A 115,343-nucleotide genomic window follows, 5' to 3' on the forward strand; every position below is an offset into this window, starting at 1 on the left:
ATCTGAATAATCTGCCGTTATTGGCTCAGTTTTTTATCCCGTACTGGGATGACGAGCATGCCGGCGAATATCATAAATTTCTTGCCGATATTGTGCATCGCTATAGCTGGTGTCGCGAGGTGATCAGTGCCTATATCTGGTGCGATAACGACCAGTTCCGCTATCAGATGTTTGGCCATGAATGGGGAAGCGACACCCACTATCAGCCATTGGGAGAATACCTGCGTGCCAATCCACAGGAATATCTGTGGTTTAAACAGGCGCTGCAGGAGCGTCTGCTCGACACGCCCAAAATGATGGTGTCGATTCATAATAATGAAGAGGCACATAACCCGGTGCTGGATTTTTATCTGACGCTGTTGCCGATGGATGGTGACCGTTTTGATGATGAAGATTGCGCAGAATTTGCCCAGCAGCATTTTATTCATGCCAGCCTTGAAGACGAAGCACTGGATCTGCAGAACAGAATTCAGGCACAGAGCAGCACGCCGTTATTCTGTTATTCCGCCAGTGATCTGCGCTCACAGGAATCCATGGAGCGGGAAGAAACCAGGGGTGATGGCCTGCGCATGGTTAAACCACTGATTCTCGCTCTGCCTCAGGGCGAAGCACTGTGGCAGTACGTATATGATGGCAGCCAGCAGGATGCGCTGCAGCAATTGCCCGTCACCGAACTTGCACCACTGGCCAAAAAAGCAGCGCCGGAATTTTACCGTGATTTACAGGATGAGCTGATTTTTGGCGACAGCAACAAAGACATCTGCGATGACCTGTTTTCCGTTCTGTACAGCGTACGCCGCGAATTACAAAGCGATGACGAAGACGCCGAAGACTTTGCCGATGTATTAACCTCCGACAGTGAAGAACAGCGCGCCCGGCAATACCTGCGCCTGCTGGATATTTTTTACCGCGTACTGGGGCAGGATGAATTCCCCGATAGTATGCGCGAGCTTCTAGTCGACGACGATGAGCTGTTAACCACTGCCGAATATTTCCGCCGTTTCAGCCGCATTCCGGCCGAAGATCAGGAAAAAGCGCTGCAACAAAAAGTATTGCACAGCCTGCTGAGCGAATTCTGCGATATGGATGAGCGGCTGGGCAAAGCGCTGCTGCAGCGCGCACAACAACTTATTGGTTCAGAGCGTACTCTGGCCAACCCCGCCAGTTGGGCAGACGATGCAGCACAAAGCGAGCTGGAGATCGGCCACTTTACGCTGATGGCCTTTATTCTGCACAACGACTGGCAGCAGAATTTTGCCGATGAGCAGACTCCGGTTCTGGCCGAATACCTGCAGCAGGATAGTTTATGGTTAAAAGCCGCAAACCTGCCACTGAAGCGCTTTGATATTGAAGGCGGCCATTACTGCCCGGAAGGCCGTGGCATGAGTACGGAGCAGGTACAGCTTTTCCGCGATTATTTCTGCGCGCAGCAACCGCTATTAAATCAGCAACAGATGATCGGGCTGATCAACCGCTATGCCCACCGTGACGATTGTACCCGCCGCAGTTCATTGTCGTTTAATCAGTTCAGCGAACTCCAGAATGGCTATTACTTTCTCAACGACCACGACGATGATTACCAGCGCATACTGCTGATCTGCTTCTGGTTGCAGCATCTGCCTCTGCCCTGCAGCGTGCCAGCCAAACGCATCTGGAAACTGATGGTCGCGCTGGCACCGATACGGGTCACACGGCTGGTGATGCAGGCATTTTCCGATGACAGTTACGATGTGGAATTTGCAGATGTATTACAGGAAATCAATCATTACGAAGCACTGGAAAAAGCCGGGATAAACCGGGGCTATTTAATGGCCTTCCAGCTCAGCCAGTGTCAGCCGGCTTACCATACAGAGAAATACATCAGCTGGCTCGATCAGTATGCCGCCATTGATGATGCCGACACCTCGATGTTCGGCAGCCGCAGCCGCAAGCTGGCACAGGAGCTGCAACACGGACTGCGTTATATCAACGAGGCCGATAAAATTCAGTTTTATCGTCTGCTGGAACTGCGTCATCCGCGCTTCAGTTACAGCAATAATGACGAGCTGCAACACGACTTCCGCTACACACTGAAGCGTAACCTGCGCCTCAGCCTGAAACACTGGCACAGTATTCTGGCCAGCGAGAGTGGTTCCTCCCAACTGGATTGCGACAGCAAAGTGCTGAGCAAAAAACCGCTGCGTATCGCAGCGGACTACCACACGCGGGAAGATTTTGTTCCCGGTGATATGACCTGGCTCGGCGTCTGGCTGGTTGAAGATATGGGTGACGACTACGAAATATTCGCCGGCCCTGAACTGCAGAACGCGGAACTGAAAAATTGCCGGGGCAATGTATTATTATTTAAAGGCGGTATTGACCGTGCTCAGATTTTAGCCCGTGCCAATGAACTGCTGGACAGCGAAGCCTGCCTGCAGCAGCTGCATCAGCAGGTTCTGAATTATCTGGACGGTAATGCCGGTTATGAACAAACCGCCACTCTGGCAGAACATTATCTGCTGGGTGAAGGTCTGGAACTGCAAGCTCCTGAGTACACTATGACCGGGGTCGACAGCTTTATCTGGTTGCTGGATGAAGAACAGCGCGACCGTCTGGCGCGACTGTTTTTTAATAACAATTACCGTGGCTTTAAACTGGTACGTGACACCATCGTTCAGGGCTATCTGAGCGATCAGGTTAAGCAGGGCAAGATGAGCTTCAGTGACATGCTGGAGGCCGATGAAGACGACAACGAAGAACAGGCCGCGGCCTTTTTATTGCTGTGGTTGCTGCGTCTGGATATCCGCCCTGAGCATATCCTGCTGTACTGCGTTAAAAACCGTCAGTTCGAAGCCTGCCGGCATTATGTCATTGCGCTGGCCAATGACGGTCTGCTGAAGTCCTGTGCCGCCTTCCTGCATACTGAGAATCGTGCCACTCTGGTGGAAATGCTCGCAGAGCAGAATAATGGCCGTTCTTTCCTCAGTATTTTTGCCAAAGATAAAGCCCGTAAAATACGCGATATCGTTGCGCGTTTTATCGGCTGAAGCAGGTCAGACAAAACAGCGTGCTGCTGTTATCACCCCGGATAACAGCAGCATTCTGTCTGATTCAGCGTTTATTCTTCGGAATACTCCACGGATACAGCCACTGCTGTGCCCATTGCACACTTTTGAATAACACCAGACTGACCACCGCAAGGAATATTAATCCGGCAAATGCCTGCGGAATTTTAAAGAAAGAGGTTGAGAACTGAATAAAGTAACCAAGGCCTTTTTCCGCAGCGACAAACTCCGCCACCACAGCACCGATAATGGCCAGCGTAATGGATACTTTCAGGCCGCTGAAAATATGCGGAATGGCATAAGGAATGCGGATCTGCCAGGTTTCACGATAACGCGGAGCCCGTAATGATTTACTCAGCTCAATCAGTTCTTCCGGTGTTTCCAGCATGCCGGTTGCCGCCGAAACCACCAGCGGGAAAAAGGTAATCAGACAGGTAATCAATACCCGCGACATATCGCCGGTGCCCATCAGTACAATAATCAGTGGTGCAACCGCCACCACCGGAGTCGACTGAATCACCACCAGCGCCGGATAAATAGTGCGCGATAAGACTTCCGAACGAACCATCGCAATGGCCAGCGGAATACTGATACAGATCGACAGTGCAAACCCCATCAGGGCCACCCGCAGTGTTGCCCACAGATGCTCCAGCCAGCGACTGAATTCCACGTCGAAGAAAGCATTCACAATCGATACCGGCGACGGCAGAATATAGACAGGCACCTTACCGAAACGGCAGATCAGTTCCCATAACAGTACAAAGGTAATAAAGAACAGCGCCGCCGCATAACTCAGCAGCCACTGGCGGACAGGAAAAGACGTTGATTTAAGCATGGGCTTCCGGCTCATAAATGTGTTTTCTGATACGCGCGGTCAATTCAGCAAATTGCGGAGTGTTAATGGTGTTGGCGCTGCGCGGCCGCGGAATATCAATATCAATTAAATCCAGTACGGTTCCCGGACGCTGACTCATCACTAATACACGATCAGCCAGCAGCACCGCCTCGGAAATTGAGTGGGTAATAAAGAGAACGGTCTTGGGGTTTTCTGTCCAGATATTCAGCAGATCAAAACCGATCTGTTCACGGGTCATGGCATCCAGCGCCGAGAACGGCTCGTCCATTAATAAAATATCCGGGTTTAATAACAGCGCGCGCACAATACCGACACGCTGCTGCATACCACCGGATAATTCATCCGGCATGCGTGCCGAAAACTGTGATAAACCGGCCATCGCCAGTAATTCTTCGGCGCGGTTTTTATCGGCGGCCGTTACCAGCCCGTATTTATGTTTCAGCGGGAACAGCACATTGTCGCGCACCGTCAGCCAGGGTAATAACGTCGGCTTCTGAAAAACGATGCCGACATCATCACGCGGCTCAGTAACCTGACGATCAAACACGCTGACCTTCCCTGCGCTGGGAATCAGCAGCCCCGCCACCATACGTAACAGCGTGGATTTACCACAGCCGGACGGCCCCACCACCGCTACAAATTCATGGCGGTGAATTTCCAGATCAATCTGTTGTACCGCCATATTGCCGGCAGCCGGATCATAACAATGACCAACCTGTTCCATGCGCACAAAAGCACGCTCTGACGCCTTACTCATATCAGTTCTGCTCCGGCATAAAATCACGGTTAACGGCGATTTCCGGATTCATAGCATCGGCGGCAATATCGTTAGCCTGCGAAACCCACTTCCAGGTTAACGCCATACGCTCTGGTGTTAAGGCACCAAAACCGTCGTTGCTGGTTACTTCGTTATATACCAGGCCGTTAATACTGCGGATTTGTGCACTGGCAACCGCAGCATCCACCTCAGGTACCATGGCGTGAATATCGGCACCGGCTTTATCCGGGTGGGCATAGGTGAATTGCACGGCTTTGGCGTAGGCTTTAACAAAGCGTTTGGCAACGTCCGGACGCTCGCTGAGGAATTTATCGGCGGCCACTAAGGATGAGCTGTATAAATCCAGACCGCCCTCTGTCCAGGGAATAACACGCAGGGTTTTTCCGGCTTCTGCCGCTTGTTTCTCGAATAAGGCAACATTGGTGACCCAGGCGATAATGCCTTCGATATTGCCGGTCATCAACATCGGGCTTAATGCTCCCGGGTCCGATTTCACCAGCGTCACACTGTCTTCGGCCATGCCATTTTCTTTTAAAACCAGCGGTAAAAAGGCATTGGAGGAGGTAAACGGAGAGGTCGCAATTCTTTTACCGGCAACGTCTTTAAGGGTTTTAATCGAGCTGCCTTCAAGGGTGAAAAAAGCATGGGGCGCCTGAGAAAAATACGACAGTACCGCCGATACCGGTACGCCATCGCGCGCTTTGGCTGCCATTAAGGCGCCGATATCTGCAATACCAACGTCCGACTGGCCCGTCGCCATTTTGGTAACGGCATCCGTTGAGCCGCGACCACTGGCAATTTTTACTTCAAGATCTTCCGCGGCAAAAAATCCCTGCTGAATACCAACATAAACCGGTGCTTTATCACCACCGGGCAACCAGTCGAGCTGGAAGGTTACCTTATCCGCCGCCAGTGTCATGGCCGAACAGCCTAACGCAGCCGCCAGTGCGGTAACCTGCAATAAAGGTTTGGTCAGTTTCTTGAACATGGATTTTCTCCTGATTTTTAAGTCGTTTGTCCGCTCCAGAAAATTCTGATCAATCGGACAGGTTTTATTCGCTATCAGCAATAACCGTACCCGAGTTCAGATTTATTTTTCGTAAGCCTGCGCCTTACGCAGAAAACGCCCTGTCGCTGAAAGGAGAGCCTAGGGCCTGTCGAGAAATAAGCTTTCGCCATAGCACCGAGAAAACACTTTATGCTTGCTTGTGGTGCATAAAGGTTGAGTCGTGACTCAATATGGGTGCAAATTTCTGCGCAGTATTCGCAGCTCGTTTGAGTTGTTGATACTTTTTATGGCGGGGAGAATAAAAGAAGGTATTGTCCGCTTTGTCAGCGCACTGCTTTACCGGAAAAAATAAAGGCCTCCTGTGAGGCCTTTATTAATGACGTACTACAGGCTGAGAAATCAGTCCTGCAGCCGCAGATTACGTGTCGCACCATCCAGATGATCGGCGTCGGCTTCGGAGCCGAGTTTAATCATCAGACGCAGATCGTTTGGCGAGTCGGCGTGAGCAATGGCGTCTTCATAGGTGATTTCACCCTGCTCGTAGAGTGCATACAGCGCCTGGTCGTAAGTCTGCATACCCGCTTCGTTGGACTTGGCCATTAATGGCTTCAGTTCGTGCACCTCACCTTTACGGATCAGGTCCGACGCCAGTGGTGTATTCAGCAGAACCTCCACCACCGCGCGGCGTGAACGGCCATCCGGTGTGGCAATTAACTGCTGGGCCACAATAGCGCGCAGGTTAAGGGATAAATCCATCCACACCTGGTTATGACGGTCCGGCGGGAAAAAGTGAATCACACGTTCCAGCGCCTGGTTAGCATTGTTAGCGTGCAGGGTCGCCAGACACAGGTGACCGGTTTCGGCGAAGGTAATGGCGTGCTCCATGGTTTCGGCAGAACGCACCTCACCAATCATGATCACATCCGGCGCCTGACGCAGACAGTTTTTCAGGGCGGTATCAAAACTCTCGGTATCTAAGCCCACTTCACGCTGGGTAATAATGCAGCCATCGTGCTGGTGAATAAATTCGATCGGGTCTTCGATGCTGAGAATATGGCCCTTACTGTTTTTATTACGGTGACCAATCATCGACGCCAGCGAGGTCGACTTACCGGCACCGGTGGCACCGACAAACAGAATCAGGCCGCGCTTGGCCATGGATATTTCTTTAATAATATCCGGCAGGCCGAGCTGATCGACACTCGGAATACGGGTTTCGATACGGCGCAGCACCATACCGGAAACGTTACGCTGATAAAAAGCACTGGCACGGAAACGTCCGATACCACTGGCATTAATGGCGAAGTTGAGTTCTTTTTTCTCCTCAAATTCGTCCTGCTGTTTGCTGTTCATCAGCCCCAGTACCACTTCGCGCGTTTGCTCGGCACTGAGCGGGTTTTTGCTTAACGGCATAATTTTACCGTTTACCTTCATGGAAGGCGGAACCCCGGCTGTAATAAACAGATCCGAGGCGCCTTTTTCCACCATCAGGCGTAAAAACTTATCCATCGCCATGTTCAGTTACCTCAGAAATTATCCGGGATTTTGGCTTTTTCACGCGCCACATCCCGGCTGATCAGACCTTTGTTCAACAGGTTCTGCAGGCACTGATCCATGGTCTGCATACCGTAAGCCGAACCGGTCTGAATGGCCGAATACATCTGGGCAATTTTATCTTCACGGATCAGGTTACGGATGGCCGGTGTACCCACCATGATTTCGTGGGCCGCAACCCGGCCGCCGCCATTCTTCTTCAGCAGAGTCTGGGAAATAACCCCCTGCAAAGATTCCGACAGCATGGAGCGCACCATGGATTTTTCTTCCGCCGGGAATACGTCGACGATACGGTCGATGGTTTTTGCCGCCGAGCTGGTGTGCAGGGTGCCGAATACAATATGACCGGTTTCTGCCGCGGTCAGCGCCAGACGGATGGTTTCAAGGTCACGCATCTCACCCACCAGAATCACATCCGGGTCTTCACGCAGCGCCGAACGCAGTGCTTCGTTAAAGCCTAAGGTGTCACGGTGAACTTCACGCTGGTTAACCAGCGATTTTTTCGATTCGTGTACGAATTCGATCGGGTCTTCCACGGTGAGGATGTGGTCGTATTTGCTTTCGTTGATATAGTCGATCATCGCCGCCAGCGTGGTCGATTTACCGGAACCGGTCGGGCCGGTAACCAATACGATACCGCGTGGAATCTTCGCCAGATCTTTGAACACCTGACCCATGCCCAGCTGGTCCATGGTCAGAACTTTCGACGGAATGGTACGGAATACCGCACCGGCACCGCGGTTGTGGTTAAAGGCGTTTACACGGAAACGCGCCACACCCGGTACTTCGAACGAGAAGTCAGTCTCAAGGAATTCTTCGAAATCCTTACGCTGCTTATCGTTCATGATGTCATACACCAGGCTATGAACTTCTTTATGCCCCAGTGCTGGCAGGTTGATACGGCGCACATCGCCATCAACCCGGATCATTGGCGGCAAGCCGGCCGATAAATGCAGATCCGACGCGCCTTGCTTGGCACTGAAGGCAAGCAGTTCAGTAATATCCATAGCCACTCCTCGTTATTTTTTACTGGCTGGCCCGGCGAAGGGTGCGCCAGCCGACAAGCTTCTATATTATCAGGATTCACCAACCCGGAATGGGTTGCAGGTCAAAAAGATAAACCAAGCCCCTGAAATGTCTACTCTTGAACTGAATTACCAGAATGTGCTGCAACGCCTGCAACAGGCCTGTACACAAAACAACCGCCCTGCTCAGAGTGTACGCCTGCTTGCGGTCAGTAAGACCAAACCCGCAACTATGGTCGAGGCTGTCTACGCCCTCGGCCAGCGCAGCTTTGGTGAAAACTACCTGCAGGACGGCATGGACAAAATCACTGCCCTCAGCCATCTGACCGATATTGAATGGCATTTTATCGGCCCGCTGCAGTCCAACAAGACGCGTCCCGTCGCCGAACACTTCCAGTGGGTAGAAACCGTTGACCGTGACAAAATTGCCCGCCGCCTGAGCGAACAACGCCCCGCTGGCCTGCCAGCGCTGAATGTACTGGTGCAGGTGAATATTTCTGCCGAAGAGCAAAAAGCCGGAGTGCTGCCCGCTGAAGCGCACGCCCTCTGCACTCTGGTCAGCGAACTGCCCAATCTGTGCCTGCGCGGCCTGATGTGTATTCCGGAAGCGACCGGTAATGAAGAGCGCCTGCGCACCCAGCTTGAAGCCATGCAGGCGCTGTATCAGCAGCTGGCGGCAGAATTTCCGGCAATGGATACGCTCTCAATGGGTATGTCCGGCGACCTGGAGCTGGCGATAGCCTGCGGCAGTACCGAGATCCGCATCGGTACCGATATTTTTGGTGCCCGCGACTATCCTGCCAACAACTGATACCGGAATGCCGGAAGAAACGGCAAACTGCTCATAATCGACCAGAATTAATGCAGCACCCGCTCACACCGGGCGCTGCGACTTTATACAAAAGAAGGAACCAGCATGACTCAAATCGCATTTATCGGTGGCGGTAACATGGCCTCCAGCATTATTGGCGGCCTGATCAAACAGGGCGAAACCAAAGCCAGCCTGATTCATGTTTCCGACCCCGGCGCCGAACAACGCAGCAAGCTGGAAAAAGAATTCGGTGTAACCACCCACGCCGATAACCTTGATGCCATCGCCAAAGCCGATGTCGTCATCATGGCGGTCAAACCACAGATGATGAAAGAGGTTCTCGACCCCCTGCAGGCCACCCTGAGCAAGCGTCAGCCACTGCTGATTTCCATTGCCGCCGGTATCAATATGGACAGCCTGGCACGCTGGAGCAGCTGCCGCGCCATCGTACGCTGCATGCCCAACACGCCGTCTCTGCTGGGACTGGGCGCAACCGGCCTGCTCGGCAGCAAAGACGTCAGCCTCGACCAGCGCAACCAGGCCGATTCCCTGCTGCGCGCCGTTGGCCTGACCGTGTGGGTAAAAACCGAAGCCGAAATCGATGCCGTAACCGCTGTTTCCGGCAGTGGCCCGGCGTATTATTTCCTGCTGATGGAAGCCATGATCGAAGCCGGTAAAAAGCTTGGTCTGAGCGAACAGACGGCAACCAAACTGACCCTGCAAACCGCACTGGGCGCGGGTCAGATGGCAATGCAATCCGATGTTGGCCCGGCCGAACTGCGCCGCCGTGTAACCTCTCCGGGTGGCACCACCGAGCGCGCTATTGCCACTTTTGAAGCCGCCCATATGCGCGATATTGTCGATGCTGCCTTAAAAGCCGCCAGCGACCGTGCCGCCGAGCTGAGTGAACAGCTGGGTAAAGCCTGAATAGCCGTACCGGGGTGTGCTGAGGTTTCCTGACAAATAAGACCATTGTCAGGACTGGAAAAGGCGCTGAGGCGCCTATATGTTAAAGGCTGACGGCCATAAGCGGCCGCCAGCCATTAAATATTCACGGAGTTACCATGTCACCGTTCTCTCAGGTCGGACTGTTACTGATCAATACCATCGGCAGCATGGCGCTGTTTATTATTATTCTGCGCTTTCTGCTGCAGCTGGTGCGCGCCGATTTTTACAACCCGATTTCGCAGTTTCTGGTCAAAGCCACCAATCCGGTATTAATTCCGTTACGCCGTATTATTCCGGGCTTTGGCGGACTGGACGTTGCATCACTGGTACTCGCCTATGTTGTTCAGGCGCTGTTGTTTGCCGCTATCTTTATGTTTGCCGGATATGGCCTGCCCTGGGCCAACATTCTCCTGTGGGCGCCGGTCGGACTGTTTGCGCTGCTGCTGAATATCTACTTCTGGGGTCTGGTAATTACCGTGATTGCCTCCTGGATTGCGCCAGGCTCTTACAACCCGGCACTGATTCTTATTAACCAGATTCTCGAACCTGTCGTACGCCCTATCCGCAAAATGATGCCGGATATGGGTGGCCTCGACCTGTCGCCGATTCTGGTTTTTCTGGCAATTAAAATTGTCGAAATAATGCTGCTTGGCCCGCTGGTGCAGATGCTGCAGATTCCGCGCGGACTGATCATCGGCCTGTGAGCACACCCGAACACTCTGTCGCACATTACCAATGGACAGACGGGGATTTACTCCTCGTCTGCCACCTGCAGCCCAAAGCGTCTAAAAGCGAATTCTCTGGCTTACACGGTGATGCCCTGAAAGTCCGTATTCAGGCGCCACCGGTTGAAGGCAAAGCCAACAGCGAACTGGTTAAATTTCTCGCCAAACAGTTTGGCGTCAGCAAAAGTGCTGTCAGCATTATCAGTGGCGAGCTGAATCGCCATAAACGCGTGCGCATCACACAACCGCAAAGGCTGCCGGCAGAAGCCCTGATCACACAGTCTTAATCCCGCACCCTTCTTCTCCCGCCCCTTATTCCAACCCTGCGCCCAACAAAAACCCCACTCTTTGTGTTATAGTGCCGCCCTCTTATCTCCTGCCGGGAGCCCCTGAATGCCGCACCGCGCTCATTTATTTTCCCTGCGCATCGCCAATGCCCTGCGCGAATCCCTGAAAGAATCACCCTACACCGCACAACGTTTTGGCAAAGATATTATTGCCGGCATCACCGTTGGTATTATCGCCATTCCGCTGTCGATGGCACTGGCAATCGCCAGCGGAGTCGCACCGCAATACGGTTTATACACCGCCATGATTGCCGGTTTTATTATTGCCCTGACCGGCGGCTCACGCTTCAGCATTTCCGGCCCGACCGCGGCCTTTGTGGTCATTCTTTATCCCATTGCGGAAAAGTTCGGCCTCGGAGGTTTGCTGATTGCCACCCTGTTATCCGGCCTGATTCTGATTGCCATGGCCTTTGCCCGCCTCGGGCGTTTTATCGAATATATTCCCGAGTCGGTAACCCTCGGCTTTACCTCCGGTATTGCCATCGTGATTGCGACTCTGCAATTAAAGGATTTTTTCGGGCTGACTATTCAATACCCGGAAACCTATGTCGAAAAAGTACACACCCTGGCACAGGCGTTACCCGGCTTTGATAGTGCCAGCCTGACCGTCGGTATCACCACCTTTGCGACTCTGCTGCTGTGGAAAAAAATCAGCAGCCTGCCGCCCCATATTCCGGCACTGCTGGTTGGTGTATTAACCGCCTGGCTGCTGGGCTTACAGGGCCACGAAGTCGACACCATCGGCAGCCGTTTCAGTTATTTATTACCGGATGGTTCGGTTGGCAACGGTATTCCACCAATATTGCCGGAATTTTTCTGGCCCTGGGAACAGCCCGGCGCCGACGGCCAGCCGATTGGTTTGTCCTGGTCGCTGCTGCAGTTATTACTGCCTGCAGCATTTTCCATTGCCATGCTCGGCGCGATTGAATCCCTGCTCTGCGCCGTGGTGCTCGATGGCATGACCAACACCCGCCACAGCGCCAACAGCGAGTTACTGGGTCAGGGCATCGGCAATATTGTGGTGCCATTTTTTGGTGGTATTACCGCCACCGCCGCCATTGCCCGCTCGGCCGCCAATTTCCGCGCCGGAGCACAAACGCCAATCGCGGCAATGGTTCATGCCCTGGTGGTAATGGCCGGTCTGCTGGTACTGGCTCCGGTACTGGCGCATTTACCCATGGCCTCGATGGCGGCGCTGTTATTACTGGTGGCGTGGAATATCAGTGAGGCCGATAAAGTGCTGCACTTTTTCCGCACCGCGCCCAGGGGCGACATTATGGTGCTGGCGACCTGTCTTAGCCTGACGGTACTGTTCGACATGGTGATCGCCATCGGCGTTGGTATCGTGCTCGCCTCACTGTTATTTATGCGCGATATTTCTGAGATGACCAAAGTCAGCGATATCAGCGACAACAGCAAATTAATCAGCGAACCTCTGCCGGCTGGCTGGGCAGTTTATAAAATAAACGGGCCGCTGTTTTTTGCCGCCGCTGACCGGATTTTTTCTGAACTGGCGATTCACAGCCGCGATAAAAAAGCCGTGATTCTGTATATGGATGCCGTACCGGTTATTGATGCCGGCGGCCTGGCCGCCTTGCTGAAATTTTTAGCCGCCAGCGCCAAATACAATACCGAAGTGCGTATTGCCGACCTGCAGTTTCAGCCGCTGAAAACCCTCGCCCGCGCGGGGCTTAAGCCACAGGATAATATATTGTCTTTTTATCCGAGACTGCAGGATTCATTACCATAAAGAACAAGAGCCAACGATTTAAGCACTGCTGATCCGCCGGTTAATCCACGATTAACCGGCTAATGGCTTGTTCCCCGGACGTAGCGGGTTTTATTGTAAACATTGTATTTTCCCGATGGTTTTTTCATTGGCAGGCGCTTGACCTCTTCCAGTGTTTTGGAATCGTAAATAATCAGCTCACCATCATCATCCCATATGCTCAGCAGGGCATAACGACCATCACGGGTAAACTCGACATGGCCGGATGTTTTTCCCGGAGAGGGGCGCAGGGTTTTAACAATTTCCAGTGACTTTTTATCAATAATATTAATCAGGTCTTTATGCGGACCAAAGAACACATCTGACCAGGCATAAGGACTGCCATCATGACTGCGGGTAAAGAAACCCGGCCCCTGAGTATCAAGCTGGCGAATGGTTTTCCAGTTGCTCATATCAATAATGGTTAAGCGGCTGTCTTTCAGGTTTGGCGTCATAAGGACTTCAGTATCCTGGTATTTCCAGGTAATTCCTGACCCCAGATGCGGCATGCCTTCTATGCTGAGGTCTGCCACCGTATTACCGGAATCCAGATTCACGACCTGAGCACTGTTACCCTTTCTTGAAGAGCCGATAAGGTACTGATAATTCTGGTCAAAGAAAAAGTCATCCAGGTATTCACTGGTCGGAATGCGGCGTATTTGGGCATCGGTATCTGACGGGGTAATTTCCCAGACTTCGGCAATATCTTTCAGTGCTGCAACAAAGCTGTGGCGCGGTGGTGCGGTGTATACCGCACTGACACGTGAGGTTGTATCACCACTGCTGGCCGGAATAATCTTAATAAGGCTCAGATCTTTACTGCTCAGCAAAACCAGATTACCCGGCAGGTAGTTAGCGGCGATCAGGTATTGGCCATCTGCCGAGATGGCAAGATTGCGGGTATTGATACCAACCCGGATTTCGGCGAGATAGGTCATGTTGTAAATATCGTATTTACTGATCCAGCCATCACGGGAAGCAAAGTAAACGTAACGCCCATCCGGTGAAAATTTAGGGCCGCCATGCAGGGCGAAACGGGTTTTAAAACGGGTTATGGCTTCAAATTTATCGCCATCCAGCAGAGTGGCAGAATGATCACCCAGCTCCACCACAATAAACAGATTCTGCGGGTCTGCACTGAACAGTGGTTTGTCGTTATCAGGAACCGGATAACTTACCCGCGACTGTGTAATATCTTTTTCTTCCCAGCGCGGAGGTTCGGCCGGCGGGCTGTAAATCAGCTCAATCAGCCGCTGCAGTTTTTCTTCCGGAATCTGTCTGGCAAAGGCCGGCATCTGAGTCAGGACGCGACCGTGCAGCATAACATTCAGTGCCTCTGCTTTACGCAAACGTGCCAGGCTTTCCGGCAGCAGTGCCGGTCCCATGACTCCGGTACGCTGCGCACCATGACAACCGGCACAGTGATCCTGATATATCTGCAGGGCCTCAGAGTCTGCTGCCGTGCTGGTCTGCGCCACACAGCTCAGAATGCTCAGGTTGCCGATAAGCAATGGCAGCAGCCAACGGGAAAGAGGGTTCAACATGCGACTGACTCCTGTACAACCGGCTGGAATTCGTCATAGGCGAGTGCCGTAACGCTGCCAATAATCAGCAGTGATGGCGGACGGATATCTTCGCTGGCAACAAGCCGTGGCAGATCGTCCAGAGTGGAGCGCAGAACCCGCTGTTGTGGTGTCGTGCCACGCTCGATAACCGCAACCGGCGTCTCTGCTGCCAGACCAGCAGCCGTCAGATTCTCAGTAATAACAACCGCACTGTTGACCCCCATATAAAACACCAGGGTTTGTCCGGGCTGGGCCAGCGCCTGCCAGTTCAGGTCAAGTTCGCCATCCTTTTTCAGGTGCCCGGTAACCAGCGTGCAGCTTTGCGCATGATCACGATGGGTCAGCGGGATACCGGCGTATGTGGCACAGCCGGAAGCGGCGGTAATGCCGGGGATGACCCGATAAGGCAGTCCGGCATGACGCAGGTCTTCAATCTCTTCCCCGCCACGGCCAAAAATATAAGGGTCCCCTCCCTTAAGGCGGACAATACGTTTTCCGGTACGGGCCAGACGAACCAGCAACTGGTTGATTTCTTCCTGTGGAAGAACATGGTCTCCGGCGGCTTTGCCCACATAGATGGTCTGACACTGCGGCGGCAGAAGTGCCATGATGCCGGCACCGACCAGGCGGTCATAAATAACCGTATCGGCCTGGGCCAGCAGGCGCAGCGCCCTTAGCGTCAGCAACCCGGGATCGCCGGGACCGGCACCGATCAGCGCGACTTCGCCCGGTTGCAGTGGTGAATCATCAGGCACTGAGGACAACATCTGATTAAGGATTGGCGGGTGCATAATTAGTCTCCAGTTATCCTTCGGCCTGCAGCAGCGGGATCTGCCCGGGCTGATGCGGATTAATTTCGTCATCACTCAGGTAGCAGGCCGGATCTTCAGCCCAGGGATTTCCTGTCATCTGAAAGGCACGTACACGGGTATTTCCGCCACACAGATTCAGGTATTGGCAGGTGGCGCAGCGCCCTTCCAGCGGACGGGGGGTCTGACGCATTCCCTGCATCAGCGGATCTGTGGTATTGCGCCAGATATCACTGAAGGGGCGTTCGCGGACATTGCCGAGGTTATGTTTCCACCAGAAGGTGTCCGGATGAACCTGGCCAAGGTTATCGATGTTGGCGATATTCACACCGGATGAATTCCCTCCCCACTGCACCAGCTTCTGCTGTAGCAGATCGGCACGTTCAGGGTAGTGTTGCCGTGCCCACATAAGCAGCCAGACACCATCGGCATCATTATTACCCGTGACGTACTCACGGTTTCTACCGGCTTTAAGTTCGCTCTGGCAGCGTTCAAATAAATCCGTCATTACCCTGCGGGTAGTGTTCAGGAAGGCATCCTGTTTACGGTTACGCCCTCCCCGTCCGGCATAATTCAGGTGGGATAAATAAAATTTGTCGATATCCAGCTGATCCATAAGATCCAGCATGGCGGGCAGCTGTGGTGCATTTTCTTCCGTCAGGGTAAAGCGCCCGCCCACCCGGATACCGTGTTCACGGCACAGTGCCATTGCATCCAGAGAGGCACGGTAAGCTCCCTTCATCTGCCGGAAGCGGTCATGGGTTTCTTCATCGCCGTCCAGACTGATGCCAACGTAATCAAACCCCGCCGCCGCCAGCTGCTGAATATTGTTACGGTTGATCAGTGTGCCATTGGTGGATAATCCAACATAAAAACCCAGCTCACGCGCCTTCTGCGCAATATCATAAATATCCGGCCGCATCAGCGGTTCACCGCCGGAAAGTATCAGGGCCGGTACCCGAAACTGGCGCAGATCCTCCAGTGTGCGGAATACTTCTTCTGTGCTCAGCTCGCCGTGGAAGTGGGTGTCAGCCGAGGTTGAATAGCAGTGTTTACAGGTCAGATTGCAGCGCCGGATCAGATTCCAGATCACCACCGGGCCCGGCGGCTTGCGTGCCGGAGGCAGCGGCTGATCCGACAGTAGCCACTCCATCTGCTGAGTCAGTCTGAACATAAAAACCTCCGGTTATTGCGATGTGCCGGCCAGACGAAGACCGGTTTTTTTCAGAATTTGACTGCTGTACAGCACATCATGGCGATGACAGCTGTCCCCCAGCAGAGCGCGGATGCGGCTCACCAGTTCTTCAACCTGTTCGCGGCTGGTGCCGTGTACCATGGCAAACAGGTTATAGGGCCACTGTTCACCTTTGGCCGGACGCTGATAGCAGTGGCTGACATAGCCACTGGCGGCCAGTCTGGCTCCGGCTGCGGACAGCTGCTGCGGATCAATTTCCCAGACACTCATGCCGTTAAAGCGGTAGCCGATAGCGTAATGATTCGGCACCAGCGCAATACGCCGGATCACACCGCTATCCTGCATTTGCTGCAGGCTATCCAGCACCTCCTGTTCACTGACACCTAACTGCCGGGCCAGCTGCAGATAGGGTTTTTCATGCAGCGGCAGCCCCTGCTGGGTCAGCTGCATCAGGCGTTGCATCAGAGGACTGAGCGCAGACTCAGACCGGCAGATAGAGCTGCACATAAAACTCCTGCTCCTTGGGAAAATTCAGCATTTCGCAACCGCTGGCTTTTTCCAGCTCGTCCAGTACGCAGGCAACCTGCTGCGGCTGTTCGCAGGCCAGCACAAACCACATATTCAGCCAGTGCTCACGCCGGTAGTTATGGGCAACTTCATGGCGGGCATTAACAAGCGCAGCAACCTCGTCAAATCGGTGTTCATCGACGTGCGTGGCAACCAGCGTAAAAGCGCCACCGGCACGCTCAATCTGAAACATCGGGCCAAAACGGGTGGCCAGGCCGCAGTCGAGAAACTGCGTTATGCGCTCCAGAATCACCGCCGGTGTTGTCTGAAGTTCTTCCGCCAGCTGCTGAAAAGGCTCTGAACAAACAGGTAATCCCTGTTGCAAACGGTTGATCAGCGCCCGGTTCAGCTCATCGCTGAGCAACGCCTGATATGTTTCAGTTACCATTGGCCGCACCTTTTGCATCAGGCTCAAAATAGTCGCCACCACACTGCTTAAACTGCTGCCGGCTGAACAATATTTGAAAAGGGAAAACCGACAGGCCAAGGCTCTGGCGCAGCTGCGCAATCTGCTGCAACACCTGATCGCGACAGCGGCCATGAATCATGCAGAACAGGTTGTAATGCCAGCCGGGACGCCGCGGACGCCGGTAGCAAAGTGACACCCGGCCACTGGCAGCAATGGTTTCACCAACCAGATCGACCTGCTCTGTTGGAATATCAAATACCAGCATGGCATTGGCGTTGTAGCCCAGCTGATGGTGATCGACGATGGCCCCCATACGTCTGATCAGCCCCTCCTGTTGCCAATGCTGAATCCGTTGCAGAACCTGTTCTTCACTCAGCCCTGTTTGTTGCGCCAATACCCGGTACGGGCGGGAGTCGAGAGGCAATCCCTGCTGCAGCAGGAATTTCAGTTGTTGCTCAGCGTTTTGCACAGACATCATCCGCGCCTCCATTCCAGTTCAGCGGAAATCCGAGGTTGATGTGGTAAGCCTGCTCCATTGGCAGCACCAGTACCGGCCACGGATGACGCTCACATATGGCTTCCAGGCGTTGCTGCAAAGCCTGATCATGGCTGGCCGTCAGCACAAACCACAGATTGTATTGATGCTCCCGCTCATAGTTATGATTAATGCCAGCAAAGGTATTCAGGCTGAGCGCTTCCTGTTCCAGCTTGTCAGCCGGAATCGCCATCGCCACCAGCGTACTGGCTCCGGCACGGTGATGATCGAATACCGGGCCAAGACGTCTGATCAGCCCCCGCTGAATTAAATCGTCTATTGCGGCAATAACATCGGCTTCGTTGCTGCCCAGTTCGCTGGCCATATCCTGATATGGTGTCAGTGATGACGGCAGATGTTGCTGGTAACCATCAATAATGGCCCGCTGTAAATCCGTCAGAGCCGGAACCGTCATACTCATCTCCTCTTAAAGACCAATGACATGAGCACGGCGGGTCAGAAAAATACCACTCGGACTATGAACCGGCAGTGTCGCTTTTTTCTCATAGGTGGCAGTGTCATAAAGCTGTACCTGATGATCGTCCCGGACCGATACCCAGACCTGCTCACCACGGGGAGAAAATTCCATATGCAACACTGCAGTACCGGGATTAATGGTGCGCAATAAACTGAAGTTTTCCGCATCAAGAACCTGGACCTGATTATTATCGGGGAAAGCAAAAGAGACCCATATTTCACGGTCATCCGGACGGGCCATAACAAATACAGGTTGTCCGGCAACCGGAATATGTGCCACCTGTTGCCAGGTATCACTGTCAATTACCAGTACCTGATGGTGACCGACTCCCGGTACAAATAAATAATTACCAGACTGAGCCCAGCCCTCAAGATGCGGCATTTTGTATACCGGCAGGCGCTGGTCCTTGTTGCCATAATCCGGCAGAACCCGTACCGGAGCCTGCTGCGGATGCCAGAGATCAAGACGTGCCATTCCGGGCTCGCCAAACAAACCCGCCACATAAAAACGGCCATTATCGGTAATTAATGCGTCGTATGGTTTTTGCCCGATATTTTTATGACGGCGAATATCCCACTCACCATCAACAGCAAAGTGCGAGAAATCCGCGATCCAGATTTCATTGCCATCAAACAGGCTGAAAACAAAGCGGTTACCCGGCGCATCAACCAAACCAACGGTTTTTGACGATTTTTCTGCGCCACTTTCGTCGGTGTAAACCGCCGGAATATCAGCAACAAGTTTCAGTGTTTCTGCATCAAAAACACGTACCCCTCCGGGACTGTAATTGGAGACGGCAATCAGTTTCCCATCCTGAGAAATGGCACCACCAATACTGTTGCCACTCTGCAGAATACGCTTATCGATTTTTTTCAGAATAAGATCGACTTTAGTCAGGCCACCATCACGCCCGAAGACATAGGCGAAACGTTCATCGCGGGAAAAAACAACCGATGCGTGTGATAAATCACCCAGACCATTAATCGTCGCTACAAGGTTCTGCCCGGTACTGTTAAAAACAGCCAGACTTCCGCTTTCCCGTTCAATAATAACGCCGAGATCACCGCTGGCATAAACCGTTGCCGGTTTTTCAGACATTTGACTGCAGGCAGCATTCAGAAGCACCGTTAAGATTAAAATACAGTATTTCATTGTCCGGTCTCCGGAAGAGGGCTGAGAATAATGTTTACCAGATAATTAATTTCATCATCCTGCAGCAAAGGTTCCCAGGGCGGCATAGCCGTACCGCTTATTCCTTTGCTGATAATATGTTGCAGATAATCCGGATCACGGCTGCGCAGATCCTGCGGCAGCAGACTGGGACCAAGCCCGCCTTTAAGCGTCATGCCATGACATGAACCGCAATCATGTTTAAGAAGATGAACCAGCCCTGCCTGCTGTTCTTTTGTAAGATCAGCCCGGGCCGGCATAAACAGCAGACAGAGCAGTGCCAGCAGCAGTATCCGGTTAACGTACATCCTGTTCACCTTGCACCCCGATCCAAACAACTGTTCCGGATACTAGCAGCCTGCTTCTTTCCAAACCTGACTCAACTCAACAACTTAAAGCCATGCATCTGCGCACAGGTGGTATTTATATACCCATTAATTTCCACAAAATCCGGAAAATCACTACCCTAAGCGTATTGCAGAAGAATCCTGAATTACGCTAATGCGATAAGCATTAATAACAATGGAGGCTTACGGTAAGCAGAAATAATGGGGCACTACACGACTTTAAAAAATAAACGCCATTCAGTGGCGACAAGCTAATCAATACTTCTGCATTGCAGATAAGTCATACAACAAACAATAAAAAGCCCGCGTCTAACGCGGGCTTTTTATGTCTGACAACTCGGTAATTACTTACCTTTTAACTGCAGCGTCTCTACCGCCTGCGTTCTAATATCCGCCGCTTTAAACAGCATCGGACGCCACTGCAGGTTGCTGTAGTTCAGCGTCTGGTCGGTGAAGAATTCCGACTCAGGATCATGTGACTGACCGTAGCTCAGGAACATTTCTGCCTCAGGGCCGTTATCACCGTATTGCAGCGCCATCACGAAGCTGGAGCCGTAGTTAATGCGGTAACGCTCGGTCGCACCTGTGCCGTCTTCATCCAGTGATACCAGCGGCGAATCGGCGCGTTTGCTGCCCACCAGATTGGTTGCCAGCTCGGAAGTCGAGCGTGATGGCACCGCACTGGAAGCCATATTAAATACGCCTTCATACGAGTTGGCGCCGGTAATCGCAATCGGATCTTTGCCTGCGGCTTTAATCACGTACTGCACCGAACCCAGCGTCGCATCCAGCGCAATACCGGCATCGGTCAGACGCTTGGCCGCCGCGGCCAGTGCCTGCAGTACCGGGTCGTTATCAACATCACCGGCGTCAATCGCCACCAGACCAGACGGCGTGGTTGCTGCCTGCTGGGCACTGAAAGGTACGGCGAACAGGCTGTCAGACAAATCACGGTGACCGGAAACACGGAAAGCCGCGAGGAATTCACGCATCACCTGCGCACCGGTGCTGTTCAGGTTGTACTTACCATCCCAGTTGGCCAGCGCGGTACAGGCGGCGGTTAAATCAAACGCCGAGCCGTTTACCTGAATGCTGTTGTGGTTGGTACAGCGGGTTACCAGTTCGTTGCGGAAGTCACCGCCAAACAGCGAGCCGTTATGGGTCAGTACGGTTTCCAGCTCACTCAGGGTAAAGCGGTTATCAGCACCGGCCAGACCGGTTCCCGACATATCGCTGATCAGCTGGGCGTTGTAGCGGGTACGCGGGCTGCGCACAATCTGCTCCGGGCCGTACATCAGGCTGTAGCCGGTCAGAGGTTCAGCCACGTTGGTCAGCCAGTGGCTGCTGTTGGCGTTGTATACATAGTCGCTGCGCGTAACCTGTGGCGCCTTGCTGAACGGCACCAGACCCGGCGCTCCGGCATCACCCGTGTCGACCCACTCGTACAGTGAGTTATTACCCGGTAACAGCACGCTGCCGGCGCCGTCCTGCCAGATCGGTGCTAACTGCGGGCTCTGGGATGCCATACCCCAGTAAGCTTCAGCCTGTGGGCTGAGCTGCGGTACCTGAGTGCCGTCGATATAAGAAGCCGTGCCGTCGTCGGCAATCATCAGGGTATTTACCCACGGAATGCCCTGATGATCGGCAAAGGCCTGGAAGAATTCTTCGCGGTTTTTCGCTTTATCCATTGCGATCCACTGTTCCAGCATGCGGGTGTTACCGGCGTTGGCATCGCGGAAGGTGACGGCCGAACTGGTTGTCCAGCCCAGTGCCGGAGACAGTGACGCCAGATTCACCATCGGCCCAAAATGGCTGAAGTACAGGGTGTGCGGCACATCCACCAGCGAGCCGTCGCCCTGCTTCACTTTTACCGTGACGGTTTTGCTGCTGAGCTCGCGGTATTCACCATCAAACTTGTAGCGCAGCGGATCGGCCGGATCGAGCTCCAGCTGATACAGGGTAAAGCGCTTCGACTGCGACACGGTGTGCGTCCAGCCCAGATTCTGGTTGTAGCCGATCACCACCGCTGGCAGACCCACCATGCCTACGCCGTTAACATCCAGCTCACCGGGAATGGTCAGGTGTTGCTGGTAAAAGCGCAGCTCGCCGTCCCATGGGAAGTGAGGGTTTCCTAACAGCGCAGAGCTCGCGCCATCAACACGATCACTGCCCAGCGCCCAGCCATTACTGCCAATACCTTCAGAGGTAAAAACATGACCGGCATCCAGTTGTGCACTGTCGACCGCAGCAACCGTAGCGACCGGCGGCTGTGCCGCAGCCATCGCCGCGAGGAAGTTACGAGCACTCGACAGCCCCGCCAGATCCAACTGATAAGCGAGCAGATCCTGCGCCGTAATGCTGGTTACCCAGTCAGCACCGCGACACGGCGACGGATATTCCTGCGGACCGGCACGCTCACTCAGCGAGCGGTTAAAGCCGGCAGCATAGCCCTGCAGCAGCCCTCTGGTCGTTGCTGATAAACCACTGTACAGCTGGGCGGCTTCAGCCGGATAATCCATGGCTTTGTAGCCCAGATCCGACAGCAGATTGGCATTGCCGCTACCGGCGCCAAAGTATTCGGACTTCTGTGATTTAAGCTTCAGCAGTTGTTCGGACAGGGTGCAGAGGTTTTCTCTGGCCTGCGCATAACCGATACCGTAACCCAGACTGGGATAGTCTTTGGCCTCAATATGCGGCACACCATGGGCGGTATAGGTGATCTGTGCTTCGTAGGAATGGCTTGCATTGCTCTTATCGTCATTGCAGCCTGTTAATAAGGCGCAGCTTAATGCGCTCAGCGCGTACAGGCCGGGCTTCTTCAGGACACTGCCTAAATGCATCGGGGTTTCCTCACTTGTTATGATTATGTGACAGGAAATAGTATTAGACGCCGGAACGACAACAGGATCGTCCGTATCGATAGATCCGACACCAAAGAAAAATAACTTTAAAAACAAACACTTACACGTACGGTTCGATCTATCCGAACTTTAGTTGGTCTCTCTGAGAGGTATTGATGAACTACGAAGCAGGCGCAGCAGCGCTGATCGGACTGTGCCTCAGCAGTGTACTGCTGCTGGCCACCCTGAGCTGGATGGTAAATCATGCCCACACCCGCCTGACCATCGCCTGGCTTTTGGGGCTGGCAACACTGGTGATGCTGCAATCGCTGGAGTTTCTCTATCACGCCACCGATATGTTTCTGCGCTGGCCGTTCTTTCTGAAACTGATCGATCCACTGGTTGTGCTGCTGCCACTCACATTGTATGGCTATCAGCGCGCGCTGCAGGGCGACAATATTTTTCACCCGCGCAGACAAATGCTGCTGCACTTATCTCCGGCCTTCATCGTCGCATTAATGGACGTTCCTTACTGGAACCTGCCCGCGGCCGAACGCATCGACTGGATGCTGAAAGTACGGATCGACGAAAGCCTGTGGCAACCACTGGCCCCTTACGGCAACGACTACCTCGCCATTATCGCCGGACTCAGCCTGCTGTACTGGTGGCGGCAGCGCACTCTGGGCTACCAGGGACGCAAAGCCAGACTCGGCAGCTGGATTAATAAACTGCAGACCGTACAACTGATTATTGCCCTCTCGTTGCTGGGCCGTATTCTGCTCAGCCAGGGCTTTGGCTGGAATCTGTCGGTGGCCTTTGCCCTCGCGCCGACCAGCGCCTACCTGCTGTATCTGATGCTCAGCCACGCCCAGCTGCCGCAAAGCCTGCCACCACGTCAGCCATTGGCAACGTCATCCAAACCAGACAACACAGACCCGGGCAGCGCAGACCCGGACAGCAGCAACGTCACACCAGCCGATACCAGCGCAGCTACCGCCAACAATGCCCAGCAGGAACTCTTCGCCGAGCTGCAGCAGGCACTGGCCAATGGCGCATTCCGCGATAACGAACTGTCGCTCGGCAAACTGGCCGCCATGTGTGGCATGACCACCCATCAGGCATCGGCGGCCATTAACCAGTGTTCGGGCAGTAATTTTTACGACTGGCTCAACCGCTACCGGATTGATGCCGCACAACAGGCACTGCGCAACAGCGATACGCCGGTGTCACGCATTTGTTTTGATGTAGGGTTTAATTCGAAGTCGACCTTTAACACCGCATTCCGCCGCCTGAGCGGTGTTACTCCCAGTGAGTTCCGCAAAAGGCACCAATCATGACCCTGATATTTCATGATCTGGCCCTGATCCTGCTGCTATGTGTATTGCTGGCCAGTGCAGAGACGCTGCAGGGAATTGTCAGAGCTGCGGTGCTGGTGCCGCGGCTGGGTAAAAAAACCGCCCTTAAAATCAGCGCCATTACTGGTTCACTGTTAGCGCTTCTGTTGTGCTCCTGGATGATTCCCAAAACCAGCCTGAACTCTGCCGCAGGCCTGTTGCTGGCGGGTGTCATACTGGCGGCATTTATGGCGCTGTTTGATGTACTGATTGGACGACGGGTAATGAAACTGAGCTGGGAAAAAATCGGCCGGGACTTTAACCCGGCCAATGGCAATTACCTGAGTATCGCGCTGTTGCTGCTGATCACCTACCCATGGGTGGTAATGCAGATACTAGGGCCTGTTGACACTCAGTGAAACAGGCCCTAGCTCTGTAATAATATCGGCGGGGCAGAAAAATGATCGTTCGCTGCAGCGGGCCCAGACGCATACATTCAGGCGCATAAAGTCGGACGCAATATCGGATACAGAATCAGGCTCTGCCATGTAGGAGCGGATCTTATCCGCGACCAGAATTCGCTCATTTTTACTTACTCTAAACTGAATGCCGTACAGCATCGTCCCGTCAACAAATCTGTAAAGCTCGTTTTCCAGCGAGGGATAGCGAAGTTCTGCTTCGTACCAACCTTCGCCTTCTTATTTTGAAAAAGTATCGGGATTAATTTACGGGATCAGCATATCTTAATAATTAAAGCGTGCGGATATCGATCCATTCCGCCTGAGTCAGGGGATTAAAAATATGTTCCGAAAACCAAAACCTACATTCAATCTTATCCCCGTACTTCCCAAAAACTACCGCAGCATTTGCTTGCGCGCGATCGAAGTTTCTCAAGACCCGAAAGTTCTGATGAATAAGCATCTGATTACTGATTTTTCAGATCAGGGGAAGCTTACTCAAAAAGAAATCCGGGAATGTATTGACTTCGAAATCCGTGATGGAAATGTTGGCATTATGGGCTTTCATGATCACCCGGATGAAATGTGGATAAATGAAAATTACCGGGAGTTCGCAGACTACTGTGAACAACAGGGCTGGCTACGTATTGAAGGGCCAGCTTCCTGACTAAAACCTACCCCCTCCCCATAAACCCGCGCTTTAATGTCTCCGACGGGTTTTCACCAAACAGTTGTTTGTAGTCATGGGCAAACTGGCCGGCGTGCCAGAAGCCCCAGTGGCTGGCAATGCGCTGCACGGTTACGTCGTCCTGTTCAACATCAAGAATGGCATCGGGCTGTGACAGTGCACGACGTACAGAATTTAAGCGTGATACGCGTAAATAACGTAACGGGCTAATGCCCAGAATATTTTCAAAACTGTATTGCAGGGTGCGGCGGCTTACATGGGTTAATTCGCACAGTTCGGTCATGGTGACCGGTGCATTGGGGTTGGCGGCGAGGAAATCTTTTACCCGGTCAACCACCGCTTTACGCCGTGCATAGGCCGGCAGCGTACTACTGTTGTTGTCTGGTTGTTGCAGTACTTCGAGTACGGCCATTAACAGCATGTCCTGCTGTAATGGCCCGGCCAGACCGCTGTGTTTCGGTGCCAGTAAACGCTGTAATACATAGCGCAGGGCGTTGAGTTTTTGTTCCTGCCAGCCGCGCCGTGGTGATTGCCATAAGCGCGCATCAAGGTTAATGCCCTGTGCCTCAGCACACTGTGTCAGCGCCTGCTGGCTGACCACGATGCCGTAAATATCAAAGCTTTGCGGTGTTACTAATTCAAAGCCGGTGTTTCCCGGCCGGCACATTAATTCGTTGCTGGCTACTTCCTGGCCGTTAATACGGCAGTCCTGTTCGCCGGCAGCGAATCCCAGCCAGACGGAATCCGGCCAGACGTTGCACTGCTGGCGCAGCGCCTGGCTGGTGTGTTCACGGAATACCTGCAAATGCTCCAGCGCCAGTTCGTCGATGCGGCCATAAAAAGCACCGTCGCTGAGCTGGTCGTACTCCTGTTGCCAGTCTCGCAGGTTGTGGGCGTGCTCGTCCGCATCGGTTGCTTCGGTTATGCACCAATCAGGGGCGGTTGCATGCTGCATCGCTACATTACTGTGCGCACTATCAGATGCGACTGGGAAGAATGGTGACGCTTTCACAATAGTCCTGTGTTACCAGCTCGTGATCTATAAGCTTTTACCATCATTAATCCGCTGATTTAAATAACAAAAACCATATTTGCCAAAATTCGATAGGCCGCCGGAACGCTATTCGCTGAGTTGTTCATAAAGGATAAGGCTGCCAGCAGTATCTGCGTCAGCAATATCTGTTCCGGCCGGGCCCATCTTATTGCCCGCCGCAACACGTCATTGTTTCAGGAAACCGCTATGCATAAAGCGTATCGCTACTCTCTGGGTAGCAAGACTTACGAATTCCGTAATCTGGCCGACCTGATGGCCAGAGCAACCCCTGCCCGCTCCGGCGACCGTCTGGCCGGGGTGATTGCCCGTTCCGCTGAAGAACGTGCCGTGGCACAGATGGCGCTGGCCGAGGTGCCACTGAAAAATTTTCTTAACGAGGTATTAATTCCTTACGAACAGGATGAAGTAACCCGTTTAATTATCGACGAACACGATGCGCTGGCATTTGCACCCATCAGTCATTTTACCGTGGGTGATTTCCGTAACTGGCTGCTTTCAGATCTGGCCAGCAGCGACATGCTGGCCAGTATCCGCAACGGTATTACGCCGGAAATGGCTGCGGCGGTGAGTAAAATCATGCGCAATCAGGATTTAATTCTGGTCGCGCAAAAATGCCGTGTTATTACCGCTTTCCGCAGCACCATTGGTTTACCCAAGCGTCTGGCGACACGTCTGCAGCCGAATCATCCGACCGACGATATGAATGGTATTGCCGCCAGTATTCTCGATGGTCTGCTGTATGGCAGCGGCGATGCGGTGATTGGTATTAACCCGGCCACCGACAACGTTGCCCAAGCCACCCGGCTGATGAAATTAATGGATGAAGTCATCAGCAAATACGAAATTCCAACCCAGTCCTGTGTGCTGACCCATGTCACCAATACGCTGGAATGCATCGAACAGGGCGCACCGGTCGATCTGGTATTTCAGTCGATTGGCGGCACCGAGGCCACCAACTCCAGCTTTGGTTTTAATTTAGCCACACTGGCCGAAGCCGAGCAGGCCGCACTGTCATTACAGCGCGGCACCGTGGGCAATAACGTGATGTATTTTGAAACCGGTCAGGGCAGCGCATTATCAGCCAATGCTCACCACGGGCTGGATCAGCAAACCTGCGAGACCCGCGCCTATGCCGTAGCGCGCAAATTTAATCCGCTGCTGGTGAATACCGTGGTGGGTTTTATTGGCCCGGAATATTTATTCGACGGTAAAGAAATTATCCGCGCCGGTCTGGAAGATCATTTCTGCGCCAAATTACTCGGCCTGCCAATGGGCTGTGACGTTTGCTACACCAACCACGCCGAAGCCGATCAGAACGATATGGATAACCTGCTGACCTTACTGGGCGCTGCCGGTTGTTCGTTTGTGATGGGCATTCCCGGCTCCGACGACATTATGCTCAATTATCAGACCACCTCATTCCACGACGCGTTATCTGCACGCCGTGTTCTTGGCCTCGGGCCATCGCCGGAATTCGAAGCCTGGCTGGAAAAAATGCAGATTATGAGCAACGCCGCCGGTGCCTGCTTAAACGATGCATTACCACCGGCGTTTGCGGCGTCATTAAAAACATTACCGGCCGGTAATTCAGCATCGGAGGTGTCCAATGGTTGATCAGCCAGATATCCACAACGACGACTGGAACGGTGTTATAGATAACCCATGGCGTCGCCTGCGCCAGTTTACCGCAGCGCGTATTGGCCTCGGGCGCAGCGGTGTCAGCCTGCCCACCAAAGAAATGCTGGAATTTCAGTTAGCTCACGCTCAGGCGCGCGACGCCGTGCATACGCCGCTGGATTTTCCGGCGCTGACACAACAGCTGGAAACCCTGGCCGAACAGTATCCGCTGTTAAGCGACGAGCCGCCATTAAAGCTGCACAGCGAAGCCGTTGACCGTATGACCTATTTGCAGCGCCCCGATTTAGGCCGCCGTCTGGATGAAGCATCACGGGTATTACTGCAGCAGGAGCAGCAAACGCCGGAACAGCCCTTCGATCTGGCGCTGGTCATTGCCGACGGTTTATCCGCCACTGCTATTGCCCATAACGCCGTGCCTTTTATTCAGGCCTTATGTGAAGAGTTACAGGCCGATAAACAGCCGTGGAAGCTTGCCCCCATTACCCTGGTAGAACAGGGTCGGGTCGCAGTCGGTGATGATGCCGGCGAATTATTAAATGCTAAAACCGTACTGGTATTAATTGGCGAACGGCCGGGGTTAAGTTCTCCCGATAGTCTGGGGTTATATCTCACCTGGGCACCGGTGCGCGGCCTGACCGATGCCCGCCGTAATTGTATTTCCAACGTTCGGCCAGAAGGCCTGAACTTCAGCGAAGCGGCCCATAAGGCCGGTTATTTACTGCGCGAATCACGCCGGCTGCAGCTATCCGGCGTACAACTTAAAGACCGCAGCGGCTCGCTGACCGGCCCCGCAGACAGCCTGTCAGAAAGTACCGCACAAGCGGCGACCATTGATCATCAGCCCGATTTTCCGGATGAGCATACAACAATAAAACCCGCCTCTTCCCCCGCGGCAGAGACGAAAAATTTTCTGCTCGGCTGATTGTATTTTTTCTGTTTGAGAAAACACCATTTATTCAACGTATGAGGTAATACCATGTCCACATCCCATCAGGACTACCTTGCCAAACGGCAACTGAAAAAAGGCACCGCCGGCTGGATTCTTCTCGCCGGTCTCGGGGTTTCTTATGTAATTTCCGGTGATTTTGCCGGCTGGAACTTTGGTATCGCTCAGGCAGGCTGGGGGGGTTTTGCCATCGCCGCGCTGTTAATGGCGGTGATGTATTTTACCCTGGTGCTGTCACTGGCTGAAATGTCGGCGGCTATTCCGGCCGCCGGTGGCGGTTACAGTTTTGCCCGTCAGGCAATGGGCCCGGCAGGCGGTTATTTAACCGGCCTTGCGGTATTAATTGAATATGCACTGGCGCCGGCGGCGATTGTGATCTTTATCGGTTCGGCGGTTGAAGCTTTACTCGGCTTTAATGGCCCCTGGGTGTATGCCGCCTTTTATTTAGTCTTTATCGGTATTCATCTGGCCGGTGTGGGCGAAGCATTAAAAGTGATGATGGTGATTTCCGGTCTGGCTGTACTGGCCATTATTGCCACCGCGATTGCTTTAATCGGTAATTTTGACAGCGCCAACCTGTTTGATATTGCCGCCAGCGAAGGCGCTTCGGCCATGCTGCCACTGGGCTGGTACGGTGTATGGGCCGCACTGCCTTTTGCTATGTGGTTATTCCTGGCGGTAGAAGGTGTGCCACTGGCCGCCGAAGAATCCAAAGACCCGGCCAAAGATGTACCTAAAGGTATTATCGGCGCCATGGTTTTCCTGCTGTTTACCGCCCTGCTGGTTGTGCTGTTAATTCCGGGCGCGGCTGGTGCACAGGCAATGGGCGCAAGTGCCGTACCTCTGGTGGATGCCCTGAATGCAACCGGTAACAGCCAACTGGCTACCGTCGTTAACGTACTGGGTCTGGTCGGTTTAATTGCATCCTTCTTCTCCATTATTTACGGCTACAGCCGTCTGGTATTTGCCCTGTCGCGTGCCGGCTATTTACCACAAAGCCTGTCGGTAACCACAGAACGTAAAGTACCGGCGCGTGCCCTGATCGTTCCTGGCGTACTGGGTTTTGCTGCCTCGCTGAGCGGTGAAGGCGACCTGATGCTGGCCATGGCTGTGGTTGGCGCAACCGTGTCTTACGCCCTGATGGCACTGAGCCATATTATGCTGCGCGTTAAACAGCCTGAGCTGGTGCGTCCGTATAAAACACCGGGTGGTGTATTTACCTCCGGTATTGCCCTGCTGCTGTCGCTGATTGCATTAACCGGTGTGTATGCCTTCGACCCGCGCGCCTTCTTCTACACGCTGATCCTCTTTGTGATTGGTGCAGCCTATTATTTTGGTTACAGCAAAAACCATCTGGTGGCCAAAACTGCCGAAGAAGAATTCGCCATGCTGGAACAGGCCGAAGCGGATTTATACCCGGAAGAAAACGCAGAAAACTCTGCAACCGCCCAGACGGTGTAATAACAACCATCTGAAAATAAAAAAACGCAGCCATTGGCTGCGTTTTTTTATATCTGCAAAAAGCAGGATTAAAGCTGGAAAGAAATTCCGATACCCAGCCCTGAGCCATCAAAGGTGGCATCAGCAGGCTGATAGTAATATTCAATGTTCTGGTATTTGGCACTGATGGCAAAACGCGGATTCAGGTGGTACTGGTATTCGATCAGACTGCCGGTCGGTGAATCAAAGGTATACTCTGTGCCGTCCATATCCAGTTTCGGATTCATATGATACGTCAGGCCAGCTCCCAGACTGTGCTTGCCCAGCTGGTAGTGCAGCATCAGATCCAGCGGATAGGTCGAAAACTCAATGGTAACCGGATCGTTGTCGTCATCCAGACCATTGGCAGAATCACTCAGCCAGTTCAGGCGGGCTTCAGCACGAAACTGGTTCAGGGTGTAATACACACCGGCACCAAGGTTAATACCGGCACCGGCATTAATATCGCTAGACGTGCCACGTTCGTATTCCATCTCCGCCAACTTATCACCACCCGCCATCAGGTCAGCACTGAAGCTGAACCCTAAGCCTTGCTTTGTTGCGGTAGTGCTTTCCGCGTCAACCGCAGAATCTGTATCGGCATACGCCAGTGTTGTGGCCGAGGCCAGTAATAAAGTCAGCAGGCTTTTTTTCATTCCCTTGTACTCTGTCCATCATTGTTGGATTTAAGCAGCATAGGGTACGAATATTTCAGAAAATAGAAAGTCTTTATCCGTTTTCTTCTTTTCCGGGGAGCCCCGATCATGCACCGAAAGTGCGCTGACAGAGCCTGCTTGTCTGAGCTATGATTGCTGTGTTCTGCAGCCGGATACTCTTATGAATATTACTCCCTGCTTTAACCTCAAGCTGCGCCAGGCCGACCGGGTTCTGACCAGCTACTACGACAACAGCCTGCGCGATCTGGGTATTACCATTGCGCAGTTCTCTGTTCTGCGTGTGCTGTCGATGCTGAAAAACCCATCACAGAAAGAACTGCAGGAAGTTCTGGTGCTGCAGCAAACCACCCTGACGCGTAATCTGAAACCGCTGATCCGCAGCGGCTATGTTCAGACCAATCCCAGCCCCGATGATGGCCGGGTAACTCTGGTGTCTCTGACCGACGAAGGTAAAGCCTTGTTTAATAAGGCAAAAATTCGCTGGAAACAGGCACAGAGCGGCATTTCCCAGCACCTTGGTGACGAGCTTTCTGCACAGCTGTTGCAGGTCGCCGACGCTATTCTCACCCTGCGCAGCTAAAAAAAATTTGCCATTTGCATGCATATACATTTACATATAGATGCATATACATTCATTTGAGGGCAAGTTATGAATACCTACAGGGAAAAGCACTGGCTGCTGTCAGTCGTGAGAAGTGGCATTCAGGCGGGAGTTAATTACCCGAAAACCGTTCTGTTTGCCGGCTTTCTGTTAATGGCACTACTGATAACCGGCCTCGGACAACTGCATAAAGACACCCGTGCCGATGCCTTTCTCGAAGCCGACAATCCGGCGCTGGTGTATAAAAATAAGGTGCGGGAGATTTTTGGTTTAAGTGACCCGCTGATCGTTGCCATATATGACCGTTCGGCAGAAGGCATTTACCGCAAACAGACTCTCGATCTGATCGGGCAGCTGACCGATCAGTTAAATGCCCTGCCGATGATTAATACAGCGCGGACCATCAGTCTGGCCAGTGAAAATAATATCAGCGCCTCGGCCGACGGGATGGATGTTGCACCATTCTATGACTTACGAACTCAGCATGATGCGGCCCTGCGTCAGGCAATAGAAGACTTTCCGCTGTATCACGGCATGCTGGTTTCTGACGACGGTGCGATGAGTATGATCGTGCTGGAATTGTACGATGACAGCCAGGCTGAAACCGCCTACGACGCCATCAATCAGTTGCTGCAACAGACACAGGTGCCTGCAGGTGTCGAACTCCATGTTGCCGGTGAAGGCGCCGTTCTCGGCTATCTCGGTCACTATATCGACCATGATGCCAGCCGTCTTAATCCGCTCGCCGGATTAATTATTACCATTATGCTGATCGTTGCATTCCGCCGTTTATTACCGGCCCTGCTGGGTAATCTGGTGATTGCCGCCTCGGTACTGATGACCCTCGGTTTTATGGCTTACTGCGGTGTGCCTTTTTTTGTTATCACCAACGCTATGCCGGTTATTTTAATTGGTATGGCCGTCGCCGATTCAATTCATATTTTCAGCCACTATTACGAAATGCAGGCACGACATCCGGACTGGTCGCTGCAGGCCTGTATCCGTGAAGCCGTTGCCGTTATGGCGCGCCCGGTAACGCTGACGTCGCTGACCACTATTGCCGGATTTCTTGGCCTGTACGCGTCATCTTATATGCCACCCTTTGAATACTTTGGTTTATTCACCGCCTTCGGCGTGCTGGTTGCCTGGTTTTATTCGCTCTTTGTTTTACCGGCCTGCATCACCTTACTGAAACCCAGAGTCAGCCAGCGCTGGATTCGCCTTGAACAGAACAGCCAGCAGGATACCTTTGCCCGCCTGATGACTTATCTCGGTGGAATCTGTGTACGCCATCCACGCGCCACACTGTCATTCTTTGCACTGCTCAGCATCAGCGGCGCCCTGCTGGCTACCCAGATTAAGGTAAACGAAAACCGCATTAATACCTTTCATCCCAGCGAAGCAATCTATCAGGCTGACAAGGTCATTAATCAGCATCTGGAAGGCACCAATACGCTGGACATTGTGATTACCAGCAGCCGTAACGAAGGGATTTTTTCACCGCAGGTGCTGAATGCCATGGAAGCTCTGCAGGCCTACGCGGAAACCCTGCCGCATGTAAATGGTTCATCATCGGTGGTGGATTATTTAAAGCAGATGAATAAATCCCTGAACGAAGGTCAGGGCGATGCTTACCGTCTGCCGCAGGATGCCGATCTGATTGCGCAGTATTTTCTGCTCTACTCGGCCAGTTCTGATCCTGCCGATTTTTCTGAAGAAATTGACTATGACTACCGTCTGGCCAATATCCGTCTGAATCTCGACAGTGCCGATTTTATTGCCACAAAACCGGTGGTTGAAGCCCTGCAGCAATATATCGATCAGCACTTTAACAATGCCGTTATGGATGAGCCGGTTACTGCCAGCCTCAGTGGTCGTGTCAATGTTAATTACCACTGGATTAAAGATCTGGGCGTCAGCCATTTTTACAGCGTGGTTATTTCGCTGCTCTGTGTCTTTCTGGTCTCGGCGTTATTATTCCGCTCCTGGGCCGCCGGTCTGCTTGCAACCCTGCCGGTAATCTGTTCCATTCTTACGGTTTATGCAGCGATGGCATTGCTGGGGATTAACCTTGGCATCGGCACCTCCATGTTTGCCTCGGTAGCTATTGGCCTGGGTATCGACTTTGCTATTCATACCCTCGAACGCCTGAAAACCCTGGTGGCAGACGGACTGAAAGGCAGCGGATTATTCACCGAATTATTCCGTTCCACAGGCCGGGCGCTGCTGTTTAATTATCTGGCGATTGCCTTTGGTTTTGGTGTACTGATCAGCTCTCAGGTTGTACCGCTGACGCACTTCGGCACCATTGTCGTGTTATCGGTGAGTATGAGTTTTATCGCCGCCATGACGCTGTTACCGGCACTGATTGTATTACTGCAGCCGACCTTTATTTTCGGTGAGAAAAAGGCGTCCGAAGCCAGTGCGATAGCGGCAGAAAAACACGTGACTGGCAGTACAGTTCTGGCATTTTTGCTAACCACAGGACTCAGTACTGCAGCTTTAAATGGCGCCCTGCACAGCCAGCCGTTGCAGGCAGAAGAAGCTTTTAATACGGAATTACTGGCAACACTCAGCGCCGACGATATTGCACAGCGGGTAAACGCGGTGGATGACGGCCAGCACGTCAGCAGCCAGCTGAGCATGTTACTGACCGACAGCCGGGGCAAAGAGCGGCGCCGTGAAACACTGTCTTACCGCAAATATTTTGGTGACGATAAAAAGACCGTATTTTTTTATAAATCACCGGCCAATGTTAAAGACACCGCTTTTCTGACCTTCGACTATGCCGCCACAGATCAGGAAGATGATCAGTGGCTGTACCTGCCGGCACTGCGCAAGGTGCGGCGGATTTCCGCATCCGATCGTGGCGACTATTTTATGGGTACCGATTTTACCTATGAAGATATTAAGCAGAACGGTCATATCAGTATTGCCGACTATCAGCTGCAACGCCTGCCAGACGATGACGGAAAACTGGTGGTAAAAGCCATCCCAAAAACGGCTGCTATTGCTCAGGAACTGGGGTATGGCGAAGTAATCTTTTATATTGATCCGCAAAACTGGATCGTGGTGAAAAGCGACTACCTGGATATTAAACAGGTGCCGCTGAAAACCGTGCAGGTAACGGATATCCGTATGATCGACGGAATCTGGACGCGGCATCAGCTGCTGGCCGAAAACCATATCAGCGGTCACCGCTCGCTGTTTATTTTTTCTGCCGTCGATTACCAACAGGATGTGGCCGACCACCTGTTTACCCAGAATACCCTGCGCCGGGGGCTGTAAATGAATATCCGGCAGCAACTCCGACAGCAGCTCCGACAGCAACTCCGGCTAAGCGCCGGTGCTTTCACCCTGATATTGCTGAGCAGTGCCGTGCACAGCGACTTCAGCTCTGGATTTAGTTCAGAGCTAAGTTCAGAACTGGCCTGGAGCGATGCTCCGGCCGCACTGAGCAAAGCGGAAGTGCAGCTGCAAAGTGAATGGCAATACCGCACGGCCGATACGTCGTTTAATCTGCAGCCACGTCTGCGTGCTGATTTTTCTGACACCCTGTACGCAGAGCAGCCAACCAGCCGGACAGATAATTATCCGGCGGGCAGCCTGCACAGCAGCGGGCCACTGGCACAATGGGATAACGTGCGTTTTGATATTGCCGAAGCCTATGCTGACCAGTATTTCTACGGTGTGTCTCTGCGCAGTGGTAAACAACAGGTCGTCTGGGGTCAGGCCGACGGCCTTCGGGTGCTGGATATTATTAACCCGCAGGATCTGCGCGAATTTAATCTGCCCGATGCCGAAGACTCGCGCATCGCTACCTGGATGTTTAATGCGCATATTCCTCTGCCCAATGAACAGTCTCTGCAATGGTTAATTATTCCCGACTTAACCTTCAGTGAGCTGGCAGAACCAGGCACCGCGTTCGCTATTACCAGCCCCGAGCTGGCTCCGCAGCCGGTCGCCGGAGTCGCGGTTAATCAACGGCCAACCCGGCGCCCGGACGGTAATGACTGGGAGCATGGATTACGCTGGAGTACCTTTGCCGGTGGCTGGGATATCAGCGCCAGCTATTTTAATTTTTACCACGACACCCCCGTTGTTTACCGCAGGTTAAATACAACCGGCAGCACGATTCAGGTCGATGTCGAAGCCGTGTACCGCCGCAGCCGCCTGCTCGGCCTGAGCGCCAGCACAGCCTTCAGCAGCGTAGTGCTGCGCCTTGAAGCCGGGCATATCAGCCGGGCATTTTTTCTGCGCGAAGATCTGCAAAATAACGGCATTAGCCAAAGCCCGGAACTGGCGACGGTAACCGCACTGGATTATCAGGCCCCGGCGGATGTGTTTGTCAGTTACCAGTTTTACCAGAGCCGCATTCTTGCTTACCGGCCGCAGATGATCCGCCGCGAAATCAGCACCCGTCACACCCTGCTGCTGAAAAAAACCTTACTCAACGACACGCTGGAACTGAGCTTTTTTGCTCTGCTTAACCGCGATTACAACGACGGTCAGCTGCGCAGCAAAGTCAGTTACCAGCTTAACGACCGCTGGTCTTTATGGAGCGGTGCCGATTATTTTTTTGGCAACCGCGCCGGGCCATTCGGTCAGTTCTCATCATCCAGCCGCTTTTTAATTGGCTGGCAGAGTACATTTTAAGGAGTAACTCATGAACCCGATTACACTGCTGCGTATGCAGAACTCAGTCCTCGGCCATCTGCTGCCGGCAACCGTTGCCCGCCGTCATGCCCGGATGTTTTTAACACCCAGACAACTGCCACTGAAAGAATGGGAACTGGCCACTGAAAAACAGGCACAGCGCCTGAATTTTGCCGGACATCTCAGTGCTCTGCGCTGGGCTAACAGCGGCCCACGCATTTTACTAATGCATGGCTGGGAAAGCCGGGCAACGCACATGGCAGTTATCGCCAATGCTCTGGTAGCACAGGGGTTTGATGTGTTCGCGCTGGATGCGCCACGCCATGGTCAATCCGGCGGCAATAAGAGTAACCCGATGGAATTTGCCCGTGCCATTATCGAAGCCGATATTGCTTTCGGCCCCTTTTATGGTGCTTTGGGTCATTCAATGGGCGGAGCAGCACTGGCAATTGCCTCTGCTCAGGGCGTACAGACAGAACGCTGCGTACTGATGTCTTCTCCCGCCAGCCTGCTGGACGTATTAAAAGGGTTTGCGCGTTTTATGCGGCTGCCAGCCGCCAGCACGGCACATTTTATCCGCTGCATTGAAGCAGAAGTCGGATGCCCGGCTGGCGAACTCCACAGCGGCCATCTGCTCAGCCAGAGCAGCCCGGTGACATTATTAATTCATGCCCAGAATGATATTGAAATTCCCAGTGCTTCAGTACATGCAATCCGCCAGCACCTGAGCAGTGCCGAGGTATTTTTACCGCCCGCTCTGGGACACCGGAAAATCATCCGCGACCCGATGATTGCCGCGCGCATTCAACAGTTTTTCAGCGATGAATTAATTCAGGAAAGCGAAACAGAACACGGCGAAGAAATAGTGCCGTAACACGATACTCAACGGGTATTTGTCGTGGCAATAAAAAGCCTGAACACCGCAGGTGTTCAGGCTTTTGACTCCGCTGCCAGCAGGCAACAGCGTACTGCTCTATTCAGGCAGTTTCTGTCTGAATAAAACGGCGCATATGGAAAATACCAAAAATAAATATCTGCACCGCATCGGCAATCTGATTGCTGCTCTTATGCTTCAGCGCCATCCAGAAGTACGCCACTTCCAGCACATGAACACCGGCAACAACCATAGCAATGGTTGGCAACCAGCCCAGCAGACCACCCCAGCCCTGCACTCCCGCCATAATAGCCAGAATCCAGAACACCAGAGTGACCACTTTATTTAACAGAATAAACATAGATACCTCGCTGCATGCGTCATTCATGCATTGTTATTGTCGTTATCAAAGCCGCAAGCTTGCACTGCTGCATCGCATTTGCACAGGTGAAAATGCGACAGCCTGCGATAACCCTGCCACAACCCTGCTACACCAGAGAAAAACGAAGAATTATTCAGCGGCCGGGGATACCGTCAGCGTTAATGGCGTGATACGCGGGCAGCGTTGCTTCGGACGCGGCGGGAATTCTTTATTCAGCCGCTGCAACAGCGCTTTAACCCGCTCGTTACGGGCAAACTGAAAGCCCATGGGCGCACAGCCATATACGCGTTTGGAGAAGGTCAGTGGTAAGGCCTGTAATTGTGGCTGTTTGGCCACATACCACTGTGCCACATCGCGCCCGATAATCAGCGCGCGGGCACTTTCCGCCTGGCTGATCAGCAAGGTATTGAGCATGTCCTGCTCGGTGGGTTTATCCAGCCGGATCAGGCTGCCGTTGGCAAAGGCCGGCTGCAGTGCCGGATAGGCATAACCCAGATGAGTGATGATTTCGCCACCCAGCAGGCCGTCTTCCTGCTCCAGATCAAACGGCTGGTCATTGCGGTACACCAGCACATCTTCCAGCCACACCACCAGATCGCTCCACAGATAGTTCTCCGGCTGCTCGATCCAGTAAGGGGATTCCATACGGCCATCGATCTTGCCGGAGTCGAGCATATGCTGAGAGCGCAGCTCTGGCAGATACACAAACTCCAGCTCTATACCGGCACGCTGTGCGGCCTTACGCAGCGGTTCTATCAGTAAGCCCTGTGGCTGACCATCGTGCAGCACAACATAAGGCGGATAGCCGTCATCCGGCACCGATATGCGCAATTGTGGCAGGCCGTCTGCCGCCAGACAGCCCGCTGCCATGGTTAGCCAACAGAGCATCAGCCCTGCGCACTGGCCTATTGCTGTAAACAGCTTACTTTCTGTCACGTGCTTCTCCGCGTTATAACTCTTTAAGTTTAACTCAGGCCCTGCACCCGGCGGCGGCCAAAAGCCGACACAGCGCAAGACTTTCACGACTTGCACCGTTAAAATGGCCGCCCATCTACAGGTCGTCAGCGGGAGAAGATTCGCATGTCCGAGGAAAAAACCACGCATTTTGGCTACAAAACCGTCGCTACCGAGCAGAAGCAGGCCATGGTTGCCGATGTATTCCACTCGGTGGCCGCCAAGTACGACCTGATGAACGACCTGATGTCGTTCGGCGTACACCGCCTGTGGAAACGCATCACCATTGATATGTCGGGCGTACGCCCGGGCGATCAGGTACTCGACCTGGCTGGCGGAACCGGCGACCTGACCAAGAAATTTGCCAAGATCGTTGGCCCGCAGGGCAAAGTGGTTCTGGCCGATATCAACTCATCCATGCTGAACGTCGGCCGCGACCGTCTGACCGATCAGGGCTACGTTGGCAATATCGAATACGTTCAGGCCAATGCCGAATGTCTGCCGTTTGAAGACAACAGCTTTGATGTCATCACCATCGCCTTCGGTCTGCGTAACGTCACCGATAAAGATGCTGCACTGCGTTCCATGACCCGCGTGCTGAAGCCGGGCGGCCGTCTGCTGGTGCTGGAATTCTCCAAGCCGACCAACCCGCTGATGAGCAAAGCCTACGACCTGTATTCGTTCACCGCCCTGCCGTTTATGGGCAAGCTGGTGACCAACGATTCCGAAAGCTACAAATACCTGGCCGAATCCATCCGTATGCACCCCGATCAGGAAACCCTGAAAAGCATGATGGAAAACGCCGGCCTGGTGCGTTGCAGCTTCCACAATATGACCAGCGGCGTGGTCGCCCTGCACCGCGGAATCAAACCCTGATGCTGAGTAAGCTGCCGGCCGAGTTACTGCAGGCTGCCTGTGTGCCCTTTGAAGCGGCCATTAATCATGTGCTGCGTTACGACCCGGCGGCATTAAACTCGCTGCGTCGCCAGCAGGGCCGCTTGCTGTGTGTGCGCATCGACGCCATAAACCCGGTGCTGATCCGCATCGTCGATAACGGCATTGTACTCAGCCTTGTGCCCGCCACCGACGATAACGGTAGCCTGAGTAGCGCTGATGGTCTTAGTAGCGCCGATGGTCTGAACAGCGCCGATGCAACGCTCAGCGGTTCCGCCGCCGATTTCTTTGCCCTCGCCCGCGCCAGTGATAAAGCCCACGCCCTGATCAGCAGTGCCATTGATATGGACGGCGACAGCGAGTTTGCCTTATCGCTGACCCGCGTTGCGCAAAACCTCGATATCGACTGGGAAGCCCTGATCACACCACTGACCGGCGGCCTGCTCGCCCATCAGCTGGGCAAAGGTTTACGCGGCTTACTGAACTGGGGCAAAAGCAGCGCACCGGCTTACCGCAATGCCGTTAAAGAATATCTCGAAGATGAAGCGCAACTGCTGACACCGGAACCACTGGCGGCACAATTTGCCGACGAGGTTGACCAGCTGCGTCTGGCGACCGACCGTTTAGAAGCCCGCACCCAGCGTTTAGCAGCGCGCATGCAACAGAACGATTCGACAAACAAGTCGACGATCACCCCTTCTCTGCCCAAGGAATAATATCGACGTGGCAAACCTCTGGCGTCTGTGGAAAATTCTGTTTGTCTTCACCCGCTACCGGCTCGACAGTCTGGTGCCGACCGAACAGCTGCCGCTGTCGTTGCGCATTGCCCTGTGGCTCGCGCCCTGGCGTTTAAACCCGGTGCCGTCGCGCCTTAACCGTGGCGAACGTCTGCGTTTAGCATTGGAAGCCTTAGGCCCCATCTTTATTAAATTCGGCCAGATTTTATCCACCCGCCCGGATCTGATTCCCGACGATATTGTTAAAGAATTAAAACGCCTGCAGGACGACGTTCCGCCCTTCGCCAGCGATAAAGCCATGGCGTTAATCGAAGACCAGCTGGGGCAGAAAATCAGTGCGTTATTTGCCGAATTTTCCGCCGAGCCACTGGCTTCTGCTTCTATTGCTCAGGTACATGCCGCGCGTTTATTCGATGCCAATGGCGAGGCCGGTCGGGAAGTGGTTGTTAAAGTCGTCCGTCCGGGAATCGAACACACTATCGAGCGCGACCTGCAGCTGCTGGAAACCATGGCCCGCCTGCTGGTGAAATATTCCGAAGACGGCCGCCGTTTAAAACCGCTGGAAGTGGTCGATGATTACCGCCACACCATTTACGGCGAACTGAATTTACAGATCGAAGCCTCCAATGCCACCCAGCTGAAGCGCAACTTTGCCAACTCCGAGCTGCTGTATATGCCGGAAGTATTCTGGGAATACACACGCAGCAAAGTAATGGTCAGCGAGCGTATTTACGGTATTCCGGTAGCGGATATCGACGCCCTGCAGGCGCAGAACACCAATATGAAACTGCTGGCCGAGCGCGGCGTGGAAATCTTTTTTACCCAGGTATTCCGCGACAGCTTCTTTCATGCCGATATGCACCCCGGAAATATTTTCGTCTCCCGTAATAACCCGCAGGTACCACAATACATTGCCATCGACTGCGGTATTGTCGGCAGCCTGACCGAAGAAGATCAGAATTATCTGGCGATGAACCTGCTGGCGTTTTTTAATCAGGATTACCATCAGGTTGCCCAGCTGCATATCGACTCTGGCTGGGTACCGGCCACCACCAAAGTACATGAGTTTTCTGCCGCTATCCGCAGCGTTTGCGAACCGATTTTTGATAAACCGCTGGCCGAAATTTCCTTTGGTCAGGTATTAATTCAGTTATTCAGCACCGCGCGCCGCTTTAATATGGAAGTGCAGCCGCAGCTGGTTTTACTGCAGAAAACCCTGCTCAATATTGAAGGCCTTGGCCGTCAGCTGTATCCACAGCTGGATTTATGGAGCACCGCTAAGCCTTATTTAGAACGCTGGATGCGCGAGCGTTTTGGCCCTAAAGCCGCGTTTAAAGAATTAAAACGCCAGCTGCCGGGCTGGATTGAAAAAGCCCCACAAATTCCCGGACTGGTACACGGCGCCTTAAGCCGCCTGAACCATATGGACGAAAACCAGCAGGCACTGCAGCAGGAAATTGCCGCACTGCGTCAGGAGCTGGCTGCGCAAAAAGCACAGAAGCGCCAGCAGGCGCTGGCAACCCTGGCGGTTGGCAGTGGTTTATTTACCTGGTGGCAGGCCTTTGCTCTCGGAGTACCGGAAGTGGTGGGGCTGAGTCTGGCGGGTGCCGGGATGTTACTGTTGATTGTTCGCGCCTGAGGGCGATAGTTGGTGTGTGTGGTATAAACCGGCGGGTTTATTCTGCAGCCGCTGCGCGGGCTGGCTTTTGTAATTCACTCAAAGCCAATGCGGGGCAAGCCCCTGCGCCCCAATCCGGGGAACTTCTCCCCGGGCCCCTGCTTCGCGCTTTGTGGGCCGTAAATCCTTACTCTCTCGTTTTTTCTGACCACGCGCCCGTACGACGTCCCTGTCGCTGCGCGCTCGCCGGGCATCCATGCCCGGCGGATCAGAAAAATCATCGTTCGTTGCGGCGGCCCACAGGCGCATTAATCGTCACGCGAAGCCTATTTCATCCCATATTTTTGTATGCACTACACAGTTGTGCGGTGCCCATTTTGAAACGCGGCCGTGCGTTATGGTTTTATGCGCCTGCAGGACGCCGGTTTGAATAATTCTGCGCCGGTACGTCCCGGCAGGATGCCGGGCGAGCGAATAGGGCCATGGATGGCCCATTATTCGCGCTACCTAGACCGCAGGATTATTCAGAACGGATAAAGTCCTGCACAGCGCGAAGCAGGGAGTTTGCCCGACCGGCGTGAGGGGTAAGACCCCTCAAAGAGGTCATAGGGCCGGGCGGCAGCCCAAAAAGCCAGCCCGCGTAGCGGCCAGAAAAACACCACTGTCGCCTGCACCTGTAACCAGTTTTATCAATTATTGAACCCATCCCCAATCTTCAGTATTCTCGAACCAAAGCAGGGATGCAGCATATCGTAAGGACACACAGCCCAACGACCGCCTTCCCCGCTTACCATTCCGGTTGTAAAACCACGCAATTCCAGCCTTGCTTTTACAAGGACGGGCGGCAGCGTACCTGGAATGCAAGAGTCATTTGAACGACCTGACTGCTGGAAAATAAATAGCCTGAGCTTTTCTGGCCGTTGATAACGCGCAAAGTGTAAAGAGCATTTCAGGTAAAATCACGCATGCGCGTTTATATCCTGAAAAGAAAGAGAATAACGATGATTTTTACAGCCCGGACAATGGGTTAGGCTGGGAATCTGAATAAGGGCCCAAGCGTGTTAATGATCATGCCTACGAATAAACTGTTATGTGAAACCAGATCACCACCATGCCAAAACAGAAGAATTTATATAGAAATGATAGGTGGTTTGAATTCTCTCAGCGTGTAAAGCTGAGAGATAACAACAAGTGCCTGATCTGTCATAGATCGCCGCCCGATGTAGTGTTACAAGTTCACCACGAATTATATATTCCCAATAAACAACCTTGGGAGTATGCACTAAGTGATTGCTCTACTCTCTGCAAAGGGTGTCATGCGAGGGAACATGGTTTAATTGAGCCAAATAGCGGTTGGTTCTTAATATCTATAGATGATTTAGGCGATCTTGTCGGAACTTGTGAAAGAGAAAACTGCGGCAATGACATAAGATATGAGCATCTTACATATCATCCGCAATGGGGCTATAAAAAATTAGGCAGCACATGCATCGAACACTTGACCAAAAAAGATAAAAATCTTAGTGGTAAAGTTTTGGCCTGCTACAGAAATATTAGCTCTTTTGTTCACAGCTCACACTGGTATAAAGGGAAAACCAAATCTGATAAACCATACATTGGGGCGAAACACAGCCATGATTTAATCCGCATATATGGCAATGAAGGTAACTATGCATTTCAAATCGCCATCAAAGAAAAAGGGCGTAAATTTCACCACTTCAAAGATATTGTGCGCACCCCAAGAAAGGCACTGGATGAGGTTAAAGAATTATCATATATCGCTCTAAAGGGCTTAACTTCAGATGATGAAGAAGAAAAGGAAATGCTTCGTAACCTTTACAGAAGCATCAAGTAAATCACATAACAAATCAATCAACTACGCGCCTTTCAGGCGCCGGACGCAGAAAATCTGCGCCGTTTATTGAGGCGTTAGGCAGTCATTAGAGAAAGCATGAAGAGCTATGGATTTCAGAGAAAAATATAACGAATGGCTTGAACCGGCTGACGATGCACCTCCCACATGGTACCGAAAAAGGGGCTACGCATTTGAGGAAATACTTAAAAGCTGTTTAGAGCATGAGCAGCTAGATCCTCGCGCAAGTTATAAAACCGAAGGAGAGCAGATTGATGGATCATTCTTTCTCGATGGCAGTGTTTTTCTGCTAGAGGCAAAATGGCACAAAGACGAGTTGCCAGCTTCAGCAATTTATCAGTTCAAAGGCAAAGTAGATGGCAAATTAGCTGGAACAATTGGGGTTTTTATTTCCATGTCTGGTTACTCCAAAGATGCAGTTGATGCTTTAACACTTGGAAAGTCTCTAAATGTAATTCTGTTCGGCAAGGAAGATATCGACGCGGCAATAATCGGAGGGAGTAGTTTCAGAAGTGTTCTGAAATCTAAGCTTAGAATTGCGGCTGAAGAAGGTGTTGTCTACCATTCAACTGAAATGGAACAAGTGTCAAAAGATGGTCAAACCATCATCGAAGCTTTCACTTACGACAATATGTCATCGATGCTTGTTAAGCAGGATTCAAATTTTGAAGAAACTTCTGATTTAGTCATTGTCTGTGAAGGAACCACTGACCGAGAACTACTGTCACTTTTGGCAACTAAAATTCTCAATAAGTTTGGTCTGACCAAGAAAATCAATATTATTGTCGCCATGGGTAAAATGACTATTCCCCGTGTTGCCAATGCGGCTAGCAATATCATCACAAACGCTCCCGTTCTAATCGTTACTGACTCAGATAATGACATTGGCAAAACCCGCGATATGCTAAACCGAGGAGTTGAATTGGATAGCTGGAGGTGTTCGATTCCAGATCCAGAAATAGAGTCTTGGCTTGGTTTGGATCCTAAGGAATTCCGTCGCCGGCATAGAGGAGCAGAGATGCGCGAGAAGTTAACTAAGCTTGTTAACGACTTAGACCTTGAAGAGCTATCGGAACGAGATGAATCCTTCAAAACGTTTTATGACTGGATCAAGAATGCCTAACAACGCGCTGCTAAGGAAAATTTACTCGCTGGCGCTCCCAAATTTCCGCAGAGCGAAGCGTTAGGCAAAGGAGTTAGCTTGGATATTTTCTTATTTTTTCTATACGTAATCAGTCTAATCGTAATGGCTGATACAAAACTGAAAGAGTTTCCTTCAGGTCAGCGTTTTTTAAATGGGCTGGAAGATGGGACTGTTAACTTACTCCGTTGGCGTGCTGAAGCTGATGCAGATCTTGATATGATTGGTATTAAAAAATTTCTCCTCATTTCAACATTAATACTATTTGTTACTGCATTCATCATGATGTCAAATGACATAAAGCCGAACATTTATTTCGCATCAACACTTCTCGTAAACTTCCTCCTATTTTCATCTGTTCAATGGTTTTTAGATGTGAAAAAAGAAACATTTAAAATGATTGGTTTTATGTTACTTACAGTGGCTACGCCATGGATTATGCATTTTTTCGGTGAAATATCAGGGATCAGTCCAAGCTTCATAGATATATTCAGAGATCAATTTCAACCGCTAGGGTTTACACAAGATTCAGACTACCTGTTTCTTTCTGAGTTATCGCTAATATTACTTCTCGGCTGCGCTATGATGTTGGGATCTTGGCTAATAATGCTAGCCATACCGAGTGTTACTCTTCTATGGTTAATTAAAATTATCAATAGGGTGTCTTTTTTATTGGTTGGTATTGAGCGGCAAAAAGTACAGCTCTTTTTTATAGGTGTGAATATATTGGTGCCAATATGGTTCTTTGCAAAAGATCGTATTGCCTAACAAGCGCCATCAAAACACCGCTTCGCGGCTCGACTCGCAACAAGTTGCTCCCGTTTGTTGCGGGCGTTACCCCCCCAACATCCCACCTACCGACAACCACAGCACCCGCACGATCAGCGCCAGCAGTACAATCCAGGTCAGCAGGGTGCCGTAGTAACGGCCGAAGTGCATTCCGCCAGAGGCCTGCACAAATCCCCAGGCATGCAAAACACGCGACAGCAGAAAGCCGATGCCGCACACATGCAGGAAGGCGGCGTAGGCGCCGTTCAGTTCGGCTACCATCAGCAGCAGTAAAACCGGTAACGCAGTTTCCAGCGCGTTAGCCTGGGCGCGCATGGCGACGGCGATGGTTTTTTCGCCGCCGTCGAGCAGGCCGATTTTATGTTTCAGGCGAAGGCGCACGACCATGTAAGCCAGTGCCAGTAGCAGTAAAGCGGTCAGAGCAATATAAAATCCACTGATCAATAACATCGGTATACCCCGGTTTTTGTGGCCATTATTTATTGTTGTCAGAACTCTTAAGCCTTGCTGCATTGGGCAAAGCTGCGGCTCATGCTAACCTGCGGCAAACAGTTACGGCAATCATTCCCGGCGTTCAGTCTCTGCCCCGCCGGCAGGAGTTTTCTGTGTTGGTTAAATCTGTGCGTTATTCTCTTCGGCAGCGGCCTGTATCCGTACTGGCGGCTATGCTGATTACCTGTCTGGTGTTGTTCAGCTTACCGGTAAAAGCCTTTGAGTTTTCCGGCCATGCGCAGGTATGCGAAATGGCTTATCAGCTGGTCACGCCGCAAACCCGTCACTGGATTGACCAACAGGTAAAAGCCGGAGGTGAGAAGAGCTTCGCTCATGCCTGCTCCTGGGCCGATGAAGTGCGCGACGAACGCAAATTCCGCCATACCAAACCCTGGCATTATATTAATGTGCCGCGTACGGCGATGTCAGTCCACGCAGATGATTGTGGTGATAAAGGCTGTGTGGTGCAGGCCATTAACGATATGCAGCAACGCCTGATTAATAATAACGATGACTGGCAGGCGCTGTTTTTTCTTGCGCATTTTATGGCGGATGTGCATCAGCCAATGCATGTCAGCTTTGCCGATGACCGTGGTGGCAATAAAGCCGCTGTGCGTTTTAAAGGTGATAAAACCAATCTGCATCAGTTGTGGGATGGTGATCTGCTCGGAAAATTCTCTTATAAAAAACAAAGCACGCTGGCATTAGGGCACATTTCCGCACAGCAGCGCAGCGACTGGTCAGTTGGCCAGCCACTCAGCTTTGCCAATGAATCGTTCACAATCACACGCGAAATTTATCGCCATTATCAGCAGGCAGCGCAGAAACCAGTGGCAATCGATGACACCTATATAAGCCTGTTCCGTCCGCAATTACAGCAACGCCTGCAACAGGCGGCGGTACGTCTGGCGGATTTTCTGGATACTGTTACGGCAAGGGCCGAAGACAGTGCATCCTCCACAAAACCGCCAATCGCTAATTGACAGATTTATGCGAAGGGTTTTTAGTGAACCACGGACAACGGCTCCGGAAATCCATTCAGTATAAATAAGGATATTACGATGAAACCTGTAATTTATATCTCTGCTCTGCTGCCGGTAATCGCTGCAGCTCTGGCTCCTGCCGCTCAGGCCAGCAGTGGTGATCGCACCGTATGCAGCCACGGCAACCAGACCCGGATTATTGAAGTTAAATACACCGGCGAAGGCCAGATTCCATGCGAAGTTCACTACACCAAAGACAGCGGTTCTCAGGTGCTGTGGAGCGCGCAGACCGAAGGTGGCTACTGCGAGCAGAAAGCTGCTGAGTTTGTGGAGAAGCAGCGCGGCTGGGGTTGGGAATGTGAAACAACGGTAGCGGCTGCTGAAGACACAGGCAGCAACGATATGCCGGAGCAGGCAGCTGCTGAAGCTCCTGCTGCTGAAACCACTGCTACTGAAGCCCCTGCGGCAGTAAGCACAAGTGAATCTGGCGCCGGTGAGTTAACGGCCGATGAAGTTCAGGCCGAAGACACTCAGCCAGACAGCATGCAAACAGAAGAAACCGCGGCAACTGCAGAATAATTCTGTACCCGGCCCGGAGCCTGGCTCCGGGTACCTTTCTTAATCACCTCTGTATTTACCTGTCTCTGCCGCCGTATTTCTGTTTTCGTTTCCTGTCTCCTGCTTTCCTCGTATTTTTTCTGTAATACTCCTTTCAGGCCGAAATGGCCCTGATTGTGGTACGCCCAGCCAAAGCCCCGCCGATATACTGCGCACAAAATAATAAAAAGGATCTCCCATGCTGCGCGTACTTTCTGTCCGTTCATTACTGCTGTGTCTGGCTCTGCTGCTGAACACACAACTGGTTTCTGCAATGTCATCTTCTGCTGACAGCAGTGGTTACACCCAGACCCGTCACCCGATTATGCTGGTGCAGGGTATTCTGGCTTTCGACAATATTGCCGGTATTGATTACTGGTACAAAATTGGTACGAAATTACAGGAAGGCGGCGCCAAAGTGTATGTCGCCCATATTAATGCCTTTAATAATTCCATCGACCGTGGCGAGCAGCTGATTCATGAAATGGAAACCCTGAAGGTGCTGCATCCGGGAATTGAAAAATTCAATCTGATTGCTCACAGCCAGGGTGGTCTGACTGCGCGTTATGTAATGTCGGTACGTCCGGATCTGGTGGCCTCGGTTACCACCGTTGGCTCACCCCATCAGGGAGCACCGATTGCCGATCTGCTGAATGGTGTTTTTGCCGACGACACGCTGCTGGGTAATCTGTTTGAAGTGGTTGGCAACGCCGCTGGCAGTCTGATCGATTTACTCTCCGGTGATGATGTTCCTGCCGGCGATGTGCGCTCCCTGACCACCGAATTTACCAGTGCCGGTGCTGCGGCGTTTAATCAGAATTTTCCGGCCGGTCTGCCACAGACAACCTGTGGTGAAGGTCCTCAGCAGGTCAATATTGATGGTAATAACATCCGCCTGTATTCCTGGGGTGGCGATGCCAACCTGACCAATATCCTCGACCCGCTGGATTATCTGTTTGCCACCACCGGCTTACTGTTCGGCAGCGCAGGTAATGATGGTATTACTGGCCGTTGCAGCAACCACTTTGGTAAAGTGCTGCGTGACAATTATCCGCTGAACCATGCCGACCTGATTAATCAGGTACTGGGCTTGCGCGGTTTAACCGCAACGGATCCACTCAGTATTTACCGCAGCCATGCTAATCGACTAAAGAATGCCGGTCTTTAATATTCCACTTACCATACTTGTGCCAGTGCTGCTGTTTGCACTGGCTTGCTTTCTGCTCGCGCCTGACAGCCTGACAGAAAGCAGCACAACCCCAGCAACATCCCCTGCTACAACACCAGCACCTTCCGCCTCCGGAACAGAAGATCCGGCGAAAGACAGTGCAGAACAGCAGCCTGACAAGGCTGCACTCCCGGCATCACTGTCGGGCACTGAACACGGTGTAACTCTCAGTGCACAACAGCAGCAACTGGTGGTGCACAGCAGCCTGCGTGATTTATTCGATTATTATCTCAGCACGCTGGGGGAGCGCGATAATCTCTGGATTGATACTCAGGTACGTGCAGCCCTTGCCAGACAATTAAGCGGCCAGCCGCTGGCACAGGCGGAGCATATCTGGCAGCAATATCTCAGTTACCGGGAGCTGCTGGCATTACTGCCCGCAGCGGCAGAAGATGCATCAACCTACCAGCGCCTGCAGTACTATTTTGACAGCCGTGTTGCCCTGCAGGATCAGATATTTGGCCATGCCGTTGCGGCAGCATTATTTGCCTTTGACCGTGAGCAGGATGCGCTGGCGCTGCAACAGTTGCAGCACAAGGAAATAAATGAACCAAAGGAACAAAAAAAGGAACAACAGAATACCTCCGCCGATAACAGTAACCAGCAGACATTATTAAACGCCAGCTATCAGCAATCGTGGGCTACGCGTCAGTATCAGCAGGAAAATGCAAAAACACAGCAATTGCTGGCCATTGAGCAAAGCAGTGATGACCCGGCCCAGCGCTTTGCACAACGCGCTGCCATTGCCGGAGAACAGCAGGCGGTACAACTGGCCGAACTTGATCAGCAGCGCAATCAGTGGCAGCAACAGTTAACCGCATTTCAGCAGCAGGTACAGGCAATAAAACAGCAGCAATTAAGCGCCGATGAAGAGCAGAAACAAATAGACCTGCAACTGCAGCAGGCCTTTCCTCCGGAACAACACTTGCGCGTTAAAGCACTCAGCGGGCTGTTATAGCGGGCTGTTAAAACGACCCGCTTTTTTTATGCGTTTACAGTTTTGGCTGTGCGCGCTTCATAATGGAATAACAGTCGATGCCGGCATCCAGCGTGCCGTAGTTAAAGGCACCATTACGCACAATACGCGAGCGGATAAAGGCATCGGCAATATTGCTGTCACCCTGCTGAATTAACACACTGGCCTGTAAACCAACCGCAAGCTTATCGACCACCGTGCGTGAGCGGTATTCCAGAGTGCTCAGATCGGTGAATTCATCTTTTAAATTCACCAGGAACTGATCAAACTCACGGTAGTTACCCGCACCTTTCTGCAGCTCAGCCATAAAGGCATCCACCACTTTCGGCTCTTTGCCCATGGCGCGCAATACATCCAGACACTGCACATTACCCGAACCTTCCCAGATGGCATTAACCGGTGCTTCGCGGTAAATACGTGGCAGAATATTGTCTTCCACATACGCCACGCCTCCCACACTTTCCATACTTTCATAGGCCAGATGCGGTGCGCGTTTGCAGATCCAGTATTTGCCCACAGCGGTGGCTAAACGGGCGAATAAATTCTGCTGCTCATCAGCCAGATTATCCAGCGCATGACCAACCCGCATACTGATCGCCAGCGCTGCTTCGCTTTCAATCGCCATATCCGCCAGCACATTCTGCATTAAGGGCTGCTCGTGCAGGTTTTTACCAAAAGCCGAACGGCCGGAGGTGTGGTGAATCGCCTGAGCAACCGCACCGCGCATTAATGCCGATGATCCCACCATGCAATCGAAACGAGTCATAGAAACCATTTCGATAATGGTGCGTACGCCACGGCCTTCGTCACCAATCATCCAGGCAAAGGCACCACGGAATTCCACTTCAGAAGAGGCGTTGGAAATATTGCCCAGCTTGTCTTTTAAGCGCTGTACATACATCTGATTTTTGCTGCCATCAGGACGCCAGCGCGGTAATAAAAAGCAGGATAAACCACTGTCGGTTTGTGCCAGCACTAAAAAGGCATCACACATAGGGGCCGAACAGAACCATTTATGACCGACAATTTCATATTCCGCACCGTTACCCGTGCTGCTGCCAACCGCATAAGCGCGGGTGGTGTTGGCGCGAACATCGGAGCCGCCCTGTTTTTCCGTCATCGCCATACCGATGGTCAGGCCCTGTTTTTCAAAAAACGGGATATTGCGCTCGTCATAATGACGCGCCGTAATTTTCGGCACCCATTCTTTGGCAACGCCGGGAGAATGCTGCAATGCCGGTACAGCGGCAAAGGTCATGGTCAGCGGACAACCGGAACCGGCATCGGCATTCATATGCAGATATTCCATTGCGGCACGGGCCACATGAGCACCGGGCTTTGGTGTTGTCCACGGCAGAGAGTGCATTTCGGCTTCGATCGCACTGCGCATTAATTCGTGATACGCCGGATGGAATTTGGCCAGATCCACACGGTTACCAAAGCGGTCATGGGGATAAAATTTCGGTTTATTTTCGTTGGCCTGAAAACCCGCCTCAATTAAATCACCACCACAACGTGCACCATAAGCACTGAGACGATCGGTAGCCCAGTCACCGCCGTACGCTTTTACCCAATGCTGTAACGCCAGATCACTGTCGTAGGCATTAAAGTTTTCCAGCGCTGTTGGCTGGTTAAAAACCGGATGGGTTTCTGCCTGGGATTTATGCTGCTGGTAATCACCCGCACTGCCCGCAGAAGGGGTTACGGCGTCGGTAATTTGTGGATTAACGCTGGTGTTCATAACTGACATCCTCGGCTATGGAGTTTGCTTCAGCACTGCCCAATGCACGCAGACTGAGCGCACACAGCTGCTGAATTAATTGTTGTTGTTCATCGTTGGTCATCGCGGCGCGGGCCGCCATCTGGGGCAATTCGTTCGCGCTGTTTGTTTTTGCCTGGCCGGGAAATAACGGCCCGATTAACGCTTCGCTTAACAGGCCGACCAGCGCGGCAGCACTGATGGCGGCGTCCTGCGCAGCAAATTCACCACTGGCGATGCCGTCGCGGATCAGGTCTTCAAAAATATCGGCGTAGGCCATGCGATAGCGCAGACGCTCCTGCTCCACGCGCGGATCAACCGGCTCGGCAATTAAGGCATAGGCCAGCTGCGGACCCTGCAACGCACGCCGGGCAAACACCGCCACCGCCCGCGCCAGACGCAGGGCATAAGCATCCCCGACATTACGGCTCTCGCTGGCCGCAGCCACCTGCGCCACTTCGTGTTCGGTGGCGTAGCGGAAGACTTCCGCCACCAGTTCCGGCTTATTCGGGAAATGCCGGTAAATCGTACCCGCCGCTACGCCTGAGCGTTCCGCCACCGCTGCGGCCGTGGCTGCGGCAAAGCCCTGCCCGGCGACTAAATCGCGCGCAGCATGCAGCAGACGCTGGCGGGTGTTCGCCTTACGGGCACGGGTATGTTCGGTTTCGCGGTATGCCATAACGCCGGTTCCGGATTCGCCTTGTGAGTTTGAATCAAACAAGTGAATCATTATTCACTTGTTTGATCAAGGGTGTTTTTTGTACAGAAGCTGAGGCTGTATTGGCTGTACCGGGCTGCCACAGAAGCTTCATCGCTTGTTCACGCCGATGTCATGCCACACACCAATATTGGTCTAGTCCAACAACCAACAACAATGAAGGAGACCACTATGTTTAACCGGGACATTCAACGACTCAGCCGGCTGCTTACCGCCGTGCTCTGCATCAGTACCGGCAGCGCCGCGCTGGCAGCCAGCAAACCGCCTCTCGTCACTGATCCGCAACTGCCACCGGCAAGCGGCAGCGCGCCACGGGTACTGCTGCTGGGTATCGACGGCGTGCAACTGGAAGAACTGCAGCAGATCAGCACGCCCAACTTCAACCGCCTGCAGGTGCGCAAAGCCTATACCGGCGGTGTTGATGGCGAAGCCAGTCAGCAGAAAACCTCCAGCGGACCGGGCTGGTCGACCATTCTGACCGGCGTATGGGCGAACAAACATCAGATCACCGCCAACGATTCCGACCTTGCTAATCCGGAGTTTCCTTCACTGTTTAAACGTCTGCGCGATGCCCGCCCGCAAGCGAAGATCGCCAGCGTCATGAACTGGGGCACGCCCAATACCACCTATTTCCGCAATGAAGTCAGCGGCAACGACATCACCCTGAATGGCCTGAGCGACAGTGCCGTTACCAGTAAAGGCGTAGAATTAATTGCGCAGGATTTCGATCTGGTTTTCCTGCATCTGGACGAGCCGGATCACGCCGGCCACAGCAGTTGTTTTGGTCCGGCCTACAATACCGCGTTGCGCGGTGTCGATGCGCAGCTCGGTCAGCTTTTGGATGCAGTTGAACAAAGCAGCAGCGACTGGCTGGTGCTGGTTACCACCGACCATGGCCGTGAACCGGTACTGGGCTGTAACCACGGCAGCCAGACCCGTCAGGAAAAAACCATTTTTATTGCCAGCAATAAAACACTGAACAGCGAATTCAGCCAGTACACCAGCGATATCAGCAACGGCGAGTTTTCCGCTATTTATGGTAATCCGGCACAAACCAGTATTGCCCCGACGGTACTGCGCTATTTAGGTGTGGAGCCACAAATCAGCTGGCAACTGGATGGCCTGCCATTAGTCGCTGCCGAAGGTGTGCGTAAACTATTACCCGGCGGTGGCAGTAACGATTTCAGCTGGTATGCCGACAGCAGCGCTGAAGTGGAAATTTTCCGTAACGGCACAGCGCTGACCCAGGTTGATGCCCTGCAGCGCGGTTTTGCCGATAACGCCGATGTGCGCGGTATTGTTGACTACACCCTGGTGCAGAACAACACCCCGGTGTCACTGCGTCTGAATAAAGTGGATATCGACGCTGCCGTCGACTGGAGCCTGAGCCGCGCCTATTTTTTCCGCGATGACAGCCGCTATGTGCGCTATAACAAAACCGCCGATCAATCGGACAGTGGCTATCCGGCCAATACCAATAACAGCAGCTGGCCGGGTCTGGGTGATTATGCCGGTTTAATTACCGCCGCCTTCAGCAAAGACAGCAGCCGCAGTTATTATTTTTTAAGCGATGGCCGTTATATCCGTTACAACAACAGCAGCGATCAGGCCGATGCCGGTTATCCGAAAAATGTCGATGACAACAGCTGGCCGGGCTTAGGCGCCTACGCTACGCAAATTACCGCAGCACTGCGCTGGACTGGCGATAAGGTGTATTTTTTCCTGAAAAACGGCACCTATCTGCGTTATGACTTAGGCGATGACCGGGTTGATAGCGGTTACCCGAAAGCGGTTACCGACACTACCTGGCCGGGCCTGGGTGCTTATGCTCAGGATATTACCGCCGCGGTAAAATGGAGCGAAAGCCGCGCGTATTTCTTCCTCAGCAACCAGCGTTATATCCGTTACTCCATCAGCAGCGACAGCGCCGACAGTGGCTATCCGGCCAAGGTTAATGGCGGCACCTGGCCGGGGCTGATGAATCCGTAATACTCAGATACATATTTAACGGCAATAAAAACGGGCAGAAATTCTGCCCGTTTTTTTATGCTGAATTAGCGCGTTTTAAATCTCCCAGAACAGCAACAGAATGGTCAGTGTTGCTGCGCCCACCAGAATATTCATCGGAATACCCACGCGCAGAAAATCGCGGAATTTATAACCGCCCGGACCGTACACCATCAGGTTGGTCTGATAGCCCAGCGGGGTGGCGAAGCTGGCCGAAGCCGCCATCATAATCACCAGAATAAAAGGCTCATGGGCGACACCGGCTTTGTCGGTCATTTCCAGCACGATCGGCAGCATTAATACCGCCGCGGCATTATTGGTAATCACCTCAGTCAGAATGGAAACCACCACATAGGTAAGAATCAGCATCAGCCACGGGCGGTAATCACTGAGCTGCACAATATTTTCGGCCAGGTAGGCGGCCACGCCGGTTTTCTGCAGCGCGGCTCCTAAGGCAAAAGACGCGGCAATGGTAATCACCACGGTTAAATCGATACTGCGCTCGGCCTGTTCCAGCGTTAAACAGCCGGTCGCCAGCATTAAACCGGCGCCGATTAAGGCGGCGTTTAACATCGAAATCCAGCCCAGACCCGCCGCCAGAACCACCACCGTAAGAATGCCCCAGGACAACCAGGCGCGGTTATGACGCGGGGTTTCTTTGCCCAGATCGTTAATTAACAGGAAGTCTTTATTAAAACGCTGACGGCTGACAAAGGCCGGACGCGCTTCCAGCAATAAGGTATCACCGGCCTGCAGTTTAATGGCGCGCAGATTACCCGGAATCCGCTCGCCGTTACGCGCGACTGCCAGCACCACCGCACCGTAACGGTCACGGAAACGGGCATCGCGGATCGCCTGACCAATGGCGGCACAATGCGGTGACACCACCGCCTCAACCAGACAGCGCTCCGGCCGCGCCTGACTCAGCGCCAGCTCACCGGCCATGGCCGAAGGCACAATGCCGTTAATGCGCAGCAATTCTGAAATGGCCTGGGTATCGCCGGCAAACACCAGACGGTCGCCGCCCTGCAGTCGTTCTTCGGAGGATACTGCGGTCAGCACCGTGGCGCCGCGTTCAATCTCCACCAGATACACCCGCTCGAGATCACGCAGACCGGCTTCCAGCACGGTTTTGCCGACCAGTGGCCCGTCGCTGGCGACCGACACTTCGAGGGTAAATTCGCGCAGGTTTTCGAAGCCTTCGCCACTGCGGCGCTGTGGCAGCATGCGCGGAAAAAACAGCCACATAAACAGACCGCCGATAATGGCAACCGGCAGACCAATGGCGGTGATAGAAAACAGCGAGAAGCCTTCGCCACCGGTCAGCGACTGGTACTGACCATTCACAATCAGGTTGGTGCTGGTGCCGATCAGTGTCAGGGTGCCGCCGAGAATGGCGCTGTAGCTGAGCGGAATCATCAGTTTGGACGCACTGATACCAATCTTCTGCGACCAGCTGTTAATCGCCGGAATCATGGTCGCCACCACCGGCGTGTTATTAAGGAAACCGCTGAGCAGCATCACCGGCGCAAAGATGCGCAGCAGCGCCGAACGCAGGGTCAGCGGCCGGCCGAGTAAGCGGTTGACCAGAATATCGATACCACCGGAGGCATGAATACCCGCCGCCACCACAAACATGGCCGCCACGGTGATCAGACCGCTGTTACTGAAACCCGCCAGCGCCTCGCCGCTGCTTAACACACCGCTGACGCTGAGCAGGGTTAACGCTGCCATCATCGCCAGATGCGGCCGTACCGAAGTAAAAATAAGCGTCAGCAGCACCGCTGCGGTCAGTGTGAGAGAAAACCAGCCTTGCCAGTCCACGGCATGCTCCGGATAACAGAAGGTGATGCATATTAACCGGAGTAACCAGAACTCGAAGGAATATTAAGTAATTTAAAGGTAACTAAATTGCATAAGAATACAGACTGCCCTGCGGGCACTAATCCAGCCGTTAGCCCAGCCTTGGTTCGGGCAGCGGCAGCAACTCGGCGGTCGCCAGCGCTCGCGCCTGCTCTTCACTCAGCCCAAGCGCGCGCAGCACCAGTTCGGCACAGTCACTGCCGGCATCACGCCAGGTGCGCAGACCTTCGCGTACCAGATAAATCGCCCCCAGTACCGAGCTGGCGATCATAGTGACCACCGCCGACAGCTGATCTGCCCGTATACGGTACTGGCCACACTGAATACCATCCATCAGCACCTGCACCGGCGCGCCGGCACCCAGACGGCGCAAGGCCGCACTGCTGAAGCCAAAACGGCTGATAAAGTTACCCCAGGCCGGTTCTTCGTGGGCGCGGCGCACATACAGACGGATCGCGGTCGCCAGCTTGGCCGCCGGATCATTCTGCTGGCGGAAGCTGCTGACAATACGCTGGTTCATGTCTGTTGCCAGAGTTACCGCCACTTCTTCAAACAGCCCCTGAATAGAATCGACGTGGTTGTAAACCGTGCCACGGGCAACGCCGGCAATATCCGCCAGCTCGCGCACCGTAACCTGAGTTGCGCCCTTTTCGGCAAACAACTGCAGTGCAGCGTTATAGATACGGCGCTGGGCGGTGGTTAAACCCGGTTGCAACATCATCGGCTCCTGAAACAAATACAGACACCGGACGTAATAACGCCCGGTGAAATAAAAATTCGGTATGCAGGATGGTTTTATCGACACCCTCTCAGTCTGCGGCAGGAGGGTTTAGAAGCCGGAAGGAACCGGCAAAGAAGGTGCGATTGTACCACAAGCGGGTTGATCGCCTGAACGGGGAAAACGGGGCTCAGAGCCGACAATCGGCGTGTTTGGCTGGAACGGGCTGTTGCAGCCGGGAGCTAACAGTTGCATTCCCACGCGGAGCGCAGGAACGAGAACGCTCTCACCTGGCTCCTACGCTCTGCGTGGTAGCCCTTGCTGGCACAGTTACATTCCCACCGGAGCGCAGGAACGAGAAATCTGAGATAGGAACGAGAACGGAGGGCCGAATCCGGCCCTAATTCAGAACAACCGGCACTTCCAGAATGGCCGCTATGGTACGTACGAGATCCAGCTCTATCGGACGCTGCTGGCCATCGCTGTTAATGCACACCTGCATGGCTTTCACTAACCGGCCTTTAATATGCGGGTAGGCTTCGGTCAGTTTGGCCAGCGCCTGATTCAGTGGTTTTAAGCTGTTGCTGCGCGGCTGCAGCACCAGACCATTAAAACCGGCAGCGCTGACGGCGGCATTAAAGGCTTCACTGGCGGCCTCGGCGGTGTCATGACCAAAGTGCGCCAGGGTCGACAGCACAATAGCCAGCTCGTTAGTCAGTGCCCCGGCTTTTGCGTGCTTGGCGGCAACCGGCTGCACCGGTTCAAACTGCGGATTCAGGTACTGCAGCACCAGCCGGTACAGGCACCATTCGAAGATATCGATCTCGCCATCGGCTTTGGCCAGCTGCACCAGCGTCTGCCGGAAGTTCTGATACTGAGTGTCCGACAACTGCTTCAGTGCCGGCATCGACAGTTCCACCAGCGGTAAGCGTTCGGCCGGATTCAGTCCGCGCAGCAACGGCAGAATACGCAGCGTCTGCTGGTAAAAATCCATGCCCTGCTGACTGCGGATCATGTCCAGCTGTTGCTCGTGCACAAAGCGTGAGGGTTCGGCCATCAGCAATGCAAACACCAGCGCGCGGGCGCTGTAAGCATCGCGCGCAGCATCCTGCAGGCGTGGCAGATTCTGTGCGCTGTCGGCGACCGCGGCTGTTGGTTCAGGCGCAGCAGACTGCTGTGCACCAGCGCCACGGTGGGCCATGCTGACGCCCGCTATTCCTGCGGCAATGCCTCTGGCCAGTGCTTCCTGACTGAGGCCGGCGCCGGCAGTCTGGGTGGCAACTTCCGGGGCTTCGTGTTCTGCGGCATCGCGGGTCTGCGGCGGCAGATAGCGGCCGTCCCAGCGCGGATCGACCCGGCGGATACGCTCTTCCAACGGTGGGTGGGTGGCAAACCAGCTCACCCGGAACGGCAGCGCCTGACCAAAAAACAGGTGCGCAGTTTCTTCCCGCTCGGGGCTACTGATTTCGGAACCGGCGCCATAGCCGATCACTTTCAGCGCGCCGCCGATGCTGTCCGGATTACGGGTGAACTGCACCGCCGAGGCATCGGCCAGAAACTCACGCTGACGCGAGACCGCGGCCTTAATCAGATTGCCGAAAAAGACGCCGCTGTAACCGATCACCACCAGCCCGAGTCCCAGACCAAGCAAGGCCGCGCCGCTGTTGTCTTTACTGTCACGGCTGCGGTAGCGCATGCTGCGTGAGGATGATTCGAGCAGAAAACGGCCGATCAGGCCGATAAACAGAATACCGAACAGCACCGCCATCAGGCGGATGTTCAGGCGCATATCGCCGTTAAAAATATGGCTGAACTCGTGCGCCAGTACGCCCTGCAGCTGGTCACGGCTGAGCTGTGTCATACAGCCACGGGTAACCCCGATGACGGCATCGGAAGGCTGATAACCGGCGGCAAAGGCGTTGATGCTGGCATCGTCGAGCACATACACCGGCGGCACCGGCATACCCGAGGCGATGGCCATTTCTTCCACCACATTGAGCAGGCGGCGTTCGTAGAAATCTTTGCTGTTGGGCAGTAACAAGCGTCCGCCCAGCGACTCCGCGACTTTACGTCCGCCACCGCGCAGCATCAGCCATTTCACCAGACTGGCGGCGACGATCACCACGATCACGCCGGCAGAAATCAGCAGCCATTGCTCAACATTCATATAGGCAAACAGACCGGGCTGCTGCGGCAGACCGGTTGACGGGTCAAAGGCCAGTTCGGTCACATCGGTGTAGGTGCCGACAATCTGGGTATCGGTTACCCACAACAGTGCGCTCACCAGCATATTCAGCAGCACAATCAGGCAGATCACAGCACCGGCAAATAACAGCACCAGCTGTTTGCTGCGCTTACGCGCCTGATCCTGATGGGAGAAAAAATCCATGATGTATTCCGGATGGAAAGCCGCGGCTGCCAGCAAAGTGGCAGCCGCCGGCGATGTCAGAAGCTGACTTTAGGAGCGCTCTGAATCTGCGCGCTGTCTTCAAATTCCAGCAGTGTGGCATTGGCCGGATGACCGAATTTTGCTGCCAGAACCACCGGCGGGAATGACTGGCGGTAGGTGTTGTAGGCGGTTACCGCATCGTTAAATGCCTGACGGGCAAAGGCCACTTTGTTTTCGGTGCTGGTCAGTTCTTCCGACACCTGCATCATGTTCTGGTTGGCTTTTAAATCCGGGTAGGCTTCCATCACCACATTCAGACGACCCAGCGCTCCGGCCAGAGCACCTTCGGCACCGGCCAGCTGTTTCATGGCATCGGCGGCACCCGGGTTACCCGCTGCGGCTTTTAAGCCTGCTGCCGCCGCATTACGGGCAGTCACAACCGCTTCCAGTGTTTCACTTTCGTGCTTCAGATAGGCTTTGGCGGTTTCGACCAGATTCGGGATCAGGTCATAGCGGCGCTTAAGTTGTACTTCGATCTGGGCGAAGCCATTTTCATAGCGGTTTTTCAGCGTCACCAGGGTGTTGTAGATATTGATGGCATAGACCACCAACAGCGCCAATACGACCAGAATCACGATGGTTGAAGTCGACATAAATATTCCTTGTAGATTTTCCGTTATTTTCTGAACTGACCCGCAGTTACTTGTACCAGCTGCCGGAGGCATTCTGGTAATACTGACCCGCCGCTGCCGCTTTCTGCGTCAGCTTATCACCGGCAATCTTTTCGATATTGGCCAGCGGGGTGTTCTGCTTGGCAGCAATTTCCTGATATTTGGCTTTGCGCTGCTGGTTGATTTCCACCACCAAGGCGGCGGCTTCGCTGTTACCGCTGGCCACCAGCCCTAAGTAACCATTGGTCTGCTCGCCGACCAGACCCATCTGTTTGGCGCCATCGAGGTCCAGTGCCCAGCTGCTGAGCGATACCAGTAAAGCGGCGGTTAATAATGCGATTTTTTTCATAGCTAATTCCTTCTCCGTCGGTTTCGGCTCAGAACAGTCCGTCTTCTTCTTCAAACAGGTTTTCCAGCTCTTTCTCAACCTTCACCCGCACTTCATGTTCAATCTTCACGTTCAGATTAATGGTGATGGGTTTTTCCGGAGCCGCCACTTTTAACGTGCAGGCGCTGAGTGGCGCCAACAGCAACAGCGCCAGCAGCGTGTTTTTCGCCAGCAGGATTAGTTTCATAGCCGTCTGTCCTTCCGATCCTTCGTTAATTTCGCAGTTACTCTATCTGCCTGTCAGGCCAATGCAAAGCCTGACGGGCTGTGATTGTTCATGCTATTTCTTTTTGCGGATACCGTAAGTCGCCTGCGCTTTGGCCTTTGCCTTGGCTTTGGCCCGTTGCTTACGCGGATTACCGCGGCGCTCCAGACCTTCATCAAAGCTGGGTTCAAAACCCGTCAGCCAGATCATCGGCAGCGGCCGTTTGATCAGCGCTTCGATATCAGCCAGCAGGTTTTCTTCATCCCGCGCCACCAGACTGATGGCATGACCATCATTGCCTGCGCGCCCGGTACGGCCGATACGGTGCACGTAGTCTTCGGCATTAAATGGCAGTTCAAAGTTCACCACATGGCTTAAGGCAACGATATCAATACCGCGTGCGGCTACGTCGGTGGCGATTAAGGCGCGGATTTTACCTTCGCGGAAATCGTCCAGCGCCCGCTGACGTGCGCCCTGACTCTTATCGCCATGCAGGGCATCGGCTTTGATGCCGTCCAGCGCCAGCTCTTTCACCAGTGCATCGGCACCTTGCTTGGTACGCACAAACACCAGCACCTGCTGCCAGTTACCGGAACCGATCAGAAACGCCAGCGCCGCCGCTTTTTTGCCTTTATCCAGCTGGTACAGCGTCTGCTGAATGGCATCGACGGTGCTGTTCTCTGGTGTAACTTCCACCAGCAGCGGATCACTGAGCATACCGTAGGCCAGATCTTTTACCGTTTTGGGAAAGGTGGCAGAGAAAAACAGCGTCTGCCGTTCTTTCGGCAGGGCGCGCAGAATGGCAAAGATTTCATCGCTGAACCCCAGATCGAGCATACGGTCGGCTTCATCCAGTACCAGCGTACTGACCGCATCCAGCGTCAGGGCTTCCTGACGCAGCAGATCCAGCAACCGCCCTGGCGTGGCCACCAGAATCTCCAGCCCCTGAGCCAGAGCATCAATCTGTACCTTCAGGCTGACGCCACCATAGGCCACACCGGTGCGCAGGCGCGTGCCCTGACTGTAACGCACGCTGCTGTCGGCGACCTGCTGTGCCAGCTCTCGGGTCGGGGCAATGACCAGCAGGCGTGGCTGCTTAGCGGCCGCAGGTTCCTGCGCCAGTAAGCGCTGAATCTGCGGCAGCAGAAAGGCGGCGGTTTTGCCGGTACCGGTCTGTGCTCCGGCCAGCACATCGCGCCCGGCCAGCACGGCCGGAATCGCGCCCTGCTGAACCTCCGTCGGCTGTGCATAACCCAGAGCTGCAAGGGTAGAAAGAAGCGGGTCAGTAATACCCAGATCGGCGAACGCCATGGTGAAATTCTCAGGCCAGAAAAGTCCGCATTCTAACACGGGCCAACCTGTCTCAGCCCTGATACTGCGCCAGTGCCGCAGTAACCTTCTGTACGTAGTTGCGTGTTTCTTCGTATTTCAGCCGCGTACGCAAATGGGCGTATACCTGCTTCGGGCTCATGGCATTAATGCGCCGCGCCGCCTCTTTAACCGAGGTGTTACCACTGAAAGCGCGGGCCACGTTACCGGCACCGGTGTTGTAAGCGGCAATCACACAATAAAGGCGGCTTTGCGGATCGGTGACGGCGCTCAGATACTGGCGGTCGAGAATATGCAGATACGCGCAACCCAGCTCAATGTTGGTCTGTGGTTTAAACAGTTCGGCACCGGTGAGCAGGCGCTCTTTGCCATACACCTTTTTCGTCGCATCACGCCCGGCACTGCCCGGCACAATCTGCATCAGACCAAAGGCCGGTACATGGCTCTGCGCCATCGGGTTAAACGCCGACTCGGTCTGCATAATGGCCATGACCAGAGCCGGAGACACCTGCCATTTAGCAGAAGCCGTCTGCACCAGCGGCAGGAAATTCTGTGCCCGTGCCGGTAACGCCCCAGCCTGCAGCGGAATGGTGATGGTAATCACCTTACCTTTGCTGGTGTTCTGCTGTTGCTGTTTGGCCTGACGCAGCAGGGCATCGATGTCTTCCTGACGGATACCACTGACCCCTTGCGAACTCGACGGCGGCTGACTGCCGGCTACTGTGTTCAGCAATGGGTCCTGCTGGTACGACTGGCGGATACTGGCCTGCACCACCTTTTCGAATTCGGCGCGGATGCGCGCTTCACTCAGACGTGCGGCGTCTTCACCGGTAAACGACAGGCGGACTTCGTTATGCTCAAAGTCCACCACACGGCGGGTCTGCAGACGGTTATCGTATTCCACCCAGACTTTCTTATCGGACAGCTCCGGGCGACTCCAGACCCGCCCAAGACGGTTCTGATAATCTTTGTAAGCCGCCAGATAGGCCTGGCGATACTGCAGCCATTCCTGCTGAATCGACGCCGCCCCCTCACGCTGCAGACGCTGATAGCGTTCAAAACCGGTTTCAGCACGTACAACGGCAGGCAGCAGAAAAGCGCCACCAAGAGAGATACTGAAAGCAAGCAGATCACGGCGTTTCATCGGTTTTCCTTTATCTTTCCTGAAGCGGGACACAGCAGAGCGGCTACAGGGTAGTGCATCTGCCAGCGCAAACGAAGTATGGCGGTTTTTTGCGCTGGATCGTTTTTCCGTCAGGCAATCGGAGTTTTAATTTAAACCCCTACAAAATGCCGCTATAATCCCCGCGATTTCAATAACGGTAAGCCGTGAAACCACAGAGTTCGCGCCTTGACTGAAGAATTTATTACCCCCAGGTGCTGCTACCTTGCAGGTAACAGGCCCTATAAGAGGACTCTTCCGTGAAACAACTGAAAGCACTGATCCTGGCAGCCGCCACTCTGCTGATGGCCCAAGCCCACGCTGCAACTGACGCCCAGAACGACAAAATCGCTGAACGCATCAAGCCAGTCGGCACTGTATGTGTTGGCGCTGAGTGTGGTGGCGCGGCGGTTGCTCCGGCAGAACCTCGCTCTGGCAAAGAAGTGTATCAAACCGCTTGTACCGCCTGTCACGGCATGGGTGTTCTGGGTGCTCCGAAGACCGGTGATAAAGATGCATGGGATTCCCGTCTGGCCAAAGGTCTGGACAAAACCCTGCAGAATGCCCTTAACGGCCTGAACTCTATGCCGCCTAAAGGTAACTGTATGAACTGTTCCGATGACGAAATCCTGGCTGCTATCAAGTACATGTCAGGACGTTAATACGTCAGAACATGAAAAAAGCCGCATCGTTGAATGCGGCTTTTTTTTACCCGGAATCTGCCCTGCTCAGCTTAACCCGCCCACCTCAGCCCGCCGATGACACCAGACGGATCACATCCGCATAACCCGGCGGCTTCTGCACCAGACCACGCTGGCGCAGCAGACCGTGCAGTTGCGGTAAACGGTAGTAGGGTACCGATGCCATCAGATGGTGTTCGATATGAAAATTCACCCGCACCGGCGCAACAAAACTGCGTGCCAGCCAACCGGCATGGGTTGTCCGGGTGTTACGCAGCGGGTTATCACTGCCTTCGGTCATGGCATGCTCAGCCATTGCACGGATACGGATAAACAGCGGATAAGGGATCAGCCAGGCTGCCACCCACAGCAGATACAGTTGCGGCCAGCCAGCTGCCCACAACAGCAGGAACAGCAGAGCGTTCACCAGTAACGACGGCAAACTGTTGCGCACAAATGCCGCCACATAGCTGAACAGGCTGCGACCTTCACGGGGCAACCACTGCACATCATTGGCGACGGTCCACTGCAGCATGCCCGCATTCATCAGCGCGACCCCGGCCAGATATTTCAGCCCGGTCAGGCCACTGAGGTCACGGGCAAATTTGCGCAACATTGAAACCCTGCTGGTTGGCAGGCCGCGCACCAGAGACAAATCAGGATCATCATCACGACCGGTAAAACTGTGATGACGCATATGGTGGCTGCGGTAGCGGTACAGATCCAGACTGATTGGCCGCGCGCACAGCCAGTCACTGAGCTGATTATTGCCAAAGCGGCTGTTAAACAGCGTATTGTGACTGGCCTCGTGGGCCAGAATGGCCAGCGCCAGCTGACGCCCGCCCAGAATCATCAGGGCCAGTAACACACCGGGCAATAACAGATACCAGGGCTGCTGCAGAGCCCAGGCCGCCAATATAAAAGCCCCACCAATAATCAGCCAGGTGGATGCAATCGCCCAACCGCCGCGCCAGTCGGAACGCCGGGTCAGAGCGCGTATTTCTTCGCGTGACAGAAAGTCGGTTACTTTCGGACTGCGTTGCTGACGCAGAAGATCATCGTTAGATGCAGACATAGGCCCTCGCACAACAGCAGAATTATTCTTATTCCGCCATAGTACCCACAAAACACTACATTAAAAAACGTATTATTTAATTTTCTGTAATGTTTCTGATCAGGCCTGCGAACGATTGCTCTGCTGATAAAGAGCCTGCCAGATATCGTGACCCACCCGGTCATACTCCAGCAGCACATTCAGATACAGTGCCCGAGCCTCAGCGTCGATCAGCCCGGCAGGCAACAAGGGGTCGAAAACCATCTGCCGGATAGCCTCATCGCCCAGCAGAAACGACTCCCGCGCCGCCTGCTCAAGCGACAGTTCAGGCACCCGCTGCAGCCACTCCTGTAAAATCTGTGTCTGCTGCCGGTAGCCGTTGTTCAGAGCGCTGCAGTCCCAAAGTCCCACAGCCCGTTGCTGACGCACACGATCGAGCCCGGATAACTGAAAAACCATCTGCTCCTCTCCCAGCTTCTGCAGGCGTATACGCAATGCCTCACTACTACCGGCCAGATTATCCGGGCGCAGATACAGTTCCCGCTCCAGCTCGGCGCAGCCACACAACGCCAGCGCCCGTTCACGCACGGCCAGTTGCTTACGATCGCTGCGGCCAAGACCGGCACAGTGCACGGCCAGCCATTGGCCGTTCCAGGGCTGTAACTGTGCCACCGATTCCCGCCAGCCACGGATCTCACCGGCCAGCGTCCAGGCCCTCGGGGTAAGCTGATATTGTCCGCGCGCAGTAGCTTCAATCAGACCTTCTGCCGTCAGACGGGTCAGGGCGACACGGATGTGGTTCTCAGCAATATCAAACAAGGCACCGGCGCTGATGGCATCACGGGCGCTGAGCTGTTGCCCGTCGGCCGCCAGCAGCAGTTTCAGAATCAGGGGTTTGGGTTGCAGTTGCATAGACAGCCTTTATTACAGACAGCGCACCTTAGCGCAGCCGACTGCAAACACCAAGTGCACGCGCCCACCATTGAGTGGCGATTAATAAACATAAATTCAGCGAAACACACTGGCGGAAATCCGTCGTCAGCCGCACGTTATTGTAGAAAAAATGCACTTTTCGCGGTTTTTTTCGTAAAAATTTTTTACACCCTCTGGCGGAAATCTGAGCCTCGGCTATATGTTATGCGAAATAAATTTTCCTCTTCACTTTCCTCAGTAGCGGAGATCAAAACATGGCTGAAGAAGAACTGGATATGCAGGACGAAAACATGGAAGACGATGACGAACTGGAAGCATCTGCCGATGATGACAGCGGCGACGATTCTGACTCTGATTCCGACAGCAGCGATAACGAAGATCTGGCTGCTGCGGCTGCCAGTGCACATTCCTCTCTGGCGGCACGTAATAAAGTACGCGAATCGATGGCGGCCGAAATAGAAGCGTTCCTCGCCCGCGGTGGTCAGATTCAGCAGGTTGACGATAACGTCATGGCCGATCCCCCACGCAAACCACAATCCAGCTACGGCAGTCGTCCGATCTGAGCGGAGCGTCTGTCCGCCACTGGCATTAGGCCGGAGCCGTCAGCCTCTGACGGAGCCGGTCTGCCACTTACGGGCCAGATGATGCCGACCGGTCGACATTTCCCGCGTTTTACTCACACCTCTGTTTTTTTAGCTGGTATGCTCGCCCCAACTTCAGGCAGGAAGCCAGAATTATGTTTATTTATTCAAAGAAGTCCCGGCGCCGTATGCATGCAATTCCCGCAGCCATTGCTCTGTTAGTGGTTACTCTTTTCTGGCTTTTTTCCGGTGCGCATAAAGCACAGGCAGAAACCGTCTTTTCGGCTACTGAGCTATCCAGCTGGTCGGTTGAATGTGAAGACTGCCATCTGGAAGCTCAGTACGATGTTATCGTCGGCGATGTGGTTCGCCTCGAAAGCCGTGAGCATCTGGCGTTACAACGCAGCGTTAAAGAGCAGCCAACACAGCCGCAATTAAGCTGGCGCTGGAGTGTCGACCGCTCTGTCGACAGTGGCCCGCTGGTACGGGTATCGGTCTATCTGCAGGATACCGACGACTGGCCGGAGCGCATTATTCATTACGTCTGGGACAGCAGCCGCGAAGCCGGAAGCCATGAAGCCTTATCCGATTTTGAATATCTGATCGTCGCCACAGGCCTTGGCAGTAAAGCTGAGAGATGGGAAGAGGTCAGCGCTGATCTGAATGCCGACTGGCAGAAACTTTATAACGAACCGCTGCCACCGCTGGATCATCTGGAAGTAGCACTGGGTATGCCGGAGCAGGATATTGTTGCCGGTGCCTTTATCGAAAAAATCAGTCTGACATCCGCTCAGCCAGAGCCGCAACCGCAGCCGGCAATTGCGATAAATGAGTAATTTCCTGATCGGGCTGAACATCTGCTTCTGCCCAGGCAGCATCGCTTAAATTCACCCAGATCGTTTTCATTCCCAGGCGCGCCGCCGCCGCAATATCCTGTTCCTGATGATCACCGATATGAATGCACTCCTGTGCAGTCACGCCGGCATGCTGCAGTGCCGCCTGAAATAAATCCGGTTGCGGTTTCGGTGCACCCAGCTGCTCGGCAGTGAAATACGCATGAAACAGCGTGTTAATGCCGATCAGTTCAAGGTCGGCGTTGCCGTTGGTCAGCGCGATTAACGGATACTGTGCCGCCAGTTGCTGTAATGCCTCAGCGGCGCCATCAAACAACGTAACTTCACTGCGCGCCCGGTAAAACACCTGAAAGGCCTGAGCGGCAAGCGCGGCGGCGCGTTCACGTTCCACACCGCTTTGCATAAACACCCGGCGCAGCACTTCTTCGCGCAGTTTGGAAACCTGAAAGCGCAATTGCGGATAGCACTCAGCAATCTGATTGCGGTACTCACGCAGCGCTTCGAGGCTGTAGAAAGAGGCCGCCTGCGGGCAGTGTTCACTGATCCAGGCGTGGGTTTTGCGCTCGGCCGCGACAATCACCGGGTCGGTTTCCCACAGGGTGTTGTCGAGGTCGAGGGTCAGCAGACGTAACGCCAAACTCAGGCCACCGGAATCTGTGGCAAACGCAGGGCGAGAATATCGGCGATATAGTCGAGGAACAGGGTGTCCATCGAGCTGCGGTAGTAACCCGGGTCGGCACTGGCAATGGTCAGTACACCATTATTGCCCTGACCACGGATCTGCGCTGCTGCCACCGAGCGGGTGTCGGTGGTATCAATTCCCAGCAGGCGGGCAATATCTTCAGCACCCAACTGCCCACAAAGAGCACGGTGGCCTTTGAATAAGCGATGAATATTACGCTGGGTGTCGGCATTGCGGATCGCCACCAGCGGTGCATCCAGATTACGTTCGGTAAAATGCAGCAGCGCCCAGGCATCCACACCAAAGTCTTTGCGCAGAGAATCATCCAGTGCCGCCTGCACCGCCAGCCAGTTTTCTGCTTCCACCAGCGCCAGCACCAGACGACGGCTTTTCTCAAACAGCTGGTCATTACGGCGGGCGTTTTCCAGCAGATCGGACAGGCGCTGACGCAGCTCGACGTTGCGCTGGCGGTGTACCGACAGCTGGCGTTCAACCAGACTGGTCGCCGCGCCGGCATTGTGCGGTACACGCAGATCGGCCAGTAAGTCGTCTTTGCCGATAAAAAAGTCCGGGTGGTCCTGCAGGTACTGCACGACATCGGCATCGGTTAAGCGGGGTTGCTGGCTCATTCCTGTCCTTCCTAAATATTGATCCGGCCTTCGAAGACCGTCACCGCCGGGCCAGTCATGCGTACACTCGACTGACCATCCCATTCTATAAACAAATCACCGCCGGGCAATGACACGGTAACACCGGGCTTCAGCCAGCCACGCAGCTGACCGGATACCACCGCCGCACAGGCACCGGTACCACAGGCGAGGGTTTCGCCCGCACCGCGTTCGTACACGCGCAAGCGGATATGGTGCTCGTCCACTACCTGCATAAAGCCGACATTCACTTTGCGCGGGAACAAACGGTGCGGTTCGATCAGTGGTCCCCACTGCTCAATCGGAGCCGTGTCGATATCCTCAACACGCAGTACCGCATGAGGGTTGCCCATCGAAACAGCCCCCAGCGCCACCTCACCAATGCCTTCGATGTTCACCTGATATTCAGGTGCAAAGCCATCGGCGATAAACGGAATCTGCGCCGGTTCAAGCACCGGCTTGCCCATATCGACCACCACCTGACGATCATCGGTCAGGTGCAGTTCCATAATGCCGCTGGCGGTTTCAACGCGGATATCACGCTTGCCGGTCAGGTGCTGATCGTAAACAAAACGGGCGAAACAGCGCGCGCCGTTGCCACAGTTTTCCACTTCGCTGCCATCGGCGTTAAAAATACGGTAGCGGAAATCCACATCCGGCTTACCCGGTTGTTCAACGATCAGCAGCTGATCGAAGCCGATACCGAAATTCCGGTCTGCCAGTTCACGCACCCGGTCCGGACGGATATGACCACTCTGGGTGACCAGATCGATCACCATAAAGTCATTTCCCAGACCGTGCATTTTGCTGAACTTTAACCACATAGTTGTATTCGCTCAGTTGGCCGGCAGAACAGATTCACCAGCATAGAGGCTGGCAATGGTTTCGCGCTCACGCACCACATGGGCCTGAGTACCATCGACCATAATCTCGGCGGCGCGGCCACGGGTGTTGTAGTTGGATGCCATGACAAAACCATAAGCACCAGCCGACATTACCGCCAGCAGATCGCCTTCGCTCAGTGCCAGCTCGCGGTTCTTACCGAGGAAGTCACCGGTTTCACACACCGGCCCCACCAAATCGTAAGTACGCAGCGGCGCATCGCTGTTCTCAACCACAGGTTTGATGTCCTGCCAGGCGCTGTACAGCGCCGGACGGATCAGGTCGTTCATCGCACCGTCAATGATGGCAAAGTTTTTGTGGTCGTTCAGCTTCAGGTATTCCACACGGGTGAGGAATACACCGGCATTGGCGGCCACAGAACGGCCCGGCTCAAAAATCAGTTTAAAGCGACGCTCGCCCAGACGGGCTTTAACCGCGGCGATATATTCTTCGGCACTGGCCGGTGTTTCATCACGGTACTGCACGCCCAGACCACCACCCAGATCGAGGTGTTCGATGGTGATGCCCTGCTCTGCCAGGGTATCGATCAGCACCAGCAGACGATCCAGTGCGTCGAGGAACGGACGGATCTCGGTCAGCTGACTGCCGATATGGCAATCCACACCTTTCACTTCCAGGCCCGGCAGACTCGCCGCTTTGGCGTACACGCGCGGCGCATCGTTGATATCGACGCCGAACTTGTTGTCTTTCAGACCGGTGGAAATATAAGGGTGGGTCTGGGCATCGACATCCGGGTTAACGCGCAGGGAAACGTGCGCAACCTGACCGCGCTCGGTGGCAACCGCACTCAGACGCTCCAGCTCGGCTTCGGACTCGACGTTAAAGCAGTAAACGCCCACTTCCAGCGCGCGCGCCATTTCATGGGCCTGTTTGCCCACGCCAGAGAACACCACTTTTTTCGGGTCTCCGCCTGCCGCCAGCACACGCTCCAGTTCGCCCAGGCTGACGATATCGAAACCGGCACCCTGTTGCGCCAGCACGTTCAGTACTGCCAGATTGGAGTTGGCTTTAACCGCGTAGCACACCAGATGCGGCCATTCGCCCAGAGCTTTGGTGTACGCGTTGAAATGTTGTTCCAGAGCGGTACGGGAATACACGTACAGCGGTGTACCGTGCTGGCTGGCCAGTGCGGCAAGAGAAACCTGTTCGGCGTGCAGCACGCCATTCTGATAGGTAAACATCGGCATGGTGAGAATTACTTTTCCATAGAATCTGCGGTGGCAGGAGCATCCTCCGGCAGATACAGCGGGCCTTTTTGTCCACAGGCAGACAGTCCGGCTGCCAGCAGCAGGGACAGTAAGATGAAAACAACGGGGCGTGCACGCATCATCGGGAATCTCCGGAATTTGGCGGCATTATACGGGGATTCACGCAGACTGTCGCGGCTGCAGACAGCGGATAAAACTCAGGAACCGGTATCGGCCAGCGCCTGATTCAGGCGGTTTTCGAGGCGTTGTTTTACCTGCAGGTGCTCAATAATGCTCAGGCTGTCAGGCAGCACCACATCGCTCAGGCAAAGAGGATAGGCTTCATGACTGCTGCGCAGACGACGCACCTCAGCCGCCACTTCACGGTAGAGATCACCACCAAATTGCCAGGCACTGTACTCCAGATTATTGCAGTACAGAGTGGGTTGTTGCTGCGCATCCAGCACCGCGCGCAGGTCGATGCTGGCACTCTGCTCCGCCAGCTCCGGCAAGCGGCGGCGCACCATCTCAAACTCATAGCTCTGTGGTTTACGGCGTAATTCAAACAGCATCAGCTTACGTGGCTGCACCCGCCCGCTCTGCTGCTGCCAGCGCTGATCAAGCTGGCGCAGAAAACGCACCAGCGGCAATAACCACTGACTGCTGTTACCGCTATCCGGCCATTGCTGATGCAGCAATGCGCCTTTTTCGTCGAGAAAATAAAAGAACAAGCGCCCGTCTTTGCGCCAGTAAAACAGCTGCCACAAGCCACTGCGGCTTTGCTCGAAAATCAGCCGCAACGGGCTGGAATGCAGCGCCGCACGGTCGAGGATATAGGGCGTAAAATGGGTAAGTGGCCGTTGCAGCAGCGCCAGTAATTTCATCGGGGAATCGGCAATGCGCAGCTGTACACCCTCGCGGCTGTTTTCCAGCAGGTAGTAGGTTTCGGCGGCTTCGATCAGATAAGGCGAGCGCGGCTGTTCGCTGAAGTGGTTAAGCACATCATCGAGCAGTTGCTCGACACGGATGCGGATGGCACTGGAGCGGGTGGCGCAGTGGCACTGAATATTCATCGCCGGCCAGCCAAACTGTTTTACCTGCGGCAGGTACTGCAGCATATGTTGCAGGCACTGCAGCATGGCGGCATCGCCGCTGAAGCGTTCCACCAGCCATTCGCCCCAGCTGTTAATGCTGACCAGATCAATGGTCAGAATCAGGTTTTCGCGCGCAGCACTGTAGCCCAGTGCATCGTCGCGGTTGCTGATTTTCTGCATACCGCGGCGGCTCAGCTGATGCTGCGGATCGACGCCGACATTCACCAGCAAGTGCCATTGCAGCGGTCGCGCCGGGTGACGGAAATCTTCGGCCTGTGGCTGATAAGGCTGCAACGAACGGATTACCTGCAACACCTCTTTCAGCTCGTAGGTACTGAGCGGGTTGTACTGCGGATAGAGCGCAATCCGCGTATGACTCTGCAGCAGTTCATTAAAGCGCGCGAAACACAGCAGTTCGACCAGACTGGGCGATTGTTTCAGCACCTGTTCGCGATCGGGTGCGGCGCCGGGATCAGCCTCGTTACGACGGAACTGACCGGGAATTAACTGCCAGACATTCTTGCGCAGATTCAGCGACAGCTTTTCCTGCCCCAGCGACGGGCTGATACCCGGATTGATGCTGATTATTTTTCCCGGCCGGGTATCGAAGGCAGCGTATAAGCGGTTACCCAGCACCTGCAGATCGCCTTTGCTGATATGCAGGCGCGGCGCGTATTTCTGACTGAAGCCGGCCAGAAAGCGATAGCTGCTGAGCATCTCGCTGATCAGCGCATTACGCTCGCGGGCAATGCGTACCGGCGACCATTGCGGGCGCTGATCCAGTTCGTAAAAATCGTGTTCGCTCCAGCCCCAGCCGGCGCACAGTTTGCGCATCACCCCGGCACGCCAGCTGTTCTGCTGGGCGCTGCTCAGCTCCGACATCGGGAGCCTGGCTTTGTAATAAAATGCGCGCCGTGCCAGCTGAATGCGCACATCGCTGCCTTCACTCTGCAACTGTGCGGTCAGCCGGGTCAGCATCAGCAGGTAGGCATCGTTACTTTCGACATCCACCATGCCCTGATGCACCTGATCTTTCAGGTCCCAGCACAACGGGCGGATTCGCGGATACTGGCTGGCGTAATGGCGGGTCAGCAGCAGTTTAAGCAGCGATTTATAAGGGTCACTCAATCCCTTATTCAGCTGCCATAAACCGGCACCGACAAACTCGGCCGGGGGAATGCTGGGGATGGCACCAAAATCCAGCCAGTGGTCGGCATGCACGCGGTGATGATGAACCAGCCCCTGCCAGAAAGCCTCGGCATTACGCTCTTCTTCATTGGGAATAATCCACCAGCGCGGCTGGCAACCGGCCAGCCACAACGCACTGCGGTAAAACTCATCCAGCAACAGCAGGTGCTGGGTGCTGCCGCAATCTTCACCCTGTGCCGACTGACTCTGGCCACGGCGGAAATCGCTCAGATTCATCAGGAAAAAGTGCAGCTCTACATTCTGGCTTTCTGCCCAGCGCTCAATCAGTTCACACTTTTTTCCCAGCGCACTCAGCTGGCCGTTATCCAGGCTCTCGTCGTAGCACAGCCACACATCCAGATCGCTGGAGCGCGCCTGCGCCAGCGACCCCACACTGCCCATTAAATACAAACCGGTGATCTGGCGGTTGCTGAACCCGCGTGGCGGCTGCACGCCACGGGCAATGCTCTGCAGACTCTGCAATTGCTGCGCGCTGGCGTTGTAATGGGCGATGCCACAGGGCACCTGATGGTCAATGAAACCGGGAAGTTGCTGGTGGTTAAGATGCAGCAGCAGTGGCAGCACATCGAGCACGATCTGCTGGCGGCTGGTCATCAGACTGCGGGTACACTCAAGCCGCGCTTTATTGAGTTGCAGAAACGCGCTGTGCCACTGGTGAACCTGTTGCTGAGAGATCGGACTGGTGATGGCTGGTGTCATCCCCAGAGTATAGATGGCATTTCAGGCCGGGGATGTTTGCGGGCGGACAGAACGCCCTGAACGGAGCAGAAAAAGAAGGGAAATCCCGTCAGCGCAGAAAGCAGAGCCGACGGGATTATGCCGATATAAACCGGCGCTTATTTCATCAGGGCGCGTACATAGTTCGGCAGCGCAAAAGCGGAAACGTGTACGTCGGCATTGTAGAAACGGGTTTCGAAACCGGCAGCGGCAACGCGCTCAGCAATCTGCTCAACGCTCTGCTTGCGCAGCTCGGCATTGTCGGTCGCCCAGGCCAGAGACATCAGGCCACCAATGTAGGTGGGTACCGGCGCCACGTAGAAGCTGGCATCGCTGTACAGCTTGCTCAGACGCTGGAAAGTATTGGTGACTTCCTGACCCTGCATAAAGGGAACACCGTTCTGCGCCACCATAATGCCGCCGGCGTTCAGACAGGTTTTTTCGTCTTTGTAGAAATCGGAGGTGAACAGCACTTCACCCGGACCGATAGGGTCGGTGGAGTCGGAGATAATCACATCAAAGGTATCCTGACACTGAGCCACAAACTCTTTGCCATCGGCAATCACGATATTGGCACGCGGGTCGTCGAAGGCACCATTGGAATGCTTAGGGAAATACTCTTTGCACATGTCGATCACGCTGCCGTCGATCTCAACCTGGGTCACGTGTTCAACATTTTTATGACGCAGCACTTCGCGCAGAATGCCACCATCACCGCCGCCGATAATCAGTACACGCTTGGGTGCCGGATGGGCAAACAGCGGCACGTGTACCATCATTTCGTGGTAAATAAATTCATCACGCTCGGTGGTCTGCACCACGCCATCCAGCAGCATTACCCGGCCCATAAACGGCGTATCAATAATCTGCAGATGCTGGTGCCCGGTTTTCACCTCAAATAACACTTCGCTGACGGTGAAGGACTGGGCATAGCCGTCGTACAGACTTTCAGAAACAACGTTTTTTGCAGACATGGGGATTCCTGTAATGCAGAGCTTAAGTTCGGGCGGGATTATAACGGAATGATGTGCCGGAGTCAGACCGCAGAATTAACGCCGGCGACAGGCGACAGCTTTGACAGGGCGGCAGCTTTGACAGGGGTGGCAAGGGCAGGAAAGAAAACGACACCGGCCAGAGAGCAGACTCTGCTGACCGGTGTGTGCTGAGCATCAGACGTCTTTGCTGACCACTTCCATCAGATCAACATTCTGGAAGCCACGCGGCAATTTATTACCACGGCGGCCACGCTCACCCAGATAGTGCTCCAGATCGGCAAACTTCAGTTTCAGATGACGCTTACCGGCATACACCAGCAGCGTGTCTTCCTGACTGAAGGCTACCGCGCCGACCATCAGCTCTTCGCGTGCCGCGGCTTTGGCGCTGTTGATGCTGATCATCTTGTTGCCCTTACCGCGCGCCATCTGTGGCAGATCGGCGGCCGGGAACACCAGCATACGGCCTTCATTGCTGACCGCCGCAATCCAGGATTTCTCCGGATCGCTGATCTTCGCCGGGGCCAGAATGCGGGCGTTATCCGGCACGGTAATCAGATTTTTACCGGCTTTGTTTTTGCTCTGCATATCGGCAATGGTGCCGACGAAACCGTAACCGGCATCGGTGCTGAGCAGATACTGTTCTTCGTCTTTACCCATCAGGGTGCAGATAAAGCTGCTGCCGGCCGGCGGATTGAGCTTGCCGGTCAGAGGCTCGCCCTGCCCCCGCGCGGATGGCAGGGTATGCGCCTGCAGACTGTAGGAGCGACCGGTGGTGTCGAGGAAAATCGCGTTCTGGTTCGACTTACCTTTGGCGCTGACCAGGAAGCTGTCACCGGCTTTATAGCTCAGGTTTTCAGCATCCACATCATGACCCTTGGCGGCACGTACCCAGCCTTTCTGCGACAGTACAACAGTCACAGCTTCGGCCGATACCAGCTCGGTTTCGCTGAAGGCGCGGGCTTCACCACGAACCACCACCGGCGAGCGGCGTTCGTCGCCGTATTGTTCGGCATCGGCGCTGATTTCTTTCTTGATCAGGGTTTTCAGACGACGCTCAGAGCCGAGGGTTTTTTCCAGATAATCGCGTTCTTTTTCCAGCTCATCCTGTTCACCGCGAATCTTCATTTCTTCCAGTTTGGCTAAATGACGCAGTTTTAATTCGAGGATGGCTTCGGCCTGAATGTCGGAAATACCAAAGCGCTGCATCAGCACCGCTTTCGGTTCCTCTTCGCGGCGGATGATTTCGATCACTTCATCGATATTGAGGAAAGCGACCAGTAAACCTTCGAGGATATGCAGGCGCGCCAGCACTTTGTCGAGGCGGAACTGGAGGCGGCGACGTACGGTTTCGGTACGGTAGCTGAGCCACTCGCTCAGCATCAGCTTCAGGTTTTTCACCTGTGGGCGGCCGTCCAGACCAATCACGTTCATGTTAACGCGGTAGTTCTTTTCCAGATCGGTAGTGGCAAACAGGTGCGCCATCACCGCATCGGTATCGACCCGGTTCGACTTAGGCACAATCACCAGACGGGTCGGGTTTTCGTGGTCCGACTCATCGCGAAGATCGGTTACCAGAGGCAGTTTTTTCGCCTGCATCTGGGCGGCAATCTGCTCCAGAATCTTGGCACCGGAGACCTGATGCGGCAGTGCGGTAATGACGATATCGCCATCTTCAACGGTATAGACCGCGCGCATTTTTACGCTGCCACGGCCATCGCGGTACAGCTTACGCAGATCTTCACGCGGCGTGATGATTTCCGCTTCGGTGGGGAAATCCGGCGCGGTTACGTGTTCGCACAGGGCTTCGATGCTGGCATCCGGATCATCCAGCAGGTGAATACAGGCGCTGGCCACTTCGCGGATATTGTGCGGCGGAATATCCGTCGCCATACCCACGGCAATACCGGTGGTGCCGTTAAGCAGAATATTCGGCAGACGCGCGGGCAGCGTGCAGGGCTCGTCCATAGTGCCGTCGAAGTTCGGCTGCCACTCCACCGTACCCTGACCCAGCTCGCTGAGCAGCACTTCGGCGTAAGGCGCCAGCTTGGCTTCGGTATAACGCATGGCGGCGAAGGATTTCGGATCGTCCGGCGCACCCCAGTTACCCTGACCATCCACCAGTGGGTAGCGGTAAGAGAACGGCTGCGCCATCAGCACCATGGCTTCATAACAGGCGCTGTCGCCGTGCGGGTGGTATTTACCCAGCACGTCACCCACGGTACGGGCCGACTTCTTATATTTGGCGGTATGCTTTAACCCCAGCTCGCTCATGGCGTAGACGATGCGGCGCTGCACCGGCTTGAGGCCATCACCAACGTGCGGCAGCGCACGGTCGAGGATGACGTACATGGAGTAGTTGAGGTAAGCGTTCTCGGTGTATTGCTTCAGCGACTGGCGCTCGACACCATCATCGGTGTAACTGATCTGATCCGTCATAAGTCCTGCAGGGCTGAGTTCTGATGGAATGAATGCCGCCGATTGTGACCGACCCGGCGACAGAGAACAATCTGTGCGGCAGTTCAGCGAAGAATATTCTAAAAATTAGAACGATACCGGCTTATTTTTGTGATTTTCATTCCAACCGGCAGAAATATACTAGGGTCTGTTAACACTAAGTGAATCGGGCCTGCTGAGAGCCAGTTTTTCTCAGAACAAGGAGAGAGGAGTGATATTAGCGGGCTAAATGAATGACGAGCGACGAAGTTAGTGGGGAAAACTGGCCTCAGCCCGAAGGGTTATGGCTAAAAATCCCTCATCCAGCGTTACTGTTCGCTCGCTTAACCCGTTAGGCCACACTCTCAGCGCCTTGTCTGAGGAATTTTTATCCGATAACAGGCCTGTTTAATTAGTGTTAACAGACCCTAATCCTATAACAATCAACGATCTGAACAGATACTGAGGAGCAAGTTATGGCCAGCCTGATCAATGGTGAAACAAAAGACCTCGACGGCTTCAGCGTTACCCGGATTCTGCCCAGTGCAGTGAAGAAAATGGTCGGGCCCTTTATCTTCCTCGATCATATGGGGCCGGCGCTGTTCAAACCGGGTGAAGGGGTGAATGTACGCCCGCATCCGCATATCGGCCTGTCGACCCTGAGTTACCTGTTCAGCGGCAGCATGCTGCACCGCGACAGCCTGGGCAATGTGCAGGAAATCTTTCCCGGCGAAGTAAACTGGATGACTGCCGGCCGCGGCATTGTGCATTCCGAACGCGAAACGCTGGAGGTACGCTCACGAGAACACGAGCTGAATGGTCTGCAGTTCTGGCTGGCGCTGCCACCGGAAAAAGCTGAAATCGAGCCGTCATTCCAGCATGTGAAAAAAGAGCAGCTGCCGCATTATTATCTGGAAAAAACCATCATGCGTCTGATTGCCGGTGAAGCCTACGGCATGACCTCGCCGGTACGCACTCACTCGCCGATGTTTTTTATCGATATTATCAGCGCCGCCGGAGAGCAGATTGCACTGCCGCATCCGCAGTATGAAAGTGCGGTATATATTCAGAGCGGCTCGTTAAATATCAGCGGCCAGCGCTTTAACGCCGGTGATTTTATTCTGCTCGACGGCGATGAAAGCATTCAGGTCGAAAGCCACAGCCGTTTTGTGCTGCTCGGTGGCGAACGCTATGAACAGGTGCCTTATATCCGCTGGAATTTTGTTGCCTACAGCCGCGAGCGCATCGCTCAGGCGGAAGCCGACTGGCAGGCGCAGCGTTTTGCTAAAGTACCTGGGGATGAGCGTGAATATACGCCGTTGCCGGGTAAGAAATAACGCAGAATAATTACGCGAAAAAGTAATAAAAAATCCCGGCATTGGCCGGGATTTTTTATTGCATCAGCCTTCGCTGCACAATCCCTGCATGCGGATCTTATTGGTCCAGTGCAGAAAACCGTGGCTGGTTGAATACTGAGTGGTTACGGCGCTCAGGCGGCCGCTACACTGAGTCATCAACTGCTGTTTTGCCTGATCGACATAGTCAGTATCAAAGACAAAACCCAGCACAACGGTCTGTTCAGTTTCAGCCGTTACCACGCTGCGTTTTTCTGCAGCAGGTACATCATCAAAGTCGCTGACGTGCTGCATATGCACCGAATGGGTACATCCGGTCAGCAGCATCAGTGGCAGTAATATACGGATTTTCATTCCTGCTTACCCCTTGTGGCAGTAGCCAGTGGCAACCACTTCGCGGATTACAACCGGGATAAATACCGTGTGCTGAAACTTGGTCAGAATGCCTTCTACTTTACCGCCGGCGCACTGGCTTTTCAGATCCAGAATGGCTTCATCAACGAAGTCGTTGCTGAATGCAATACCAAGGAAAGTCCAGCTGCTGGAAGTCGCGCTGATTTCGTTGCTGCGCTCGGCCGGTACCTGGGTCAGGGAAACAGAGTTGAGGCTGACACAACCAGTCAGGGCCGTCATTAATACCGCCAGGGTGATAAAACGTTTAAACATATTCTTTATTTCCTTATTTCTCAGCGGATGCAATAAGCATCGACACCAACGATTTCACCCGACACCGGGCCTGCTGTTTTTGCTTCACGAATGGCGCGGATACCGGTCAGGCGGCCACTAGGGCATTCCACCAGCAGGTATTCCTGCAGTCGCTGCGCATAAGCGTCATCAAAAACCGGGTTACCGGTACGCGGTCCCATATTGATCAGCGCCAGAATATCGCGCAGTTGCTTAAAGTTTTCAGCTGTTCTGCCGCGACTGGCAACACGGCCAATTTCGGCAGCGGCCGTTGCATTAAAACCGGTTTCACTCAACCGTACGGAAACGGGTACTAATTCACCCTGAGACTGATCAATACTGCCGATCTGAACATGATCCAGACGCGCGCAGCCAGCCGTCAGGGCAAGCACCAGTAGTGCTGTCCAACGCATATTTGCTCCTAAAGTAAAAGGCAATGAACTATTGCCGGCGCGGATTATAAAGACAAATACCCGCTATGACGAAAAAGAATTCAGCGGAGGCAGGATAGACTTATTATTACTGTTATTGTAATTCGGCGAAGTAACGCTGATAGAAGGCTTCTCCGTCCATAGGCATGGCATAATAATAGCCCTGTACCCATTCGCAGCCGAGACGATGCAGGGTTCCTTCCTGCTCTTTGTTTTCTACCCCTTCGGCGACAACAATAAGTCCGAGACTCTTGGCCATCAGGACAATAGCACGGGCAATTTCGTAATCGTTGATATCGTCATTGATATCGCGCACAAACGACTGGTCAATTTTTAATACGGTTACCGGCATGGATTTAATTTTACTCAGCGAGGAATAGCCGGTACCGAAATCGTCAATCGCAAAATCAACGCCCATAGCCCGTAATTCGCTGATTTGTTGCGAGACTTCCGTAGTGCCGGACATCATCAGGCTTTCGGTGACTTCCAGCTCCAGCCAGCGCGGATCAAAATCCAGATACTGAAGAATATCGGCAACGGTAGAGGCAAAACTGGAGTTAATCTGAATCGGTGATACGTTGACCGAAATTTTATCGAGTATTAATCCCTGCTGACGCCAGAATAAAAACTGCTGACAGGCCGAGCGTAATACCCAATAACCAAGCTCTACGATCATGCCACTGGTCTCAGCCAGCGGAATAAAATCATGCGGCGAAATCAATCCGCGAACAGGGTGTGGCCAGCGCAGCAGTGCTTCAACCCTTCTCGGCATAGCTTCACCAACCCGGAACTGCGGCTGGTAATTCAGCATAAAACTGTGCGATTCCAGCGCCGAGCGTAAGTCCTGCTCCAGCGACATTCGTGAATGAATGCTGTCGGTCAGCTCCCGCTGATAGTGGAAGCTGCGGTTACGTCCCAGCTCTTTGGCTTTATGCAAAGCAGCATCCGCATTACGGATCAGTTCATCCACACTGTTACCGTGCTGCGGATAAATACTGATACCGGCACTAGCAAACACACTGAGCAGATGGCCCTGCAGGCTGTATGGCCGCGAAATAACCTGCAGCAACTGATCGCATTTTTCCTGAATACGTTCTTCACCATCGATACGGCTGAGTACAACAACAAACTCATCACCGCCTAAACGCGCACAGATATCAGAATCACGGACATTGTTATGCAGGCGATGGGCAACATCTTTCAGCAGCAAGTCACCGATATCGTGGCCGATGGTGTCGTTAATATCTTTAAAACGGTCAAGGTCAAGAAAGATTACCGCCAGCAATTCTCCGCCGCGGCGCGCCATATTCAGCGCATATTCGAGTTTCTTATTCAGTGACAGACGATTCGGCAAACCGGTTAATACATCATGGTGGGCGATATGCTCCAGATTCTGCTGGGCTTTTTTCAGTTCGGTAATATCGCGGCTTAAACCAAACACGCCAATGCAGCGTCCGCGTTTGTCATAAATAGGGGTTTTCTGCGTTTCCAGCAGCATGACACTGCCATCCACGCCATGCACCCACTCTTCATTGACATTCATATGCTTACGGGCAACGGCTTCTTTATCTTTGGCGCGGAAAAAGGCTGCTGTTTCCTGATCAAATACATCAAAGTCTGTATGCCCGACCGGATCTTTACCCATCAGATTCACAAACTGTTTATTGCAGAAAACATAAATGCCATTACGGTCTTTATAGAAAATAATGTCCGGAATCGAGTCGAGGATATTTTTGATAAGTTCAGTGCGGTCATCCAGTTGCTGATCACTGAATTTTCGCCGGCGAATCTCCGACCAGATAAATAATCCGATTGAGGTAAAAAATACCGTTACTGACAACAGCAATAAAAAGAGATTGCGATAGTTCTGCCAGAAGCCCGGCGGCTCATGAACAAAAGTGGTTTTTTGCGGAAAGTCATCATGATCAAAACCTGCCCGGGCAGCCAGTTCGGCATCGATCAGAGTCAGATTGGCAGGGTGCCAGTCTACCGCTATACGGTCCGGATTTTCTCCAGCCAGAATCCGTAATGCCATATCTGCAGCCTGCCCGGCACTGTCTGTCATATCGGTTACGACACCGCCCAACAGGCCATCACCAATACCAAAAGGCGACAGCGACCAGAGTGGTGAGCCGGAATGGTTGCTGATAAACAGATTGGATTTTTGCAGAGGTTTAACCTGTTTATCGGCATCCTGATAAGCCGACAGCAGCAGTAAGGGTTCGCCGCGCAGTTCAGACAACTCATCCGCCAGCTGCTGCCAGCTCAGCGTTGCCAGCGAGTGTACGACCAGCTTCTGACTCAGGCTGTCTGCCGCCTGCTGCAACTGCAACAAACGTTGCGCGCTGCGTGGCAGGCCATCATTGATAACGTGTAATTGCTGGAATCCCGGATAGAGGTAGCGCATCAGCGCCATAAATTCGTAGACAGGCAGCGCATCGTAGATGCCGGTATAACCGCCCTGACTCTGTACATGACGGATCATTTCGCTGTCGCTGACACCGAGAAAAACCACCGGCGCCTGTCCCACGACCTCACGTCCTTCGGCAGCAACCAGTTTTAAAGCTCCGTCACCGGCAACAATCACCAGATCGTAACGCTCTCCCTGCTGCTGCTTGGCACGTAAGAGTTGTGCATAGGCGTGGAAGTATTCTTCCGTCGCCTGCAGATCGGAGTCCATAAATTCAACATGCAGGGTTATATCATGCTGGGGATTACGGTTAAGTGCATGCTGAACCGTGTTAACAATGTTGTCGGCGGCAGGAAATAACGGCTCATATGAAAGCAGCAGCAATACATGAGCAGCTGCTAAGGAGGATGCTCCTGCTGTCGCCCCCATGGCAGGAGTCAGGGGCAGCATTAACAGCCATAACAGCAGATGCAGGCGAATCTTCATCCTCTTGTCTCCCTGCCCCGACAAAGGTGCGGTCAGGCAATTTCGGCTTCGTTGCCACGTTGTTCCAGCCAGTTTTTGCGGTCACCCGCACGCTTCTTGGCCAGCAACATGTCCATCATTTCGTTGGTGCCATCACCCGGCTCCAGACCCAGTTGCACCAGACGACGGGTGTTCGGGTCCATCGTGGTTTCGCGCAGCTGCAGCGGGTTCATTTCACCCAGACCTTTGAAGCGCTGTACGTTCACTTTACCGCGTTTGTTTTCCGCTTTGATACGTTCCAGTACACCCTGCTTCTCACCTTCATCAAGGGCGTAGTAAACGTCTTTGCCGATATCGATACGATACAACGGCGGCATAGCGACATACACATGCCCTTCGGCCACCAGCTTGCGGAAGTGGCGGACAAACAACGCACACAACAGAGTAGCAATATGCAGGCCGTCGGAGTCGGCATCGGCGAGAATACATATCTTGCCATAACGCAGGCCGGATAAATCATCTGAGCCCGGATCGATGCCCAGTGCGACCGCAATATCGTGCACTTCCTGCGACGCCAGAATCTCGTTGGAGTCTACTTCCCAGGTGTTCAGGATTTTACCGCGCAGCGGCATGATGGCCTGAAACTCACGGTCGCGGGCCTGTTTGGCCGAACCGCCGGCCGAGTCCCCTTCCACCAGAAAGAGTTCGGTACGCTCGCCGTCCTGACCGGTACAGTCCGCCAGCTTGCCTGGCAGCGCCGGGCCCTGAGTAATCTTCTTACGGGCAACGGTCTTGGATTTACGCAGACGGGTCTGGGCACTGTAAATCGCCATTTCCGCCAGCTGTTCTGCTTCGCCGGTATGCTCGTTCAGCCACAGCGCGAAGGCGTCTTTCACCACGCCGGAGATAAAGGCCGATGCCTCACGCGACGACAAACGCTCTTTGGTCTGGCCGGCAAACTGCGGATCAGCAAGCTTGGCTGACAGCACATAAGAGCAGCGCTCCCACAGATCGTCCGGAGTCAGTTTGATGCCGCGTGGCAGCAGGTTGCGGAATTCACAGAACTCGCGCAGCGCATCCAGCAGACCGGAGCGGAAACCATTCACGTGGGTACCGCCCTGAGCCGTGGGAATCAGGTTAACGTAGCTTTCCTGCAGCAGCTCGCCGCCTTCCGGCTGCCAGTGTACAGCCCAGTCAACGCCTTCGGTGGTGCCGGTCATGGAACCGACAAACGGCTCAGCCGGCAGCACTTCATAACCGGTGCTGTGAACTTTCAGATAATCTTTCAGGCCGTCTTCGTAATACCATTCGGCACTGTCTTCGGCATTCGGCGCGTTGAATTTAATGCGCAGGCCCGGACACAAAACCGCTTTGGCGCGCAGCACGTGCTTTAAACGCGGCACCGAAAAACGCGGGGAATCGAAATACTTAGGGTCCGGCAGGAAACGTACACTGGTGCCGGTCTTTTTCTTCGCACAGGTTTCCACCACCTGCAGGTCGAGGGCTTTGTAGCCATCTTTGAAGCCGATGCGGTGTACCTGGCCATCACGCCAGATAGTAACTTCCAGCACCTGCGACAGAGCGTTAACCACCGACACACCCACACCGTGCAGACCGCCGGAGAACTGATAATTGTCGTTGGAGAACTTACCACCGGCATGCAGCTGACTGAGAATCAGCTCAACCCCGGAGACACCGTGCTCAGGGTGAATATCGGTCGGCATACCACGGCCATCATCAAGCACGGTCATCGAACCGTCGCCATGCAGCGTGACTTCAATGGTCGTGGCGTGTCCGGCCAGCGCCTCATCCACCGAGTTGTCGATCACTTCCTGTGCCAGGTGGTTAGGACGGGTGGTATCGGTGTACATGCCCGGACGTTTACGTACCGGGTCCAGGCCGCTTAAAACCTCAATCGACGACGCTGTATATTGCTTAGACATTCAAACCTCTGGCTGCCAGCGGAAATCCATAATCAACGGCGGAGTATAACGGGAAGGCAGTGGGAAGTCAGAGGGGCACTTCTAATAATTCAGCAATGAAAACGGGCGGCAAAGGCCAGCAACATCGGCATGCGTTCGATAAAGCGCTCAAAACTGTGGTTGCCACCGCCTTCCAGCCAGGCCGGACTGTTGCGGTACAGCTCTGCGGCCAGACGGTAATCGAGGGTTTCGTCGCCGGTCTGCAACAGCAGTAACAGTCGTTCAGGGTGCTGAATCTGCGCACAATCGAGCGCCCGTAACTGCCCGATATGCTCATGGGTCAGCTCATGCACTTCGCCGCTGTAGTAATGGGTGTTTGGCCCCAGATAATGTTCAAACAGATCGAACGGCCGTACCGCCGGATTCACCAGCACCGCTGGCACACCTTCGGTTTCGGCCAAATGGGTAGCGTAAAACCCGCCAAGCGAACTGCCGATGATATACACCTGAGCAAAGTCTTGCTGCAGCCGCTTAAGCTCAGCACGGGCCAGTTCAATGGCATCGGCCGGTGCAAACGGCAGCGTCGGAATAACCAGTTGTTGCGGTGTCAGATGGGTTTCATAAAAACGCAGGAGTTGCTGCGCTTTCAGGGATTGCGGGGAACTGAGAAAGCCGTGCAGATACAGACAGCCAATAGAGGGAGAATACAATCAGTAGCCTTTTACCGAGTAATCGATTTCAAATTCAATGCCCTCAACACGGCTGACGCCGGTATCGATTGAGCCATCGGCATGCAGATCCAGCCAGCGGTAACCGGGCGCCAGAGTATCCACCGAGAACTCTTCGGACTTCGGCGTAAACTGCACGCAGGTTGAAGGCGTTGACATATAACGTACGCCATCAATCATCTGGTCGCTTTCCTGATGTACATGCCCCCAGAGCACACAGCGCACATTACTGTGACGACGGATAACGGCCAGCACCTCATCGGCATTTTTCACACCGATGCGGTCAATCCAGCGGCTGCCCATCGGCAGTGGGTGATGATGAAAGCTGACCAGAGAATGCAGATCGGGACGTTCACTCAGGGCGCGCTCAAGCAACTCCAGCTGATCCGGAGCCAGACGGCCATATACAGAACCTTCGACCTGTGAGTTCAGCAGAATCAGCTGCCAGTGTTTACTGCGTACGATGCGCTGCAGGTGTTCTGTGTCTTCGGCGACTTCCTGCATGCTGGCGGGTACATCATGATTGCCTTCAAACCAGAAGACCGGGCAGGCAAAGGGCTGCAGAGCATTATGCAGATGCTGATAAGCGCGTACGCTGCCATCCTGAGCCAGATCGCCGGTGACAATAATAGTATCGATGTCGGGACGTTCCTGACGCACAATATCAAGCACACAGTGCATGCTGTGCAGCGTTTTCATACCGAGCAAATGACCCTCTTCGGGGCCATTCAGGTGGGTGTCGGTAATCTGTACCAGCCGCAGCGTATTTTCCGTATCCAGTGAATACAAACTGCACCCCTGTCCCTAGTTGTTTTTGTCAGTTTCCAACTTTATCGGCAAATGCGCAAATCAACCGGAATGAAGTTCACAATAAACCTTCATCTGACAGGTAATATGCGGTCCGCAAGCACGATAGGCTGAATGGTCTGACCGTATTTTAAACAGTGATCCAGCCATTCCGCCAGAAAACGATTCAGTTGCACTTTTTCGTCCGGCATACGCATCGCCGGATTGGGATAGGTATAACGCCCATCAAAACGCTGCTGGTTCTGATAACTGAGCACTTCGGCCATGCTGGCATCGTGATACAACCGTACCTGCATCGACAACGGCTGTAACCATTCCGGACTGAGACCTTCCTGTGTCACTGACACCATGGTGGTATAACGGTGATCTTCATCCACACACAGCCGTACCCGCGCACTGTGCAGGTCGTTACTGAGCTGGAAGACGCGTTCTTCCCCGACTTCTGCGCCCGTCAGAAGCTTGAGCAAGCGCAGGTAGTTGGCTTCACACAGTGCCGCCATTTCCTGCAGATCGGGAACATAACGCTGACGTTTTTTAAGCAATCACTTTCTCCTTACCGGTGCGCATCTTCTGAACCGGTGTTCAAACTCAGCGCAGCCTAGCGAATCCGCTCAGGCGCCGCCAGTATCAGAATAAATGAGGCTAACACGGCGCCTGGCTATTACTTTTTCTGCAGCAACTGCAGGTGATGAATATGCAGCCACTGCAGCGCCATGATGGTCGCGGCATTGTTGATGCGGCCATTTTCCACCGCCGCATAGGCCTCGCTGAAGCTCATTCTGGCCAACCGGATATCTTCATTTTCGTCCGCCAGACCGTGAATTCCACCAACACCTTCGCTGTCGATCAACGCACAGTACAGTTGTACCCGCTCGCTGGTGCCGCCGGGAGATACCCAGTAGTTACAGATTGGCAGTAACTCATTAAAGCTGCAGCCTGCTTCTTCTTCCGTTTCGCGCCGTGCTACTTCAGCATAGCTCTCGCCCGGCTCGACCATGCCGGCAACCAGTTCCAGCAACCATGGCGAGTGCTCATCAGCCAGCGCGCCAATACGGAACTGTTCCGTCAGCACCACACAATCACGCTGCGGATCAAACAACAACACACACACCGCTTCACCACGTTCAAACAGCTCTCGCTCGAAATAGCCGCTCCAGCCACCGGTAAACATGCGGTGACGCAGGCGGATTTTTTCTATACGAAAAAAACCATTAAAAGCCACATCACGCGCTGCCACTTCAACATCATTCCGATCAAACGCCACATGACTTCCTGCCATACTTGACCTACCTATATTACTGAATAAGAATATTGCCTGCTTCTGCCATTCCGGCACATCAGGCCGCTGCACGCTGTGTTCTTATTTATGGAACAATCAGCACCATTTTTGCCGGATTTTTTCTGTTAGAATCCGGCAGGACTCAACGAATTCATACCCGCTGCGAAAGGCACCTCTATGAAAAAACTGCTCTCTCTGACGATTGCACTGTTAGCTTCCGGCGCTGCAAATGCGGCGGACCTTAGCACCATCTACCAGCAGGCGGCCAGCAACGACGCGGAAATTGCCGCAGCCCGTGCGATCCGCGAAGCCAACAGCTACAACGTCACTATTGCCCGCGGTGCCCTGCTGCCCCAGGCCCAGATTTCTTACAGCCATACCAGTGTCAGCTCTGAAGCCGAATCCCTCAATCTGGCCAATGGCGGCTACGTTAAAACCAATAAGGATTATGACCTTGGCAGCCTGGAAGTAACCGCTTCCCAGACCCTGTTTAATCTGAACAGCTGGTACACCTATCAGGCCGCCGTCAGTGGCGATGATGCTGCCGGTCTGGAGCTGCAACTGGCGGAACAGCAACTGCTGTTACGCACCGCTCAGGCATACTTCAATGTACTGCGCGCTCAGGACAATCTGTCGACTGCTCAGGCTGAAGAAAAAGCCGTTAAACGCTCACTGGAACAAACCAAACAGCGCTTTGAAGTGGGTCTGATTGCCATCACCGATGTACACGAAGCTCAGGCCGGTTATGACCTGTCTTACGTGAACCTGCTGGGTCAGGAAGCGGCACTGGATATCAGTTACGAAGCTCTGGAACAGCTCACCGGCCAGCGCTTTGAAGATGTATCCCCGCTGAAGGCCGACGTTGCGATGGAAATGCCACAGCCAGCGAACGCCGCTGACTGGGTACAGTCTGGTCTGGATAAGTACGCCGGTGTACTGATCGCTGAAGCGAGCAAAGACGGTGTACGTCTGCAGCGTAATGCCGCACGCTCCAACCACCTGCCAAACGTCAGTCTGTTCGGTAGCTACACCGATGCCGATCAGGCACCTTTTACCGGTGACGATCCGACCGACAGCACTGTTACAGCTATCGGCGTGAAGATCTCCATGCCGCTGCTGGCCGGTGGTTCGCTCTATGGTCAGAGCAAACAGTCTGCCCTGAACTACGCCGCCGCCGATTATCAGCTGGAAAAACAGCGTCGCGATGTTAAGCAGAATATCCGCAGCCTGTTCCGCCAGGTACAGACCGATACGCTGAATATCAAAGCCCGTAAGCAGGCTATTACCTCAGCCCAGAGTGCTCTGGAAGCGACCCAGACCGGCTATAAAGTGGGAACCCGTAACATCGTTGAAGTACTGAACGCGCAAAAGAACCTGTTCAGCGCCCAGCGTGACTACGCCAACGCCCGTTACGATTACATCATCAATCTGCTGAGCCTGAAGTTCTACGCCGGCACCCTGAACGAAGGCGATATCCAGACGCTGAACAGCTGGCTGGCCAGCGCTTAATTCTGCGTATTACAGACAATAAAAAACCCGCCACGGCGGGTTTTTTATTGTCTGTTGTTTGCTCAGCTTACAGCTTCAGATGCGCCCCGCAGAGTTCGGTCAGGCGCTTCACCGCACCGCGGTTGGCATCGACCGCAGCCTGTCCGGCAGCGCCCATACGGCTGCGCAGATCGGTATCGCTCAGATAACTCTGCAACTGCACCAGTAACTCATCTGCCTGATCGCTGACCAGCGCCAGTGCGCCGGCATTCTGCAGGTTATCGACGATCACCGCGAAGTTCATATGGTGCGGGCCAATCAGGGTTGCTTTACCCAGTGCCGCCGGCTCTATCGGATTATGACCGCCGTGGGCAATCAGACTGCCACCGACCAGCACCAGATCGGCAGCAGCTAACAGCTGCAGCATCTCGCCCATGGTGTCGGCAACGTAAACCTGCGTTTGCTCAGAGGCACTGCCGGTACTGCGGCGCTGCACCCGCAAGCCACGGCTGCGTACCGCATTGGTTACGGCTTCAAAGCGTTCCGGATGACGCGGAATCAGCAGCAACAGCAATTCCGGGCAAACGGTCTGCAAACGCGGATACAGATCAAGCAGCAGTTCATCTTCACCGGCATGGCTGGAGGCCAGCGCCAGCACCGGACGCTCAGAGCCCCACTGTTCACGCAATGCCGCCCCCTGTACCGGCACCATCGGCGGTACATCCATATCGAATTTAACACTGCCGGTTACTTCCAGCCGCTCTGACGGCAGACCGAGATCGAGAAAGCGCTGGCCATCGGCGGCATTCTGTACCGCTACCGTCGTCAGGCGCTGCAGCATCGGTTGGGTCAGTGCGGCAAATTTTTCATAACCACGGGCTGATTTTTCTGACAGCCGGGCATTGGCCAGCATCACCGGAATACGGCGCTGCTCGCAGCAGGCCAGCAGGTTAGGCCAGAGTTCAGTTTCCATCACCACCAGCAAACCGGGACGCAGGGCATTGAGAAAGTTACGCCAGAACCAGGGCAGATCGTAAGGCAGATACATATGGTAAACACCGGCACCAAACAGGCGCTGCACCTGCTCCGACCCCGTTGGGGTTGTGGTGGTGACAATCACCGGAATATTCGGGTGACGCATCTGAAAGGACTTAACCAGAGGTGCCGCCGCCAGCGTTTCGCCTACCGATACTGCATGTATCCATAACCCATTGGCCGGCGGACGATGCGGCAGAATACCGAAACGCTCACGCAGACGCTGGCGATATCCCGGATTCAGCCGGCCACGCCACCACAGGCGCAACACCAGCACGGGCAGTAAAAAAGCGTACAACAGAGAATAAAAAAAACGCGCCACAGAACTCCCGCCGTTAACCCGGATCAAAGCGCGGCATCATACCACAGGCTGACTTCCCGGCAGTGACTGGCGCAATTTAAGACATACAAAACCGTGAGACAGCATAAGCAAGGAGTAGCACACCGCCGCCTGGCTCTATGTTAAACTCCCCGCTCATTTTTCTGACAGCTGCAGACGTGTAAAACCACTATGGATGTAACCGTTCCCGATTTTCATCAGGCCCGCGTGCTGGTGTTTGGCGATGTAATGCTCGACCGCTACTGGCAGGGCCCGACATCACGTATCTCGCCGGAGGCACCGGTTCCCGTAGTAAAGATTCAGGATGTGGAAAACCGCGCCGGCGGTGCCGGTAACGTTGCCCTGAACATTGCCACTTTAGGCGCCGGTGTCGATCTGCTGGGCATTACCGGTAACGACGAAAACGGCAAAGCGCTGGCCGCCATGCTCGAACTGGCCAATGTGAACTGCAGCTTCCTTGAACACCCGAGTCACCCGACCATCACCAAATTACGGATTATGAGCCGCCACCAGCAGCTGATCCGTCTCGACTTTGAAGAAGCCTTCGACGCCACCGATCTCAGCAATCTGTACACCGACTTCGATCAGCGTCTAGCCGCCGCCAACGTCGTGATTCTGTCCGACTATGGCAAAGGCGCACTGAGCAATCCGCAGGGCCTGATTAACGCCGCGCGGAAAATTTCTGTCCCGGTTCTGGTCGATCCCAAAGGCACCGACTTTGAGCGCTATCGCGGCGCTACCCTGATCACGCCGAATCTGAGCGAGTTTGAAGCCGTGGTTGGCCCTGCCGCCGACGATGACACCCTGGTTACCAAGGCCCGGAAACTGATCAGTGATTACGACCTGCAGGCCATTCTGGTGACCCGCAGCGAAAAAGGCATGACCCTGGTACAGCGCGAACAGGAACCTTTCCACCTGCCGGCGCGGGCACGTGAGGTTTACGATGTCACCGGTGCCGGCGACACCGTAATCTCCGTACTGGCCGCCGCGCTGGCCGCCGGCCAACCGCTGGAAAAAGCCACCGTACTGGCCAATACCGCTGCCGGTATCGTGGTCGGCAAGCTGGGTACTGCCACGGTAACCACGGAAGAATTGCGCCGCGACCTGCGCAGCGAAAACCGTCTTGGTGCCGGTATTTTTGACGAAGACAGCCTGCAATTACTGGTAGAGGAAGCCCGCAGCCGTGGCGAAACCCTGGTAATGACCAACGGCTGTTTCGACATTATTCACCCCGGCCATGTGCAGTATTTAAAAGAAGCCAAAGCGCTGGGCGACCGTTTACTGGTGGCCGTAAATTCCGATGAATCCGTCAGCCGCTTAAAAGGCCCGACCCGGCCGATTAATCCGCTCGACCACCGTATGGCCGTACTGGCCGGACTGGAAAGTGTCGACTGGGTTGTGCCCTTCGCCGAAGATACCCCGGAGCGTTTAATCTGCCGTATTCTGCCGGATATTCTGGTGAAAGGCGGCGACTACACCATCGAGCAGATTGCCGGTGGTCAGTGTGTACAGAACAACGGCGGCGACGTAATTATTCTGAGCTTTAAAGACAACTGCTCAACGTCCGCGATTGTGAAAAAAATTCAGGAGACCGAAGCATGATTATCGTAACCGGCGGCGCCGGCTTTATTGGCAGCAACATCGTTAAAACCCTGAACGAACAGGGCCGTAAAGACATTATCGTGGTCGACGACCTGAGTGATGGTAAAAAGTTTTATAACATCAGCGACTGCGATATCGCCGACTATCTGGATAAAGACGATTTCCTGCAACGGGTAAAAAATAACGACGGCATCCTTGATAACGTCGAAGTGATTTTCCACGAAGGCGCCTGCTCCTCCACCACCGAGTGGGACGGCAAATTCATGATGGAAAATAACTACGAATATTCCAAAGTGCTGCTGCACGCCTGTCAGGCTAAAGGCATTGCCTTTTTATACGCCTCCAGCGCTTCCGTTTACGGCGGCAGCGATGTGTTTAAAGAAGAACGCAGCCACGAAAAACCGCTGAATGTTTACGGCTACAGCAAATGGCAGTTCGACCAGTATGTGCGTTCCATTCAGCACACGCTGACCAGCCAGGTCGTTGGTTTCCGTTATTTCAATGTGTACGGCCCGCGCGAGCAGCACAAAGGCTCGATGTCATCGGTGGCTTTCCACTTTAATAACCAGCTGAAAGACAACGGCGTGTGCAAACTGTTCGGCGGCAGTGGCGGTTATGGTGATGGAGAACAGCGCCGCGATTTTGTCTTTGTCGGCGATGTGGTGAAAGTGAACCTGTGGTTCTGGGCCAACCCGGACAAGAGCGGCATTTTCAACCTGGGTACCGGCCAGTGCCAGAGCTTTAACGACGTCGCCGATGCCGTTATTAAATGGCACAGCGAGCGCCCGGCGGCAGAACAAATCAACGGCAGAAAAGAATACGTTCCTTTCCCCGATCATTTAAAAGGCGCCTACCAGAGCTTTACCGAAGCGGATATCAGCGCCCTGCGCGCGGCCGGTTACAGCGCTGATTTCGCGACCGTAGAACAGGGTGTGTTCAGCTATATGGACTGGTTAAATGGCTGAGCAGCATTTCCCTAAAGCCCTGTTAAAACCGCAACACTGGCCGGTCTGGCTGCTGGTCGGACTGATGGTATGCATTACCCGCCTGCCGTTTGCCGTACAGTTGCGTATCGGCAAAGGTATTGGACTGCTGCTGCATAAAGCAGCCAGAAACCGGCGTAATATTGTCGAGGTCAATATCCGTCTGTGTTTCCCGGAGAAATCTGCGCAAGAACAGCGCGCTCTGGTACGTCAGGTGTTTATCGACAACGGTATCGGCATCATGGAAACCATGATCGCCTGGTTCCGTAAACCGGATTATCTGGTCAACAGAACCACCTTTGTCGGACTGGAAAAAGTAGCCGCTGCCCAGGCGGAAGGACGCGGCATTATGCTGCTCGGCGCACACTACTCCATGCTTGATCTGGCGGGCACGCTGCTCAGTAATAAACTGACCTTTAACGTCAGCTACCGGCCGCAGAATAACCTGGTGATGAATTATCTGATGGAGCAGAACCGTGGCCGTCTGTATAAGCATTGCTTTACCCGCAAAGATATCCGCGGTTTTATCCGCACCCTGAAACAGGGCGATATTCTCTGGTATGCGCAGGATCAGGATTTTGGCCGTAAAAACAGTGTCTTTGTCAATTTTTTTGGCGTACCTGCAGCCACCATTACGGCAACGTCACGCATCGCCAAAGCCGGTAATGCACTGGTGATGCCTATCACCTATTTCCGCAACGACGATAACCGTGGTTACACCATGACCATTCATGATCCGTTGCCGATTCCCGGTGAAGACGACAGCGCCGACGCCCGTATGGCCAATGCTTTCCTTGAAGAGCAACTGCGCCAGCATCCGAGCCAGTATTTATGGCTGCACCAGCGCTTTAAAACCCGCCCGGACGCGAAAGAGAAAAAAGGGATGCTGTACCGTTCGAATTGAGCAGAACCAAGCAGCGGCGTTAACCATAAAAAAACGAGCCACCAGGGCTCGTTTTTTTATGGGCGGCTGATGCCGGATCGCAACGACCGTTAAACCGTACTGGCAGTTACCCGCAAAAAGGTTTCCTGCAGTACCTGCACATCATTAGCCGCACGGTGGCGCTCAATATTCATGGTATGCCAGAGGGATTTTTTGGTGTCGTGCCAGGCTTCCATCTGCTCCGGCGTCAGTAGTTTATTAATGGTCTCAATACGGAAACGCTGCACCAGTTCGGCTTCGTCAAACAGGCGTCCCATCCACGAGCTGTCAAAGCTCCAGGCATCGGAATAGAGGGTTTTGCCGCGCAGAATTTCGTTCATCTTCAGCGCGACTTCGCGCGGGGTCATGCCTTCTTCCTGCAGCTGCTCGCGCGAGATACCGTGAATCAGCTCAGCTTCCACACTCCAGTGCAGCCAGGTCGGTGCCGGCTTGATCAGAAAGCTGTGTACCATGCGGTCTTCCAGCGCAAAGCCCACCTCAATCGGATAGCTGCCCCGTCCGAAACCGGAGGCCTCAAGGTCGATAATGGGCGGTACGCTGATATCCACGAGGGCATTTCCTTACTGTTCTTATTTAAACGTTCATTCTAGTCGCTGCAACGCCGGCTCTCTATGTACCGGCTAACACTTTTACGACTGCATTCTCGACAAAGGTGCCACACGCATCACTTCTGCGACCGTGGTCATGCCTGCGGCGACCTTATGTGCACCGCTTAAGCGCAGGCTGTGCATACCTTCTTTCATTGCCGCCTGACGCAGTTTGATATGATCCATCTGGTCGTTGATCATCATTTCCAGATTCTCGGTCATAGGCATCACTTCATAAATACCCATCCGCCCCATATAACCGGTGCCCCGGCATTCGAGGCATCCTTTGGCGGCGTACACATGCTCCGGCGTTTTCACCAGCCAGGGAGCCGTCAGCTGCTTCCAGGCGTGCTCATCGACTTTTTCTTTCATCTTGCAGTGCGGGCATAACGTCCGCACCAGACGCTGCGCCATCACACCCAGTACGCTGGAACGGATTAAATATGCCGGCAGCCCCAGCTCCATTAAACGGGTAAAGGCCGAGGGGGCATCATTGGTGTGCAGGGTAGAGAGAACCAGATGGCCGGTTAATGCCGCCTGAACGGCAATTTCGGCGGTCTCAAGGTCACGCACCTCACCGACCATGATGATATCAGGGTCCTGACGAAGTAAGGCGCGCACGCCACTGGCGAAGGTCAGGTCGATGCCGGGGTGTACCTGCATCTGGTTAAACGCGGGCTCCACCATTTCGATCGGGTCTTCGATGGTGGACACGTTCACTTCCGGCGTCGCCAGCTGTTTAAGGGTGGAATACAGCGTGGTGGTTTTACCGGAACCGGTCGGCCCGGTAACAAAAATGATGCCGTGGTTGTTGCGCGTCATTTCCGCCCAGCGGCGATTGTCTTCTTTGCTGAAACCCAGCTCAGAGAAACTGCGCACCAGCACCTGCGGATCAAATACCCGCATCACCAGTTTTTCGCCAAAGGCGGTCGGCAGCGTCGATAAGCGCAGCTCCACTTCCTGACCGGACGGGGTTTTGGTTTTTAAGCGGCTGTCCTGAGGTTTGCGCTTTTCGGCGATGTTCATCCGCCCCAGCGATTTGATCCGCGCCACCACCGCCATCGCAACCTGCGCCGGCAGTTCGTAAACATTGTGCAGCACACCGTCGATACGGAAGCGCACATGGCCGACTTCGCGCCGTGGCTCGATGTGAATATCACTGGCACGCTGATCGAAAGCGTACTGCAGTAACCAGTCAACGATATTGACGATGTGCTCGTCATTGGCGTCCGGCGCGCGGGCTTTGCCCAGCTCCAGCATGGACTCCAGATTCTGCACCACGCTGGCGCCTTTGTGGCTCTGGCGTGCACGATTGACCGAGTTGGCCAGCTGATAAAACTCTACGCGGTAACGTTCGATATCACTGGGCGCAGCCAGCACACGTTTTACCTGACGACGGGTAACGTGCTCAACGTCGGCAATCCAGCTGTCCACTTCCGGCTCGGCACAGGCAACCACCACGGTATCGGTGCTCACTTTCACCGCCAGAATACGGTGACGTTCAGCAAAGGCGTAAGACATCACATCGGTCACTGCCGACACGTCCACTTCCAGCGGATCGATCTGCACGGCTTCCATTTTATGGCGCTCGGCCAGCCAGTCGATCAGCAGATGCTCATTTAACACCCGGCCTTTGTGGCGGGCGTCGGCGAAATTCTGTTTACCCAGCAGGGTGAGGACGTGCAGGCTTTTCTCTTCCGGCTTACGACGGATGCTCAGCGCCAGCTGATGATCTTCGTCGTTGAGCAGCTGGTCGCGGCGCAGATCTTCAATCAGCGATGGTAATGAGAGTTGGCGTTCCGCCTGAGCCTGCATGTGTCATTCCCTAATCCGTGTATTTTTTCTGCGCACCCGCCTCAGAGTTGTCTGGCCAGATGCTGCAGGTGCTCTTCTGCCCAGCCGCTGTAGTCATCGGCCGTGCGTTGTTCAGCGCCAGCAGCCGGGTTCAGTGGCGGCAGGGGCCAGGGTCTTTGTAACAAAGTTTCTGCGTTAAGCATATCAGACAGCGCACGCCACACTGTTTCACCGGGCGCATTCACCTGCGGCAATGCACGGGCATAATCACAGGCCATACACAGCAGAGCCAGCTCGTGTGCCATGCCACGCCACTGCTCGGTCGATTGTGGTCGCTGACGTTTAAGCTGTTCCAGCAACGGCTGATGCTGACGCAGCAGGTGACGCAACCAGTGGCCTGCCTGCTCGCTGCCTTCTTTTAGCGGCGGCAATGCATACAAGGCCGCCGCTGCCTGTGTCAGCGCTTGTGCCAGCACCGCGTCATCACGCAGCTGTTGCAGGCGCTCCATCCAGACCGCCTGCAGGCTGTTTAGTTCGTCGCGCACGTCACTTTCTTCATCGGCAGAGCGCAGATAGCTGAGCAGCTGGGCCGTGGCCGCCAGCTGCTGCAGTGGCTGTTGCAGCTGGTCCAGTGCTTCACGCAGGGCGCGGGTCTGATTACGGCGGATAGCCTTACCGGCCAGCTGCGGCAGGGCACGCAGCGCCTGCCAGTGTGTCCAGGCATCCAGCGCACCATGAATATTGTTGTCCCACAGGCAATGCTCCAGCGCACGCTGCAGGTGTAAGAGTTCATAGCTCAGCCACTGCGGCAGTGCGGCGGCCATATCGTCTTCGGCGCTCACGCCCGGGGTCTGTGCCCAGGGCTGACTGAGGCGCGCCAGACGGTAGCCACGTTCGGCCTTGCTGATATCACTCAGCCAGAGTGGCGCCTGTTCGGCCAGCTGCAGGGCCATTGCCCACAAACCGGCGGCATCGCCCTGTTTTAATTCCAGCTCGACTTCGCACAACGGCAGGGTCTTGCGCCCGCTGCTCACCTCGCCCTGATCCAGCACCACTTCGGCTTCACAGCCATCCAGCTGCCACAGCCAGGCCTGGCGTTCAAAATGGGTGGTGAAGATTTCGCCCAGCTCAGCAACATTGATGCTGGCTGGCCAGTGCTCAGCCACTTCGGCACTCTGCAGTAGGGTACTGTCGAGCTGTGGGGAGGTTAATGGCCAGTTCCATTCACCACGCTGATGTATGCCGGCCTGGCTCTGGCCACGGGTTTTAAGCGTCTGTTCGTAGCCATCACCGTGCTGGCGGATACGCAAAGCCGCACGGGCCGACGATAACGCCGCTGCGGGCGTATCGAGGTACCAGTTTTTCAGCGTAGAATGGCTCAGAGGCCGGGCCTGAGTGTTCAGGAATTGAGTCAGCGCAGGCAAAGATTGCGGGCTGATGCGGAGCTTGAGTTCGGTTTCTTTAGTCATGGCGCTATTGTCATGAGGCGCCCCGCTATAAGCAAGCTCAGTGATGCTTTAAACACTGTTATTAACAGCGTCGTTATTTATAAAAGGCCAGTTATGGATCTGATCAGCCGTCTTACCACCCTTATTGCTCACAACAGCATCAGCTCGGTGTTGCCGGAATACGATGAAAGCAATCTGCCGGTGATCAACACTCTGGCCCAGTGGTTCAGTGAGCTGGGCTTTGCCTGCGAAATTCTGCCGCTGGAAGGCTTCCCCGGTAAAGCCAATCTGATTGCCACCCTGGGGCGCGGTGATGGTGGCCTGGTGCTCAGCGGTCATACCGATACCGTGCCCTGTAATCCGGAACGCTGGCAGTCCGACCCTTTTACCCTGACTGAACGTGACGGCCGTTTTTACGGGCTCGGCACCTGCGATATGAAAGGCTTCTTCGCTCTGGTTCTCGAAGCCCTTAAGCACTATCAGGCCAGCGACTTTAAACAGCCGCTGATTATTCTCGCCACCGCCGATGAAGAAAGCTCCATGTGCGGTGCGCGCGCGCTGGCGCAGCAGGGTAAGCCGAAAGCGCGCTATGCGGTGGTCGGTGAACCCACCAGCTTAAAACCCATCCGTATGCACAAAGGCATCATGATGGAGAGCGTGCGCTTAACCGGTAAAGCCGGACATTCATCCAACCCGGATCTCGGCATCAACGCCCTCGATGCCATGGTGCCGGTGATGAATGAATTAATGAATCTGCGCCGTGATCTGGCCGGCCGTTATCAGAACGCGCATTTTGCAGTGCAGGTGCCGACGCTCAACCTTGGCTGTATTCACGGTGGCGATAACCCCAACCGTATCTGTGGCAGCTGTGAATTGGCCTTCGATTTACGCACCCTGCCGGGTATGAGCAACGACGATCTGCGCGAAGAAATCCGCCAGCGGTTAAACCCCATTGCCGAGCAGAACCGCGTCGAGTTTTCTTTCGAGCCGTTATTTCCCGGCGTGAATTCTTTTGAAACCGCCGCCACCAGCCCACTGGTTCAGGCCGCCGAACGCTTAACCGGCCATATCAGCGCCGCCGTTAATTACGCCACCGAAGCACCTTTTCTGCAGGAACTGGGCATCGACACCATTGTGCTCGGGCCGGGTAATATCGATCAGGCGCATCAGGTGGATGAATATCTGGCGCAGGATCAGATTGAACCCTGTGTGGAATTATTACGCGGCCTGATTGAGCGCTTCTGTCTGCACCCTTCTGTCTGAGCGCGGCTCATGCTTAAATCAACGCCAACATTAAAAACCTGTTTCAGGAGTGAAAAAGCCGAGTGAATCCAGATACCACCGCTTACGTGCAATGGTTCCGTCAATCATCGCCGTACATTAATGCGCACCGCGGTAAAACCTTCGTCATCATGTTCGAAGGCGATGCCATTGCGCACGACAATTTCAATCATGTGGTGCAGGACATCGCCCTGCTGACCAGCCTTGGTGTACGCCTGGTACTGGTGCATGGCGCGCGACCACAGATTGATGCGGTATTAAGCAAGCTGGATATCCAGAGCCGTTTTCACAACGATTTACGCATCACCGATGGCGAAGCCTTAAATGCCGTAAAAGCAGCGGTCGGTATGGTAAAAGCCGATGTCGAATCACGCCTGTCAATCGGCCTGCCCAACTCGCCGATGCACGGTGCACGCATCCGCGTGGTCAGCGGTAATTTCGTCACCGCCAAACCACTGGGTGTGATTGACGGTGTTGATTATCAGCACACCGGCGAAGTGCGGCGTATTGAACATCAGGCCATCAGCGAATTACTGGCGCAGCGTAACGTCGTGCTGCTGTCATCGGCCGGTTACTCGCCGTCGGGTGAAATGTTTAACCTCACGGTCGAAGACGTGGCACAGCACACCGCCGTGGCACTGCGCGCCGATAAATTAATTATTATGGGCGAGCAGTCCGGATTGCTGGATGACGACGGCGAGCTGATTAAAGAATTAACCTGTATGGATCTTGAACCGCGTCTGCAGGCCTGGAAAGGCGAAGTGCGCTGCCATGCCGAAGCGGCGATAAAAAGCGTGCGTCAGGGCGTGCCGCGGGTACACCTGCTGAGTTACGCCGACGACGGTGCCCTGCTGCAGGAATTATTCTCACGCGAAGGGCGTGGCACCATGGTCACGCAATACGCCTACGATCAGCTGCGTAATGCCAGAAGCGACGATGTGGTTGGTATTCTTGAATTACTGCGTCCGCTGGAAGATCAGGGCATTCTGGTGCGCCGTTCACGGGAATTACTGGAAAACGAAATTCAGCGTTTTTATGTGATTGAACGCGACGGCATGATCACCGCCTGTGCGGCGCTCTACCCTTACTCCGACGATAAAGCCGAACTGGCCTGTGTGGCCGTGCATGCCGATTATCGTGGTACGAATCGTGGTCAGCGTCTGCTCGAACAGATTGAGCAGGAAGCCCAGCGGCGTCATTACAAACAATTATTTGTGTTAACCACACGTACCGCCCACTGGTTTATCGAAAATGGTTTTGTTGCCGGTGCCGTTACCGAATTACCGCAGGAGCGGCAGAAGCTGTATAACTTCCAGCGTAATTCCAAGGTATTTTTCAAATCCTTGTGAGTAATAAGCAACCGTGATTTCACTCTCTCACCTGGGGCGCGAAATTCATCGGCGTTACGATGAATTCGGCCCCATTCTGGTGTTCGACGACGGCAATAAACGCTATTTAAGTTTTGGCACCGCCGACGAACAAAGCTGCCAGCTGAAAAGTGCGCCACTGCAGTTACAGCACGAATATGCCCGTGCCATGGTCGCCGTGCTGATGCAATCCGACGCCTCGACACCACCGGCAAATATCACGCTGCTGGGAACCGGCGGCGGTACTCTGGCCAGCACACTGTTCCACTGGCTGCCGCAGGCAACGATTCAGACGGTCGATCTCCGTCAGGCAGTATTTCAGATCGCGCAGCAGTATTTTGCTCTGCCCCGTGACAAGCGTCTGAGCACCCATGTCAGCGATGCCGCCGAATTTTTACGCAACAGCGAGCAGGGACAGTGCGATTTATTAATCTGCGATCTGTATCTGGCCGATGGCCTTGATCCGCTGGTATTGCAGAGCGACTTTCTCGATTTATGCGAACGCCATTTATCGGCTCACGGCTGGCTGGTACTGAATTTGTGGAAAGAACACCGCGAACAGACAGACTGTCTGGCACAGTTAAAACAGCGTTTCCCGCAATTGCTGCAAAGCACCACCACCGATGGCAACTGGATACTCTGGGCCAGTAAATACGCGGAAATTGCCGATAAAAAAACGGCCCGCGAACGCTGCGTGCAGCGCTCCCCACTGGCCGGTTTTAATCTCTGGAGTGTGGTAAAAGGCTTTTACCGCCACCGCTGATACAGCCGCACAGCGCACTGGTGCCTACAAAGAATTACAAACTTCCCGGCTTAGTGACACGAACAGCCGTTGCCGCCACTGCAACCATAGGGTAGCGTGCTGATTACAAGATCAGTACGGAGCAGACCTCTGACTGCCCACGTCTGATCACCAGAATAACAACAAGAGTACTCAGTATGTTGCAGTCGCTTATTCAGATCGGCCTGCCGGTCGCCCTGATTTTAATTATGGTCGGCGTTGGTCTCGGCCTGACTCCGGAAGATTTCCGTCGTGTATTCCGCCAGCCGAGAGGCTTTCTGATTGGTGCCTTCTGTCAGATGTTACTGCTGCCACTGATCGCGATGGCGGTCATCGCCGTGACCGGTCTGCATGGTGAAATCGCCATCGGCCTGTTTATTCTTGCTCTCTGCCCCGGTGGCACCACCTCCAATCTGTACAGTTTTCTCGCCCGTGCCGATGTTGGCCTGTCGGTGTCGCTGACGGCGGTGATTGGTTTTATTACGCCGTTCACCATTCCGTTACTCGGCGTCTGGGCCATTAACCATTACAGCGATGCCGGTTCACACTTTGAGCTGCCGATTGTCAGCACCTGGATCAAGCTGATGATTATTACCGTGATTCCGGTGGTGATCGGTATGGCGATCCGCGCAAAATGGCAGCAGTTTGCCCGCCGTATGGAACCGCTGATCACACGTTTTTCTGTGATTGTGCTGGTTGCGGTGATCGTCTCTATCTGTATTAACCTCGGCGATAAGCTGATCGGCTTTACCCTGCAGGCCGGACCTGCCGCACTGCTGCTGAACATCAGCACCATGGGTCTTGGCTATCTGGCCGGACGCTGGTTCCTGCACAGCGAAGCGCAGGCACGTGCAATCAGTCTTGAAGTCGGTTTACAGAACGGAACTCTGGCCCTGCTGATCACCACCAGCATTCTGCAGAGCGCCGAAATGTCGATCGCACCCAGCGTTTACAGTCTGATCATGTTCGTCAGTGCCAGTTTGTTTACCATTGCAGTCTTACGCCGCGACCGTCGCCAGGTTGCGGTGGCCTGAAGAGAATATTCCCTGACGGACAGCGTGGCCGGGCAAACAGCGTCCGGCCCGCCGTCAGCTGTCTCAGGATGTAACTAAACACATTTTTGTGACTCATCTCTCGGTAAATTGTCTTAGCAAATCCCCAACCAACGTACCATTTACGCTAGAATCCGCGCCTCACTGACGGAGGACTCTATGCGAACCCGAACTTTATCAACCACCAAGAGCCTGTTGCCTTGTGCGTTACTGCTTTGCAGTGCAGGCCAGGCAATCGCTGATAACGGCCTTAACGTTTATGGCTTTCTGAATGCCGGCGCTTACTACCTCGACGAAGACGACATCACCATTGAGTCGTATGAGTCGGGCAGCCCGCAATTCTTCAACCGCGACACCATGATGGGCCTGCAGATCAGTAAAGAGATCAGCGAGCGCACCAGTGCCACTATCCAGCTGACCGCCAAAGGTGAAGAAGATTTCGCGGTACGCACCTCGCTGGCCTTTATCAGCCACGCGCTGAACGACAGCACCGATATCCGTTTCGGTCGTCTGCGTATTCCGTTCTTCTACTACTCCGAATTCCTCGACGTGGGTTACGCCTACAACTGGATCCGTCCAACCGGTGATGCTTACGGTATTCCATTCTCCGATTACAACGGTGCCGACATCATCAAACGCTTCAGTTTTGACAGCTTCGACGGTCAGATTCAGCTGAACTACGGCCGTCGTGACAAAGAAATCGTGTTGTTTAACGAAGCCTATGAGTCCGAGCTGAACAACTTCGCCGGCGCTACCCTGAACCTGTATATGGGTGATTTCGGTCTGCGTGTTGGTATGCAGCAGACGCAGATGACGCTGGATTCTGCCGCAGATATGCAGACTCTGATCGATGTAGGGACAGGTACTAAAACCCCCGATGAGGCCCTGTACGATCTGGCCGCCAGCGGTGCCCGCCGTATCGATATCGCCCAGACCGCCGCCACCCTGCTGACAAACAGCATGAGTGAGGAAACCAAGGAAACGTTCAACTTCGACGACAAGAAAGCGCGTTACTACAACCTGGCAACTACCTGGGATAACGGTGACTGGAGCTTTATCGCCGAGACCGCAATCATCAACTTCGACTCCGGCCTGTATGTGGATAACTTCGCCTGGCTGGCGTCTCTGGCCAAGCGTTTTGACGCTCTGACCATTCACACCACCTACTCTACCTCGCGTGACCGTCTCGACGGCGGCGATGTCGGCAAGGTGCAGGAAATGATGATGCTGCGCGGTGAAGACGAAAGTATCACCCTCGGTATGCGCTACGACCTGGATGAAGCGACCGCCTTTAAACTGGAAGCATCACACCACATAGAGGAAACCAATCAGGGCCTGCCAGGCGCCTCCGGAACTCTCTACCGCGCCGCATTACAGCTGGTATTCTGAGGAGCTAATACGCATGAAATTTATCAAAGCCCTGGGAATGACCACACTGCTGAGCCTGAGCGCTGCAAGCTGGGCTGACATCGCTGTGATCGTCAATCTGAAGAATAACAATACCTACACGGGTATCGATGCCGACCTGATCGAACGTATTTATCTGGGTAAGGCCAGCAAGTTTCCTGATGGGACTGCGGCCGTGCCTTACGATCTGGCCAAAGGCGACAGCGTACGCGAAAAGTTCGGACGTAAAATTCTGAACAAAAACCCGTCACAGCTGCATGCTTACTGGTCACGTTCAATCTTCTCCGGCAAGAAGCAACCGCCACGTGAAGTCGGTGACGCTGATGCCATGAAGGCTGCCGTTGCCGCCGACCTGAACGCCATTGGCTACATCAACGCCTATGCCGTTGATGCCAGCGTTGCGGTGCTTTACACCATTAAAGACTGACACTGGCCCCGGACGCATGCGTCCGGGGCTTTTTTGTAAGCACAACTCGTCTTATTCTTGCCCGCCTAATTTCAACAAGGATGCGAATACATGATCCGAGCATTTCTGATGATCGCTTTACTGACCGGAACCCTGCCGTTCTCTCAGTTACAGGCCGCAGAACTGGTACTCAACGGCAGCGCTTCCTATTACTACCTGACCCGCGAATACTATGTTGCCGGTCTTTATCTGCCCGCTCCGGAACAGGACCCGGACGCCATTCTCTCGCCTGACACTGCCAAACGCATGCAGCTGATTGTCAGTACCGAACGCTGGTCGCCACGTAAATGGGCACAGCAGTGGCAGAACAATATCTCCATCAATAACGATAACCTCAGCGCCGATACTCAGGTACAGCAGGCGGTGATGGAATTTACCCAGTTTCCGCGTGACGACCTGCACCGCGATGACGAAATCCGTGTCGATTATCAGCCCGGCGGCAACACCCGCGTTCTGCTTAACCGCGAACTGGTGATTGAGAGCAGCGGCGTCGAACTGTTTAACTACCTGCTCAATACCTGGATCGGCAAACTGCCGCCATCGCGCGAGTTCCGCCAGCATATCCTGCAGCAGGACACCTCCGCCGCTGCCGAACAAAACCGTCGTCTGCTGCTGACCCATGAAATCCCGGCCGCACGCAACCAGCTGTATTCCGGCTGGCTCAACGCCGAGCGCGCTGCTCAGCAAGCCGAACAGGAACGCCAGCAGCAACAGGCACGGGCTGCCGAGCTGGAAGCCGAAAAAGCCGAACAGGAAGCCAGAAAACAGCGCGAGGCTGAAGCCCGCCGTCTGGCCGAAGAACGCGCCGCACGTGAAGCCGCCGAGAAGCTGGCCAAGCAACGCGCCGAGCAGCTGCGTCAGGCCCAGGCTACCGCCATCAAGGCTCAGGCAGAGCGTTTAGCCAAAGCGCAGAAACCCGCCAGCAGCAAAGCCAGCAACAGCAAAAGCACCGCGAAAAGCGCCGACATTCTCGCCGCCGAACAGGACTACTACCTGCAGCAACTGCAATGGCAGTTACAGCGCCAGCTGGAAGCCGAAGTCAGCTACCCGGCCTGGGCCAAACAGTTTGCTCAGGAAGGTCTGGTGGAAATGGATCTGGAGCTGAACCGTGCCGGTGAAACCTTCAACCTGCGCGCGCGTGATGACAGTGTCGCCAAGCTGTTAGTCAGCGAAGTACAGCGTGCGGTGCAGAGTGCGGCCAGCAAGATCAGTATCAACGACGATCTCGAAGGCCAGCAGTGGCCGCTCAGTGTAAGTTACCGCTTCTCGCTGCAGGGGGCAGAACAGCCAACCATGGCGATGCCACAGCCGCCCAAATCACTGCAGGTGAAAAAAGCGCCGCCGGCACAACAGGGACAGCTGCGTCAGAGTTACGAGGATGTGCAGCGTGAGCGTATTCTGAGTGCGGTTGAATATCCGAAAGCGGCTCAGATTCTGAAGAAAAAAGGTCTGGTGGAATTACAGGTGGAAATTCTGCGCGACGGTAAACTGGGCGAGATTAAAGAACTCAGCAACAACCGTCACCGCGAACTGACTCAGGCATTAATCAACGCCGTCAAACAGAACGCTCCTTTCCCGCCGCTGCCTGCAGAACTCAGCGACAGCAGCCTGAAGCTTAAAGTCAGCCACGACTTCAAACTCTGAGATATGCCCGCCATGCCCGTCTGTTAGCGCAGACAGGCATGGCACCAGCGACCTCACCAGGGCAGAGGTTCGGCCACTTCCGCCCAGCGCTGCTGCTGATCAATATCGGCCAGCTCATCTCCCAACCGCTCACAGGCTGCCAGTGCGATATCCCAGCGCCGGCGGCGCTCGCCGTAATCCGGGTAATCGTAAAAATCATCCAGGTCAGGAATGCGCCCACCGGGCAGCGTCGCTGCAAACTCCCAGGACGGCGCAATAATGATCGTGCGGCGATAATTCTCCCGCGAGGCCGTGCGCCAGCGCAGCTTCTTATCAAACCAGCCGCCTTTCGGGGCTTTGGCAAAATAGTGCGGATAAAGCACAAAGCCCTTTTCCGGCAGCACCGGTAAATCAAACTGATAGTCAGTGATGCCGCCATCACGGTAAGTACCGCGCGGTGCACCGGGAATATTACGTACTCCGGCAATCACCAGCGGAATCGCGCCACTGGCGAGAATCGCCGGCTGCAGATTATCTTCGGTTAAGGTCACATGGCGCGCCGGCAGATGCGGGTAATGATCAATCGGCGCACGCTGCGGATGATGAAACACCACCCGCTCAATCCACGGGCGCATGGCACTGCGGGCGAACAGGTTGGCGGTCATGGCGCCAGCCAGCCCCAGCGTTTGCGGTACCTTATGATCCGCTCCGGCCAGACCACGGCAGCGCGCCACCAGCGTGTGATAACGCACCACCGGGTTATTGATGATCTCCTGCGTACCGGTTGCGCCAAGGATCACATCCAGAATATGACGACAAACCGCTGCCACTTCCTGTGCTGTCGGTTTGGCCGAAGCGTATTGCTGGCTGATATAGGCCTCCTGCAGACGCGCATGGGCCGCGAGCGGATCGTTCTGCGCATAACAGGCCATACGCCAGGCACCGGCTGAGGTACCCAGTACATGCAAAGGCTGCCGGCGGTCGCGTACCCATTCACTCAGCAGGTAACGATCCATCGCCGCCAGCGATAACCATTTGGGGCCGCCGGAAGCACCCAGCATCATTTCGATATCGGATGACTGCAAACCATTGGCGCGGATATGCGCCAGCGCTTCGTGACCGGCAAAGATTTTTAAAGCGGGCTTCATGCCTCATGCTCCAGAACCACAGGAAGTGCTCTTTCTACCCTGTCTGCATGACAAAATTAAGGGGCAAAGATGCTAAGGGCCTGTCAACACTCATTAAACAGGCCCTGAGAAACCTCTGAATAACCTGCTATTCGCTCTGGATTAATGGAAAGTGCACGGCAGCCACAGGACGCGGCTGCCGTAAAACAATGCAGCGTCCGGCTACAGGCGGAACTGCATCATCTGTTTGGCCAGCTGCTGAGCCAGCTTGGCCAGCTCCTGTACTTCCTGCTGACACATGGTCAGACCGTCACTGGAGCGGCTGCTCAGTTCAGCAATGTTCTGCACATTGCGGCTGATGTCTTCGGTTACTGAGCTTTGTTCTTCCGTGGCTGTTGCCACCTGATGGCTGAGGCCCACCACATCACTGACGTTTTCGCTGATGCTGGTCAGCGCTTCGCCCATGCGTTTGGCTGCCGATACCGTTTCTGCGGTCGCGCCTTCACCGGCTTCCATGGCTTTAACGGCTCGCTGCGACCCCTGCTGCAGGCGCTCAATGATGGCTTCGATTTCGCTGGTCGATTCCTGGGTACGGCGGGCCAGATTACGCACCTCATCAGCCACCACGGCAAAGCCACGGCCATGCTCACCGGCGCGCGCCGCCTCAATGGCGGCGTTCAGTGCCAGCAGGTTGGTCTGCTCGGAAATCGCGCTGATCACCTGGATCACCTGACCGATATCGCTGACCTGCTGTGCCAGCTGGCCAATGGCATCGGCCGATTCACGGATGTCCGCCGACATGCTGTTTACCTGGCTTTCCGAGCGCTCCATATCACCGCGGATACGGCCGGCGTCGGTACCGACACTTTCCAGTTTGGTTGCCGTTTCCGTGGCGTTACGCGCCACTTCCTGCACCGTTGCTTCCATTTCGTAAATTGCGGTCGCAACCGAATCGGTCAGTTTGCTCTGCTCAGACGCCCAGCTGTGATTGGTGGTCACCACTTCTTCAATCTGTTCGGTATAGGTTTTTACCTGCTCAGCAGTATCGAGGATGCCGCGAATCATCTGCCGCTGCGATTCCATAAAGTCGTTAAAGCCACGCGCCAGCTGGCCAAGTTCATCGTTACTTTCGACTTTAAGAGTCTGAGTCAGGTCGCCACCGCCCTGGCCTATGCTGATCAGTGCCTGGGTAATACGGCGTAACGGCAGTGTCATCCGGTCAGCAAGGAGCGCAATCAGACCAAGAAAGACCAGTGCCGTCACGATTCCTACACCCAGCGATAACAACGTAGATTTGCGCAGCACACCGTAGATTTCCCCGCGCGGAACCTCCACCACCAGATGCCAGTCCACCTCATCCAGCTGCATGGCAGATGCAATGATCGGTTTACCGTCCCGCTCAAATTCCACCAGATCACCGGCCGTCGCTGCCAGCAACTGCTGGGCGTTAAGCGCCGGCATATGCTGTGCCAGTGGCACACCGGATAACTTCAGATCCGGGTGAATCAGTATATTGCCGCTATTGTCCGTCAGATAAACGATGCCGGTTTCAGCAAAACGGAATTGACGGATGCGTTCGGCCATTTCCTGCAGACCGATGCCTAAACCACTGATGCCCAGTGCTTTACCATTACGTTCGATGCGGACATTAATAAATAAGGTGGGTTTGCCGCTGGTTTTATCCACATCCAGCTGCAGAGCGCGTTTCAGGCCCTTATCGAGAAAGCCAAAAAACCAGCCGTCGTTCTCTGCGGTAACCTTACGGCTGATGCCTTTCTGGGTGTAGTAGTTGCGGCTCAGAGCCGATACAAAGTGAGCACTGTCAGCCTTTTGCCGGCGGGCAATGGCTTCAAGAAATTCCTGATTCAGCGGCCATTCCTCCTGCGGCTCACCACGCTCAATCCAGTTTTGCATCAGCGCGTTATCGGCAATCAGTTCAGAGGAGGTAATAGCGGCGGTCAGGTCTTTTTCGATTTCCTGGGCAATGGCCCGGATGTTCGCCGGCAGGGCAGAACCCAGCCAATAGGTCTCCAGCTGCTGGCGGCTTTGCCAGATGCCAATGCTGACGACCAGCGCCACACTCAGCAGCAGAGCACCGCCCATACTGAGCAGCAATTTCTGGCGAATGGTCATGAGGGGGGCTCCTGAAGGAAAATAGGGTTCCTTCAGATTAGCAGCCGAAAACAAGCCTGATTAGACCAGATACGACAGCTTGCTGTGACCAGCCCCCTTAAAGAGGCATAAACCAGCGGCGCTTGCCTGTCATTACATCAGGCCGGGTCACACGGATTAAACAGGCCTCAGGCAGCGGCCGACTGCAGCTGATAATGCCGCACCCGCCACAGCAACAATCCACCCATCAGCAGATTACCTGCCGCCGCGCCAATCAGCAGGCCCGGATAGCCACCCAGATCTGCACCAATAAAGGCGCCGGGCACATAAAAGGCAAACAGGCGGACAAAGTTAATCACCATCGAGGTCTGGGTACGCTGCAGGGAGTTCAGCGCAGAATTCACGCACAGCACAATACCCATGCCGCCATAGCCCAGAGGCAGCCAGCGTACGTACTCGACAATACTCTGCTGCACCGCCGGATCAGCGGAAAACAGCTGCGCCAGCCAATGACCCGTAACCCAGAAAATCAAACACACCGCTCCCTGCCACAAGGCCAGAAAACGGAAGCTGCTGTACAGGGCCTGCCAGATACGGTCGTACTGAGCGGCGGCATGATTCTGCGCAACAAACACCGGTAAGGTTGAAGTCAGTGCCAGAATGACCACGATGGCGAATGGCTCCAGACGCATGCCGACACCAAAACCAGCCACGGCTTCCGGCCCCAGCGGCGCCACCATCACCAGCAGAATGGCACCGGCTACCGGCACCATCATATTGGTGACCATCGCCGGAACACCCAGCTGCAGCATTCGTTTCCACAATACCCGCACATCGTGCCAGCCCATGCCATGACGGCTGATATAACCTTCACGGCGCTGGCGGGTCATAATCACCAGCAGCACCAGAATCCAGCACAGCGCACTGGCCAGCGCCGCGCCACCAATACCCATTCCCGGCAATGGCCCCCAGCCAAAAATCAGCAGCGGATCGAGTAACGCATTCAGCACCGCAGCCACCATCATCATCTGCGATGGCAGCTTGGTATTACCGGTTGCCCGCATGGCACTGTTCTGCATCATCATCAGCAGCAGTACGATGGCGCCGGGCCACCAGAACACCATAAAGCGGCGGATTTCCGGCAACAGCTCATCACCGGCCCCGAGCAAACGGAACAGGGCGTCATTGCTCAGCCAACCCGCCACGGCAATCACCACGCCCAGCAATAAACTGAGCAGCAAGCCCGCCATCGCGGCACGCTGTGCCTGCAGGTTGTCATCGGCGCCCACCGCGCGCGCAATTAAAGCGGACATGGCAATGCCCAGACCAATCGCCAGATTCATCACCAGCATGGTGACCGGCATAGCAAAGCCCACGGCTGCCAGACTTTCGGTGCCGAGCAGGCTGATAAACCAGGTATCGACCATATTGAAAAAGAAGACCGCCATAATGCCCAGCACCATCGGCTGAGTCAGGCTATAGAGTGTCCGGTTAACCGGGCCGCTGAGAATGGCTTGGCGCACACTGGCATCCTTATGCGTATTGTTTTTCTGCGCACACTCTACACTAAAACCACATAAGCACAGGCTGGCTTTGTGCTACGCACTGTTCCGCCAGCCGGGCCTTTATCCCGTCCTGCCCTTGCACAGATCCCCCCCTGTCGCTAACCTGCCGGCAAGTTTTTTTGCGCAGAGAGGATGCTATGCGTCGCCAAGCCCTGATTGTTTCATCATTCGCCGTATTGCCGCTGTTGCTGTCCGCCATGCAGACCAGCGCCGAAGAAGCCGTTGCTGCAGACGCTGCCGCAGCACCGGAATTCCCGATCTGGGGGGGATCTGCCGAGCTGGGCACCATCCGCACCTCAGGTAATACCGATACCTCCAGCATTAACGGTAAATTTGCTGTTAAGCGCGATGGTGAACTCTGGGATTCCAGCCTCAAACTGGATGCCCTGACCAGTAAAGAAGATGGCGTTACTTCAAAAGAAAAGTACCGCGGCACCGTTCAGTTTGACCGTAACTTCAGTGAGCATTCTTACCTCGCCATCGTCGGTGACGAAGAACGCGACCGCTTCAGCGGCTTTGAGTATCAGGCAACGTTATCCGCCGGTTACGGTTACCGCGCCATCCATGAACAGAATATGGAACTCGACCTTGAAGCCGGTCCCGGTTACCGTCGCGACAAGCTGAAAGAAACAGATGAGATCAATGAAGAAGTTATCGCCCGTCTGGTTGCCAGATACCACTGGACCATTCAGAAAGGCGTCGAGTTTATTGAAGAATTCAGTGCCGAACTGGGCGAAAGCAACAGTATCTATAAATCAGAAACCGGTCTGAAAAGTCAGATCAACGGCAGCCTGGCCACCAAGCTGACCTATAAAGTGAAGTACGTTGATAAGGTGCCGGCAGAAAGCGAAAACACCGATACCGAGTTTGGCGTTACTCTGGTGTACAGCTTCTGATCGGATTGTTCTGCCACCGCAGATAACAAAAAGCCCGCGTTATTACGCGGGCTTTTTGTATCCGATAAAACCGGATTATTTATCGCAGTCTTTATCTTTACGGTGACCATGATGGCCATCCAGGCCGTCTTCATCCGGGTGATGCCATTTGCGCATCTGCTTCTCTTTCAATGCCGTCCATTTTTCCTGCTGTTCGGCAGTCAGCACACTTTGCACCAGTTGTTCAAAGTGCTGGCGCGCCGCTTCACGCTGAGGCTGATCCAGCGGCCACTGATAGTTGTCTTTCTGCTCTTTAACGCCTTTCAGCAAAGTATCTTTCTGCTCATCGCTCAGATCCAGTTTACGGGCCAGTTCTTTAGCGTGTTTTTTCTGCATTTTGGCGTGCTGCTCGCGCATTAAGCTCTGCGCCTGCTCACGCTGTTCGGGGGTCAGCACCTGCTGGATTTCAGCGCGCATCGCCTGCATCAGTTCGTGTGCTTTGGCGCGGTTCTCACTGCGGGGCGTGTCGGCCTTACGCAACTCGCGGAATTTACTTTCGTAGCTGTCTTCAATTTCGTCGATGCGCTCTTCCTGGGCATCGCTCAGTTCCAGCTCATCGTCCCAGTCTATTTCGCGGTGCTTGCCACCAAAGGCCAGCGCCTGACTGGCCAGCAGCAAAGTACAGGCGGCACCAACGGCCTTGATTAGGGTCTGTTTCATCATTCGGTCCTCTGGCAATGCCAGGCAATGTGTACGCTTATCAGTGTACGGATTGCCACACAAAGTTGTGTCCGCCATTGCAAAGAATTGTCACAGGAAAACCATGGATATAATCCCTTATCAGGCGCGAGACGGACGGCGTGAATGTTCGTTATCATAGGGCATTTCTGCTGTACGACGAAGACCATGAGCGATACCAACAACGATCCCGAAGAGCAGCTGTTTCTGCAGGAAATGCAGGGCGTTAAGCCACTGCAAACAAAAGAGCGGGTCGAGCTGCGCAAGGCTGAGACGTCACAGGTCAGTGCTGCGGCACGCCGTCAGGCGGCACAGCAACAGCCCGAAGAACAGGATGGTAACCGCCTGCAGACCAGCGAGGTAAAACGCGTCGGTCCGCACGATGTCATCGGTTATAAACGTCCCGGTATTCAGGATGGGGTATTCCGCAAACTGCGGCTGGGTAAATATGAAACAGAAGCCCGCCTCGACCTGCACCGCCGCACCATCGACGAAGCACGGCGCGAGCTGTACCGTTTTATTCAGGATTGTATGGCGCACGATATCCGCAGTGTGCTGGTGCTGCCCGGCAAGGGTGACCGCAATATCAACGACCCGGCGGTATTAAAAAGCTATCTGGTGCACTGGCTGGAGGAGCTGGACGAAGTTCAGGCCTACCACACCGCGCAACCCCATCACGGCGGCGCCGGAGCTTTTTACGTACTGCTGCGTAAAAGCGAACGGAAAAAACAGGCCGCGCGCGAACAGTTCAGCAAAGGGCGTCTCTGATCACTCACTTGCTGCTGTAGTAATCCGCTGTTACCCAATATTCCTTACAATCCGCCAGACTCGCTGTTCCACAACAACAATACGGAGCAGCGCTCATGGCAAATATTCTCATTATTGCCGGCGATTACGTCGAAGATTACGAACTGATGGTGCCGTTTCAGGCATTGCAGATGGTCGGTCACAGCGTCAGCGTGGTATGTCCGGATAAAGCGTCCGGCGACAGTGTCCGTACCGCGATCCACGACTTCGAAGGCGACCAGACCTACAGCGAAAAGCCCGGCCATAATTTTGTACTGAATGCAGATTTCGCCAGCATTAACGAACAGGAATTCGACGCCCTGCTGCTGCCCGGTGGCCGTGCGCCGGAATACCTGCGCCTGAACAGCCGCGTGCTGGAACTGGTGAAACACTTCGCCAGCGCTGGCAAACCCATTGCTGCGGTTTGCCATGGCGCGCAGCTGCTGACCGCTGCTGATGTTATCCGCGAACGCAAAATTTCGGCCTACCCTGCCTGTGCACCGGAAGTCACCATGGCCGGTGGCATCTATGCCGATATCGCCGTCGATCAGGCTGTTACCGACGGCAACATCGTTACCGCTCCGGCCTGGCCTGCCCACCCGCAGTGGCTGGCGCAGTTTAATGCCCTGCTGCAGTAATCAGTACCTGTCAGAATCGGCATGATGCTGACTGCGCGTAAAGGAGGGTGCAATCACTTTCCTTTGCGCGACATAATGGGCACCGGACTGATTGCCTCAGGAAGCTTTCCATGTGTGAAATTTATTCAGGTGCCGAACCGGAACTGTTTGAACTGAAGACCCGTTCCATCCGTATCGATGGCGTCGTCACCAGTATTCGTCTGGAGGCTGTCTTCTGGCAATTGCTGGAGCAGATCGCTGCCGATGCCGGGCTGACACTGGGTACTTTTATTACCCGTATCTATCGTGAAGTGCTGGAGCGCCGCGGCGAAACCGGTAACTTTACTTCCTTACTGCGTGTCGCCTGCACGACTCACCTGAATCAGGGGCAGCGTCTGACACTCACCACCAGTGCCTATCAGGACACCATTAACGATAACCAGGAAACGGTACGCAAGGTATCCTGAGAGCTTCAGGCATTATTCGGTATCGGCCGATTTCAGATGCTGCTCTGCCCACAGATACTGGGCCTGCTGCAGCAGCGGCGGCATCCAGTTTTCTTCTTTTGCCTGCACCAGTACATTCTCTATCTGCGCGCGTAATTCCGGCGAATTACAGGCCGACTTTTTCGACAGGGTCAGATACAGCGGCTCGCTGCTGATTTCCTGCGCTAATGGATGGATATTCAGATAGCCATTACGCGCAGCGTAGGCACGGGCAGGATTCTCTTCATACAAAACATAATCAACCCGCTGACCATTCAGCATCTTCAGTCCCTGTTCCAGACTGCCAACCTGATGAACGGTGAGGTGCTTGCGGGCAAAATCATCAAACTCCTGACCAAAGCTGTTATGAATAACAGTAACACCCTGGCGGCCGACTAAATCTTCCCAGCGGTTAAACTCAAAGGGTTTTTCATTATTAACCCACACCACGGTACGGGTCAGCTGAAAGGCGGGGCGCAGGTAATCCATGCGCTCAGAGCGGGCATCGGTATAAAAGGCACCGGCAATAAAATCGATACGTCCGGCCGCAACTTCTTCCTGAGTCCGGCCCCAGGGACCGCTGTATTGCAGATCGATTTTTATATCGAGTTGTTTTGAAACTTTGTGTAAGAAGCCGGAGATTGCACCGGTTAACACTTCGGGATTTTGCGGCGACCGCCACAGGTAAGGCGGATATTCGGCATTACCACTGGCGGTAAATAAATGGCAGGCGTCCTGTTCTGCACTGGCGGAAATGCCGGTAATCATTACCAGCCAGAACATAACAATCTGTTTCATGAGTTGCACACCCCAACACAAATATCCGGGATCGGATTCAGTATAGGCGGCCACTAATTAATTGCCTGCTACTTTACTGCCAGCTCCGCATCCAGAGCATCGATTGCCTGCGCCATCCGTTCGCGGGTCATCTCTGCAAGGCGCTTCACATCGTCCTCACCCATACCCTCGGTACTGATCGGTTCCAGATAACGCGCCAACACTTTACCACTATGGAAGCGGTGCAGATCAATATTTTTATGCGTACTGCTGTACACCATTGGCACAACAGGTAAACCGGCTTCAATGGCAAGCGCAAAGGCACCGCTTTTAAAGGGTAATAATCCCTTACCACGCGAACGGGTACCTTCCGGAAAAATGTAAACCGCACAACCGCGTTTTTTTACCGTGCGCGCTACTGTGGCCATCGTTTCCCAGGCTTTGGCTTTATTGGTTCTGTTAATAAAAATATTACCAGCAAGCCAGAACAACAAACCAAATACCGGAATAAAACGCAGACTGCTTTTACCTAAAATGGCGATATTACCGGGCAGCATGCCGGGATAAATAAAAACGTCCAGAGTGTCCTGATGATTACCGACATAAATAGCCTGACCATCACCGACCGGAGATTGATTAAGCACTTTCATATCAATGTTCAGCAGCCAGCGGCCGAAAGAAAATATCTTGGCGCAGTCGCGGGTATTATTACGATGGAAAGGACGAATGATGCACAGCACCAGACCAAGCGTGCAGCCAAACAGAAAATAGCCGGTTAATACGACAGCACGAAAAACAAACAGCATGATGAAGTCTCTTATTATTGTTTATAGGTGCCGCTGAGCTCCATCTCCGGGCGACACATACAGCAGATGCAAAAACGCTATTGTTCTCACAGGACAGGCCGGCAGCAAGGTGCCGGCATGCCATTATTCTGTGAATAACAGGCATGAATG

The 115,343-nt window shown here is 54.2% G+C and carries 105 protein-coding genes (1 of these 105 running past the window's edge); 46 read left to right on the top strand and 59 right to left on the bottom strand.

The window, feature by feature from the left end; all coding sequences use genetic code 11:
• Positions 1 to 3,026, top strand: partial view of a hypothetical protein gene (locus MT343_RS18005; RefSeq protein WP_145467880.1) — the 3' portion only. It extends 469 nt beyond the left edge of the window; 3,026 of the gene's 3,495 nt are visible here — the last part of the coding sequence; the start codon falls outside the window, past its left edge; its stop codon occupies positions 3,024 to 3,026.
• Positions 3,027 to 3,090: 64 nt separating this feature from the next.
• On the opposite strand, the gene MT343_RS18010 is transcribed toward MT343_RS18005, so the two are convergent.
• From MT343_RS18010 to MT343_RS18030, 5 genes are all read right to left on the bottom strand, one after another.
• Positions 3,091 to 3,879, bottom strand: a complete 789-nt coding sequence (locus MT343_RS18010) for an ABC transporter permease (RefSeq protein WP_225691082.1) — start codon at positions 3,877 to 3,879, stop codon at positions 3,091 to 3,093.
• A complete protein-coding gene (locus MT343_RS18015; RefSeq protein ID WP_145467876.1) occupies positions 3,872 to 4,657 on the bottom strand; it encodes an ABC transporter ATP-binding protein in 786 nt (261 codons plus the stop codon). Before MT343_RS18015 ends, MT343_RS18010 begins: the two co-directional genes overlap by 8 nt.
• Before the next feature lies 1 nt (position 4,658).
• The gene (locus MT343_RS18020; RefSeq protein WP_145467874.1) at positions 4,659 to 5,666 is read right to left on the bottom strand and encodes an ABC transporter substrate-binding protein; all 1,008 of its coding nucleotides are present in this window, start codon (positions 5,664 to 5,666) and stop codon (positions 4,659 to 4,661) included.
• Between the two features lie 420 nt (positions 5,667 to 6,086).
• Positions 6,087 to 7,202, bottom strand: coding sequence for a PilT/PilU family type 4a pilus ATPase (locus MT343_RS18025; protein ID WP_145467872.1), 1,116 nt, complete (start codon positions 7,200 to 7,202; stop codon positions 6,087 to 6,089).
• An 11-nt stretch (positions 7,203 to 7,213) separates the two neighbouring features.
• On the bottom strand, positions 7,214 to 8,248 hold the full coding sequence (locus MT343_RS18030) for a type IV pilus twitching motility protein PilT (protein WP_145467870.1): 1,035 nt from the start codon (positions 8,246 to 8,248) through the stop codon (positions 7,214 to 7,216).
• A gap of 127 nt (positions 8,249 to 8,375) precedes the next feature.
• On the opposite strand from MT343_RS18030, the gene MT343_RS18035 reads away from it, so the two are divergent.
• From MT343_RS18035 to dauA, 5 genes are all read left to right on the top strand, one after another.
• The gene (locus MT343_RS18035) at positions 8,376 to 9,077 is read left to right on the top strand and encodes a YggS family pyridoxal phosphate-dependent enzyme (protein ID WP_145467868.1); all 702 of its coding nucleotides are present in this window, start codon (positions 8,376 to 8,378) and stop codon (positions 9,075 to 9,077) included.
• 105 nt (positions 9,078 to 9,182) lie between these two features.
• Positions 9,183 to 10,004, top strand: a complete 822-nt coding sequence (gene proC / locus MT343_RS18040; RefSeq protein WP_145467866.1) for a pyrroline-5-carboxylate reductase — start codon at positions 9,183 to 9,185, stop codon at positions 10,002 to 10,004.
• A gap of 137 nt (positions 10,005 to 10,141) precedes the next feature.
• Complete coding sequence (locus tag MT343_RS18045) at positions 10,142 to 10,729, top strand: YggT family protein (RefSeq protein WP_145467864.1); 588 nt, start codon at positions 10,142 to 10,144, stop codon at positions 10,727 to 10,729.
• Positions 10,726 to 11,037, top strand: a complete 312-nt coding sequence (locus tag MT343_RS18050) for a DUF167 family protein (protein WP_145467862.1) — start codon at positions 10,726 to 10,728, stop codon at positions 11,035 to 11,037. Before MT343_RS18045 ends, MT343_RS18050 begins: the two co-directional genes overlap by 4 nt.
• Positions 11,038 to 11,143: 106 nt before the next feature.
• On the top strand, positions 11,144 to 12,847 hold the full coding sequence (gene dauA, locus MT343_RS18055; RefSeq protein WP_145467860.1) for a C4-dicarboxylic acid transporter DauA: 1,704 nt from the start codon (positions 11,144 to 11,146) through the stop codon (positions 12,845 to 12,847).
• Positions 12,848 to 12,906: 59 nt separating this feature from the next.
• On the opposite strand, the gene MT343_RS18060 is transcribed toward dauA, so the two are convergent.
• The 10 genes from MT343_RS18060 to MT343_RS18105 form a co-directional block, all read right to left on the bottom strand.
• Complete coding sequence (locus MT343_RS18060) at positions 12,907 to 14,409, bottom strand: cytochrome D1 domain-containing protein (RefSeq protein WP_145467858.1); 1,503 nt, start codon at positions 14,407 to 14,409, stop codon at positions 12,907 to 12,909.
• A complete protein-coding gene (gene cobA, locus MT343_RS18065) occupies positions 14,403 to 15,221 on the bottom strand; it encodes a uroporphyrinogen-III C-methyltransferase (protein ID WP_243989431.1) in 819 nt (272 codons plus the stop codon). The genes MT343_RS18060 and cobA overlap by 7 nt, the downstream gene beginning before the upstream one ends.
• A gap of 13 nt (positions 15,222 to 15,234) precedes the next feature.
• On the bottom strand, positions 15,235 to 16,413 hold the full coding sequence (gene nirJ / locus MT343_RS18070) for a heme d1 biosynthesis radical SAM protein NirJ (RefSeq protein WP_145467854.1): 1,179 nt from the start codon (positions 16,411 to 16,413) through the stop codon (positions 15,235 to 15,237).
• Between the two features lie 12 nt (positions 16,414 to 16,425).
• On the bottom strand, positions 16,426 to 16,941 hold the full coding sequence (ahbB, locus tag MT343_RS18075; RefSeq protein ID WP_145467852.1) for a siroheme decarboxylase subunit beta: 516 nt from the start codon (positions 16,939 to 16,941) through the stop codon (positions 16,426 to 16,428).
• The gene (locus tag MT343_RS18080; RefSeq protein ID WP_145467850.1) at positions 16,916 to 17,389 is read right to left on the bottom strand and encodes an Lrp/AsnC family transcriptional regulator; all 474 of its coding nucleotides are present in this window, start codon (positions 17,387 to 17,389) and stop codon (positions 16,916 to 16,918) included. Before MT343_RS18080 ends, ahbB (MT343_RS18075) begins: the two co-directional genes overlap by 26 nt.
• A complete protein-coding gene (gene ahbB, locus MT343_RS18085) occupies positions 17,379 to 17,888 on the bottom strand; it encodes a siroheme decarboxylase subunit beta (RefSeq protein WP_222428505.1) in 510 nt (169 codons plus the stop codon). The genes MT343_RS18080 and ahbB (MT343_RS18085) overlap by 11 nt, the downstream gene beginning before the upstream one ends.
• Positions 17,866 to 18,360, bottom strand: a complete 495-nt coding sequence (locus MT343_RS18090) for an Lrp/AsnC family transcriptional regulator (RefSeq protein WP_145467848.1) — start codon at positions 18,358 to 18,360, stop codon at positions 17,866 to 17,868. The genes ahbB (MT343_RS18085) and MT343_RS18090 overlap by 23 nt, the downstream gene beginning before the upstream one ends.
• A gap of 12 nt (positions 18,361 to 18,372) precedes the next feature.
• A complete protein-coding gene (locus MT343_RS18095) occupies positions 18,373 to 19,521 on the bottom strand; it encodes a cytochrome D1 domain-containing protein (RefSeq protein WP_222428504.1) in 1,149 nt (382 codons plus the stop codon).
• A gap of 50 nt (positions 19,522 to 19,571) precedes the next feature.
• Positions 19,572 to 19,901: a c-type cytochrome gene (locus tag MT343_RS18100; RefSeq protein ID WP_222428502.1), complete on the bottom strand. Its 330-nt coding sequence runs from the start codon at positions 19,899 to 19,901 to the stop codon at positions 19,572 to 19,574.
• Positions 19,902 to 20,284: 383 nt separating this feature from the next.
• A complete protein-coding gene (locus MT343_RS18105) occupies positions 20,285 to 22,780 on the bottom strand; it encodes a penicillin acylase family protein (protein WP_145467844.1) in 2,496 nt (831 codons plus the stop codon).
• A gap of 176 nt (positions 22,781 to 22,956) precedes the next feature.
• On the opposite strand from MT343_RS18105, the gene MT343_RS18110 reads away from it, so the two are divergent.
• From MT343_RS18110 to MT343_RS18120, 3 genes are all read left to right on the top strand, one after another.
• Positions 22,957 to 24,117 carry a helix-turn-helix domain-containing protein gene (locus MT343_RS18110; protein ID WP_145467842.1) on the top strand — a complete coding sequence of 387 codons (1,161 nt, stop codon included), beginning with the start codon at positions 22,957 to 22,959 and terminating at the stop codon, positions 24,115 to 24,117.
• On the top strand, positions 24,114 to 24,533 hold the full coding sequence (locus MT343_RS18115) for a hypothetical protein (RefSeq protein WP_145467840.1): 420 nt from the start codon (positions 24,114 to 24,116) through the stop codon (positions 24,531 to 24,533). Before MT343_RS18110 ends, MT343_RS18115 begins: the two co-directional genes overlap by 4 nt.
• A 382-nt stretch (positions 24,534 to 24,915) precedes the next feature.
• Positions 24,916 to 25,239, top strand: coding sequence for a hypothetical protein (locus MT343_RS18120; protein WP_145467838.1), 324 nt, complete (start codon positions 24,916 to 24,918; stop codon positions 25,237 to 25,239).
• Positions 25,240 to 25,246: 7 nt separating this feature from the next.
• On the opposite strand, the gene MT343_RS18125 is transcribed toward MT343_RS18120, so the two are convergent.
• A complete protein-coding gene (locus MT343_RS18125) occupies positions 25,247 to 26,272 on the bottom strand; it encodes a helix-turn-helix domain-containing protein (RefSeq protein ID WP_368666035.1) in 1,026 nt (341 codons plus the stop codon).
• Positions 26,273 to 26,500: 228 nt separating this feature from the next.
• Between MT343_RS18125 and MT343_RS18130 the strand changes: the two genes are divergently transcribed.
• The 3 genes from MT343_RS18130 to eat are packed head-to-tail and all read left to right on the top strand — an operon-like array spanning position 26,501 to position 30,359.
• Positions 26,501 to 27,928, top strand: coding sequence for an ethanolamine ammonia-lyase subunit EutB (locus tag MT343_RS18130; RefSeq protein ID WP_145467836.1), 1,428 nt, complete (start codon positions 26,501 to 26,503; stop codon positions 27,926 to 27,928).
• Positions 27,921 to 28,874, top strand: a complete 954-nt coding sequence (gene eutC / locus MT343_RS18135) for an ethanolamine ammonia-lyase subunit EutC (protein WP_145467834.1) — start codon at positions 27,921 to 27,923, stop codon at positions 28,872 to 28,874. Before MT343_RS18130 ends, eutC begins: the two co-directional genes overlap by 8 nt.
• A 54-nt stretch (positions 28,875 to 28,928) precedes the next feature.
• Positions 28,929 to 30,359, top strand: coding sequence for an ethanolamine permease (eat, locus tag MT343_RS18140; RefSeq protein WP_145467832.1), 1,431 nt, complete (start codon positions 28,929 to 28,931; stop codon positions 30,357 to 30,359).
• A 68-nt stretch (positions 30,360 to 30,427) separates the two neighbouring features.
• On the opposite strand, the gene MT343_RS18145 is transcribed toward eat, so the two are convergent.
• The gene (locus MT343_RS18145) at positions 30,428 to 31,033 is read right to left on the bottom strand and encodes an outer membrane beta-barrel protein (protein ID WP_145467830.1); all 606 of its coding nucleotides are present in this window, start codon (positions 31,031 to 31,033) and stop codon (positions 30,428 to 30,430) included.
• 181 nt (positions 31,034 to 31,214) lie between these two features.
• On the opposite strand from MT343_RS18145, the gene MT343_RS18150 reads away from it, so the two are divergent.
• From MT343_RS18150 to MT343_RS18165, 4 genes are all read left to right on the top strand, one after another.
• Entirely contained in the window at positions 31,215 to 31,634 is a 420-nt protein-coding gene (locus tag MT343_RS18150; RefSeq protein ID WP_145467828.1) for a MarR family winged helix-turn-helix transcriptional regulator, read from the top strand.
• A 69-nt stretch (positions 31,635 to 31,703) separates the two neighbouring features.
• Complete coding sequence (locus MT343_RS18155) at positions 31,704 to 34,943, top strand: outer membrane lipoprotein-sorting protein (protein WP_145467826.1); 3,240 nt, start codon at positions 31,704 to 31,706, stop codon at positions 34,941 to 34,943.
• A complete protein-coding gene (locus tag MT343_RS18160) occupies positions 34,944 to 36,311 on the top strand; it encodes a DUF1302 family protein (RefSeq protein WP_145467824.1) in 1,368 nt (455 codons plus the stop codon). It abuts the gene before it with no gap.
• Between the two features lie 10 nt (positions 36,312 to 36,321).
• Entirely contained in the window at positions 36,322 to 37,185 is an 864-nt protein-coding gene (locus MT343_RS18165; protein WP_145467822.1) for an alpha/beta fold hydrolase, read from the top strand.
• A 103-nt stretch (positions 37,186 to 37,288) separates the two neighbouring features.
• Here the strand turns inward: MT343_RS18165 and MT343_RS18170 are convergent, their stop codons facing one another.
• Together MT343_RS18170 and MT343_RS18175 are read right to left on the bottom strand one after the other, a co-directional pair.
• Positions 37,289 to 37,546, bottom strand: a complete 258-nt coding sequence (locus MT343_RS18170) for a DUF1145 domain-containing protein (protein ID WP_186435842.1) — start codon at positions 37,544 to 37,546, stop codon at positions 37,289 to 37,291.
• Positions 37,547 to 37,696: 150 nt separating this feature from the next.
• Positions 37,697 to 38,455, bottom strand: a complete 759-nt coding sequence (locus MT343_RS18175) for a substrate-binding periplasmic protein (RefSeq protein ID WP_186435841.1) — start codon at positions 38,453 to 38,455, stop codon at positions 37,697 to 37,699.
• 192 nt (positions 38,456 to 38,647) lie between these two features.
• Between MT343_RS18175 and ubiE the strand changes: the two genes are divergently transcribed.
• From ubiE to MT343_RS18205, 6 genes are all read left to right on the top strand, one after another.
• Positions 38,648 to 39,397, top strand: a complete 750-nt coding sequence (gene ubiE, locus MT343_RS18180) for a bifunctional demethylmenaquinone methyltransferase/2-methoxy-6-polyprenyl-1,4-benzoquinol methylase UbiE (protein ID WP_186435840.1) — start codon at positions 38,648 to 38,650, stop codon at positions 39,395 to 39,397.
• On the top strand, positions 39,397 to 40,131 hold the full coding sequence (locus MT343_RS18185) for a ubiquinone biosynthesis accessory factor UbiJ (protein ID WP_145467815.1): 735 nt from the start codon (positions 39,397 to 39,399) through the stop codon (positions 40,129 to 40,131). The genes ubiE and MT343_RS18185 overlap by 1 nt, the downstream gene beginning before the upstream one ends.
• Before the next feature lie 7 nt (positions 40,132 to 40,138).
• Complete coding sequence (ubiB, locus tag MT343_RS18190; protein ID WP_145467813.1) at positions 40,139 to 41,791, top strand: ubiquinone biosynthesis regulatory protein kinase UbiB; 1,653 nt, start codon at positions 40,139 to 40,141, stop codon at positions 41,789 to 41,791.
• A 1,090-nt stretch (positions 41,792 to 42,881) separates the two neighbouring features.
• Complete coding sequence (locus MT343_RS18195; RefSeq protein ID WP_145467811.1) at positions 42,882 to 43,625, top strand: HNH endonuclease; 744 nt, start codon at positions 42,882 to 42,884, stop codon at positions 43,623 to 43,625.
• A gap of 106 nt (positions 43,626 to 43,731) precedes the next feature.
• The gene (locus MT343_RS18200; RefSeq protein WP_145467809.1) at positions 43,732 to 44,766 is read left to right on the top strand and encodes a TOPRIM nucleotidyl transferase/hydrolase domain-containing protein; all 1,035 of its coding nucleotides are present in this window, start codon (positions 43,732 to 43,734) and stop codon (positions 44,764 to 44,766) included.
• Positions 44,767 to 44,844: 78 nt separating this feature from the next.
• Positions 44,845 to 45,552, top strand: a complete 708-nt coding sequence (locus MT343_RS18205) for a hypothetical protein (protein WP_145467808.1) — start codon at positions 44,845 to 44,847, stop codon at positions 45,550 to 45,552.
• 66 nt (positions 45,553 to 45,618) lie between these two features.
• Here MT343_RS18205 and MT343_RS18210 read toward each other — a convergent pair whose 3' ends face one another.
• On the bottom strand, positions 45,619 to 46,023 hold the full coding sequence (locus tag MT343_RS18210) for an MAPEG family protein (protein WP_145467805.1): 405 nt from the start codon (positions 46,021 to 46,023) through the stop codon (positions 45,619 to 45,621).
• A gap of 155 nt (positions 46,024 to 46,178) precedes the next feature.
• Between MT343_RS18210 and MT343_RS18215 the strand changes: the two genes are divergently transcribed.
• The 4 genes from MT343_RS18215 to MT343_RS18230 all read left to right on the top strand — a co-directional run bounded on the left by MT343_RS18215 (position 46,179) and on the right by MT343_RS18230 (position 49,831).
• Positions 46,179 to 47,048: a S1/P1 nuclease gene (locus MT343_RS18215; protein WP_145467803.1), complete on the top strand. Its 870-nt coding sequence runs from the start codon at positions 46,179 to 46,181 to the stop codon at positions 47,046 to 47,048.
• Positions 47,049 to 47,126: 78 nt separating this feature from the next.
• Positions 47,127 to 47,627, top strand: a complete 501-nt coding sequence (locus MT343_RS18220) for a hypothetical protein (protein WP_186435839.1) — start codon at positions 47,127 to 47,129, stop codon at positions 47,625 to 47,627.
• Between the two features lie 217 nt (positions 47,628 to 47,844).
• Positions 47,845 to 48,813 carry a lipase family alpha/beta hydrolase gene (locus MT343_RS18225; protein ID WP_145467801.1) on the top strand — a complete coding sequence of 323 codons (969 nt, stop codon included), beginning with the start codon at positions 47,845 to 47,847 and terminating at the stop codon, positions 48,811 to 48,813.
• Positions 48,814 to 48,838: 25 nt separating this feature from the next.
• Complete coding sequence (locus MT343_RS18230) at positions 48,839 to 49,831, top strand: lipase secretion chaperone (protein ID WP_186435838.1); 993 nt, start codon at positions 48,839 to 48,841, stop codon at positions 49,829 to 49,831.
• Positions 49,832 to 49,865: 34 nt separating this feature from the next.
• On the opposite strand, the gene MT343_RS18235 is transcribed toward MT343_RS18230, so the two are convergent.
• Together MT343_RS18235 and MT343_RS18240 are read right to left on the bottom strand one after the other, a co-directional pair.
• Positions 49,866 to 51,590, bottom strand: coding sequence for an acyl-CoA dehydrogenase family protein (locus MT343_RS18235; RefSeq protein ID WP_145467797.1), 1,725 nt, complete (start codon positions 51,588 to 51,590; stop codon positions 49,866 to 49,868).
• Entirely contained in the window at positions 51,574 to 52,287 is a 714-nt protein-coding gene (locus MT343_RS18240; protein WP_145467795.1) for a TetR/AcrR family transcriptional regulator, read from the bottom strand. The genes MT343_RS18235 and MT343_RS18240 overlap by 17 nt, the downstream gene beginning before the upstream one ends.
• A gap of 210 nt (positions 52,288 to 52,497) precedes the next feature.
• Here MT343_RS18240 and MT343_RS18245 point away from each other — a divergent pair, with 210 nt between their 5' ends.
• Positions 52,498 to 54,315 carry a hemopexin repeat-containing protein gene (locus tag MT343_RS18245; RefSeq protein WP_145467793.1) on the top strand — a complete coding sequence of 606 codons (1,818 nt, stop codon included), beginning with the start codon at positions 52,498 to 52,500 and terminating at the stop codon, positions 54,313 to 54,315.
• A 75-nt stretch (positions 54,316 to 54,390) separates the two neighbouring features.
• On the opposite strand, the gene MT343_RS18250 is transcribed toward MT343_RS18245, so the two are convergent.
• The 8 genes from MT343_RS18250 to MT343_RS18285 form a co-directional block, all read right to left on the bottom strand.
• The gene (locus MT343_RS18250; RefSeq protein ID WP_145467791.1) at positions 54,391 to 56,157 is read right to left on the bottom strand and encodes an SLC13 family permease; all 1,767 of its coding nucleotides are present in this window, start codon (positions 56,155 to 56,157) and stop codon (positions 54,391 to 54,393) included.
• A 130-nt stretch (positions 56,158 to 56,287) separates the two neighbouring features.
• On the bottom strand, positions 56,288 to 56,917 hold the full coding sequence (locus MT343_RS18255; protein ID WP_222428500.1) for a TetR/AcrR family transcriptional regulator: 630 nt from the start codon (positions 56,915 to 56,917) through the stop codon (positions 56,288 to 56,290).
• A 397-nt stretch (positions 56,918 to 57,314) separates the two neighbouring features.
• Positions 57,315 to 59,303 (bottom strand): M48 family metallopeptidase, encoded by a 1,989-nt coding sequence (locus MT343_RS18260; RefSeq protein WP_145467789.1) that lies wholly within the window; start codon positions 59,301 to 59,303, stop codon positions 57,315 to 57,317.
• 56 nt (positions 59,304 to 59,359) lie between these two features.
• Positions 59,360 to 59,956: a LemA family protein gene (locus tag MT343_RS18265; RefSeq protein ID WP_145467787.1), complete on the bottom strand. Its 597-nt coding sequence runs from the start codon at positions 59,954 to 59,956 to the stop codon at positions 59,360 to 59,362.
• 46 nt (positions 59,957 to 60,002) lie between these two features.
• The gene (locus MT343_RS18270) at positions 60,003 to 60,323 is read right to left on the bottom strand and encodes a YdbL family protein (protein ID WP_145467785.1); all 321 of its coding nucleotides are present in this window, start codon (positions 60,321 to 60,323) and stop codon (positions 60,003 to 60,005) included.
• A gap of 28 nt (positions 60,324 to 60,351) precedes the next feature.
• Positions 60,352 to 60,549, bottom strand: coding sequence for a YnbE family lipoprotein (locus MT343_RS18275; protein WP_145467782.1), 198 nt, complete (start codon positions 60,547 to 60,549; stop codon positions 60,352 to 60,354).
• 93 nt (positions 60,550 to 60,642) lie between these two features.
• Positions 60,643 to 61,878 carry a DEAD/DEAH box helicase gene (locus MT343_RS18280; RefSeq protein WP_145467780.1) on the bottom strand — a complete coding sequence of 412 codons (1,236 nt, stop codon included), beginning with the start codon at positions 61,876 to 61,878 and terminating at the stop codon, positions 60,643 to 60,645.
• A gap of 52 nt (positions 61,879 to 61,930) precedes the next feature.
• Positions 61,931 to 63,040 (bottom strand): transglycosylase SLT domain-containing protein, encoded by a 1,110-nt coding sequence (locus MT343_RS18285; RefSeq protein ID WP_145467778.1) that lies wholly within the window; start codon positions 63,038 to 63,040, stop codon positions 61,931 to 61,933.
• Between the two features lie 278 nt (positions 63,041 to 63,318).
• Here MT343_RS18285 and MT343_RS18290 point away from each other — a divergent pair, with 278 nt between their 5' ends.
• Positions 63,319 to 63,720, top strand: a complete 402-nt coding sequence (locus MT343_RS18290; RefSeq protein ID WP_225691126.1) for a c-type cytochrome — start codon at positions 63,319 to 63,321, stop codon at positions 63,718 to 63,720.
• A gap of 85 nt (positions 63,721 to 63,805) precedes the next feature.
• On the opposite strand, the gene MT343_RS18295 is transcribed toward MT343_RS18290, so the two are convergent.
• The gene (locus MT343_RS18295; RefSeq protein ID WP_145467776.1) at positions 63,806 to 64,813 is read right to left on the bottom strand and encodes a fatty acid desaturase family protein; all 1,008 of its coding nucleotides are present in this window, start codon (positions 64,811 to 64,813) and stop codon (positions 63,806 to 63,808) included.
• 99 nt (positions 64,814 to 64,912) lie between these two features.
• Entirely contained in the window at positions 64,913 to 65,704 is a 792-nt protein-coding gene (locus tag MT343_RS18300; RefSeq protein WP_145467774.1) for a PaaX family transcriptional regulator C-terminal domain-containing protein, read from the bottom strand.
• Between the two features lie 275 nt (positions 65,705 to 65,979).
• On the opposite strand from MT343_RS18300, the gene MT343_RS18305 reads away from it, so the two are divergent.
• Together MT343_RS18305 and MT343_RS18310 are read left to right on the top strand one after the other, a co-directional pair.
• Entirely contained in the window at positions 65,980 to 66,288 is a 309-nt protein-coding gene (locus MT343_RS18305) for a hypothetical protein (protein ID WP_145467772.1), read from the top strand.
• 173 nt (positions 66,289 to 66,461) lie between these two features.
• A complete protein-coding gene (locus MT343_RS18310) occupies positions 66,462 to 67,142 on the top strand; it encodes a DUF3047 domain-containing protein (RefSeq protein ID WP_145467770.1) in 681 nt (226 codons plus the stop codon).
• Here MT343_RS18310 and MT343_RS18315 read toward each other — a convergent pair.
• The 8 genes from MT343_RS18315 to parC form a co-directional block, all read right to left on the bottom strand.
• Complete coding sequence (locus MT343_RS18315; protein WP_186435837.1) at positions 67,081 to 67,797, bottom strand: HAD family hydrolase; 717 nt, start codon at positions 67,795 to 67,797, stop codon at positions 67,081 to 67,083. The two genes, MT343_RS18310 and MT343_RS18315, sit on opposite strands and share 62 nt — an antisense overlap.
• Before the next feature lie 2 nt (positions 67,798 to 67,799).
• Positions 67,800 to 68,471, bottom strand: coding sequence for a DUF484 family protein (locus MT343_RS18320; RefSeq protein WP_186435836.1), 672 nt, complete (start codon positions 68,469 to 68,471; stop codon positions 67,800 to 67,802).
• Between the two features lie 11 nt (positions 68,472 to 68,482).
• Positions 68,483 to 69,313, bottom strand: coding sequence for a diaminopimelate epimerase (gene dapF / locus MT343_RS18325; RefSeq protein WP_145467764.1), 831 nt, complete (start codon positions 69,311 to 69,313; stop codon positions 68,483 to 68,485).
• Between the two features lie 12 nt (positions 69,314 to 69,325).
• The gene (gene lysA, locus MT343_RS18330; protein WP_145467762.1) at positions 69,326 to 70,579 is read right to left on the bottom strand and encodes a diaminopimelate decarboxylase; all 1,254 of its coding nucleotides are present in this window, start codon (positions 70,577 to 70,579) and stop codon (positions 69,326 to 69,328) included.
• Positions 70,580 to 70,587: 8 nt separating this feature from the next.
• The gene (gene lptM / locus MT343_RS18335; protein WP_222428519.1) at positions 70,588 to 70,719 is read right to left on the bottom strand and encodes an LPS translocon maturation chaperone LptM; all 132 of its coding nucleotides are present in this window, start codon (positions 70,717 to 70,719) and stop codon (positions 70,588 to 70,590) included.
• A gap of 78 nt (positions 70,720 to 70,797) precedes the next feature.
• The gene (locus tag MT343_RS18340) at positions 70,798 to 73,581 is read right to left on the bottom strand and encodes a class I adenylate cyclase (RefSeq protein WP_145467758.1); all 2,784 of its coding nucleotides are present in this window, start codon (positions 73,579 to 73,581) and stop codon (positions 70,798 to 70,800) included.
• A 137-nt stretch (positions 73,582 to 73,718) separates the two neighbouring features.
• On the bottom strand, positions 73,719 to 74,573 hold the full coding sequence (gene speE, locus MT343_RS18345; RefSeq protein ID WP_145467756.1) for a polyamine aminopropyltransferase: 855 nt from the start codon (positions 74,571 to 74,573) through the stop codon (positions 73,719 to 73,721).
• Between the two features lie 195 nt (positions 74,574 to 74,768).
• Positions 74,769 to 77,030 (bottom strand): DNA topoisomerase IV subunit A, encoded by a 2,262-nt coding sequence (gene parC, locus MT343_RS18350; RefSeq protein ID WP_145467754.1) that lies wholly within the window; start codon positions 77,028 to 77,030, stop codon positions 74,769 to 74,771.
• 473 nt (positions 77,031 to 77,503) lie between these two features.
• Here parC and MT343_RS18355 point away from each other — a divergent pair, with 473 nt between their 5' ends.
• Positions 77,504 to 78,364: a pirin family protein gene (locus MT343_RS18355; protein WP_145467752.1), complete on the top strand. Its 861-nt coding sequence runs from the start codon at positions 77,504 to 77,506 to the stop codon at positions 78,362 to 78,364.
• Between the two features lie 63 nt (positions 78,365 to 78,427).
• Here MT343_RS18355 and MT343_RS18360 read toward each other — a convergent pair whose 3' ends face one another.
• From MT343_RS18360 to MT343_RS18400, 9 genes are all read right to left on the bottom strand, one after another.
• Positions 78,428 to 78,736, bottom strand: coding sequence for a hypothetical protein (locus tag MT343_RS18360; RefSeq protein WP_145467750.1), 309 nt, complete (start codon positions 78,734 to 78,736; stop codon positions 78,428 to 78,430).
• A gap of 6 nt (positions 78,737 to 78,742) precedes the next feature.
• The gene (locus tag MT343_RS18365) at positions 78,743 to 79,048 is read right to left on the bottom strand and encodes a hypothetical protein (RefSeq protein ID WP_145467749.1); all 306 of its coding nucleotides are present in this window, start codon (positions 79,046 to 79,048) and stop codon (positions 78,743 to 78,745) included.
• A gap of 20 nt (positions 79,049 to 79,068) precedes the next feature.
• Complete coding sequence (locus MT343_RS18370) at positions 79,069 to 79,479, bottom strand: hypothetical protein (RefSeq protein ID WP_145467747.1); 411 nt, start codon at positions 79,477 to 79,479, stop codon at positions 79,069 to 79,071.
• A gap of 112 nt (positions 79,480 to 79,591) precedes the next feature.
• The gene (locus MT343_RS18375) at positions 79,592 to 82,393 is read right to left on the bottom strand and encodes an EAL domain-containing protein (protein WP_145467745.1); all 2,802 of its coding nucleotides are present in this window, start codon (positions 82,391 to 82,393) and stop codon (positions 79,592 to 79,594) included.
• 32 nt (positions 82,394 to 82,425) lie between these two features.
• Positions 82,426 to 84,315 carry a DNA topoisomerase IV subunit B gene (gene parE / locus MT343_RS18380; RefSeq protein WP_145467743.1) on the bottom strand — a complete coding sequence of 630 codons (1,890 nt, stop codon included), beginning with the start codon at positions 84,313 to 84,315 and terminating at the stop codon, positions 82,426 to 82,428.
• A gap of 89 nt (positions 84,316 to 84,404) precedes the next feature.
• Positions 84,405 to 85,004: a YqiA/YcfP family alpha/beta fold hydrolase gene (locus tag MT343_RS18385; protein ID WP_145467741.1), complete on the bottom strand. Its 600-nt coding sequence runs from the start codon at positions 85,002 to 85,004 to the stop codon at positions 84,405 to 84,407.
• A complete protein-coding gene (gene cpdA, locus MT343_RS18390; RefSeq protein ID WP_145467739.1) occupies positions 85,005 to 85,811 on the bottom strand; it encodes a 3',5'-cyclic-AMP phosphodiesterase in 807 nt (268 codons plus the stop codon).
• Between the two features lie 89 nt (positions 85,812 to 85,900).
• Positions 85,901 to 86,371 carry a DUF1249 domain-containing protein gene (locus MT343_RS18395; protein ID WP_186435835.1) on the bottom strand — a complete coding sequence of 157 codons (471 nt, stop codon included), beginning with the start codon at positions 86,369 to 86,371 and terminating at the stop codon, positions 85,901 to 85,903.
• 119 nt (positions 86,372 to 86,490) lie between these two features.
• Complete coding sequence (locus MT343_RS18400; protein ID WP_243989432.1) at positions 86,491 to 87,093, bottom strand: NUDIX domain-containing protein; 603 nt, start codon at positions 87,091 to 87,093, stop codon at positions 86,491 to 86,493.
• 192 nt (positions 87,094 to 87,285) lie between these two features.
• On the opposite strand from MT343_RS18400, the gene MT343_RS18405 reads away from it, so the two are divergent.
• On the top strand, positions 87,286 to 88,617 hold the full coding sequence (locus tag MT343_RS18405) for a TolC family outer membrane protein (protein WP_145467735.1): 1,332 nt from the start codon (positions 87,286 to 87,288) through the stop codon (positions 88,615 to 88,617).
• A gap of 67 nt (positions 88,618 to 88,684) precedes the next feature.
• On the opposite strand, the gene waaA is transcribed toward MT343_RS18405, so the two are convergent.
• Positions 88,685 to 89,953 (bottom strand): lipid IV(A) 3-deoxy-D-manno-octulosonic acid transferase, encoded by a 1,269-nt coding sequence (gene waaA / locus MT343_RS18410; protein ID WP_145467733.1) that lies wholly within the window; start codon positions 89,951 to 89,953, stop codon positions 88,685 to 88,687.
• 189 nt (positions 89,954 to 90,142) lie between these two features.
• On the opposite strand from waaA, the gene hldE reads away from it, so the two are divergent.
• The 3 genes from hldE to lpxL are packed head-to-tail and all read left to right on the top strand — an operon-like array spanning position 90,143 to position 93,460.
• Complete coding sequence (gene hldE / locus MT343_RS18415) at positions 90,143 to 91,573, top strand: bifunctional D-glycero-beta-D-manno-heptose-7-phosphate kinase/D-glycero-beta-D-manno-heptose 1-phosphate adenylyltransferase HldE (protein ID WP_145467731.1); 1,431 nt, start codon at positions 90,143 to 90,145, stop codon at positions 91,571 to 91,573.
• Positions 91,570 to 92,538, top strand: a complete 969-nt coding sequence (gene rfaD / locus MT343_RS18420; protein ID WP_145467729.1) for an ADP-glyceromanno-heptose 6-epimerase — start codon at positions 91,570 to 91,572, stop codon at positions 92,536 to 92,538. Before hldE ends, rfaD begins: the two co-directional genes overlap by 4 nt.
• The gene (lpxL, locus tag MT343_RS18425) at positions 92,531 to 93,460 is read left to right on the top strand and encodes an LpxL/LpxP family Kdo(2)-lipid IV(A) lauroyl/palmitoleoyl acyltransferase (RefSeq protein WP_145467727.1); all 930 of its coding nucleotides are present in this window, start codon (positions 92,531 to 92,533) and stop codon (positions 93,458 to 93,460) included. The genes rfaD and lpxL overlap by 8 nt, the downstream gene beginning before the upstream one ends.
• Before the next feature lie 89 nt (positions 93,461 to 93,549).
• On the opposite strand, the gene MT343_RS18430 is transcribed toward lpxL, so the two are convergent.
• From MT343_RS18430 to MT343_RS18440, 3 genes are all read right to left on the bottom strand, one after another.
• Positions 93,550 to 94,047 (bottom strand): 3'-5' exonuclease, encoded by a 498-nt coding sequence (locus MT343_RS18430; protein ID WP_145467725.1) that lies wholly within the window; start codon positions 94,045 to 94,047, stop codon positions 93,550 to 93,552.
• Between the two features lie 81 nt (positions 94,048 to 94,128).
• Positions 94,129 to 95,901, bottom strand: a complete 1,773-nt coding sequence (locus MT343_RS18435; RefSeq protein WP_145467723.1) for a GspE/PulE family protein — start codon at positions 95,899 to 95,901, stop codon at positions 94,129 to 94,131.
• A 41-nt stretch (positions 95,902 to 95,942) separates the two neighbouring features.
• A complete protein-coding gene (locus MT343_RS18440; RefSeq protein WP_145467720.1) occupies positions 95,943 to 97,349 on the bottom strand; it encodes a CYTH domain-containing protein in 1,407 nt (468 codons plus the stop codon).
• Between the two features lie 93 nt (positions 97,350 to 97,442).
• On the opposite strand from MT343_RS18440, the gene argE reads away from it, so the two are divergent.
• The 7 genes from argE to MT343_RS18475 all read left to right on the top strand — a co-directional run bounded on the left by argE (position 97,443) and on the right by MT343_RS18475 (position 105,326).
• Positions 97,443 to 98,591, top strand: coding sequence for an acetylornithine deacetylase (argE, locus tag MT343_RS18445; RefSeq protein ID WP_186435834.1), 1,149 nt, complete (start codon positions 97,443 to 97,445; stop codon positions 98,589 to 98,591).
• A 62-nt stretch (positions 98,592 to 98,653) separates the two neighbouring features.
• Positions 98,654 to 99,958 (top strand): amino-acid N-acetyltransferase, encoded by a 1,305-nt coding sequence (argA, locus tag MT343_RS18450; protein WP_145467717.1) that lies wholly within the window; start codon positions 98,654 to 98,656, stop codon positions 99,956 to 99,958.
• A 13-nt stretch (positions 99,959 to 99,971) separates the two neighbouring features.
• Positions 99,972 to 100,739 carry a spermidine synthase gene (locus MT343_RS18455; RefSeq protein ID WP_145467715.1) on the top strand — a complete coding sequence of 256 codons (768 nt, stop codon included), beginning with the start codon at positions 99,972 to 99,974 and terminating at the stop codon, positions 100,737 to 100,739.
• 176 nt (positions 100,740 to 100,915) lie between these two features.
• On the top strand, positions 100,916 to 101,791 hold the full coding sequence (locus tag MT343_RS18460) for a bile acid:sodium symporter family protein (protein WP_145467713.1): 876 nt from the start codon (positions 100,916 to 100,918) through the stop codon (positions 101,789 to 101,791).
• A 177-nt stretch (positions 101,792 to 101,968) separates the two neighbouring features.
• Positions 101,969 to 103,198 (top strand): porin, encoded by a 1,230-nt coding sequence (locus MT343_RS18465; RefSeq protein WP_145467711.1) that lies wholly within the window; start codon positions 101,969 to 101,971, stop codon positions 103,196 to 103,198.
• 13 nt (positions 103,199 to 103,211) lie between these two features.
• The gene (locus MT343_RS18470; protein ID WP_145467709.1) at positions 103,212 to 103,643 is read left to right on the top strand and encodes a phosphate ABC transporter substrate-binding protein; all 432 of its coding nucleotides are present in this window, start codon (positions 103,212 to 103,214) and stop codon (positions 103,641 to 103,643) included.
• Between the two features lie 90 nt (positions 103,644 to 103,733).
• Positions 103,734 to 105,326 (top strand): TonB family protein, encoded by a 1,593-nt coding sequence (locus MT343_RS18475; protein ID WP_145467707.1) that lies wholly within the window; start codon positions 103,734 to 103,736, stop codon positions 105,324 to 105,326.
• 53 nt (positions 105,327 to 105,379) lie between these two features.
• Here MT343_RS18475 and MT343_RS18480 read toward each other — a convergent pair whose 3' ends face one another.
• The 3 genes from MT343_RS18480 to MT343_RS18490 form a co-directional block, all read right to left on the bottom strand.
• Positions 105,380 to 106,453 carry a patatin-like phospholipase family protein gene (locus MT343_RS18480; protein WP_145467705.1) on the bottom strand — a complete coding sequence of 358 codons (1,074 nt, stop codon included), beginning with the start codon at positions 106,451 to 106,453 and terminating at the stop codon, positions 105,380 to 105,382.
• Positions 106,454 to 106,654: 201 nt separating this feature from the next.
• Positions 106,655 to 108,565, bottom strand: a complete 1,911-nt coding sequence (locus tag MT343_RS18485; RefSeq protein ID WP_145467703.1) for a methyl-accepting chemotaxis protein — start codon at positions 108,563 to 108,565, stop codon at positions 106,655 to 106,657.
• A gap of 167 nt (positions 108,566 to 108,732) precedes the next feature.
• Entirely contained in the window at positions 108,733 to 110,067 is a 1,335-nt protein-coding gene (locus tag MT343_RS18490) for an MATE family efflux transporter (RefSeq protein WP_145467701.1), read from the bottom strand.
• A gap of 179 nt (positions 110,068 to 110,246) precedes the next feature.
• On the opposite strand from MT343_RS18490, the gene MT343_RS18495 reads away from it, so the two are divergent.
• Positions 110,247 to 111,005 carry a DUF481 domain-containing protein gene (locus MT343_RS18495; RefSeq protein ID WP_145467699.1) on the top strand — a complete coding sequence of 253 codons (759 nt, stop codon included), beginning with the start codon at positions 110,247 to 110,249 and terminating at the stop codon, positions 111,003 to 111,005.
• Positions 111,006 to 111,080: 75 nt separating this feature from the next.
• On the opposite strand, the gene MT343_RS18500 is transcribed toward MT343_RS18495, so the two are convergent.
• Positions 111,081 to 111,707, bottom strand: a complete 627-nt coding sequence (locus tag MT343_RS18500; RefSeq protein ID WP_243989433.1) for a hypothetical protein — start codon at positions 111,705 to 111,707, stop codon at positions 111,081 to 111,083.
• A 183-nt stretch (positions 111,708 to 111,890) separates the two neighbouring features.
• Between MT343_RS18500 and smrA the strand changes: the two genes are divergently transcribed.
• From smrA to MT343_RS18515, 3 genes are all read left to right on the top strand, one after another.
• Complete coding sequence (gene smrA / locus MT343_RS18505; RefSeq protein WP_145467695.1) at positions 111,891 to 112,490, top strand: DNA endonuclease SmrA; 600 nt, start codon at positions 111,891 to 111,893, stop codon at positions 112,488 to 112,490.
• A gap of 95 nt (positions 112,491 to 112,585) precedes the next feature.
• A complete protein-coding gene (locus tag MT343_RS18510) occupies positions 112,586 to 113,146 on the top strand; it encodes a DJ-1/PfpI family protein (RefSeq protein ID WP_145467693.1) in 561 nt (186 codons plus the stop codon).
• A 110-nt stretch (positions 113,147 to 113,256) separates the two neighbouring features.
• Positions 113,257 to 113,592 (top strand): ribbon-helix-helix domain-containing protein, encoded by a 336-nt coding sequence (locus tag MT343_RS18515; protein ID WP_145467691.1) that lies wholly within the window; start codon positions 113,257 to 113,259, stop codon positions 113,590 to 113,592.
• A 12-nt stretch (positions 113,593 to 113,604) separates the two neighbouring features.
• Here the strand turns inward: MT343_RS18515 and MT343_RS18520 are convergent, their stop codons facing one another.
• Positions 113,605 to 114,408, bottom strand: a complete 804-nt coding sequence (locus MT343_RS18520) for a substrate-binding periplasmic protein (RefSeq protein ID WP_145467689.1) — start codon at positions 114,406 to 114,408, stop codon at positions 113,605 to 113,607.
• A 68-nt stretch (positions 114,409 to 114,476) separates the two neighbouring features.
• The gene (locus MT343_RS18525) at positions 114,477 to 115,193 is read right to left on the bottom strand and encodes a 1-acylglycerol-3-phosphate O-acyltransferase (protein ID WP_145467687.1); all 717 of its coding nucleotides are present in this window, start codon (positions 115,191 to 115,193) and stop codon (positions 114,477 to 114,479) included.
• Positions 115,194 to 115,343 lie beyond the last annotated feature (150 nt).

The sequence above is a fragment of the Venatorbacter sp. C2-1 genome (assembly GCF_022832715.1).
GTDB lineage: Bacteria > Pseudomonadota > Gammaproteobacteria > Pseudomonadales > Oceanobacteraceae > Venatoribacter > Venatoribacter alkanivorans.

Bases quoted from the DNA above. Each gene is read 5' to 3' on its own strand.
- MT343_RS18340 (WP_145467758.1), bottom strand. From the start codon at position 73,581: ATGACACCAGCCATCACCAGTCCGATCTCTCAGCAACAGGTTCACCAG.
- MT343_RS18525 (WP_145467687.1), bottom strand. From the start codon at position 115,193: ATGCTGTTTGTTTTTCGTGCTGTCGTATTAACCGGCTATTTTCTGTTT.
- MT343_RS18175 (WP_186435841.1), bottom strand. From the start codon at position 38,455: ATGCTCTGTTGGCTAACCATGGCAGCGGGCTGTCTGGCGGCAGACGGC.
- MT343_RS18245 (WP_145467793.1), top strand. From the start codon at position 52,498: ATGTTTAACCGGGACATTCAACGACTCAGCCGGCTGCTTACCGCCGTG.
- MT343_RS18460 (WP_145467713.1), top strand. From the start codon at position 100,916: ATGTTGCAGTCGCTTATTCAGATCGGCCTGCCGGTCGCCCTGATTTTA.
- ahbB (WP_222428505.1), bottom strand. From the start codon at position 17,888: ATGATGTCTGTGCAAAACGCTGAGCAACAACTGAAATTCCTGCTGCAG.
- MT343_RS18105 (WP_145467844.1), bottom strand. From the start codon at position 22,780: ATGCATTTAGGCAGTGTCCTGAAGAAGCCCGGCCTGTACGCGCTGAGC.
- MT343_RS18485 (WP_145467703.1), bottom strand. From the start codon at position 108,565: ATGACCATTCGCCAGAAATTGCTGCTCAGTATGGGCGGTGCTCTGCTG.
- MT343_RS18200 (WP_145467809.1), top strand. From the start codon at position 43,732: ATGGATTTCAGAGAAAAATATAACGAATGGCTTGAACCGGCTGACGAT.
- MT343_RS18210 (WP_145467805.1), bottom strand. From the start codon at position 46,023: ATGTTATTGATCAGTGGATTTTATATTGCTCTGACCGCTTTACTGCTA.
- MT343_RS18090 (WP_145467848.1), bottom strand. From the start codon at position 18,360: ATGACGGTTCCGGCTCTGACGGATTTACAGCGGGCCATTATTGATGGT.
- lysA (WP_145467762.1), bottom strand. From the start codon at position 70,579: ATGCCGATGTTTACCTATCAGAATGGCGTGCTGCACGCCGAACAGGTT.
- MT343_RS18370 (WP_145467747.1), bottom strand. From the start codon at position 79,479: ATGCGTTGGACAGCACTACTGGTGCTTGCCCTGACGGCTGGCTGCGCG.
- MT343_RS18470 (WP_145467709.1), top strand. From the start codon at position 103,212: ATGAAATTTATCAAAGCCCTGGGAATGACCACACTGCTGAGCCTGAGC.
- eutC (WP_145467834.1), top strand. From the start codon at position 27,921: ATGGTTGATCAGCCAGATATCCACAACGACGACTGGAACGGTGTTATA.
- MT343_RS18265 (WP_145467787.1), bottom strand. From the start codon at position 59,956: ATGTCGACTTCAACCATCGTGATTCTGGTCGTATTGGCGCTGTTGGTG.
- parC (WP_145467754.1), bottom strand. From the start codon at position 77,030: ATGACGGATCAGATCAGTTACACCGATGATGGTGTCGAGCGCCAGTCG.
- MT343_RS18480 (WP_145467705.1), bottom strand. From the start codon at position 106,453: ATGAAGCCCGCTTTAAAAATCTTTGCCGGTCACGAAGCGCTGGCGCAT.
- MT343_RS18360 (WP_145467750.1), bottom strand. From the start codon at position 78,736: ATGAAAATCCGTATATTACTGCCACTGATGCTGCTGACCGGATGTACC.
- MT343_RS18010 (WP_225691082.1), bottom strand. From the start codon at position 3,879: ATGCTTAAATCAACGTCTTTTCCTGTCCGCCAGTGGCTGCTGAGTTAT.
- rfaD (WP_145467729.1), top strand. From the start codon at position 91,570: ATGATTATCGTAACCGGCGGCGCCGGCTTTATTGGCAGCAACATCGTT.
- MT343_RS18240 (WP_145467795.1), bottom strand. From the start codon at position 52,287: ATGGCATACCGCGAAACCGAACATACCCGTGCCCGTAAGGCGAACACC.
- MT343_RS18500 (WP_243989433.1), bottom strand. From the start codon at position 111,707: ATGATGAAACAGACCCTAATCAAGGCCGTTGGTGCCGCCTGTACTTTG.
- MT343_RS18195 (WP_145467811.1), top strand. From the start codon at position 42,882: ATGCCAAAACAGAAGAATTTATATAGAAATGATAGGTGGTTTGAATTC.
- hldE (WP_145467731.1), top strand. From the start codon at position 90,143: ATGGATGTAACCGTTCCCGATTTTCATCAGGCCCGCGTGCTGGTGTTT.
- MT343_RS18280 (WP_145467780.1), bottom strand. From the start codon at position 61,878: ATGGCGTTCGCCGATCTGGGTATTACTGACCCGCTTCTTTCTACCCTT.
- proC (WP_145467866.1), top strand. From the start codon at position 9,183: ATGACTCAAATCGCATTTATCGGTGGCGGTAACATGGCCTCCAGCATT.
- ubiE (WP_186435840.1), top strand. From the start codon at position 38,648: ATGTCCGAGGAAAAAACCACGCATTTTGGCTACAAAACCGTCGCTACC.
- MT343_RS18155 (WP_145467826.1), top strand. From the start codon at position 31,704: ATGAATACCTACAGGGAAAAGCACTGGCTGCTGTCAGTCGTGAGAAGT.
- MT343_RS18295 (WP_145467776.1), bottom strand. From the start codon at position 64,813: ATGTCTGCATCTAACGATGATCTTCTGCGTCAGCAACGCAGTCCGAAA.
- MT343_RS18045 (WP_145467864.1), top strand. From the start codon at position 10,142: ATGTCACCGTTCTCTCAGGTCGGACTGTTACTGATCAATACCATCGGC.
- lpxL (WP_145467727.1), top strand. From the start codon at position 92,531: ATGGCTGAGCAGCATTTCCCTAAAGCCCTGTTAAAACCGCAACACTGG.
- dapF (WP_145467764.1), bottom strand. From the start codon at position 69,313: ATGTGGTTAAAGTTCAGCAAAATGCACGGTCTGGGAAATGACTTTATG.
- MT343_RS18020 (WP_145467874.1), bottom strand. From the start codon at position 5,666: ATGTTCAAGAAACTGACCAAACCTTTATTGCAGGTTACCGCACTGGCG.
- MT343_RS18440 (WP_145467720.1), bottom strand. From the start codon at position 97,349: ATGACTAAAGAAACCGAACTCAAGCTCCGCATCAGCCCGCAATCTTTG.
- parE (WP_145467743.1), bottom strand. From the start codon at position 84,315: ATGTCTAAGCAATATACAGCGTCGTCGATTGAGGTTTTAAGCGGCCTG.
- MT343_RS18165 (WP_145467822.1), top strand. From the start codon at position 36,322: ATGAACCCGATTACACTGCTGCGTATGCAGAACTCAGTCCTCGGCCAT.
- MT343_RS18130 (WP_145467836.1), top strand. From the start codon at position 26,501: ATGCATAAAGCGTATCGCTACTCTCTGGGTAGCAAGACTTACGAATTC.
- MT343_RS18145 (WP_145467830.1), bottom strand. From the start codon at position 31,033: ATGAAAAAAAGCCTGCTGACTTTATTACTGGCCTCGGCCACAACACTG.
- MT343_RS18305 (WP_145467772.1), top strand. From the start codon at position 65,980: ATGGCTGAAGAAGAACTGGATATGCAGGACGAAAACATGGAAGACGAT.
- argE (WP_186435834.1), top strand. From the start codon at position 97,443: ATGGATCTGATCAGCCGTCTTACCACCCTTATTGCTCACAACAGCATC.
- MT343_RS18080 (WP_145467850.1), bottom strand. From the start codon at position 17,389: ATGGTAACTGAAACATATCAGGCGTTGCTCAGCGATGAGCTGAACCGG.
- MT343_RS18170 (WP_186435842.1), bottom strand. From the start codon at position 37,546: ATGTTTATTCTGTTAAATAAAGTGGTCACTCTGGTGTTCTGGATTCTG.
- MT343_RS18300 (WP_145467774.1), bottom strand. From the start codon at position 65,704: ATGCAACTGCAACCCAAACCCCTGATTCTGAAACTGCTGCTGGCGGCC.
- MT343_RS18030 (WP_145467870.1), bottom strand. From the start codon at position 8,248: ATGGATATTACTGAACTGCTTGCCTTCAGTGCCAAGCAAGGCGCGTCG.
- MT343_RS18095 (WP_222428504.1), bottom strand. From the start codon at position 19,521: ATGTCTGAAAAACCGGCAACGGTTTATGCCAGCGGTGATCTCGGCGTT.
- MT343_RS18260 (WP_145467789.1), bottom strand. From the start codon at position 59,303: ATGGATTTTTTCTCCCATCAGGATCAGGCGCGTAAGCGCAGCAAACAG.
- MT343_RS18405 (WP_145467735.1), top strand. From the start codon at position 87,286: ATGAAAAAACTGCTCTCTCTGACGATTGCACTGTTAGCTTCCGGCGCT.
- MT343_RS18220 (WP_186435839.1), top strand. From the start codon at position 47,127: ATGAAACCTGTAATTTATATCTCTGCTCTGCTGCCGGTAATCGCTGCA.
- MT343_RS18120 (WP_145467838.1), top strand. From the start codon at position 24,916: ATGTTCCGAAAACCAAAACCTACATTCAATCTTATCCCCGTACTTCCC.
- MT343_RS18435 (WP_145467723.1), bottom strand. From the start codon at position 95,901: ATGCAGGCTCAGGCGGAACGCCAACTCTCATTACCATCGCTGATTGAA.
- dauA (WP_145467860.1), top strand. From the start codon at position 11,144: ATGCCGCACCGCGCTCATTTATTTTCCCTGCGCATCGCCAATGCCCTG.
- MT343_RS18015 (WP_145467876.1), bottom strand. From the start codon at position 4,657: ATGAGTAAGGCGTCAGAGCGTGCTTTTGTGCGCATGGAACAGGTTGGT.
- MT343_RS18510 (WP_145467693.1), top strand. From the start codon at position 112,586: ATGGCAAATATTCTCATTATTGCCGGCGATTACGTCGAAGATTACGAA.
- MT343_RS18475 (WP_145467707.1), top strand. From the start codon at position 103,734: ATGATCCGAGCATTTCTGATGATCGCTTTACTGACCGGAACCCTGCCG.
- MT343_RS18185 (WP_145467815.1), top strand. From the start codon at position 39,397: ATGCTGAGTAAGCTGCCGGCCGAGTTACTGCAGGCTGCCTGTGTGCCC.
- speE (WP_145467756.1), bottom strand. From the start codon at position 74,573: ATGTCTGCAAAAAACGTTGTTTCTGAAAGTCTGTACGACGGCTATGCC.
- MT343_RS18035 (WP_145467868.1), top strand. From the start codon at position 8,376: ATGTCTACTCTTGAACTGAATTACCAGAATGTGCTGCAACGCCTGCAA.
- MT343_RS18150 (WP_145467828.1), top strand. From the start codon at position 31,215: ATGAATATTACTCCCTGCTTTAACCTCAAGCTGCGCCAGGCCGACCGG.
- MT343_RS18310 (WP_145467770.1), top strand. From the start codon at position 66,462: ATGTTTATTTATTCAAAGAAGTCCCGGCGCCGTATGCATGCAATTCCC.
- nirJ (WP_145467854.1), bottom strand. From the start codon at position 16,413: ATGTTCAGACTGACTCAGCAGATGGAGTGGCTACTGTCGGATCAGCCG.
- cobA (WP_243989431.1), bottom strand. From the start codon at position 15,221: ATGCACCCGCCAATCCTTAATCAGATGTTGTCCTCAGTGCCTGATGAT.
- MT343_RS18465 (WP_145467711.1), top strand. From the start codon at position 101,969: ATGCGAACCCGAACTTTATCAACCACCAAGAGCCTGTTGCCTTGTGCG.
- MT343_RS18520 (WP_145467689.1), bottom strand. From the start codon at position 114,408: ATGAAACAGATTGTTATGTTCTGGCTGGTAATGATTACCGGCATTTCC.
- MT343_RS18320 (WP_186435836.1), bottom strand. From the start codon at position 68,471: ATGAGCCAGCAACCCCGCTTAACCGATGCCGATGTCGTGCAGTACCTG.
- MT343_RS18270 (WP_145467785.1), bottom strand. From the start codon at position 60,323: ATGAAAAAAATCGCATTATTAACCGCCGCTTTACTGGTATCGCTCAGC.
- MT343_RS18375 (WP_145467745.1), bottom strand. From the start codon at position 82,393: ATGAAGATTCGCCTGCATCTGCTGTTATGGCTGTTAATGCTGCCCCTG.
- MT343_RS18365 (WP_145467749.1), bottom strand. From the start codon at position 79,048: ATGTTTAAACGTTTTATCACCCTGGCGGTATTAATGACGGCCCTGACT.
- lptM (WP_222428519.1), bottom strand. From the start codon at position 70,719: ATGCGTGCACGCCCCGTTGTTTTCATCTTACTGTCCCTGCTGCTGGCA.
- MT343_RS18255 (WP_222428500.1), bottom strand. From the start codon at position 56,917: ATGATGTTGCAACCGGGTTTAACCACCGCCCAGCGCCGTATCTATAAC.
- eat (WP_145467832.1), top strand. From the start codon at position 28,929: ATGTCCACATCCCATCAGGACTACCTTGCCAAACGGCAACTGAAAAAA.
- MT343_RS18235 (WP_145467797.1), bottom strand. From the start codon at position 51,590: ATGAACACCAGCGTTAATCCACAAATTACCGACGCCGTAACCCCTTCT.
- ahbB (WP_145467852.1), bottom strand. From the start codon at position 16,941: ATGTGCAGCTCTATCTGCCGGTCTGAGTCTGCGCTCAGTCCTCTGATG.
- MT343_RS18160 (WP_145467824.1), top strand. From the start codon at position 34,944: ATGAATATCCGGCAGCAACTCCGACAGCAGCTCCGACAGCAACTCCGG.
- MT343_RS18115 (WP_145467840.1), top strand. From the start codon at position 24,114: ATGACCCTGATATTTCATGATCTGGCCCTGATCCTGCTGCTATGTGTA.
- MT343_RS18495 (WP_145467699.1), top strand. From the start codon at position 110,247: ATGCGTCGCCAAGCCCTGATTGTTTCATCATTCGCCGTATTGCCGCTG.
- MT343_RS18515 (WP_145467691.1), top strand. From the start codon at position 113,257: ATGTGTGAAATTTATTCAGGTGCCGAACCGGAACTGTTTGAACTGAAG.
- MT343_RS18110 (WP_145467842.1), top strand. From the start codon at position 22,957: ATGAACTACGAAGCAGGCGCAGCAGCGCTGATCGGACTGTGCCTCAGC.
- MT343_RS18100 (WP_222428502.1), bottom strand. From the start codon at position 19,901: ATGTACGTTAACCGGATACTGCTGCTGGCACTGCTCTGTCTGCTGTTT.
- MT343_RS18275 (WP_145467782.1), bottom strand. From the start codon at position 60,549: ATGAAACTAATCCTGCTGGCGAAAAACACGCTGCTGGCGCTGTTGCTG.
- smrA (WP_145467695.1), top strand. From the start codon at position 111,891: ATGAGCGATACCAACAACGATCCCGAAGAGCAGCTGTTTCTGCAGGAA.
- MT343_RS18025 (WP_145467872.1), bottom strand. From the start codon at position 7,202: ATGGCGATGGATAAGTTTTTACGCCTGATGGTGGAAAAAGGCGCCTCG.
- MT343_RS18355 (WP_145467752.1), top strand. From the start codon at position 77,504: ATGGCCAGCCTGATCAATGGTGAAACAAAAGACCTCGACGGCTTCAGC.
- MT343_RS18060 (WP_145467858.1), bottom strand. From the start codon at position 14,409: ATGTTGAACCCTCTTTCCCGTTGGCTGCTGCCATTGCTTATCGGCAAC.
- MT343_RS18285 (WP_145467778.1), bottom strand. From the start codon at position 63,040: ATGAAACGCCGTGATCTGCTTGCTTTCAGTATCTCTCTTGGTGGCGCT.
- MT343_RS18225 (WP_145467801.1), top strand. From the start codon at position 47,845: ATGCTGCGCGTACTTTCTGTCCGTTCATTACTGCTGTGTCTGGCTCTG.